A 113,042-nucleotide genomic window follows, 5' to 3' on the forward strand; every position below is an offset into this window, starting at 1 on the left:
GGCCGGCCCGGTCGGGCCGGCCGCGACGGGGGACGTCAGTCCGAGACGGTGATGCCCATCGACCGGGCGGTGCCGGCGATGATGCGGGCCGCCATGTCGACGTCCTTGGCGTTGAGGTCCTGGAGCTTCTGCTCGGCGATCTCGCGCACCTGGGCCTGCGTGAGGTTCGCGACCTTCTTGACGTGCGGCTCGCCCGAGCCCTTGTCGACGCCCGCGGCCTTCTTGATGAGCTCCGCGGCCGGCGGGGTCTTGGTGATGAAGGTGAAGGAGCGGTCCTCGTAGACCGTGATCTCCACCGGGATCACGTTGCCGCGCTGGGCCTCGGTCTGCGCGTTGTAGGCCTTGCAGAACTCCATGATGTTCACGCCGTGCTGACCGAGCGCGGGGCCGATCGGCGGGGCCGGCGTGGCCTGACCGGCCTTGATCTGGAGCTTGATGAGGCCGGCGACCTTCTTCTTGGGGGGCATGCGCGATCCCTTCTCGAACCTGGGGTGGCCGTATCGGTGCCCGCGGATCGGGCGACGACGGGTTGAGGCCGCCGTCCAGTCTACGCGGCGCGGCGAGCGGGGCGTGCACGCAGCGAGCCCCCGGCCGGGAGGGGCCGGGGGCTCGCTGCGTGGCGGCGCGCCGTCAGATCTTGGCGACCTGGTTGAAGTTCAGCTCCACGGGCGTCTCGCGCCCGAAGATCGAGACGAGCACCGTGAGCTTCTGGCGGTCCGCGGAGATCTCCGAGATGGTCGCCGGCAGGGTCTCGAAGGGACCCTCCATGACGGTGACGGACTCGCCGACCTCGAAGTCCACGACCCGCGGCGCGGCGGCGGGAGCACCACCGGCGGCGTCGGCGGAGCCGCCCGCGGCACCCGCCTTGGGCTTCTGCTGCAGCGCGGGGGCGAGCATCGAGAAGACCTCGTCGGTGGACAGGGGGACCGGCTGGTGGGTGTTGCCCACGAAGCCCGTCACGCCGGGGGTGTGCCGCACGGCGCCCCACGACTCGTCGGTCAGCTCCATGCGCACCAGCACGTAGCCGGGGATGCGCACGCGGCGCACGTTCTTGCGCTGGCCGTTCTTGACCTCGACGACCTCCTCCATGGGAACCTCCACCTGGAAGATGTAGTCCTCCATGTTGAGGCTGGTCATGCGGGTCTCGAGGTTGGTCTTCACCCGGTTCTCGTAGCCGGCGTAGCTGTGGATGACGAACCACTCACCGGGCATGCGCCGCAGCTTCTTGCGGAACTCCTGGGCCTCGTCGACGTCGGCGTCGACGTCGTCCGACGCACCGACCGGGTCACCGTCGATCGGGCCGGCGGTGCCGAGGTCGTTCGCCTCCTCGCCCTCGGGGGCGCCCACGGCCTCGGGCAGCGAGAGGTCCGGGGTGTCCGCGGCCTGCTCGGCCTCGGCCTCCCGGTCCGCCTCGGCGGACGACTCCACGTCCTCGGCGTCGTAGCCCGTCAGCGAGGCGTCGGCCTCCGCCTGCTCGGCCTCGTACTCCGCCGGCGGAACGGGCGACGGCTCGGCCGCGGAGCTGAAGACCTCGTCGCTCTCCGAGCCGAACGGCTCGACGCCCTCCGGGCTGTCGCCGGTGCGCCGCTCGCCGAGCGAGGCACCCCACTGCTCCGACACGGTGCTGACCTGCTTCCTTCGGGGTAGGGACTCCGCGCACCGCAGCGGTGCGCCGCCGCCCGTCAGGACCCGAACACCAGCAGGACGAGCTTGCCGATGCCGTAGTCCAGGACGGACACCAAGAGCATCATCACCGCGACGAACACCAGGACGACACCCGTGTAGCTCAGCAGGTCGTGGCGGGTAGGCCAGACGACCTTGCGCAGCTCCTCGACGACCTGGCGCAGGAAGAGCAGGACGCCGCCGCGGCGCTTGGCCGCCGGCCGGTCCGCGGCCTTCGTCTCGCTCACGTCGACCTGCTCCCCACCGTCTCCGGTGCTCCGGTGCTGACTCGCCTGGTGCTGACCCGCTGCGCGCTGATGCGGCGGGCGCGTCCCCGGGGGAACGCGGGTGGTGCTCGCAGGGCAGGAGGGACTCGAACCCACAACCGCCGGTTTTGGAGACCGGTGCGCTACCAATTGCGCCACTGCCCTGAGCGGTTCGACGCACCCCGAGGGGCACGCTCCACCACGGCGGGACGGGCCCGCCGATCAGCACTCTAGGCGAGAACACGGCGCGGAGTCGAACCCGCTCCCCCGGGACGGGCCCGGCGCGGGGCCCGGACGGGCGCCGGGGCGGGGTGCCAGGATGGTCCCGTGTCCGCTCCGAGCGCCCCCGCCCGCGTGTCCGCCCGCGTCTCCGGCATCGCCGAGTCCGCGACCCTCGCCGTGGACGCGAAGGCCAAGGCGCTGAAGGCCGCCGGCCGCCCCGTCATCGGCTTCGGCGCCGGGGAGCCGGACTTCCCCACCCCGCCGTCGGTCGTCGAGGCCGCCGTCGCGGCCTGCACGGACCCGGCCAACCACCGCTACACCCCCGCGGGCGGGCTGCCCGCCCTGCGCGAGGCCATCGCGGCCAAGACGCTGCGGGACTCCGGGTACGAGGTCTCCCCCGCCCGGGTGCTGGTCACCAACGGCGGCAAGCAGGCCGTGTACGAGACCTTCGCCGCGCTGCTGGACCCGGGCGACGAGCTGCTGCTGCCCGCCCCCTACTGGACGACCTACCCCGAGGCCGCCCGCCTGGCCGGCGGCGTGCCGGTGGAGGTCTTCGCCGGCATCGAGCAGGGCTACAAGGTCACCGTCGAGCAGCTGGAGGCGGCGCGCACCCCGCGCACCAAGGTCCTGCTGTTCAACTCCCCCTCCAACCCCACCGGTGCCGTGTACTCCCCCGAGGAGGTCCGCGCCGTCGGGCGCTGGGCGCTGGAGCACGGCGTGTGGGTCGTCACCGACGAGATCTACGAGCACCTCGTCTACGACGGCCGGCGCGCGGCCTCGATGCCCGTGGAGGTCCCCGAGCTCGCCGACACCTGCGTCGTGCTGAACGGCGTGGCCAAGACGTACGCCATGACCGGCTGGCGGGTGGGGTGGCTCGCCGGGCCGGCCGACGTCGTCAAGGCGGTGGCGAACCTGCAGTCGCACCTGACGTCCAACGTCGCCAACGTCTCGCAGCGGGCGGCCGTCGCGGCCCTGACCGGGGACCTGGGGGCCGTGGCCGCCATGCGGGAGGCCTTCGACCGCCGGCGCCGGCGCATCACCGAGATGCTCTCGGCGATCGAGGGCGTGGAGTGCCCGCTGCCGGAGGGCGCCTTCTACGCGTACCCCTCCGTCGAAGGGCTCATCGGCAAGTCGCTGCGCGGCAACGAGATCACGTCGTCGGCGCGGCTCGCGGAGCTCATCCTCACCGAGGCCGAGGTGGCCGTCGTGCCGGGCGAGGCCTTCGGCCCCAGCGGCTACCTGCGCCTGTCCTACGCGCTCGCCGACGCGGACCTGGAGGAGGGGGTCGGGCGCATCCAGCGCCTGCTGGCCGAGGTCGGGTGAAGGCCGCGGCCGGGGGGTGGCGAGCGGGGTCCCACCGCCGCCGGCACCCCCGGCCGACGTGCTCGCCCGGCGCGTCCACCGACCGGTGGACGAGCGGACCGGACGCGCGGTGGTGCCGGGGCGGGCGCCCGGCCGGACACGCTGGCGGGCATGACGAGCACAACGGCCATCACCGTGCGGGGCCTGCGCAAGCGCTACGGCGACGAGACCACCGGGCACCTCGCCGTCGACGGCCTCGACCTGGACGTCGAGCGCGGGGAGTGCTTCGCCCTGCTGGGACCCAACGGGGCCGGCAAGACGACCACCGTGGAGGTCCTGGAGGGGCACCGCACCCGCACCGCCGGGCACGTGCGGGTCCTGGGCGAGGACCCGGCCACCGCCGGCCTGGACTGGCGCGCACGCATCGGCGTGGTCCTGCAGGAGGCCACCGACGCCGCGGACCTCACCGTCCACGAGGTCGTGCGCCACTTCGCCGTGTACCACGCGGACCCGCGGGACCCCGACGAGGTGGTCGCGGCGGTGGGGCTGACCGCGCGCGCCGGCACCCGCGTGCGTGCCCTGTCCGGCGGGCAGCGCCGGCGCCTCGACGTGGCGCTGGGGATCCTGGGCCGCCCCGAACTGCTGTTCCTCGACGAGCCCACCACCGGCTTCGACCCCGAGGCGCGCCGGCGCTTCTGGGACCTGGTGCGCGCGGTGCGCGCGGACGGCACCACCGTGCTGCTGACCACGCACTACCTGGACGAGGCGGCGCGGCTGGCCGACCGCGTCGCCGTCGTCGCCGGCGGCCGCCTGCTGGAGGTGTCCACCCCCGAACGGCTGGGCGGGCGCCAGTCGATGGGCGCCGTCGTCAGCTGGAGCGAGGGCGGCAGCCCGCGCGAGGAGGTCACCGCCCACCCCACCGCGCTCGTGCAGCGGCTGCTGGCCCGCCCCGGCCTGGCCACGAGCGGGGAGGTGCCGGGCCTGCAGGTGCGCAGGCCCACCCTGGAGGACGCCTACCTGGCGCTGCTGGACGCCGCCACCGGCTCCACGACCACCCGCACCGCGACCCCCGCAGCCGCCGGAGGCCCCCGGTGAGCGCCACGACCCCCGCGCCCGCCGCGGCGCGCACCGCCGGCAGCGCGCGCCGGCGCCCCTCCACCGCGCGGCTGGCGCGGGCGCGCACGCACCTGGAGCTGCTGCAGTTCTGCCGCCAGCGCGACGCCGTCGTGTTCGTCTTCGCCTACCCCGTGGTCATGATGGTGATCTTCGGCGCGGTCTTCGACGGGCAGCGGCTGCCCGACGGCACCCCCTTCGCCCGCTACTTCCTGGCCGGGATCGTGGCCACCGGGGTGGTGCTGACGAGCTTCCAGAACCTCGCCGTGGCCATCGCCGGCGAGCGCGAGGACGGCACCCTCAAGCGGTTGCGGGGCATGCCGGTGCCCGCGGCGGCGTACGTGCTGGGCAAGGTCGGCAGCGTCCTGGTGGTCGCGGCGGCCCAGGTGGTGCTGCTGCTGGCCGTGGCCCGCCTGGCCCACGGCGTGCCGCTGCCGGCGGACGCCGAGCACTGGCTGCGCTTCACGGGGGTCTTCGTCCTGGGCACGCTCGCCGGTACGGTCCTGGGCGTCGCCGCGTCGGCCGTGCCGCGCAGCGGCCGGTCGGCGACCGCGGTGGTCGCCCCGCTGGTGCTGGTGCTGCAGTTCGTCTCCGGGGTGTTCTTCGTGTACTCGGAGCTGCCGGGGTGGATGCGGGCCGTGGCGGAGGTGTTCCCCTTGAAGTGGATGGCGCAGGGCATGCGTGCGGCGTTCCTGCCGGAGTCGGCGGCGGCCGCCGAGCCGAGCGGCTCCTGGCAGCTGGGCACGGGGGCGCTCGTGCTGCTGGCGTGGGCGCTCGCCGGCACGCTGCTGTGCCTGCGCACCTTCCGCTGGTCGCGGCGCGAGGCGTGAGCGCACCGGCCGACGCCGGCTCCTGGTGGGTGCGCGCGATCGCGGGCTGGCACGTGGCCTTCGCGGTCGTGCTGGTCCCGGCGGCGCTCCTGCTGGTGGTGGCGCCCGGGCCGCGGTGGCCGCCGGCGGCGGCCGCGCTCGTGGTGCTGGGTGGGGCGTACGCCCTCAGCGGGGCGCCGGGCGCGCACCGGCGCGACGGGCACGCCCGCCCCTACCTGCTGGTGCTGGTCCTCGGGCTGGGGACGTGCCTGGCCGCCGACCCGCGGCTGAGCTTCCTGCTGTTCGTGGCCTTCCCGCAGGTGTGGCTGCTCACGGACGGCCGGCGGGAGGCCGTGGCGTGGACGCTGGCGCTGGGAGGCTCGGCCACGGTCGGGTTGGTCGTCGGCAGCGGCGCGGGTGCGGCGCCGCAGATCGCCGCCTCGCTGGCGGTGAGCGTGGCGTTCAGCTGCGCGATGGGCCTGTGGATCTCCGCGGTGATCGAGCAGAGCCGTGAGCGCGCCGAGCTCATCGCGCAGCTGGAGTCGGCGCGCGCGCAGCTGGCCGCCGCCCACCACGCCGCGGGGGTGGCGCAGGAGCGCGAGCGGCTGGCCCGCGACATCCACGACACCCTCGCGCAGGGCTTCACGAGCGTGGTCCTGCTGGCGCAGGGCGCGGCGGCGGGCACGGGTGAGGACGTCACCCGCGACCGCCTGCGGTGCATCGAGGAGGCCGCCCGCGAAGGGCTGGCCCAATCGCGCACGCTCGTGGCGGCGATGACGCCGGTGGAGCTGTCCGGCGGAGGCCTGGAGGCGGCCCTGCACCGGCTGGCGGAGCGGGTCTCGCGCGAGAGCGGCGTGCAGGTGGTGGTGGAGTCCGCGGAGGTGCCGACGGGCCTGCCGCGGACGCAGGAGGTGGTGCTGCTGCGCGCGGCGCAGGAGGCGCTGAGCAACGTCCGCCGGCACGCGGCGGCCCGCACGGCACGGGTGCGGTTGAGCGCGGCCGCCGGCGGGGTGGCGCTGGAGGTCGCCGACGACGGCGTGGGCGTGGCGGCGGACGCGGAGGGGTCCGGGCGGGGCTTCGGGCTCGCCGGGATGCGGCGGCGGGTGGAGGAGGCGGGCGGCCGGCTGCAGCTGAGCGCGCCACCGGGGGGCGGCACGCTGCTGCGGGTGGCGGTCCCCGGCCCGCACGCGCCCGGCGCTCAGGTGCCCCCGGAGGGGGCGTCGTGACGGCACCGGTGCGGGTGCTCGTCGTCGACGACCACCCGGTCGTGCGCGGCGGCCTGGAAGCCCTGCTGTCCACCGCGCAGGGCCTGCTGGTCGTGGGCACGGCCGCCGACGGCCTGGAGGCGCTGGAGCGGGTGGCCGAGCTGGCGCCCGACGTGGTGCTCATGGACCTGCGGATGCCGCGGCTGGACGGTGCCGGCGCCACCGAGCGGCTGCGGCGCGAGCACCCGGGGGTCCACGTGCTGGTGCTGACCACCTACGAGACCGACGCCGACATCGTGCGGGCGGTGGAGGCGGGCGCGACGGGCTACCTGCTCAAGGACACCCCGCTGCCGCAGCTGCTAGAGGCGGTGCGCGCGGCGGCGCGCGGGGAGACGGTGCTGGCACCGCCGGTGGCGGCCCGGCTGGTGGCGCGGGTGCGCGCTCCGGTGCAGGAGTCGCTGACGCCGCGGGAGCTGCAGGTCCTGGCTGCGGTGGCGCAGGGCGCGACGAACGCCGAGGTGGGCCGGCGGCTGCACATCGGTGAGGCGACGGTGAAGACGCACCTGCTGCGGGTGTTCGCGAAGCTGGGCGTGGACGACCGCACGCACGCGGTGACCCTGGCCATGCAGCGCGGCCTGCTGCCGCCCCCGGGTGCCCGCTGACCGGTGCACCACCGGAGCCGCTGGCAGACTCACGCAGCGTGATGCGTGCGCTGGAGACGTTGCCCAAGGCTCACCTGCACCTGCACTTCACGGGGTCGATGCGCACGTCCACGCTGCTGGAGCTGGCCGAGGCGCACGGGGTCCGGCTGCCTGCGGCGCTGTCGGGGCAGCACATGCTGAACCTCTCGCCCGACGCGCGCGGCTGGTTCCGCTTCCAGCGCCTGTACGACGCCGCGCGTTCCTGCGTCCGCACGGTGGAGGACATGCGCCGCATCGTGCTGGAGGCCGCCGCCGACGACGCAGCGGAGGGCTCGCGGTGGCTGGAGCTGCAGGTGGACCCGACCTCCTACGCCGTGCACGTCGGCGGGATCACCCCGGCGCTGGAGATCGTCCTGGACGCGGCCCGGGAGGCCACCGCGCTGACGGGCACCGCGGTGGCGGTGGTGGTGGCCGCCAGCAGGATCAGGCACCCCCTGGACGCGCGCACCCTGGCGCGGCTCGCCGCCCGCCACGCCGGGGACGGGCCGGGCGCGGTGGTCGGCTTCGGCCTGTCCAACGACGAGCGCCGGGGCAGCACCGCGGACTTCGCCGCCGCGTTCGACATCGCCCGTCGCGCCGGCCTGGCCTCCGTGCCGCACTCCGGCGAGCTGCTGGGGCCGGCGCACGTGCGCGAGGCGCTGTCGACGCTGCGCCCGGACCGGCTCGGCCACGGCGTGCGCTGCGCGGAGGACCCCGACCTGCTGCGGCGGGTCGTGGACTCCGGGGTGGCCCTGGAGGTGTGCCCGGCCAGCAACGTCTCCCTGGGCGTGTACGGCGACCTGGGTTCGGTGCCGCTGCGGCGGCTGCTGGAGGCGGGGGCGACCGTGGCGCTGGGCGCCGACGACCCGCTGCTGTTCGGGCCGCGGCTGGTGGCGCAGTACCGCAGCGCCCGCGAGGACCACGGGCTGGACGACGCGGCGCTGGCCGGGCTCGCGAAGGCGTCGATCACCGCTTCACGGGCGCCCGCGGCGGTGAAGCGGGCGCTGCACGCGGAGGTGGACGACTGGCTGTCGGCCGCGCCGGACGGGGCGGGAGGGCTGACGGGAGCCGCTGCGACGTGATTGACTCAATGAACGGAGTCAACGGGTCAAGGAGGTCCTCGTGCTCGCAGGAGCCACCGCCCTGCTTCCCCCGCTGCCGGGCGGATCGTCGGGCGGGGGCCTCGGCGGGACGCACCGGGTCGCGGAGGACGCCTGGCGCCCCTCCTCCCCGGCGTGGGGGTGGCACGCGCTGGCCCGTGCGTCGCCGTGGAGCGCCCCGGCGGTCGCTCTGACCGGGCTGGTCGCGCCGTTCTGGCCCGCCGCCGGGTTGCGCCGCACCACGACGACGGGCCCGACGGGTGGGACCCCGTGAGCGGGCTGCGCGTCGTCGTCGACACCACCTCCCCCGTGCCGGCCTACGAGCAGCTGCGCCGGCAGGTCGCCACCCTCGTCAGCACGGGGGTGCTGCTCGCCGGGGACCGGCTGCCGGCGGCGCGGGCCCTGGCTGCGGACCTCGGCCTGGCGCTGGGCACCGTGCAGCGGGCCTACCGGGAGCTGGAGGCCGCCGGGGTGGTGGAGTCCCGCCGGCGCACCGGCACCGTCATCACCGCGAACCCCGTCGTCGTGGACGAAGAGGTGCGCTGGGCGGCGGAGGGCTACGTGGAGCGGGCGCTGCAGGCGGGCCTGGCCCACGAGGAGGTGCTGGACCTCGTGCGCGACGCCCTGCTCAGAGCGAGCAGCCGACGAGCACCGGTTCGTTGACGATCCGCACCCCGAAGCGGTCCTGCACCCCGGCGGCGACCTCGCGGGCCAGGGCCAGCAGGTCGGCCGCGCACGCCGAGCCCCGGTTGGTCAGGGCGAGGGCGTGCTTGGTGGACAGCGCCGCGGGGCCGGGCAGCCCGTGGCCCTTGCCGAAGCCGGCGCGCTCGATGAGCCAGGCGGCGCTCGTCTTCACCAGCGCCTCACCGTCCGCGCCGGTGCCGGCCGGGTAGCGGGGGGCGTCCTCGGGCAGCGCGGCCGCCTCCTGCGTCGTCAGCACCGGGTTGGTGAAGAACGACCCGGCGCTCCAGGTGTCGTGATCGCCCAGGTGCGCCTCGTCCCACACCATGCCCTTGCCCTCCCGCAGCTCCAGGACGGCGGCGCGCACGTCGGCCATCGGCACGCGCTCGCCCACCTCGACACCCAGGCGGCGAGCCAGCTCGGCGTAGGCGACGGGCGCCGAGCGGTCGTCCAGCGGGAGCTGGAAGGTGACCTCCAGCACGACGTAGCGGCTCTCGGGGTGCCCGCCGTGCAGCGCCACGCGCTCGGTCTTCAACCGGGAGGTGCGGTACCCGAAGCGCAGGTCGGCACCGGCGAAGGTGCGCTGGCGGTCCGCCACGCGGTCCCAGGTGCGCACCGTGGCGATGGTCTGCGAGACGTCCTGCCCGTAGGCGCCGACGTTCTGCACGGGGGTGGCGCCCACCGTGCCGGGGATCCCGGACAGCGCCTCCACGCCCGACCAGCCGTTCGCGACCGCGCGGGCCACCAGCGCGTCCCAGCGCTCCCCCGCCGCGGCGGTGACGACGGCCCCGCCGCAGGCGTCCTCGGAGCCCGGCCGCACACCGGTGGTGGCCACGTGCACGACGGTGCCGTCGAAGCCGGCGTCGGAGACCAGCAGGTTGGAGCCGCCCCCGACGAGCAGCAGCGGTTGGCCCCCGGCGTCGGCATCGCGCACCGCCTCGACCAGCTCGCCCTCGGTGCGGGCCACGACGACGCGGCGGGCGGGACCACCCACGCGCAGGGAGGTCAGGGGGGCGATGAGCGGGCCGGTGGTGGTGGACGTGGTCACGAACTGCTCCCGGGGCGGACGACGGCGGGCGGGCGGGCGACGCCGGAGAGCACCAGGGCGATCGCCGAGGCGACGGCGGCGACGAGCAGGGCGTCCAGGATGCCGATCCGCTCGGAGAGCAGGCCGAGCAGGGGCGGGCCGGCGAGGAAGGCGGCGTACCCGACGGAGGACACCACGCTCACGCGGGCGGCGGCGGCGACCTCGTCGTCGGCGGCGGCGCTCATGCCCAGCGGGAAGCCGAGGGCGGTGCCGACGCCCCACAGCGCCGCGCCGGCCACGGCCAGCGGCACCGAGGGGGCGAGGGCGAACAGCAGCACGCCGGCGACGGCCAGGGCGGCGCAGCCGCGCAGCGCCGCCACCCGGCCGGTGCGCTCCAGCACGACCGGGCCGAGCAGGCGGCCGAGGGTCATGAGGGCGACGAAGGCGGCGAAGCCCGTGACGCCCACCTCGTGGCCGGTGCCGTGGCCGTCGACCATCCCCACGGCGAGCCAGTCGTTGGCGGTGCCCTCCACGAACGCCATGCAGAGCACCATCAGGCCCAGCAGGAGGGTGCGGGGCTCGCGCCAGGCGTCGCGCAGCGCGAGGCCGCGGGGGGCCCGGGCACCGTGCTCGGGGGCGGCGGGGGCCGCGAGGAAGGCCCGCACGGCCAGCAGGGCCCCGGCCAGCGCCAGCACCGCCGCGCCGCCCAGGTGCGCCCAGGTCGGCACGCCCGCGGACAGCAGCAGCACGGCGAGCCCGGCGGCCAGCACGGTGCCCAGGCTGTACCCGGCGTGGAAGCGGGACATGATTGAGCGGTCGAGGCGGCGCTCGACGGCGGCGCCCTCGACGTTCATCGCCACGTCCCAGGCGGCGGTGCCGGCCCCCTGGGCGACCAGGCCCACCGCGACGACCGCGGCGCTGCCGAGGGCGTCGACCCCGACGGCGACGGTGGCCATGCCCACCGCGACGGCCAGCGCTCCGGCGGCCACGGTGCGCACCCGCCCGATGCGCATGACGACCGCCCCGGCCAGCGGCATCGCCCCGACCGAGCCGATCGACAGGGCCAGCAGCAGGAAGCCCAGCTGCTGGTCGCTCAGCGCCAGGTCCTCGCGCACCGAGGGGATGCGCGCGATCCAGCTGGCGAAGGCGAAGCCGTTGAGGATGAAGGCCGTGTAGACGGCGGTGCGGGCGCGCAGCGCGGCCCGGTCGCCAGCCGCCGGGGCGGCGAGGCTCACGGCAGGCGGACGACGGCGCGCGCGCGGCCGAGGACCTTGGTGCCCGCGCTGGTGACGGTGAGGTCGACGGTGACGGTGCGGGCGCTCTCGTCGCGGGTGGCGACGGTGCCCGCGACCTCGACGACGGCGCAGCCCCGGGCGGGGACGACGACGGGCGCGGTGAACTTCGTGGCGTACTGCACGACGGCGGTGGGGTCGCCGGCCCAGTCGGCGGCGGTCTGGCCGGCCAGGCCCATCGTCAGCATGCCGTGGGCGATGACGTCGGGCAGGCCCACCGAGCGGGCGACGCCCTCGTCGAGGTGGATGGCGTTGCGGTCGCCGGAGGCCTCGGCGTAGGCGCGCAGGTCCTCGCGGGTCACCTCGTGCCGGGCCGCCGGCAGGACGTCACCGACCTGGACGTCCTCGAAGCGGACGGTGCTCACTGCTCCTCCGGGGCGCGCACGACGAGGGTGGAGACGGCCGTGCAGACGGGGGTGCCGTCCGTCAGCCGGAGCTCGGTGCGGGTGGTGACCATGGCGTTGCCGCGCACCACGCGCACGCGGTCCACGTGCAGCTCGGCGGTCAGCTCGTCACCGGCCACGACGGGACGGTGGTGCGTGAAGGACTGCTCCCCGTGTACGACGCGGGAGTAGTCGATGCCGGCCGCCGGGTCGGTCACGAACTGGGCGTCGGCCCGCTGGGCGAGCGTGACGGCGAACGTGGGCGGCGCCACGACGCCGGCGTGGCCCAGGGACCGCGCGGCGGCGTCGTCGTGGTGCGCGGGGTGGACCGCCCGCACGGCCCGGGCGAAGGCCCGGACCGCGTCGGCGGTCACGACGGTGGCCCCGGAGGCGGGGTAGACCCGCCCCTGGAAGGACTCGTCGACGGTGACGGACGTCACTTCGGCGATCGGGTCCGGATCAGCGGGTCTCGCGGTGCGTGGTCTTCTTGCCGCAGCGCGGGCAGAACTTCGCCAGGTCGAGCCGGTCGGGGTCGTTGCGCCGGTTCTTCTTGGTGATGTAGTTCCGCTCCTTGCACTCCGTGCAAGCCATGGTGATCTTGGGGCGGACGTCGGTGGTCTTGGCCACGGCGGATTGCCTCTTCCTGCGTCTGGGGTCGTGCGGGCGACGGAGCGCCGCGATCGCGTCCCAGGGTACGTGACCGAGCGCACGGGCCACCACGCAGCACGAGCGGCCACCCCGTCCAGGGGCGGCCGCTCGAACTGGAGTGCGGTGTCCGTAGCGGAGGCCGGACTTGAACCGACGACACAGCGATTATGAGCCGCTTGCTCTACCAACTGAGCTACTCCGCCGCGCACCGGCGGGGGCGACCCGCGGTGCTGAGAGCCCCGATCGAGGATTGAACTCGAGACCTCTTCCTTACCAAGGAAGTGCTCTACCACTGAGCTATCGGGGCCTGCTCGCCGCTCGCACGACGTGAGGACGAGCCTACACGCCGCGACCCGAGCCCGTTGCCGGGCCCGGGTCGCGCTCGCGACGTGGCGGGTGATGGATTCGAACCAACGAAGGCAATGCCGGCGGATTTACAATCCGCTCCCTTTGGCCGCTCGGGCAACCCGCCAGTGCGCCTGGAGGACCAGGTGCGAGTGAGAGGATAGCAAGGTCTGGCGGCCGGGACGAACCGGCCGCGCGCACCCGCACCCCGGAGGGAACAGCACACGTGGCCAGCGAGTCCTCGTTCGACGTCGTCAGCAAGGTCGACCGCCAGGAGGTGGACAACGCCCTGAACCAGGCGGCCAAGGAGATCTCCCAGCGCTACGACTTCAAGGGCACCGACGCCTCGGTGCGCTGGAGCGGCGAGTCGATCCTCATGGTCGCCAACTCGGAGGACCGCGTGAAGGCCGTGCTCGACGTGCTGGAGACCAAGCTCGTCAAGCGGGGCGTCTCCCTCAAGGCGCTGGACACCTCCGAGCCGGCCGCCTCCGGCAAGGAGTACCGGATCACCGCCACCCTCAAGGAGGGCCTCGAGCAGGACGTCGCCAAGAAGATCGGCAAGATCGTGCGCGACAGCGGGCTGAAGGGCGTCAAGACGCAGGTCACCGGCGACGAGCTGCGCGTCAGCTCCAAGAGCCGCGACGACCTGCAGGAGGTCATCGCGCTGCTCAAGGGCGCCGACCTCGACGTCGCCCTGCAGTTCGTCAACTACCGGTGAGCCGGGGCCCCGCGCGCCGCGCCGTGCTGGCCGGCGCCGCGGGCGTGACGCTCACGGCCTGCTCCGGCGGTGGGACCGCGCCCGCGCCGACGAGCAGCAGCGCCGCACCGCCCGCGGCGGACGACGCGCGGGCGCCCGTCCCCGAGGGGCTGGAGGAGGCCCAGCGCACCGAGCAGCGCTACGGCTCCCACCCCCGCCAGGTCGCCGACCTGTGGCTGCCGCGCGGTGAGCGGCGCGACGCGCTCGTGGTGCTGGTCCACGGCGGCGCCTGGCGCGCGGAGGTGGACCGCCGCGGCGTCAACCCGCTCGTGGCGGACCTGGTCCGGCGCGGCTGGCCGGTGCTGAACGCCGACTACCGCGGCGTGGGTGACGGCGGGGGCTGGACGAGCACCTTCACCGACCTGGCGACCGCTGTGGACCAGGGTGCGCGCGTGCTGCGGGAGCAGCGGCTGCCCGCGCAGCGCGCGCTGGTGCTGGGGCACTCCGCGGGCGGGCACCTGGCCGTGTGGGCCGCCGCACGGCACCGCCTGCCCGCCGGCGCGCCGGGCGCCGGTCCGCTCCTGTCCCCCGCGTTCGCGGCGTCCGTGTCGGGGGTGCTCAACCCCACCGCCCTCGGGGGCGAGGACGGCGACCCGAACGTCCGCAACGTCTTCGGCGGCTCGCGCGACCGGGTGGACGAGCACTACGCGGTGGGCGACCCCGCGCGCCTGGTCCCCCTGGGGGTCCCGCTGCTCGTCGCGCACGGCACGGCGGACGAGACGGTGCCGCACCAGCAGGCGCAGGCCTTCGCCGACGCGGCGGCCGCCGCCGGGGACGACGTGCGCCTGGAGCTCTTCGACGGGGTGGGGCACGAGGACGCCGTCGACCCGGACGGCGGGTCCTGGCAGCTGGTGCGCGGCTGGGTGGAGGACGTCCTGGGCTGAGCCCGGTGGGCCGCCGGGTTCAGCGGCGGTAGCCGGCCAGCGCCTCCAGGCGCGCGATGCGCTCGGCCATCGGCGGGTGGGTGGAGAACAGGCGGCTGAAGCCCTGACCCCGGAACGGGTTGGCGATCATCATGTGGCTGGTGTTGACGAGTTCACGCTCGGGCGGCAGCGGCAGCTCCCGCGTGCCCAGCTCCAGCTTGCGCAGCGCCGACGCCAGCGCCAGGGGGTCACCGGTGAGCTTGGCGCCGTCCTCGTCGGCGTCGTACTCGCGGGTGCGCGAGATGGCCAGCTGGATGACGCTCGCGGCCAGCGGCGCCACCAGCGACAGCAGCAGCACCGCCAGCGGGTTGCCCCGACCCTCGCCGTCGCGCCCGCCCGCGGCACCGAAGAAGGCACCGAACTGGGCGAACTGGGCAATGGAGGTGATGACGCCGGCCAGCGCGCCGGCGACCGAGGAGGTCAGGATGTCCCGGTTGTGCACGTGCATCAGCTCGTGCCCCAGCACCCCCCGCAGCTCCCGCTCGTCCAGCAGCTGCAGGATCCCCTCGGTGCAGCAGACCGCGGCGTGCGCGGGGCTCCGGCCGGTGGCGAAGGCGTTCGGCGCCATCGTCGGCGAGACGTACAACCGCGGCATCGGCTGGTGGGCCCGCGTGGACAGCTCCCGCACGATCCGGTACATGCCCGGCTGCTCGGCCTCCGACACGGGGCGGGCACGCATCGCGCGGATCGCGATCCGGTCGGAGTTCCAGTAGCCGTAGGCGGTGGTGCCCACCCCGACCAGGGCGAAGACCAGCACGAGGCCGGGTGAGCGGAACGCGGACGCCAGCAGCCCCCCGATGAGGAGCAGGACCGCCCAGATCGCCCCGAAGAGGACCGCGGTCTTCAGGCCGTTGTAGTGACGGTGCATGCGGCGCTCTCGTCCTCCCCAGTCCACGTCCGGCAGGGGGTGAACGCACCGGGCGGGGCGGACGTTCCGCCCCGCCCGGCACCGCTGCTGCGTCCGGGTGCCGTGCGGGAGGGGTCAGGCGGAGCGCCGGTGCGCGGCGCCGGGGTGCGCGGCGGCCAGGCGCGGGCCGTCCCCCGAGCCCAGCCGCTCGCGCAGCGTGGTCCCCGGCGCGGACGGCGGGGCGGCGCGCCCGCGGCGGCGCAGCTCGGGCACCAGGTGGTCCACGACGTCGGCGAACGTGCCTGGCATCGTGGCGTACATGAGGTTGAAGCCGTCGACGCCGGACTCGTCGGCGAACTCCTCCAGGGCATCGGCCACCGTGACCGGGGAACCGGCCAGGACGGGCCCGCGGCCGCCGACCGCCACGAACTCCGCCAGGTCCTGCACCGTCCAGGTGCGGTCGGGGTCGCTGGTGAACGCGGACAGCGCGGAGCGGTTCGCGTCGGTGGTGACGTGCTGCAGCGGCTCCCCCGGCGCCGCGCCGGCGAGGTCCACACCGGTCCAGCCGCCGAACAGCGCCAGCGCCGCCTCACGGCTGGCGTGCTCGCGGTAGTCGGCCAGCAGCGCTGCGGCCTCCGCGTCGGAGGGGCGCACCACGGCGGTCAGGCCCGCGTACACGCTCACCGAGCGCGGGTCGCGACCGGCGCGCTCGATGCGCTCGCGCAGCGAGTCCACGCTGCGGCGAACGTGCGCGGCCGTGGGGCCGATGACGAACACGCACTCGGCGTGCCGGGCGGCGAACTCCTGCCCCCGCGGGGACGACCCCGCCTGGAAGACCACCGGGGTGCGCTGCGGGGACGGCTCGCACAGGAACGCCCCGGGGACGTCGAACCAGCGGCCGTGGTGGCCGATGTCGTGGACCTTCGCCGGGTCGGCGTACACGCCGCGCTCGGCGTCGCGCACGACCGCGCCGTCCTCCCAGGAGCCCTCCCAGAGCTTGTAGCAGACCTCCAGGTACTCCTCGGCGACGTCGTAGCGCTCGTCGTGCGGGACCTGCCGGTCGAAGCCGAGGTTCCGGGCGGCGGAGTCCAGGTAGCCGGTCACGACGTTCCACGCGACCCGGCCACCCGTGAGGTGGTCAAGGGTCGTCAGCCGGCGGGCCAGGGCGTAGGGCTGCTCGTACGTCGTGGTGACGGTGAGCCCGAAACCCAGCTGCCCGGTGACCGCCGCCATCGCCGAGACCGCCATGAGGGGGTCGTTGACGGGGACCTGCGCGGCGGCGCGCACCGCCGCGTCGCGCGAGCCGCCGTGCACGTCGTACACGCCCAGGACGTCGGCCAGGAACAGCGCGTCGAAACCCCCGCGCTCCAGCAGCTGCGCCAGGTCGGTCCAGTACCGGAGGGTGCGGTACTCGGCGCTGCGGTCCTCCGGACGCGCCCACAACCCGGCGGCCTGGTGGCCGACGCAGGCCATGGCGAAGGCGTTCAAGCGCAGCGGTGCGGTGCTCACGGGGTGGAGTTCTCCGGGGTCGGGACGGTGGCGTCCAGGGGGCGGTGGGCGGTCTCCGGGGACGCGGCGGCCGAGAGGGCGGTCAGCACCGCCAGCAGGCTGAGGTACCCGGCGACCAGCCAGGGCGAGCCGCCGCCCAGGGCCAGCAGCGACGCGGCGATCAGCGGGGTCAGCCCACCACCGAGGACCGCGCCGATGGAGTAACCCAGCGAGGCGCCGCTGTAGCGGGTGCGGGCGGGGAACTGCTCGGCGAAGAACGCGCCCTGCGAGCCGTACATGCTGTCGTGGCCGAGGTTGACGGCGACGACGACGGCGCCGACGATCAGCAACGTCGAGCCGGTGTCCAGCAGCCAGAACGCCGGCACCGTGAAGACCGCGGTGAGCACCGCGCCGAACAGGTACACCGGGCGGCGGCCGAACCGGTCGGAGGCCAGTCCCCACAGCGGAGTGGCGGCCAGGCTCAGCACCGAGGCGACGAGCACGGCGAGCAGGCCGACGTCCCCGCCGTCGTCGCGGACCTGCTCGGTGAGGTAGTTCAGGGCGAACACCGTGTACAGGACGTACCCGCCGTTCTGGCCCAGCCGCATCCCGGTGGTCAGCAGCACGCCCCGGGCGTCCTCGCGCAGCACGTCGACGACCGGGCGGCGGGCGACGGCGCCCTCGCGCCGCAACTCGGCGAACACCGGCGAGTCGGCCACCTTCAGGCGGATGACCAGGCCGACGACGACGAGCACGGCGCTGGCCAGGAACGGCACCCGCCAGCCCCAGGACAGGAACTGCTCGGGCGTGGTGAGGGTCCGGGTCAGCCAGAAACCCCCGCTCGCCAGCACCATCCCGGCCGCCGACCCCATCTGCGGCACGGCCCCGAACAGGCCGCGGCGTCCCGGCGGGGCGTGCTCGACCGCCAGCAGCACCGCGCCGCCCCACTCGCCGCCGGCGGAGAACCCCTGCAGCAGGCGGGCGGTCACGAGGAGCACGGGTGCCGCGACGCCGATCGAGGCGTACGTGGGCAGCAGGCCGATGAGGGCCGTCGAGGCGCCCATCAGCAGCAGGGAGGCGACCAGGACCTTCTTGCGCCCCAGACGGTCCCCGAGGTGCCCGGCGACCGCACCGCCCAGCGGCCGCGCCACGAAACCCACCGCGTAGGTGGCGAAGGCGGCGATGACGCCCACGGCGCCGTCGACCTGCGGGAAGAACAGCGGGGCGAACACCAGGGCGGCCGCCGTGCCGTAGAGGTAGTAGTCGTACCACTCGATCGTGGTGCCGACGAAGCTGCCGAGCGCAGCGCGACGGCGCAGGACGCGCTCGTCGACGTTCGAGGGCACGAGGACACGGGCAGAGCTCACCGGGACTCCCATCGGTCCTGGCGGAAGCACCTTCCCCGAGGGGTGGTTGCTGCGGCGTCGTCGAGCCAGGTCTCTCGGCCGCTCTGGATGGTCGTCCGGAAACCTAGGGCACGACGACGCCCGCGCGCAAACCAGCGCGGTTCAGGAGCGGCGGCGGCGGATCTCGTCGCTCAGCGCGGGCAGGACCTCGGTGAGGTCGCCGACGATCCCGTAGTCGGCGAACTCGAAGATCGGCGCGTCGGGGTCGCTGTTGACGGCCACGACGGTCACCGAGGCGGCCATCCCGCCGCGGTGGTGCACCGCGCCGGAGACGCCCGCGCCGACGTACAGGCGCGGGCTGATGGTGACGCCGGTCTGCCCGACCTGGGCCTCGTGCCCGATCCAGCCCTCGTCGGTGGCCACGCGGGTGGCGCCCACGGCGCCGCCGAGGACGTCGGCGAGCTCCTCCACGAGCGAGAAGTCGCCCTCCACGCCGCGACCGCCGACGACGACGACCTCCGCCTCGGCCAGCGCCGGGCGGTCGGAGGTGGGCCGGGGCTCGCGGGAGTGGACGGTGACCGCGCGGGCCGCGGCGGAGGCGGCCACGCGGTGCTCCACGACGTCCAGGGCACCGGCGCCGTCCACCGGGGCGGCCTGCACGGCGTTCGGGGCCAGCGCCACGACCCCGAAGGGGGCGGTGACGGCGCAGCGGGTGGTCCAGGTGCCGGCCAGGACGGTCTTGCCGGCGACGAAGCGGCCGTCGGCGCCGAGCTCGAGGGCACCGGCGCCGGTGACGACGCCCGCGCCGGTGCGCCCGGCCAGGCGGGCGGCGACCTCCTTGCCCTCGAAGGTGGACGCGACCAGCAGCAGCGGGGCGTCCACCTCGGCGCGCACGGCCTCGAGGGCGTCCACGACGGAGGCGGTGAGGCGGTCGTCGGCACCCTCGACGAGGACGTGGTGCAGCACGGCGGCACCGTGCGCGGCGACGGCGGCGCGCGCCTCCTCGCCCGGGGCCGCGCCGACCCACACGGCGTGCACCCGCGCGCCCGGCACGTCGCGGGCCAGGGTCAGCAGCTCCAGGGCGGTGGGGCGCAGCCGCCCGTCGCCGTGGTCGAGCAGGACGAGGAGGTTCACGCGAAACCCTTCCGCACCAGGTAGTCCACGAGGGCCGGCACCGTCTCGGCGCCGCCGGTCACCAGCACGCGGTCGCCGCGCTCGGGGCGCGGTGCGGCCTCCAGGACGCGCGTGGCGGAGCCGTCGAGCCCGACGGTGGCGGGGTCGACGCCGAGGTCGGCCAGCGAGAGCACCGCGACCGGCTTCTTGCGCGCGGCGAGGATGCCCCTGAAGTCGGGGAAGCGGGCGCGGAACGCCTGGTCGGTCACCGACAGCACCGCCGGCGCGGGGGCGCTGAGCACCTCGACGTCGGTGGAGGTCTCCCGGCGCACCCGCACGGTGCCGCCCTCGACGGTGATCTCGTCGGCGAGGGTGAGCTGCGGCCAGTCCAGCAGCGCGGCCAGGGCCGCGGGCACCAGCGAGGTGAGCCCGTCCAGGCCCGCCATGCCGGCCACGACCACGTCGACGGGCCGCTCGGCGTGCAGGTGCCGCACGGCCGCCGCCAGGACCCGGGCGGTGGCGATCGCGTCCGAGCCGGCGATCGCGTCGTCGCGCACGTGCACCGCACCGGTGGCGCCCATCGCCAGCCCGCGGCGCAGCGCCTCCACGGCCGCCGCGGGACCGGCGGTCAGGACGGTCACCTCGTGGGGCTGCTCCCCCTCGGCGACCGGCTGCGCCTCGACGAGGCGCAGCGCGGCCTCCAGGGCGTCCTCGTCGAGCTCGTTGAGGGTGTCGTCCTCGCCGCCTCGGGCCAGCAGCCCGTCCTCGCGGAAGGAGCGGGCCGACTGGACGTCGGGGACGTGCTTGACGCAGACGACGACGCGCACTCAGGCCTCCCGGGCGGCGGCCTCGGCGAGCACCTCGCGCGAGTACCGGATCATGTCCTCGCGGGAGACGACCTTGACGCGCTCGCGCCCGTGCGGCGCACCCAGCGCCCGCTCGTAGGCGTCCAGGAGCTCCCAGTCGTTCCACGTCAGCACGTCCACGCCCTTGCCGGTCAGCAGGTCCAGCACGGCCTGCGGGTCCGCCTCGGGAGCGGGCGTGAAGGACGCCGCGTCGGAGACGAGGTGGCGGACCGTCTCGGAGGCGTCGGACTTGGTGTGCCCGATGAGGCCGACGGGGCCGCGCTTGATCCAGCCGGTGCAGTAGACGCCGGGCAGGTGCTCGCCCTCGGGACTCAGCACGCGGCCCTCGTGGTTGGAGATGACGCCCTTGAGCTCGTCGAACGGCACGCCCGGCAGCGGGGAACCGAAGTAGCCCACCGCGCGGTAGACGGCCTGCACGTCCCAGGTGCGCACGTCGCCGGTGCCCTCGACCGTGCCGTCGCCCGTCAGCCGGGTGCGCTCGGTGCGCAGCGCGCTGACGTGGCCGTCGGTGCCGACGATCTCCACGGGGGCGTGCAGGAAGTGCAGGTGGATGCGCCGGGAGGCGGTGCCGTCGCCCTCCTTCAGCGTCCAGTCCGTGAGGGTCTTCACGACCTGCTTGGTCTGGTTCGACTTGTCGATGGCGGCCATCGAGCCCTCGTCGAACTCGAAGTCCTCCGGGTCGACCAGGACGTCGACGTCGGGCACGTGGCCCAGCTCGCGCAGCTCCAGCGGGGAGAACTTCGCCTGCGCCGGGCCGCGGCGGGCGAAGACGTGCACGTCGGTGACCTTCGAGGCCTTCAGGCCCTGGTAGACGTTGTCCGGGATCTCGGTGGGCAGCAGGTCGTCCGCGTGCTTGGCGAGCATGCGCGCCACGTCGAGCGCGACGTTGCCGGCACCCAGGACGGCGACGCTGGGGGCCTCCAGGGGCCACTCGCGCGGGTAGTCCGGGTGCCCGTCGTACCAGGAGACGAAGTCGGCGGCGCCGTAGCTCTCCGGCAGGTCCACGCCCGGGACCCTCAGCGGGGCGTCCTCGATGGCACCGGTGGAGAACACCACCGCGTCGTAGTGGCGCTGCATCTCCTCCAGCGTGACGTCCGTGCCGAAGGTCACGTTCGTGAGCAGGCGGATGTCGCCGCGGCCCAGGACCTTCTCCAGCGCGACGACGATCTGCTTGATGCGCGGGTGGTCGGGGGCCACGCCGTAGCGCACGAGGCCGAAGGGCGCGGGGAGGCGCTCGATCAGGTCGATGCTCACGCCGTCGAAGCCCGTCGCCGACAGGTCTGCCTTGGAGAGGATGTCCGAGGCGTAGATGCCCGCCGGTCCGGCTCCGACGACGGCCACGCGCAGCGGACGCTGGGTGCTCACGGGATCTGGTGTCCTTCGTCTCGACGTCGTCTGTCGAACTGCGTAGGCAAGCCTAACGGCACGCGGGTGGCGCGCCGGACGGCAGCATGCCCGTGTGGCACCGCCCTCCGCACCCCCGCCCACCGCTCCCGCCACCACCGCCGCCGACGCGCGCAGCGCCCGCAGCGGCGTCCTCGCGGGCGCCGGCGCCTACGTGCTGTGGGGGCTGTTCCCGTTCTACTTCCACGCCCTGCTGCCCACCGGGGCGCTGGAGCTGCTCGCCCAGCGGGTGGTGTGGTCGCTGGCCCTGTCGGTGCTGCTGCTGACGGCGCTGCGCCGCTGGCCGGCGGTGCTGCGGGTGCTGCGCACCCCGGCCCAGCTGCGGCTGCTGGCCGTGGCCGCCGTGGCCATCGCCGTGAACTGGGGCGTGTACGGGCTGGCCGTGACCACCGGGCACGTGCTGGAGGCGTCCCTGGGCTACTTCGTCAACCCGCTGGTGACGGTGCTGCTGGGCGTGCTGGTGCTGCGCGAGCGGCTGCGGCGCACGCAGTGGGTCGCGGTCGGCGTGGGCACCGCCGCGGTCGTGGTCATCACCGCCGACCTGGGGCGGCTGCCGTGGATGGCGCTGGCGCTGGCGGTCTCCTTCGGCACCTACGGGCTGCTGAAGAACCGCCTGGCCCGCTCCGGCGCGGGGGTGGACCCCCTGACGGGGCTGACCGTGGAGACGGGCGTGCTGGTGCTGCCCGCCCTCGCCGCCCTGACCTGGATCGGGACGACGGGCCGCTCGACGTTCACCGCCGGCGGCACCGACCACGCGGTGCTCACCGTGCTGTCCGGGCCCGCCACGCTGGCCCCGCTGCTGCTGTTCGCGCTGGCCGCCGGGCGGGTGCCGCTGACCACGATCGGGCTCCTGCAGTACTCCACCCCCGTGCTGCAGTTCCTCGCCGCGCTGGTGCTCGGCGAGACCATGCCCGCCTCGCGGTGGGCGGGGTTCGCCCTGGTGTGGACGGCGCTGGCGCTGCTCACCGCCGACGCCGTGCGCGCCCAGCGCCGCCGGCCGGTGCCCGCGGCGCGCCGGTGGGGGCGTCCCCGTCGCTGACGACGGGCAGCGCCCGCGGGCGCCCGCTCAGCCGACGCGGTCGGCGACCGTGCCCGCGTACGTCTGCAGCGCCCGGCGCGCGGCACCGTCCGGCACGTCGGCCAGGTGGGCCGCGGCCCGCGCCGCCCACTCGCGGGCCGTGGCCCGCGCGGCCCCCGTCACCGGGTGGGCGCGCAGCACCTCCACCGCCTCGGCGAGCACGTCGTCGTCGCCGAGGCGCCCGGAGTCCAGCAGCGCCACCAGGCGCACCGCGTCCGCGTCGCCCTCGGCGGCGGCCCGGCGCGCCAGCAGCACCGGCAGCGTGGGCACGCCCTCGCGCAGGTCGGTGCCCGGGCGCTTGCCGGAGTCGCCCACGTCGCTGGTCAGGTCCAGGACGTCGTCGGCCAGCTGGAAGGCGACGCCCACGTCCTCGCCGTAGCGGACCATCGCACGCACCACCCCCGGCGGCGCACCGCCGAACTGCGCCCCGAAGCGGCCCGCGGTGGCGATCAGCGAGGCCGTCTTGTCGCTGAGCACGTCCAGGTGGTGCGCCACCGGGTCCTCGCCCGGGCGCGGGCCCACCGTCTCGTGCAGCTGCCCCAGGCACAGCCGCTCGAACGTCTGCGCCTGCACCCGCACCGCCTCCGGCCCGAGGCCGGCGACGAGGTTGGAGGCGCGCGCGAACAGCAGGTCGCCGGTGAGGATCGCCACGTTGTTGCCCCACACGTGCTGCGCGGCCGGCGCCCCGCGCCGCGTGGGCGCGGAGTCCATGACGTCGTCGTGGTACAGCGAGGCCAGGTGGGTCAGCTCCACCACCACCGCGGCGTCCACGACCTCCGGGCGGGAGGGGTCGCCGAGGTGGGCGCCCAGCAGCGTCAGCATCGGCCGCACCCGCTTGCCGCCGGCCTCCACCAGGTGGCGGGAGGCGGCGTCGGCCAGCGGGTCGGTGTTGCCCACGGCGTCGCGCAGGCGCTCCTCGACGACCTCCAGCCGCTCGCGCAGGGCGGACTCGAGGCCGGTGTCGCTGGTGGGCAGGCCCGTGCTCGTCCTGGTACTGGTCACGTCGCTCCTCACGCCTCGCTCCTCACGGCCGGCCCCTCACGCGGCGGGGGCCAGCCGCTGCAGCGCCACGACGACGCGGTCGGCGACGTCCTCGGAGGTGGGGTCGGCGAGGTTCGCCAGCAGCTTGACCACCAGCTTCATGAGCCCGGGCCGCGGCAGGCCGTGACGCGTGGCGACGCGCATGACCTCCGGGTGGCCGATGAGGGAGACGAACACGCGCCCCAGCGTGTAGTACCCACCCAGCTGGGCGCGAACCGCGGCGGGATAGCCGTGCAGCGCGCGCTCGCGGCCGCGCGCGTGCGGTGCGGCCAGCGCCCCGTCGACGACCTCGGCCGCCAGCCGGGCGGACTGCATCGCGTAGGCGATGCCCTCGCCGTTGAACGGGTTCACCATGCCGCCGGCGTCACCGACGAGCAGCAGGCCCCGCGTGTAGTGGGGCGTGCGGTTGAACGCCATGGGCAGCGCCGCACCGCGCACCTCACCGACCTGGTGGTCGGGGTCGAAGGACCACTCCGGCGGCAGCGACGACAGCCAGCGGCGCAGCAGGTTGCGGTAGTCCACGTCCCCGGAGCCGGCGTCGGCCTTCAGCACGCCCAGGCCCACGTTGCTCGTGCCGTCGCCCACGCCGAACACCCAGCCGTAGCCGGGCAGCAGCTCCTTCGCGCGGGCGCCGTCCTCGCGCAGCTCCAGCCAGCTCTCCAGCCAGTCGTCGTCGTGGCGGGGGCTGCGGAAGTAGGTGCGCACCGCCACGCCGAGGGGCCGGTCGTCGCGCCGGTGCAGGCCCATGGACAGCGCCAGCCGGCTGCCCACGCCGTCGGCGGCCACCACCACGGGGGCGCGGAACACGCGCTCCTCACCGGCGCGGCGGCCCTTCCCGTCCACCGGGCGGGCGCGCACGCCCACGACGTGGCCGGTGCGCTCGTCCACGACCGGCGCGGTGACGGAGGTGCGCTCCAGCACGGTCGCGCCGCCGGCGCGGGCGTGCTCGGCCAGCGCCTGGTCGAAGCGGGAGCGGGTGTGCACCAGCCCGTAGGGGGGGAAGTCGCTGATCTCGGGCCACGGCACCTGCAGCCGCACGCCACCGCCGATCAGCCGCAGGCCCTTGTTGCGGACCCAGCCGTCCTCGCGGGGGGTGGGCAGGCCCAGCAGCTCCACCTCGCGGCTCGCGCGCGGGGTCAGCCCGTCGCCGCAGACCTTCTCGCGGGGGAACGCGCCCTTCTCCAGCACCAGCACGCGACGGCCCGCGACGGCCAGGTACCGGGCCAGCGTGGAACCGGCCGGGCCGGCGCCGACGACGAGGACGTCGGCGTCGTCGCCCGCGCGCTGGGCGGCGCTGGTCGCGCCACCGGTCTCGACCGCCACCTGGTCCTCCGTCGTCCTCGCTCGTGAAATCCTTCACGAACTGCCCTGCGAGTGTAGTTCGCGCTGCTCAGGCCCCCGTGCGCACGGCCCGGTGCAGCGCCACGACCCCCGCGGACAGATCCCGCCACTGCACGCGCCCCCACCCGGCGCCGCCGATGCGCGCGGCCAGCGCCCGCTGGTCCGGCCACGCCTCGATGGACTCCATCAGGTAGCCGTACGCGTCGCCGTGCGAGCTGACCAGCCTGGCCACCCGCGGCAGGCCGTGGCGCAGGTACGTGCCGTACGCGCGGCGCACCAGCGGGTTCGGCGGGGTGGAGAACTCGCACACGACCAGCCGCCCGCCCGGGCGCACCACGCGCGCCATCTCCCGCAGCGCGCGGTCCACGTCCACGACGTTGCGCAGGCCGAAGGAGATCGTCACCGCGTCGAAGACGCCGTCGGCGAACGGCAGCCGCGTGGCGTCCCCCGCCGTGAAGGGCAGGTCGGGGCGCCGGCGCTTGCCGGTGCGCACCATCCCCAGGGAGAAGTCGCACGGCACCACCCGCACACCGCGGTCGGCGAACGGTTCGCTGGAGGTGCCCGTGCCCGCCGCCAGGTCCAGCACCCGCTCCCCCGGGCGGGCGTCCACCGCGCGCACCACCGCGCGCCGCCACAGCCGGTCCTGCCCGGCGGAGAGCACGTCGTTGGTGACGTCGTAGCGGTGGGCGACGTCGTCGAACATCGCCGACACCTGCCGGGGGCGCTTCGTCAGGTCGGCCAGCTCGCGCCCGTCGGGAGTCACCCGGCCATCCTCTCAGGCGGGTGCCGCACCCCCGTCGCTGCCGTGGCGCCGGGCGCCTCAGCGGGCGGCGAGCGACGCCGGCAGGCCCAGCAGCCCCGGCACCCGCGCCAGCGGGCGCCGCGCGGCGACCCCGGCGAGGACGACGACCAGGGTGACCACGGCCGGCAGCGCCAGCCGCACCGGCACCGGCAGCGCCGGCGGCGCCAGCACCTCCAGCACCGTGGTGAGCACCGCGATGAGCAGCACGTGCGTCAGGTACACGGGCAGGGTGGCGCGGCCCAGCGCGCGCAGCGGCGTGCGCGGCCACCGGCGCACCAGCAGCGCGCAGGCGGCCACCGCCGCTAGCACGCCCAGCGCGCCGCGCAGCAGCGGCAGGCCCGGCACCAGGTGCAGGTCGAGCAGCCCGACGGCACCGCCCACCACCGCGAACGCGGCCAGCAGCCCGGCGGTGCGCACGGCGCCGGCGCCCTCGGCGACGGACGCGAGCACCCGGCGGCCGTGCAGGCCGGCGAGGAAGAACGCGAGATGGGCGGCCACGTCGTCCCAGGCCCAGCTGCCGGTGGCGGTCAGGCCGGCGCTGGTGGTCACCGACAGCGCGGCCGCGGCGGCCAGCTGCACCGCGGGGGGCACCGGCCGCAGCGCGCGGGCGACGACGGCGTAGACGGCGAGGGCGTACAGGTACCAGAGCTCGGTGTGCGGGCGCAGCAGCGCCGCGGCGAGCTCGCCCGCGCCGGCGGGCTGGCCGGCCTCCACCCAGGCGCCCGTGGCGAAGAAGGCGGTGGTCACCGCGAGCCAGAGCGCGAACAGCCACGCGTTGGGCAGCACGCGCCGGTGCAGCACCCGGCGCCACGACCCGTTCAGCGCCGAGGCGGCGAAGAGGCCCGAGACCGCGAAGAACAGGGGCATGCGCGCCCCGGCGAGCAGGTTGTTCAGCGCCTGCCAGTGGGGGGTGGCGTACCCGGCCTCCTGCAGGAACATCGTGGCGTGGGTCAGCACGACGAGCGCGATGGCCGCGCCCTTGGCGGCGTCGGCCCAGCCGAGCCGCTGGGCGGCCCCCGCCGCGCTCCCCGTGCCGTCCTGAGCGGTGGTGCCCGGCGCGGTCCCCGACGTGGTCATGGCGCTCCCCCGGTGCGTCGCAGGGTCGCTACGGAGCGCGACCTCTGACGTGACGGGAGGGTACGAGGGGGTGGGGTCCTGGACAACCCCGGCGGCGGGCGCTCAGCCCGCGGCGACGACCGCGCGCACCGCGTCCGCGAACCGCCGCGCCCGGTCGGCGACCTGCGCGCGCGGCACCCGCAGCTCCACCACGCGCAGCCCCTCCGGGGGTGCGGCGATCGCCGCGGCGGCCGCCGCGGGCGTCGCGGGACGCTCGTGCGGCACGTGCGTGGCCGCGCACAGCGCCGCCACGTCCACCCCGTGCGGGGTCGCCACCACCCGCTCGAAGGTGCTGCGCGAGACCGAGGAGGCGTGCTCCAGGGTCTCGAAGATGCCGCCGCCGTCGTCGTTGACGAGCACCACGGTCAGGTCCGGCCGGGCCTCCCCCGGCACCGGCAGCAGCGCGTTCGCGTCGTGCAAGAACGCCAGGTCCCCCACCAGCAGGCGGGCGCCGCCGCCGCCGCGGGCCAGCGCCACCCCGGAGGCGGTCGCCAGGGTGCCGTCGATGCCGGCCAGGCCGCGGTTGGACACCGTCGGCACGCCCGCCGGGCGGGTGGCGAGGTCCGCGTCGCGCACCGGGTTGCTGGCGGCCACCACGAACGCCGCCCCGTCCGCCGCGCACGCCCGCACCGCCGCGCGCGCCGCCCACGGCCCGCTGAGGACCCCGGCCGCCGCCTCGGCGTCCAGCAGCGCGTCGACGGCGTCCTGCGCCAGCTTCGCCGCCCGGGCCCACCGGGCCGAGAACTCCAGCTCCGCCCCGCCGGCGGGGGCGGCGACGGTCGCGGCGGGCAGCACCGCCGAGGCGCGGAACCCCGCGTCCGGCCACGTCCCGGACGCGCTGACGACGACGAGCTCGACGTCGTCGCGGGCCAGCAACCGCGTCACCGGCCGCGACAGCGTGGGGTGGCCGAACACGACGACGCGCTCGGCCGCGTCCAGCGGGCCCTCGGCGTCGCACGCGCCCAGCAGCAGCCGGTACGGCCCGACGGCCTGCGGCCCGCCGCGGGCGCCCGAGCTGGGCTCGGCCAGCAGCGGCCAGCCCGCCCCCTCGGCGAGCTCGCGAGCCGCGGCGCCCACCGACGCGTGCGGGGCGTCGCCGGCGAGCACGACGGTGCGCGGGCCGCGCGGCAGCATCGCGGGCGGCGGCAGTGGCACGGTCGCCACGCGCGCCAGGCCGGCCGACCCGCCCGGTGCCGCACCCGGCGAGGGCGTCAGCGGGTCGGCGAAGGCGACGTTCACGTGCGCCGGGCCGGCGCCCCCACCGCGGGCGCCGCGGGCGGCGGCGGCGGCGCGCGCCACCACGGAGCGCCACGCCGGCGCCTGCCGGTCCGGGTCGGCGGGGGCGGGCACGTCGGCGGAGAAGCGCACCGAGGGCAGGAAGAGGCGGGCCTGGGCGTCGGCGGTCTGGCTGGCGCCGGAACCGCGCAGCTCGTGGGGGCGGTCCGCGGACAGCACCAGCAGGGGCACGCCCGCGTGGGAGGCCTCCAGCACGGCCGGGTGCAGGTTGGCCACGGCGGTGCCGCTGGTGGTGACGACGGCCACCAGGGGGTCCTCGCCGCGGGTGAGCGCACCGCGGGCCAGGCCCAGGGCGAGGAAGCCGGCGCTGCGCTCGTCGACCCGCACGTGCAGCTCCAGGCGCCCGGCATCGGCGGCCCCGGCGGCCGCGTAGGCCAGCGGCGCGCTGCGCGAGCCGGGCGAGAGGACCAGGTGGCGCAGGCCCAGCGAGACCAGCGCGTCGACGAGGACCGTCGCGAGCGCGGTCGAGGGGTTCACCCCTCCATTTGACCCCCTGCCGGCCGGTGCCACGCGCCGCGGGGCGTGTGGCAGCCTCCGGGTGTGAGCGAGAGCACCCGGTCCCTGCCGTCCCTGGAGGAGCTGCTGGCGGTCTTCCCGTCCGGCGGCCTGGTGGAGCGGATGGGCATCGAGTTCGTCGAGGCCGCTCCCGAGCGGCTGGTGGCGACGATGCCGGTGGAGGGCAACACGCAGGTCGCGGGCCTGCTGCACGGCGGGGCGAGCTGCGTGCTGGCCGAGACGCTGGGGTCGATCGGGGCGTTCCTGCACGTGTGGCCGGGCGGTCAGGCGCTGGGCACCGACATCAACGCCACCCACCACCGCCCGGTCTCCTCGGGGCGGGTGACGGGCACCGCGACGGCCATCTCGCTCGGGCGCACGCTGTGCAGCCACGAGGTCGTCGTCACCGACGAGGCCGGCCGGCGGCTGTGCACGGCGCGGATCACGAACCTGGTGCGCCCGGCGCCCCGCTGAGGACGTCGCGCAGGACGTCGTGGCAGGCTCGCAGCCGCTCGCGCCACCACGCCTCGCGGTCGGCGGGCGCGCGGTACCGCTCCAGGAGGTCCTCGTCGGCGCGCGCCGGGCCCACGGGCAGGGCGCCGTCGACCGGCAGCAGCGGTTCCGCGGTGACGTCGGCGGTGAGCAGCGCGCCGGTGCCCAGCCCGCACGCGAACGGCAGCTCCGGCAGCGCGGCGGCCAGCGCGGTCCCGGCGGCCAGGCCCACCGAGGTGTCCAGGGCGCTGGAGACGACCACGGGCAGCCCGCACGCCGCGGCCACGCGCAGCGCCGGGCGCACGCCCGACAGCGGGGCCACCTTCAGCACGACGACGTCGGCGGCCTCCAGCCCCGCCACCCTCAGCGGGTCCTCGGCCTTGCGCACGCTCTCGTCGGCGGCCAGGGGCACGGGCGTGCCGGCGCGGGCCAGGCGGCGGCGCAGCAGCGCCATCTCCTCCAGGGTGGCGCAGGGCTGCTCGGCGTACTCCAGCCCGCTCTCCCCCAGCACCGCCAGTGCGCGCTCGGCCTCGTCCAGGCCCCAGCCGGCGTTGGCGTCGACCCGCACCCTCCCGCCGGGGCCGAGGGCGTCGCGCACGGCGCGCACGCGGGCGACGTCGTCCGCCAGCCGCTGGCCGCGCTCGGCGACCTTGACCTTCGCGGTGCGGCAGCCGGGGAAGCGCGCCAGGACGGCGGGCACGTCGGCGGCGGGCACGGCGGGGACGGTGGCGTTGACCTCGACGCGCCCGCGGCGCGGCGCGGGGAACCCGCTCCAGGCGGCCTCGACCCCGGCGGCCAGCCAGCGCGCGGACTCCTCGGGCCCGTACTCGACGAAGGGGGCGAACTCGCCCCACCCGGCGGGCCCGCGCAGCAGCAGCGCCTCGCGCTCGGTGAGGCCCCGGAAGCGGGTGCGCAGCGGCAGGCGCACGACGCGGGCGGCGTCGAGGAGGTCGGCGAGCGGGGGCAGGGGGGGCACGTCCCCATCCTGGCCCGCGGCGCTCACCCGGTGGTGCTCGCGCGCCGCGACGCCGCGTCCCGCGGCAGGGTGACGACGGCGGGCCCGGCCGGCCCGGTGTGCAGCACCGTGGTGACCACGCCGAGGAAGAGGACCAGTCCGGCCATCTCCAGGGCCTCCTCCACGCCGGCGGCCAGGACGTAGAGGGCGCTGTCCTCGCCGAGGGAGCTGTAGGCGCCGGCGCTGAGGACCTCCACGCCGACGGCCCCGCCGAGGTAGACGGCCGCGGACAGCAGCACGCCCCACCGCACGGCCGGCGACTGCGCGAGGAGGAACCGCACGAACAGCAGGCCGAACGCCACCACCAGCGGCACCGCCACCACCACCCAGGCGAAGCTGAGGAACCCGGTGAGGCCGAAGCCCTCGCGCAGCGGCCCGATGACGATCTCGTGCACCGCGCTCATCTCGTCGAACGAGAGGTAGCCGAACGCGACGGCGAGCAGCAGCCAGTGCCGCCGCCAGCGGCGCTGCGGGTGGCCCTCGGCGCGCGCGGCGCGCGAGACGTGCCACAGCCGCTCGGCGCACACGAACAGCAGCACCGCGTTGAACCAGGCCGGCACACCGCCCTCGCGGTCGACGTAGAACCACCGCTCGAGGTTGTCCAGGCCGGGCACGCCGTCGAGGGCGGGCGCGCCGGTGACGGCCCGGCTGAGCAGGCTGACGGCGCTGAGCGCGGCGACGACCAGCAGCAGCACCGCGGTCCCCCGGCCGGGCAGCAGCAGGACCTCGCGCGAGCGGCGCGGCGTTCCGGGCGACCCGGCGCCGCACGGCGCTTCACCCCTGGTTTCCCCCGTGTTCACCCCGGGAGGGTGGCACCTCCGGGTCGCCGGCGAAAGTTGTCCGGCGGAACCGATCCCCCCCGTCCATCGTTCCGACGCTCTTCCTCACCGCAGCGTGATGGGGCGGCCACGGTGCGCCGAACGTCGCCGGCCCCGTCTACCCTCGGCCGACGTGAGCGCCCTCGACGGAGTCAGCGAGACCTTCGACCCCTCCGCGTGGACGGAGGTGCCCGGCTTCGAGGACCTCACCGACGTCACCTACCACCGCTGCACGCGACCCGGCCGCGAGCGCGGCACCGTCCGCATCGCCTTCGACCGGCCCGAGGTGCGCAACGCGTTCCGCCCCCGGACCGTCGACGAGCTCGCCCGCGTCCTCGACCACGCCCGCCGCACCCCCGACGTCGGGTGCGTGCTGCTCACCGGGAACGGCCCCAGCCCCAAGGACGGCGGCTGGGCGTTCTGCTCCGGCGGCGACCAGCGCATCCGCGGCCGCTCCGGCTACCAGTACGCCGAGGGCGAGACCGCGGACACCGTCGACGCCGCGCGCGCGAAGGCCGAGGGCGGGCGGCTGCACGTGCTGGAGGTGCAGCGCCTCATCCGCTTCATGCCGAAGGTCGTCGTCGCCGTCGTGCCCGGCTGGGCCGCCGGCGGCGGGCACTCCCTGCACGTCGTCGCCGACCTCACCCTCGCCAGCGCCGAGCACGCCCGCTTCAAGCAGACCGACGCCGACGTCGGCTCCTTCGACGCCGGCTACGGCTCCGCGTACCTCGCCCGCCAGGTCGGGCAGAAGTTCGCCCGCGAGATCTTCTTCCTCGGCCGCCCCTACACCGCCCAGCAGGCGCACGAGATGGGCATGGTCAACGCCGTCGTCCCGCACGCCGAGCTGGAGGAGACGGCCCTGCAGTGGGCCGCCGAGGTCAACGGCAAGTCCCCCACCGCCCAGCGGATGCTGAAGTTCGCCTTCAACGCCGTCGACGACGGGATGGTCGGCCAGCAGGTCTTCGCCGGGGAGGCCACGCGCCTGGCCTACATGACCGACGAGGCCGTGGAGGGGCGCGACGCGTTCCTCGGCAAGCGCGAACCGGACTGGTCGCCCTTCCCCTGGTACTTCTGACCCGCGCCCCGGCCGGCGGCCCGCCCGGCGGCCACGGCCCTGGTGCGCGCCGCCCTCGAGGCGCACCCGGAGTTCACCGGCGCCTCCACGGCCCGGGAGCCGCAGGCCTTCGACGGTGAGGACGCGCGGTTCGCGGGGACCGCGGGGACCGACGCCAGCGGGCGGTCCACCCCCTCATGGTCCCGCTCCGGCGACGAGGTGGAGCTGAGCGCGCTCGCCGACCACGCCGACGAGTCCGTGGCCGACTGCTGCTTCACACCGAAGGAGACCCGGCATCCGCTGCTCACCGAGCCCCACGTCCACCCCACCTCCGGCGGCGACGTCCTCATGACGACCGCCACCGCCCCGGTCCTCTCGAGCGGCCGGTTCCCGGGCGTGGTGACGGTCGACCTGGGCCTCACGGCCCTGACCGGTTCCCCGGCCGGCATCCGCCCGCACGGCACCGGGTACGCCTCGCTCGTGACCGACCGGGGGACCGTCGTGACCCACCCGCGCGCCGACCTGCTCGACACGACGCTCGGCGGAGCGCTCGGCACCGCCGCCCTCGACGCGAGCCGCACCGGCGAGCAGGTCAACGACCGCCTGGAGGCCGACGACGTGATCGACGGTCCCGCGCTGCGCGACTCCACCGTCCTGCTCGGGCTCGGGGCGTTCGGGGCCGCGGGCGCCGCCACCCGGGTGATCGGCACCCGCCTGATGCGGCCGATCGTGCGGCTGCGGAGCAGCCTGGCGGACATCGCCGGGACCATGGGCGGGGTCGCCCGGATCGCGGACGGCACGAACACCGGCGCCGAGCAGACGGACGCCTCGGTGCGCCAGGTCGCGGACGCGGCGCAGCGGGTGCGGCACCCGGTGGGGCGCTTCCGGGTCTGAGCCGGCCCGGCGCGGGGTTCAGGCGATGAGCGGGTGCGCGGCGGTGGGCCGGCCGAGGACCTCCCCGAGCTCCTCCAGCGGCAGGGGCCGGCAGTACAGGTGCCCCTGGGCGAGCGGGCACCCCATCTCGCGCAGGATCCGCGCCTGCTCGGCGTGCTCGACGCCCTCGGCGACGATCGACAACCCCAGCGCCTGGCCCATCTTGACCATGCCGTCGACGAGGGCGCGCGCGGTGGGCTCGGTGGCGATGTCGCGCACGAAGCTGCGGTCGATCTTGAAGGACGAGAACGGCCGGTGGCGCAGGTAGCCGAGGGAGGAGAACCCGGTGCCGAAGTCGTCGATCGTCAGCAGCGCGCCGGTGTCGGCGAGGTCGCGCAGCACCTCGACGGTGTCGTCGTCGATCATGACGTTCTCGGTCATCTCGAGGTGCAGTCGGCTGCCGGCGGCGGCGGCCTGCCGGACCGCGGCGGCGACGCGGGTGGTGAAGTCCGGGTGGCGCAGCTGCACCGGGGAGACGTTGACCATGAGGTCGATGCGGCGCCCGGCGCGCAGCTGGACGGCGGCGGCGTCGCCGGCGACGGTGCGCAGGACGGCGTCGCCGATGCCGACGACGGTCCCGGAGCGCTCGGCGAGGCCGATGAACTCCTCGGGCCCCACGAGGGGCTCGTCGCCGCGGTCGCGGCGCCACCGCACGAGGGCCTCCATGGCGACGACCTCGGACGTCGCGAGGTCCACGATGGGCTGGTAGTGCACGACGAACGCCTCGGCGGGGGCCTGCTGGAGGTCCTCGATGACCTGCAGGCGGGCGATCTCCTCCTCCAGCAGCTCGGGGCGGAACTCGACCCAGCGGTTCTTGCCGGTGGCCTTGGCCCGGTACATCGCGGTGTCCGCGTTGCGCAGGAGGGTCCCCACGTCGTCGCCGGGGCGGGCGCGGGCGCAGCCGATGCTGCCCTGGGCGCGCACGACGTGCCCGCGCATGCGCACCTCGACGCGCAGCGCGGCGAGCACCCGCCGGCACAGGCCCTCGACGTCGGGGCACTGCGGGGCCAGGACGGCGAACTCGTCGCCGCCGAGGCGGGCGACGGTGCTGCCGCCGCGCAGGGTGTCGCGCAGGCGGGCACCGACGAGCCGGAGGAGCTCGTCGCCGGCCTCGTGGCCGAAGCGGTCGTTGACGCCCTTGAAGCCGTCGAGGTCGAGGTAGAGCACGACGAGCTGGTCGAGGCGCTCGCTCTCGCGGGCGCGGTCCAGCTCGAGGGCGAGGCGCTCGGAGAACTGCAGGCGGTTGGGCAGGCCCGTGACGACGTCGCGGCGGGCCAGGCCGTGCATCTCCTCGTTGGCGCCGACGCGGAAGAACGCGGCCTCGCCGACGGAGGCGAGGGCTTCGAGGGCCTTCTCGTCGGCGGCGCGCTGGGCGGCGTCACGCCGCTGGGGGGCGGTGACGTAGAGGACGTGGCCGTCGCCGGCGACGACGGGCACGCCGATCTCCCCCTCGCCGGGGCCGACGGAGCGGACGGTGGCGGCGGGCGTGCCGGCGACCATGCGGGCGTGCTTGGCCAGCGCCCGGGCCAGGTCGGCGCGCCGGCCCTGGGTGTGCAGGGCGGTGGCGGCCTCGAAGAGGGCCTCGGTGCGGCGGGCGACGTCGCGGGTGGTGCGCATGGCGCGGGTGGCGATGAGGGTGACGACCATGGGCACGACGAGCAGCCCGGCGGCCCACGGCGTCATGCGCTCCTCGACGAGGCCGCCGAGGTAGCCGACGGCGCCGACGGCCAGGGCGGCGCCCGCGGCGAGCCACGTGCCGGCGTGGGCGAGCTCGGCCCGCACGCTCGTGCGTTCCTGCACGGCGACGGAGACTGCGGAGACGAGCAGGTCGACGGCGAAGACGGCGAAAACGGCGGCGGCGACGCTGAGCAGCTCGGACGGGCCGCCGCTCAGGGCGACGGCCCGCCCCCCGCCGTCGGCGCCCAGCAGGTGCAGCACGGCCACGGCGACGGGGGCGAACAGGACGCCGATGGAGGCGTTGTAGACGCGGCTGACCCAGCTCTTGCGCTGCAGGAGGTTGGTGGGGATCACGCACAGCGCCCAGGCGAGCGTGGCCGTCCAGGTCGGCGCGAAGCAGAGCAGGAACACCAGGACGCCCACGTCGAACTGGACCTCGACACCGGCGTGCTTGGTGTTCACCTGGAAGGGGAAGCGGGTCATCAGCTGCACGAGGGGGAAGCCGATGAGCAGGCTCCAGCCGAGGTGGCGCAGCGCGTCGCCGTCGGCGCCGCGGGCGAAGGCGATCGCGGCGGCGACGGTGGTGCAGACGGCGGCGAGCGCGACCGCACCGTCGTAGACGACGCTGGCGACGGGTCGCCGGTCCGGAACGGTGCTGCTCACCGTCATCCCCCCTCCCCGGCACGAGCGGGGCCATCCTGACACTCCGGTCACGAATGGTCACCCACGATGAGGCGATCCGTCGCACGGTTCGCGCGTGTGGAGCAACGCGGCGGCTGCGCGTTCCCACGACCCGGACGCATCGTGATTCTCCCACCACTGGTGGTCGCCTCCGTTCCGGCACCGCTGCCGGTGCCTCCGGGGGCGGAGGAGCGGCCTACGCTCCCCCGGTGCCCTCCCCCGCCCCGGCCCGGCCGCTGCACGCGCTGCCGGTGCCCGCCGGCCGGCGCGTGCTGGAGCTGCTGCCCGTCCTCGCCGAAGCCCTGGCCGGCCGCTCCGGCACCGCCTGGCACCCGCACGCCGAGGGCGGCGCCCCGCACCCCGCGCTGCGCACCGGCGAGCCGCTCGGTCCCGGTGAGGACGACCCGGGCGACCCCACGGCGTTCGTCGTGGCCACCTCCGGGTCCACCGGCACCCCCAAGGGCGCCCTGCTGAGCGCCGGCGCGCTGCGCGCCTCCGCCGACGCCACCGCCCGCCGGCTCAGCGAGCCCGGCCGCGGCACCAGCAGCGGCAGCGGTCGCGAGCAGTGGGTGCTGGCGCTGCCCGCCCACCACGTCGCCGGCCTGCAGGTGCTGCTGCGCTCGGTGCGCGCCGGCACCGAGCCCGTCGTCGTCGACACCACCGGCGGGTTCGACCCGGCCGCCTTCACCGCCGCCACCGCCGCCGCCACCGCGCCGCGGTTGCTGACCTCCCTGGTGCCCACCCAGCTCGTGCGGCTCCTCGACGCCGGGGCGGAGGCCACCGCGGCGCTCGCCGCCCACACCGCCGTCCTCGTCGGCGCCGCCGCCACCCCCGCCCCCCTGCTGGCGCGCGCCCGCGCCGCCGGCGTGCCGGTCGTCACCACCTACGGGATGTCCGAGACCTGCGGCGGGTGCGTGTACGACGGCCGCCCCCTGGACGGGACCTGTGCGGCCCTGGAGGACGACGGCCGCCTCACCCTGACCGGCCCCGTCGTCGCCCGCGGCTACCGCGGCCTGCCGCGGCACCCCGCGTTCCGCACCGCCCCCGGCGGCCCCCGCACCTTCCGCACCGACGACGCGGCCGTGCTGACCCGCGACGCCGCGGGGCCCCTGGTGCGGGTGACCGGCCGGCTGGACGACCTCATCACCACCGGCGGGCTGAAGGTCGCCCCCGGCCTCGTGGAGGACGCCCTCGCCGCGGTGCCGGGGGTCGCCGAGGCCGTCGTCGTCGGCGTGGCCGACCCCGAGTGGGGCGAACGGGTCGTGGCCGCGGTCGTGCCCGCCGCCGGGGCGGCACCGACCCTGGAGCAGCTGCGGGCAGCGGTGCGCGAGCGCGTCGCCCCGCACGCCGCGCCCCGCCAGCTGCTCCTGCTGGACGCCCTTCCGCTGCGCGGGCCGGGCAAGCCGGACCGGGCGGCGCTGCGGACCCTGGCGGGCCGCCCCGGCCCGCGCTGAGCGGGGCGGGGAACCGCGCCCGGACGCCGTTCGTCGTGAAGTGGGGACCGGCGGCGGAGCCGGACCGGATCGAGGAGGTGTGCGACGGTGCGCAGCGTCCTGCCGGTGCTCCTCGCCCTGGGCCTGACCGTCTACTGCGTCGTGAGCATCGCCCAGGCCGACGCCGGCGAGGTCCGGGCCCTGCCGCGCTGGGGCTGGCTGCTGGCGGTGCTGTTCCTCCCCCTGCTCGGGGCCGCGGCCTACCTGCTCGCCGGCCGGCCGGTCGCGGGCGTCCCCGGGCGCCGCACGCCCCCGGGCCGGCGCCCCGGGCCCAAGGGGCCCGACGACGACGAGGACTTCCTGCGCGGTATCTGACCCCCCCCCCCCCCCCCGGACCCGGCACCCGAGCCGACCCCGGGACCCGCGGCGGTGGGCGCCGCAGGCGGTTGGCACCATGGACGGTCGTGCCCGACCCCGCCGAACCCCTGCCGTCCTCCGCCTCGCCGGCGCCGCACCACCCGACCGCCGCGCAGTGGGTGTCGGCGGCCCGCCCGCGCACGCTGCCGGCGGCGCTGACCCCCGTGCTGGTCGGCACGGGCGCCGCGGCCGCCGCGGGCGGGGTGTCGTGGGTGCCGGCCGCGCTGGCGCTCGTGGTGGCCCTGGCGCTGCAGGTGGGCGTCAACTACGCCAACGACTACTCCGACGGCGTGCGCGGCACCGACACCGACCGGGTGGGCCCGTTCCGGCTGGTGGGTTCCGGCGCCGCCGAGCCGCGCACGGTGCGCGACGCGGCGTTCGCCTGCTTCGCCGTGGCGGCGCTGGCCGGGCTGGCGGTGGTGGCCCTGTCGGAGCACTGGTGGCTGCTGCTGGTGGGCGCGGCGTCGGTGGCGGCGGCCTGGTACTACACGGGCGGCGAGCGCCCCTACGGGTACGCGGGGCTGGGCGAGGTCTTCGTCTTCGTCTTCTTCGGCCTGGTCGCGGTGCTGGGCACCACGTACGTGCAGGCCGACCGGGTGGGCGGCGAGGCGGTGGCCGGGGCGTTCTGCGTGGGTTTCCTGGCGTGCGCGATCCTCGTGGCGAACAACCTGCGCGACGTGCCCACCGACGCGGTGGCGGGCAAGCGCACCCTGGCCGTGCGCATCGGGGAGCACCGCAGCCGCCCGCTGTTCGCCGCGCTGGTCGCCGGGGGGTTCGCCGCGGCGCTGGTGACCGCCCCGTGGCACCCGTGGTCGCTGCTGGTGCTGCTGGCCGCGCCGCTGGCGCTGCGGCCGCTGCGCACGGTCCTGGGCGGTGCGGCGGGCCGCGACCTGATCCCGGTGCTGAAGGACACGGGCCTGCTGGAACTGGCCGTCGGGGCGCTGCTGGCCGTGGGCCTGGCGCTCTGACGAGCGGCCCGCCGCGCCGTCTGCCATGGTGCGCCGCATGGGTGCGGTGGACGTTCAGGCAGACGGGGAGCACCGCTACGCGGCGACGCTGACGACGGCCCGGGGCGCGAGCTCGGAGCACGTGGTGACGTGCGACGAGGAGGTCCTGGCGAAGGCGGGCGCCACGACGGCGGAGGAGCCGGTGCTGGTGCGCCGGGTGCTGGAGGTGCTGGTGCGGGCGGCCGACGAGGCCGAGGCGGCCGGGGAGACGCCGGCGGTGCCGCGGGTGGTGGACCTGCGCGAGCTGGACCGCCAGCACCCGGAGCTGCTGCCGAACCTGCCGCTGCACTGACCCCGCCCCGTGCCGCGGTGCTCCCGCGGGAAGGGCGGGGCGGCCTCAGCGGGGGTCGTCCTCCGCGGCGTTGTCGGCCTCCACGCCCCGGGCGAAGCGGGACTTCGCCCGGGCGGACGTCGCCCCGGGGCGGCGCTGCTGCTCGCCCTGCAGGCGTCCCTCGACGCGCTGCTGCAGCCGCGCGGCCATCTCCTCGCGCTGGCGCCGCAGCAGCAGCAGCGACAGCAGGACCGACAGCACGGCGGCCACGGCCAGGGCCAGCCAGCCGCGCGCGCCCAGGGCGCTCAGGACGACCAGGCAGAGCACGAAGATGCCCAGCCGCATCACGGTGTACTTCAGCGCAGGACCCACGTCACACCCCCGCGTACGAGTGCAGGCCGGGGAAGAAGATGTTCACCACGAGGTAGTTGAACAGCATGCACGCGAAGCCGAGGACCGACAGCCACGCGGCACGGCGCCCGTCCCAGCCGCGCGTGGCGCGGGCGTGCAGGTAGCAGGCGTAGACGACCCAGATGATGAACGTCCACACCTCCTTGGAGTCCCAGTTCCAGTAGCGGTTCCAGGCCACCTGCGCCCACACCGCGCCGGCGATGAGGGTGAACGTCCACATCACGAAGGCCACCGCGTTGAGCCGGAACGCGGTGCGCTCCAGCTCCACCGCGCCGGGCAGGGCGTCCATGAAGGCACCGCCGGGGTGCTTGCCGGCGGCCCGGACGCGGTCGCGCTTCTCCTGGGTCAGCTGCAGCACGGTCGCGGAGAAACCCAGCGTGGACAGCGCGGTGGCGAGGATGGCCACGAAGACGTGGATGATCAGCCAGACGCTGTCGAGGGCCGGCACGAGCTGGGACGCCTCGACGTAGAAGCTGCGCAGCGCGATGCCGAGCGTGGCCAGGACGGGCCCGGCGACGAACGTGCCCAGGTAGCGGGCGTCGCGGCCACCGCCCAGGCCCGCGCGGGAGGCCCGCACGACGGCCACGAGGTAGCCGACCGCGACCACCAGGGAACCGGTGAGCGCGAACTCGAACATGTTGCCCCACGGCACCCGGTGCACCGAGACGGCGCGGGCCACCACCGAGCCCAGGTGCAGCAGCGCCGCCGCCGCGAACAGCGACGTGCCCACGGCCGCGGCGCGACGACGGCGGTGCGGCGGCGCGGACGGCTTCGTCAGGACGGCCCCGGCCCCACCCCCGGCGGCGGTGGCGGCGGCACGGCGGCCCTCCCGGGCCTTGATCTCCTTGCCGCCCTCGGCCAGGTCGGCCGCGTAGGCGATGAACGACCCCAGGTAGGCCGTCATCGCCGAGTACAGCAGCAGGTTGCCGACCTGCGCGACGCTCTGGTCGACGGTCATCGTCCCTCCTCCGCGCGGGCCCCTGCCCGCGCCTCGCGCTCGTCGCGATCGTCGTCGCGCTGGTGCTCGTGCCCATCGTCGCCCACCGCGGCGGGCGGCGGCGACGGCTCGGGCGCCCCGACCGCCGTGCGCAGCCGCTCCAGCGCGCCGTCCACCTCGAAGGCCAGGCCGGCGTCGTCGCCGCGCGCCAGGCCGGCGACCTGCACGCGGCTGCCCCCACCGCCGGCGGCCGGGGCCACCCGCACCCACAGGCGCCGGCGCGGCAGGAACAGCGACAGGACCAGCCCGGTGGTGCCCAGCAGGGAGAACACCAGCGCGGCGCTCTGCCCGGGCGTGGAGCGCACGTCGAAGGAGGCGTAGCGCTGCACGCCCTCCAGCGACACCGTCCCCAGCCCGTCGGGCAGCTCCACGGTCTCCCCGGGGCGCAGCCGGATCGCGAAGGGGCGCCCCTCCTCGTCGAGGACCTGGGTCAGGCCCTCGTCGGCGAGTTCGTAGACGTTCTGCGGCACGCCGTCGTCCAGGCCCAGGTCGCCGGTGTAGGCCTGCATGACCAGGACCGGGTTGGCCAGGTCGGGGAAGCCGGAGACCGGCGAGCCGGTGGCGTCGACGGTCGCCGAGGGCAGGAAGACCCCCGACAGGCCGATCTGCACGGGGTCGCCGTCGGCGTCCACGGCGTCGGGCACCTTCACCACGCCGGTGGAGTCGTAGTTGCCGGTCTGCGGCAGGAACGGCGTCGCGCCGTCCTGCACGACGTTCCCCTGCCCGTCGCGCACGACGATGACGGGGGCGTAGCCGTTCCCCGACAGCGAGATCTGGGTGCCGTCGACCTTGGCGGGGTGGTTGACCCGGATGGTCTCCTCGCGCGGCTCCTCGCCGGGGGCGTCGGTGATCGTGACGTCGGCGGCGAACCGGCGCGGCTCGCCGATCTTGGAGGTCTGCTGCGCCTCGAAGGCGACGTCCATGGAGTTCAGCCGCAGCGAGAACGGCGGCACGTCGCCCACGTCGGAGCCGACGCCGCTGGAGAAGCTGTCGAAGGTGGTGCCGACCGCCGTCCCGCCCTCCACGACCAGGCGCTGGCCGGAGTAGGAGAACAGCGAGCTGGACGCCACCGCGATCAGCAGCCCCAGCAGGGACAGGTGGAACAGCAGGTTGCCGGTCTCGCGGTGGTGGCCGCGCTCGGCGGCCACCGAGCCACCGTGCGCGGGGTCCGGGCCGTCCGGGCGCACCTCGACGCGGAACCGGCGGCCGCGCAGGACGGTGCGGGCGGCGTCGAGCACCTGCTGCGGGCCCGCGTCGAGGTGGGCCTCGCGGTGCTCGGGCAGCCGCTCGAGCCGGGCGGGGGTGCGCGGCGGCTTCGAGCGCAGCGCCCGGGCGTGCACGGCCACCCGCGGCACGACGCAGCCGATGAGGGAGATGAACAGCAGCAGGTAGATCGCCGAGAACCAGACCGAGGAGTACACGCTGAAGCCCTGCAGGCGCTCCACCCAGGGCCCGGCGGTGGGGTGGTCGGCCACCCACTGCGCCACGCCGGCGGGGTCGTTGTTCTCCTGCGGGAACGTGGAGCCCGGCACGGCGGCGACGGCCAGCAGCATCAGCAGGAACAGCGCGGTGCGCATGCTGGTCAGCTGCCGCCAGCAGTAGCGGGCGAACTCCAGCGGGGTCAGCGGCGCCGCCTGCGGGGCCGCCGGCCGGTCCCGGCGCGCGCGGGCGGCGGGCGCGGCGGGCGGCTGCGCGTCGCGGTACTCGTCGCGCAGGTCGTCCAGGTGCGTCTCGTCCGTGCCGGCCATGAGCCTCAGATCACCGTCTCGAAGTTCCCGATGGGCCCGCGCAGCCAGCCCAGGACCACGTTGAAGCCGTCCGTGACGAGCAGCAGGCCCACCACGACGAGCAGCACCCCGCCGAAGACGTTCACGGCGCGGGTGTGCCGGCGCAGCACGCCGAGCGCGCGCACCCCCCGCTCGTACCCCAGGGCGACGAGGACGAACGGCAGCCCCAGGCCCAGGCAGTAGGCGACGGCCAGGCCGGTGGCGCGCCCGGCACCGCCGCTCTGCCAGCTCAGGGCGGTGATGGCGGCGAAGATGGGCCCGATGCAGGGCGTCCACCCGAGGCTGAAGACGACGCCCAGCAGCGGTGCGCCGAGCAGCCCGGCGCGCGGGCGCCAGCGCGGCTTCAGCTCGCGCTGCGCCCACAGCGGTGCGGCGATCACCAGCGCGCCGAGCCCGACGACGAGCACGCCGAGGACGCGCTGCAGCGGGACCCGGTGCTCCACGAGGGCGTCCCCGAGGCTGCCGACGGTGAAGTTCACCAGGACGAACACCACGGAGAACCCCAGGACGAACAGCACCGCCCCGGCCACCATCCGCCCGCGCCGCTGGCGGGCCAGGTCCTCGCCGGACAGGCCGGTGACGTAGCCGAGGAACCCCGGCACGAGCGGCAGCACGCACGGCGAGAGGAAGGAGACCAGCCCGGCGAGCGCCGCCAGCGGCACCGCCAGCAGCAGCGGGCCGACCGCGACGGCCTGCTGCAGGTCGCCGGTCACGCCGCCGCCGCCGTGCCGGCCGGGTCCGGCGCCGCCCCCTCGGCCGGGGCGGGCGCGGCACCGGCGTCGTCGAGCAGGCCGGCGAAGGTGGTGGCGTCCGCCGGCCCGGACACGCGGGCCGCGACCCGGCCCTCGGTGTCCAGCACGATCGTGGTGGGCGTCGCCTGCGGGGCGACGCCGCGCAGCGCGAGCACGGCCTCGCCGGAGGCGGCGTCCAGGACGCTGGGGTAGGTGATGCCGTGGCTGCGGTTGAAGGACTCGGCGACGGCGGCGGTGTCGTAGGTGTTGATCCCCACGAACTGCACGCCGCGCTGGGAGTACTCCTCCCACACCTGCTGCAGGTCGTCGGCCTCCTCGCGGCAGGGGCCGCAGGCCGCGAACCAGGTGTTGAGCAGGACGATCTGCCCGCGCAGCTCCGCCAGGTCGATCGTGCCGCCGTCGATCGTCTCGCCGGTGAAGGTGATCGGCTCGCCGCGCTCGCCGGGCGGGGTCTGCGCGACGGTGCCGTCGCCCGCGATCCAGTTCTGGCCCTGCGCATCGGGCAGGCCGTCGCCGTCGCCGCCGCAGGCGGACACGGTGGCCGCGGCGAGCAGCACCGCCGCGAGCGCACGCCGGCGGCGGAGGGCGTGCGGGAGGCGCACGGGGTGCGCGGGGGCGGCGCCCATCAGGCGCCCGGCACCGGGTCGGCGCCCACGAGCAGGTCGGCGCACGGCTCGCTGTACGTCACCGACACCAGGCGGCGCCCGGCGAACTCGAGCGACGTCACCGAGCCCAGCGCGCACTGCCGCTTGCGGGGGTCGTGCCACAGGGGGCGGTGCTCGGCGCGCAGCCGCGTCACCCACACCGGCAGCTGGTGGCTGACCAGGACGGACTCGCGGCCGGGGAAGGCGTCGCGCGCGTCGCGCACGGTGGCGACCATCCGGGCGGCCTGCTCCTCGTACGGCTCGCCCCAGCTGGGCCGCAGCGGGTTCCACAGCCGCGGCCACACCCGCGGGTCGCGGATCGAGCCGGTCCCGGTGGTGACGCGGCGGCCCTCGAAGCTGTTGCCGGCCTCGATGATCCGCGGCTCGGTGCCCAGCGGCAGCCCGAACGCCTCGGCGACGGGGGTGGCCGTCTCCTGCGCGCGCTGCAGCGGCGAGGCCGTGACGGAGGCGACGTCGCGGGTGGAGAAGTGCAGGGCCAGGCGCGCGGCCATCGCCTGCCCGCGCTCGGACAGCCGGTACCCGGGCAGCCGGCCGTACAGCAGGCGCTCGGGGTTGTGGACCTCCCCGTGCCGCACGAGGTGCACCACGGTGCGGACGCCGCCGGGGGCACCCGCACCGTGGGCGCGGGGCTCGTCGCCGGGCTCGGTGCGCGGCCCGGGCTCGACGCCGGAGCCGGTGACGGGGGGAACGCTCACAGCGACCCGGCCCCCTCGGCGGCGGCGCGCGCCGCGTGCGGCAGGGCGTCCAGGACGCGCCCGAGCGCCTCCTCGTCGTGGGCGGCGGACAGGAACCAGGCCTCGAACGCGCTGGGCGGCAGGTGCACGCCGCGCGAGAGCATCGCGTGGAAGAAGGCGCGGAACGCGCCGAGGTCCTGCTGCCGGGCGTCGTCGTAGTCGCGCACCGCGTCCAGCTGCGTGAAGAAGACGCTGAACATGCTGCCGGCGGTGTTCACCAGGTGCGGCACGCCGGCGGCCGACAGCGCCGCGCTCGCGGCCTCGCGCACGGTGCGGGCGTTGCGCTCGACCGCCGCGTACACCTCGGCGGTGCAGGCGCGCAGCGTGGCCAGGCCGGCGGCGGTCGCGACCGGGTTCCCGGACAGGGTGCCCGCCTGGTAGACGGGGCCGGCGGGGGCGAGGTGGGCCATGACGTCGGCGCGCCCGCCGAACGCGGCCGCGGGGAAGCCGCCGCCCATGACCTTGCCGAAGGTCAGCAGGTCCGGGGCGTGCTCCGGCCCCAGGCCCTCGTACCCGTACCAGCCGGCGCTGCTGACGCGGAAGCCGGTCATGACCTCGTCGGAGACCAGCAGGGCGCCGTGCTCGCGGGTCAGCCGGCGCAGCTCGGCGGTGAAGCCGGGCGCGGGCGGCACCACGCCCATGTTGCCGGCGGCGGCCTCGGTGATGACGCACGCGATGCGCTCGCCGTGCCGGGCGAACACCTCCGCGAGCGCCTGCGGGTCGTTGTAGGGCAGGACGAGGGTGTCGGCGGCGGAGGCGCCGGTGACGCCGGGGGTGTCGGGCAGCGCGAACGTGGCCAGGCCGGAGCCGGCGGAGGCCAGCAGCGCGTCGACGTGCCCGTGGTAGTGCCCGGCGAACTTCACCACGACGGGGCGGCCGGTGAAGCCGCGCGCCAGGCGGATCGCGCTCATCGTCGCCTCGGTGCCGGAGCTGACCAGGCGCACCTGCTCGACGGGCTCGACCCGGGCGGCGATCTCCTCGGCCAGCTCGACCTCCCGCTCGGTGGGGGTGCCGTAGCTGAAGCCGTGCTCGGCGGCGGCGTGCACGGCGGCCAGGACGTCGGGGTGGGCGTGCCCGAGGATCATGGGGCCCCACGAGCACAGCAGGTCCACCAGCTCGGTGCCGTCGGCGTCGCGCAGGTACGGCCCGCGCGCGGAGGCCACGAAGCGGGGGGTGCCGCCCACGGCGCGGAAGGCCCGCACGGGCGAGTTCACCCCGCCGGGGACCACGGCGCTCGCCCGCTCGAACAGGGCGGCGGAGGCCGGGGCGTCGGAGGTGCGGTCGGGGGTCGCCGGGGTGGGCGTCGACGCGGTCACGGGCTCCAGTGTCGCAAGCTCCGCGGGGTGCGAGCGCCGCAGGGGTGTCTACGACGCTGCGTCGTGATGAAGTTCACGGACGGGGCCGCGCGGGTGGCGCGCCGCCGCGGCGCAGGCGCTGCGGGCGGTGCCCACGTGCACCGGCCAGGTGGCGGTCAGGTCGCACTCGCCGGCGGCGCGGGGCGGGGCCAGCAGGTAGCCCTGGGCGTAGCGGGCGCCCAGGGCTGCGACGTGCGCCAGCTGCCCGGCGTGCTCCACGCCCTCCACGACGACCTCGCAGCCCAGCTCGTGGGCGAGGTCGACGGAGGCGGCGGTGATGGTGCCGCTGCGGGCCGAGGTGCCCAGGCCCGCGGTGAAGCAGCGGTCGACCTTCACCTCGTCCACGGGGAAGTCGCGCAGATACGCCAGCGAGGAGTAGCCGGTGCCGAAGTCGTCCAGGGCCAGGCGCACCCCGGTCCCGCGCAGCCGCCGCAGCGCGGGCTGCACGTCGGCGCCGTGCACGAGGGCCGTCTCGGTCAGCTCCAGGGTCAGGGCGTCCGCGGGCAGCCCGGCGGCGGACAGGGCGTGCTGCACGGCGCCCACCACGCCGGGCTCGGCGAGCTGGCGGCCGGACGCGTTCACGGCCAGGCGCAGGCCCGCGGTGGCCGGTCCCGCCGCGCGCCAGGCGGCCACCTGCCGGCACGCCTCGGTGAGGACGTGGCGACCCAGCGCGACGACGAGGTCGCTGGCCTCGGCCACCGGCACGAACCGGCCCGGGGGCAGCAGCCCCTCGGCGGGGTGCTGCCAGCGCACCAGCGCCTCCACCGCGGCCACCCGCCCGGTGCGCAGGTCCACGACCGGCTGGTAGTGCACGCGCAGCTCGCCGTCCTCGACGGCGCGGCGCAGCCGCAGGCTCTCGGCGAGGACGTCGCGGCCGGCCAGCCCCGCGCCCGCGTCGTGGCGGTGCAGCTCCAGCAGGCCCGCCGCGGCGCGCGCCAGCTGCTCCAGGAGGGCGACGTCGGCGGCGCCGAAGTCGCGGGTGCGCACGTCCACCACGCACAGCGAGCCCACGGGCAGCCCGTCGCGCCCGAAGACCGGCACGCCCGCGTAGGCGCGCACCCGCTGCTCCCCCGCGACGAGCGGGTGGTCGGCGAAGCGGGTGTCGGCGCGGGTGTCGCCCACCACGACGGGCCGGGCGCCGGAGACGGTGTGCGTGCACAGCGACAGGTGCCGGGGCAGCGCCTGCGCCGGCACGCCCACCCGGGCGAGGAGCTGCTGCTCGGTCTCGCCCATGAGGGTCAGGCCCGCCACCGGCGTGCCCAGGGAGCGGGCGGCCGCCTCGACCAGCGCCTGCAGGGCGGGGTCGCCCACGGACTCCGCGCAGCGGTAGCTGGACACGGAGGCGAGCCGGTCGCTCTCGTGGGGGTGGGGCGGGGCGGTGGTCACGAGGTGGTGATCGGAGCGGGGGATCACCTCCTCCAGCGCGGCGGGCACCTCTTCACCCGGCTGGGCCCCGACGGTCGCGCACGGTGACCGCGGACGGGACTCCCGACCCGTGCGGGACGGGCCGGGAGGGACGAGGGTGGGGTGGGTGCCGGGACGGTCCCGGCCCCGGGAGGAGGCAGGACGTGCGAGCACTGCAGTACCGCGAGATCGGCCGGGCACCGGAGGTCGTGGAGGTGCCCACGCCCGAACCGGGGCCGGGGCAGGTCCTGCTGGAGGTGACCGCCGCGGGCGTGTGCCACTCCGACGCCTTCGTGATGGGCCTGCCCGCCGAGCAGTACACCTACGGCCTGCCGCTGACGCTGGGGCACGAGGGCGCCGGCCGGGTCGCCGCGGTCGGCGCGGGCGTGCAGGGTCTGGAGATCGGCACGAACGTCGTCGTGTACGGGCCGTGGGGGTGCGGCACCTGCCGCACCTGCGCCCGGGGCAGGGAGAACTACTGCCCGCGCGCGGCGGAGCTGGGCATCGTCCCGCCGGGCCTGGGCGCGCCCGGGGCGATCGCCGAGCACCTGCTGGTGGACTCGCCCCGGCACCTGGTCCCCATCGGCGACCTGGACCCGGTCTCCACGGTCCCGCTGACCGACGCGGGCCTGACCCCGTACCACGCGATCAAGCGCTCGCTGGCGAAGCTGGTGCCGGGATCCACCGCCGTCGTCATCGGCGCCGGCGGTCTCGGCCACGTCGGCATCCAGCTCCTGAAGCACCTGTCGCCCGCCCGCGTGGTGGCGCTGGACGTCAGCGAGCGAAAGCTGCAACTGGCCCGCTCGGTGGGCGCCGACGACGTCGTGACCTCCGACGCCTCCGCCGCGCAGGCGGTGCGGGAGATGACCGGCGGGCGGGGCGCGGAACTCGTCCTGGACTTCGTGGGCGCCCAGCCCACCGTGGACACGGCGCTGGCGGTGGCCGCCGTGGACGGGGACGTCACGATCGTCGGCATCGGCGGGGGCGTCGCCGGCGTGGGGTTCTTCCGCACCCCGTTCGCCACGTCCGTCAGCGCGCCCTACTGGGGCACCCGCGGGGAGCTGCACGAGCTGATCGAGCTGGCGCACCGCGGTGTGCTGGACGTGCACACGCAGACGTTCTCGCTCAGCGACGCGCCGCAGGCGTACGAGGCGCTGCACGCCGGGACGCTCGACGGCCGCGCGGTGATCGTGCCGCCCCTGGGCTGAACCCCGCCCTCCCCCGCCCCTGCGGCACCCGCGGTGGTCGGGGAGGTCGCCGCTCCCCCGACCACGGCGGGGGTCGCAGGGGTGGGGTGGGGGTGGGGCGGGGCCCGGGTCAGGCGGCGGCGAGCAGGCGGACGGAGACGCCGTCGCGGGTCCGGACCAGCTCGGCGCGGCCGCCGCCGACGACCTCCACCCCGGCGGAGCTCCCCCGCACGCGGCGCGCGCCCAGCACCGGGCGCTCCTCGCCGACGGACCAGCCGCCGGCGGCCGCGGGGTCGATCCGCAGGAGGGCGCCGTCGTCGAGGGTCGCGGTGCCCCGCACCTGCAGCGGGACGCCGCCGCCCGCGGCGGGCGCCACGTCCAGGACCGCGCCGGCGGCCTGGGAGTAGGCGCCGCACACCCGCGCACCGCCGGGGGCGCTCACCCGCAGGGCACCGGCGGCGACGGTGACGTCCCCGCGGCCCAGGGCGCCGCCCGAGGCCGCGACGAGCGCGCCGCCGGCCACGCGGGTGCCGCCGGTGAAGGAGTTCTCCCCCGCGAGGGTCAGCTCCCCGGAGCCGCGCTTGACGAGGTCGCCGCGCCCCGCGATGTCGTTGCGCCACGCGTCGGCCGCGGAGAAACCGCCCGCGGCGGCGTCCATGTCGACGGCCACGCTGGTGTCGAAGCGGCCGTAGCCGTCGGCGGCGGTGAACAGGTCCAGGCGGCCCCACAGCTCCGGGCTGTCCAGCACCGGGTACCCGGCGGGCAGGGCGGTGGTGCGCAGGACCTCCCGGCGCTGCGCGGCGCTGAGGTAGGGCAGCCGGGTCTCCAGGAGCACCTCGGCGCCCTGCGGCACGACCATCGGCGTGCGCGGGCCGGTGCGGTGGAACCCGTACGTGAGGTACCGCTGCACGGCCTCGCGGTTCGCCGCGCGGTCGCTCCACGGGTCCTGCCCGTCGCCGGAGCGCGCGAACTCGATCAGGCCGGACGCGTCGGTGCCGGTGCGCGCCTGCAGGTACGCCGCCGCCTGCTCGCGGGCGGCCTCCTTCAGCACCGCGTTGGCGGGGTCGTGCAGCGCCGCCGCGGCCAGGGCGGTGGCGAGGACGCGGCCCCCGATGACGTCCAGGGGCGAGTGCATTCCCGTGACGATGCGGCTGTCGGACAGCTCGAGCGCGCAGACGACGAGTTCCTGGAACCGCTCGGGCACCGCGTGGGCCAGGGCGAGGGCGGCCAGGTGGAACGCGTTGGTGTGGCCGCTGGGGAACCCGCCGTCCTCGGCGGGGTCCTCACCGCGCTGGCGCAGCAGCTGGGGGGCCACCACGACGTCGGAGACGTACACGGGGTAGCCGAACTCGTCCGTCCCCCCCGTCGGGACGACCTCGCTGTCGGCGTTCAGGCGCCACGGGCGCGGGTACTGGAACGCCTCCTTGCTGGGGTTGCTGGAGGCGTTCGGGCCGCGCACCGCGTTCACCAGCTGGGCCACGAAGCCCAGCTCGGAGGTCACCGAGCCGGCACCCAGCGCCGACCCCTCGGGGGCGTCGGCGGGCAGCTCGTCGCTGACCTTCTCGGGCGGGGTGCCGTCGGGGCCCTCGGTGATGCCGGTGACGGCCCGGGCCCCTTCGCGGTACAGCTCCGCCAGCGGGCCGAGGCCGGCGGTGACGGCGTAGCTCTGGTGCTGGCGGTCGCGGACGAACGCGACCTTCGCCTCCTCGTCGGTGCGCGCGTGCGTGACGTCCACGACGTGCCGGACGTTGGCGCGCAGCACCGCGTGGTCCAGGACGCGCCCGGTGTCCCAGGTGGGGCCGGTCTCCCACAGCTCCCCGAAACCCGACAGGATCCGCACCGCGGCGTTCGTCCAGGGCGTGGTGTTCCCGGCGACGTTGGTCGTGTAGTGCTCGACGAACGGCAGCACGGCACCGGTGGGTGCGGTCCCGGCGAACGCCGGCTGCAGCCGGCCGGCGGGCGCCAGGAACGCGGCGGAACCGGCCAGGGCCAGGGTCAGGACGTTCCGCCGGCTGACGGGGCGGGGCACTGCGGGCACTGCGGGCACGGGCTGCCTCCGGGGCGGCTGGGAGCGCCGGCAGTCATCCGCCGGCGGGAGCGCAGCCTGCTGGGGCCGGGTTCCCGCGGGGCGAACCCCGGGTGACCGGCGGGCGAACAGTCCACCCGCCGGCGGGTGGGCTCAGGCGGCCGGTGCGAGCTCCACGGCCTCGGCGAGCAGCGCCGCCGAGCGCAGCCGCTCCTCGGTGTCGCGGGCCTGGTGGGCGACGATGAGCTCGTCGGCGTCGGCGCGGCGGCGGAACTCCTCGATCTGCTCGCGCACCTGCGCGGGGGTCCCCACCGCCGAGCAGGACAGCATCTGCTGCACGTGCATCCCGGCGGCGGAGGACATCAGCGCGTCCACCTCGGCCTCGGTGAACGTGCGCCCGCGCCCGAACAGGGACTGCGCGAACGTGCGGCGCACGTGCTCGAACGTCCGCTGCGCCTGCTCGGTGGTGTCGGCGGCGACGACGTTGACCCCGGCGATGACGTGCGGGGCGTCCAGGTCCTCCGAGGGGCGGAACTCGCGCCGGTAGGTGGCCACCGCGGCCTCGAGCGCCTGCGGCGCGAAGTGGGAGGCGAACGCGTAGGGCAGGCCCAGGGCCGCGGCGAGCTTCGCGCCGAACAGCGAGGAACCCAGGATGAACAGGGGGACGCGGGAACCGGCGCCGGGGACGGCCTGCACGCCCGGGACGCGGGACTCGCCGGCGAGGTACGCGCGCAGCTCCTGCACGTCCTGCGGGAAGCTCTCGGCGGAGGACGGGTCGCGGCGCAGCGCGTACGTGGTGCGCTCGTCCGAACCGGGCGCGCGGCCCAGGCCGAGGTCGATGCGGCCGGGGTGCACCGCGTCCAGCGTGCCGAACTGCTCGGCGATGGTCAGCGGGGAGTGGTTCGGGAGCATGACGCCACCGGCACCGAGGCGGATGGTGCTGGTGTGCGCGGCGACGTGGGCGATGAGCACCGCCGGCGCGGACGAGGCGATCGTCGGCATGCTGTGGTGCTCGGCGTACCAGACGCGCCGGTACCCGTACCGCTCGGCCTGCTGCGCCAGCGCGACGCTGCCCGCGATGCTCTCGCCCGCGCTCTGCCCGGGGCCGATGTGGGCCAGGTCGAGGACGGACAGCGGAACGGGCATGGGGACGACCTCTCGCACGGCGGCACGGTGCGCCACCCCGCTCGGGGTGACGCTCGCCCGGAGCAACCGCCGGCGCGGGCGGGGCATTCCCGCCGCCCGCGCCGGGGTGGGCGCGAGGCTCCTCAGGAGCAGTTGGTGCTGCGGTACTCGCTGATCGCCAGGCTGACGGTGGGCGCCGGGCACAGGAACTGCGTGTAGCGGGTGTCGTCGTCCACGTAGCGCTTGAGCCAGCTGATGCTGTACTTCGCGATCGTGGTGTCGGAGGTGTTCGGGGCGAGGTGGCTGGCGCCGCGCAGCTCCAGGTACGCCTTGTCCGTGCTGGACGGGATGGTGTCGTAGAACGGCTCGGAGTGCGAGCGGACGGGCGCGACGGTGTCGTCCTCGGCCCCGATGATCAGGGTGGGGGTGCTCACCTCGTACCAGGTCTTGTCGGTGTTCCACGGCGTCAGCGGGATCGCGGCCTGGATGGCGGGGTTGTCCTTGACCGCCTCCAGGCTGCCGCCGCCGCCCATGGAGTGGCCCATGACGGCCAGGCGGTCGGCGTCGACGCGGGAGCGGACGCTGCTGCTGTCCGTCAGGTAGTCCAGCGCGGCCTGGATCTGCTCACCGCGCGAGGAGGGCTGGTCGTAGCGGGAGTTCGTGTCGATGGTGAACACCACGAAACCCTGCGAGGCCAGGCGGGGGCCGTACCAGGCCATGCTGGACCGGGTCGCCGTGTAGCCGGGCGCGACGACCACGCCACCGAACGTGCCGGCGCTCGTCGTGGTCGGGTAGTAGATGGTCCCGCCGCCGAAGCCGCGGACGCTGAAGCTGGAGACGCGGGTCTGCGAGACGGCGAAGGAGCCGCGCGAGGCCTCGACGCTGGCGTTCGTCGGCGCGGGCCCGCGCTCGTACGGGTTGTCCGCCGCCTGCGCGGGTGCCGCGCCGGCCAGGAACGGCAGGGCGACGGCGGCAGCGGCCAGGGAGGCGCGGAACCCGCGGGCGGACCGGCGCCGGGACGGGGAGGTGGGGGTGCTCGACATCGCAGTGCTCTCCTGAGGGCGTGCGTCGGGGAGGTGGCGCCGGCGGGCGGGACGACCGCGCGGTGGCCGGCGCGTCCTCGTGCCGCGCACCGCACCGGGGGTCCGACCCCCTGGCGAGGCACAAGCTAGTCATAGTTTGACCACTCGGTCAAGCAATCCCCGGGGAGGCGTCGCGCACCCCGCGCACGCGGCTACCCTCGCGACGTGGCAGGAGCGCGGGACGACGGACCGGAGCGCGTCGACGGGCGGCGCCTGCGCTACCAGCACCGCCGCGAGGAGCTCCTGCAGGCCGCCACCGAGCACGTCCTGCAGCACGGCCTGGACCGGCTGTCGCTGCGCCGCGTCGCCGAGAGCGCCGGCGTGGGACACGCCGCGCTGCTGCACCACTTCGGCACCCGCGAGCGCCTCGTCGCCGAGATCGTCGAACGGGTCCTGGACCGCGCCTTCACCGCCCCGGAACTCCTGGACGGCGCACCGGCGGGCGAGCCCGAGGGCGGCCCGCTGCGGGCTCTGTGGCGGCACGCGACCACCGGGCGCGGCGAGCAGTACGTGCGGCTGTTCCTCGCGGTCACCGGGGACGCGCTGCACGACGAGGCGCTCGCCGGCGCGGTGCGCCGCTCGGTGCGGCAGCGCACCGGGATGCTCGAGGCCGGGCTGGTGCGCGAGGGCTGCCCGCCGCAGGAGGCCGGCGCGCTGGCCACGCTGGTCCTGGGGACCATGCGCGGGCTCGTCCTGGACCGGTTCGTCACCGGTGACGCCGCACGGGTGGAGGCGGCCTTCGAGGAGTTCGTGCGCGGCGTGGAGCTGCGGCTGGCGCGCAGCTCCCCCTGAGGCCCTGATGAGCGCGCGGGGGCGGCCCGCCGCGCGACCGCACCGTCGCCGAGGGGCCCTCGAGGGCCTCCGCGGCGGCCGGGGGGCGGCCGCCGCGGAGGGGTGGGGTCAGCGCGAGAGCGCGAACACCGTCGTGCTGCGGTACTCCTCACCGGGGCGCAGCACCGTGGAGGGGAACGTCGGCTGGTTCGGCGAGTCGGGGAAGTGCTGGGTCTCCAGCGCCAGCCCGTCGCCCTGCCGGTACACCGAACCCGACGTGCCCACCAGGGTGCCGTCGAGGAAGTTGCCGGAGTAGAACTGCAGGCCCGGCTCGGTCGTGGAGATCGTCAGGGTGCGGCCGCTCGCCGGGTCGTGCAGGGTCGCCGCCTCCTCCAGCTCGTCGGCGGTGGCGCGGTCCAGCACCCAGTTGTGGTCGTAGCCCTGCCCGAACAGGATCTGCTGGAACGGCTGGCGGATGCGCGCACCCACGGCGGTGGGGTCGCGGAAGTCCATCGGGGTCCCCGCCACGGGGGCGATCTCACCGGTGGGGATCAGGGTGGCGTCCACGGGCGTGTAGGCGTCGGCGTGGATCGTCAGCTCGTGCTCGTAGATCGTCCCGGTGCCCTCGCCCCGGAGGTTCCAGTACGTGTGGTTCGTCAGGTTCACGACGGTGGCGGCGTCGGTGGTGGCGAAGTAGTCCACCGTGAGCTGCGCGAAGCGGTCCAGGGTGTAGGTGACCTCGGCGGTGAGCGTGCCGGGGTAGCCCTGGTCGCCGTCGGGGCTGACGAGGGTCAGGCGCAGGCCCACGACCTGGTCGCCGGGCAGCGCCTCCGCGTCCCACACCCGCTTGTCGAACGAGTCGTCGCCGCCGTGCAGGGAGTTCGGGCCGTTGTTCAGCGGGAGCTGGTGCTCGACGCCGTCGAGGGTGAACCTCCCGCCGGCGATGCGGTTGCCGTAGCGGCCGATGAGCGCACCGAAGTACGGGCCGGGGTTGTTCCCCGCCAGGTAGCCCTCGAGGTCGTCGAACCCGAGGACGACGTTCTCGACGTTCCCCTGCTCGTCGGGGAACTCCAGGCTCTGGACGATCCCGCCGTACGTGAGGACCCGCACGGTCACCTCGCCGTTGACGAGGGTGTACCGCTCGACGGCGGTGCCGTCGGGCAGGTTCCCCCACGCCTCAGTGGAGATGCCGGGGCGCCGGAGGGGGGCGGCAGCCGCGCCGGTGGCACCGGCCGCGGTGCCCGCCAGCGCCCCCGCCGCGGTGGCGGCGAGCACGACGCTGCGTCGGGTGAAGGTCGGAGAAGGCATGTGGTCCCCTGTCTGAGCATCCTCGCTCGGGCAGCGGCGGCGCCGCTGCGGTGGCGCTCGGGAAACTAGGGGGCCTTCTGCAACGTTGTCAACGCACACCGTGACCGGCCCGTGCCGAGGCGCCGGCCGGCGCGCCGGTGCGGTCCGGGCCGGACCGCACCGGCGCACGGGTTCACCCGGCGCTGGCCGCCGGTTCCCGCACGGGGCGCAGCCCGTCGCCGTCCACGTCGATGCGCTCCTCCCCCGCCGCCAGGCCCGACACCCGAACTCCGCCCCACGACGCCGGCAGCACCGGATCGCTCTCGACCCGGCCGTGCGGGGCGCACACCCGCAAGCGCAGCAGCGCCGTCAGCAGGCCGATCGGCGTCGCCGCCGCCCACGCCTGCGGCGAGCAGGACGTCGGGTACGGCACCGGGACCGGCGACTCGGCGCGGTCGAAACCGCAGAACAGCTCCGGAAGGCGACCCCCCGTGGAGGCGCTCGCCGCGAGCAGCCCGGTCGCGACCCGCTGCGCCGCCTCCACGTGCCCGTAGCGGACCAGACCCGCCACGGCCAGGGCGTTGTCGTGCGGCCACACCGAGCCGTTGTGGTAGCTGACCGGGTTGTAGCGCGCCTCCGTCGACGCCAGGGTCCGGATCCCCCAGCCGCTGAACATCGCCGGGGACAGCAGGTGCTGCGCGACCTGCGCGGCCTTGTCGGGGTCCGGCAGGCCCGCCCACAGGCAGTGGCCCTGGTTCGAGGCCAGTGCGTCCACCTGCTCCTTGCGGCCGTCCAGGGCCAGGGCGTAGCACCCCCGCCCGGGCATCCAGAACGCCTCGTCGACGGCGCGGCGGAACCGTTCCGCCTTCTCCTCCCAGCCGCGCGCGCCGGCCTCGTCGCCCACCAGGGACGCCAGGTGCGCGCGGGCGGTGAGCGCCGCGTACACGTACGCCTGGACCTCCACGAGGGCGATCGGCCCCTCGGCGAGCCGCCCGTCGGAGAAGGAGATCGAGTCGGAGGAGTCCTTCCAGCCCTGGTTCAGCAGACCCCGGTCCGTCTTGCGCCGGTACTCCACGAAACCGTCGCCGTCCAGGTCGCCGTACCGCTCGACCCACTCCAGCGCCCGGTCCGCCGCCGGCAGCAGCGCCCGCACCTCCTCCAGCGGCGCCCCCCAGCGGGCCACCTCGTCGAGGACGACGACGAACAGCGGGGTGGCGTCGACGCTGCCGTAGTACACGCTGCTGCCGCCCAGCGCGCGGTCGGCGTCCACCCCGAGCCGCACCTCGTGCAGGATCCGCCCGGGTTCCTCCTCGCTCATCGGGTCGACGCGACGGCCCTGGTGGTCGGCGAGGGTCTGCAGGGTCCCCAGCGCCAGACCGGGGTCGAACGGCAGCGCCAGCCAGCTCGTCAGCAGCGAGTCGCGGCCGAACAGCGCCATGAACCACGGCGCCCCGGCGGCCACCACGTCGGCGCCCGGCCGGCGCGGGTCGGCGATCCGCAGCGCCCCCAGGTCCAGCACGCTGCGCTGCAGCGCCTGCGCCAGCACCGGGTCCTCACACTCCACGTCCGGGCTGGCGCGGCGCCGGTCCCGCATGCGCCGCGCGGGGGCGGCGGCCTCCACCGGCCGGTCCAGCGGGAACGACGTGCCGACCTCCCCGTCCTCGGTGGAGGGCAGCACCTCCACCGTGGTGGACCACTCCCCGTGCGCGGGGACCACCACGCGCCACACGAGGGCGCCGGGCAGCGCGGTGGCGCCCTGCCCGTGCACGCGCACGCCGCGCCTGCGGCCGCCGCGCGCCACCCCCAGCACCAGGTCCTCGCCCTGACCGCTGCGCTGCACGGGCGCGCGGCGGGCCACCCGCCCCTCCTTGACGTCGAAGAGGTCGGCGAAGTCGGCCTCCACCGACAGGTGCAGGGTGATGCCGGCCGGTTCGGTGCCGTGGTTGCGCACCACGACGTCCTCGCGCAGCCCGTCGGCGGCCATGCGCCGCCGCTGCACGACGAGCGTGGCGTCGGCCTGGCCCGGCCGCGGCGCGGCGCGCGTGGTGAACACCGCGGAGAACGGCTCGGGGACGGCCACGCTCAGCGGCTGCAGCGGCTCGTCGTCCAGCAGCAGCTGCCAGCCGGACACCACGCGGGTGTCCTGGAAGAACACCCCGTGCGGGCGGTCCGGGCGCATGTCCCCGGTGCTGTCGCTCACGCAGAACGAAGCGCCCTCGACGAGGGTGACGTCACCGCCGGGCGAGGCCGGGGTGAGGTCCTGCGGGGTTCCCGTCGCGCCGATCACGCCGACACCCCCCGCTCCCGCAGCCGGCGCAGCGACGGGCGCGGTCCGGTCAGGGCCCGCACGCTGCGCTGCCCCTCGACGATCGCGCGGAACAGCTGCTCGTACCCGGCGGCCATCACCGGCAGGTCGAAGTTCCGCTCAGCGTGCCGGCGGCAGGCGGCCGGGTCCAGGTCGGCGGCCAGCGACAGGGCGGCGGGGAAGTCGGCGAGGTCGCGCACCACCAGCCCGCTGCGGCCGTGGTCGACGACCTCCGGGACGCTGCCGCGCGGCAGCGCCACGACCGGTGTGCCGCAGGCCATCGCCTCGATCATCACCATGCCGAAGGGTTCCTCCCACTGGATCGGGAACGCCAGCGCACGGGCGCTCGCGAGCAGTTCCCGCTTCAGGGCCGCGTCGGCCTCGCCGACGTACTCCGCGTCGCGGCCCAGCCGCGGGCGGACCTCCCGCTCGAAGAACTCCCGCTCGGCCGGCTCGCTGCGCTTGCCCGCCAGCACGATGCGCAGGCCTGCGGCGCGCGCGGCGTCGATCGCCAGGTGGGGACCCTTGTCGGGGCTGAACCTGCCCAGCCACAGGACGTGGTCGTCCTTGTCGGCCCGGAACGGGAAGCTCGACACGTCGATCGCGTTGTGCACGCGCCCCACCCAGTTGATGCCGGGGTTCAGGCGACGCTGCGCGTCGGAGATGGCGACGACGTCGACGCTGTCGCCCAGGGCGGCGAAGTACTCGCCCTGCTCGCCGTCGACGGGACCGTGCATCGTCACGACGGTGGGCACGCGGCGCCCGCGCGCCAGCAACGGCCCGGCGAGGCTGTGGTCGTGCACGACGTCCACGTCCAGGTCGGCCAGGGCGGCACCGGCGGCGGCGGCGTGGATCACCTCCGGCGCCGGGGTCCCCAGGCGCTCGGACGGGGGTTCGTCGAACACCCGCACGAAGCGGGCGGCGCGGGTGCGGTGGTGACCGGAACCCACGAGCGTCACCTCGTGCCCGCGCTCCGCGAGGGAGTCGACGAGATCGGCGACGACGGACTCGATGCCGCCGTACCCGCGCGGCGGCAGCTCGAACCAGGGCGGGGCGACCACCGCGATGCGCAGGGTGTCGCGCGGTGCACGGGCGGGACGCGGGATCGGCGGAGCGTCGGAGACGGTCACGTTGTCCTCCAGCGACGGGCTCGGGGCAGCACGCGGCTGCCCGGGTGGGTCGCTGACGGCACCGCGGGGTGCGGCGCCGCAGCTCGGGGCTGCCGCGCCACGCCGCGCGGCGGGGAGGGTCGCGCACCGGTGCGGCGCCCTGGCGGGCGGCGCACCGCGCTGCCCCATCTATTAGCACTCCGGGGCGCCGAGTGCCAAGAGGTGCGCCGCGGGAACGACGACGCCGCGCGTCCCCGGTGGGGACGCGCGGCGTCGTTCTCGCCCGGAGGGGCCTCAGCCCAGCCAGCGCTGCGCGGCCTCCAGCGCCCAGTACGTCAGGACCACCTGCGCGCCGCCGCGGCGCAGCGCCAGCAGCGACTCCAGCGCCACCCGCTCGCGGTCGATCGCGCCGGCCTGCGCGGCGAACTCGACCATCGCGTACTCGCCGGAGACCTGGTAGCTCGCCACCGGGACGTCGGCGACGTCCGCGACCGCGCGCAGCACGTCCAGGTACGGCAGGCCCGGCTTCACCATCACCAGGTCCGCGCCCTCGTCCAGGTCCAGGCGCAGCTCGCGCAGCGCCTCGGCGACGTTCGCGGCCGGGTCCTGCTGGTAGGTGCGCCGGTCCCCCGTGAGCTGCGAGTCCACGGCCTCGCGGAACGGGCCGTAGAACGCGCTGGCGTACTTCACCGCGTACGCGAGCATCGCCACGTCCTCGCGGCCGGCGTCGTCCAGCACCGCGCGCAGGTGCCCGACCTGGCCGTCCATCATGCCGCTGGGCCCCAGCAGGTGCGCGCCCGCCGCGGCCTGCGCCAGCGCCATGGACGCGTAGCGGTCCAGGGTCGCGTCGTTGTCCACGCGGCCGCGCTCGTCGAGCACGCCGCAGTGGCCGTGGTCGGTGAACTCGTCCAGGCACAGGTCGGCCATGACGACGAGCTCGTCGCCGACCGCCTCGCGCACGTCCGCCAGGGCGACGTTGAGGATCCCGTCGGGGTCGTCGGCGCCCGAGCCCACCGCGTCGCGCGACGCGGGCACGCCGAACAGCATGATGCCGCCCAGGCCGGAGGCCACGGCCTCCCTCGCCGTGGCCACCAGGGAGGCGCGGGTGTGCTGCACGACGCCCGGCAGGGTGCGGATCGGCTGCGGCTCGGCGGCGCCCTCGCGCACGAACACCGGCAGCACCAGGTCGGAGGGGTGCAGGTGCACGTCCGTCACCAGCCGACGCACCCCCGGGGTGGCGCGCAGCCGGCGCGGGCGCACCGGCAGCGCCGGCACCCGCCGCCGGCTCGGCTCCAGGCCGCTCACCGGCTCCGCCGGCGCGCGGAGGACTTCTTCTGGCTGGGGCGCAGCACCGGCTCGCCGGCCTCCTCGGCCGCCGCCCGCAGGCCCTCCCCGTAGGCGGCCAGCGCCTCGACGAGCGAGGCAGCGCTGGGCTCGGCGGCCAGCACGTCCACCCGCAGGCCGTGCTCCTCGGCGGTCTTCGCGGTCGCCGGCCCGATGCACGCCACCACCGTGGAGGGGTGCGGCTTGCCGGCGATGCCCACGAGGTTGCGCACCGTGGAGCTGGAGGTGAACACGACCGCGTCGAACGCGCCCGACTTGATGGCCTCGCGCACCGGCGCGGCCGGCGGGGCGGCGCGCACCGTGCGGTACGCGGTGACGTCGTCGACCTCCCAGCCGTTCTCCTGCAGGCCCGCCACGAGGGTGTCGGTGGCGATGTCCGCGCGCGGCAGGAACACCCGGTCGATCGGGTCCAGGACCTCGTCGTACGGCGGCCACGACGCCAGCAGGCCCGTCGCGGACTGCTCGCCCTCCGGCAGCAGGTCCGGCTCGATGCCCCACTCGCGCAGCGCGTCCGCCGTGACCCCGCCGACCGCGGCGACCTTCAGGCCGCTGAACGCGCGCGCGTCCAGACCGTACTCGGCGAACTTCTCCCGCACCGCCCGCACCGCGTTGACGGAGGTGAACCCGATCCACTCGTAGCGGCCGGTCACCAGGCCCTTGACGGCCTTCTCCATCTGCTGCGGGGTGCGGGGCGGTTCCACCGAGATCGTCGGGACGACGTCGGCGGTGGCGCCGTGCTCGGCCAGCAGCGCCGTGACGCCGCCCGCCTGCTCCTTGGTGCGCGGCACCAGCACCCGCCAGCCGAACAGCGGCTTCGTCTCGTACCAGGACGCCTGCTCGCGCAGGCTCACCACGTCGCCCACCACGGCCGTCGTGGGCGAGCCGTCGATGGCGGTGGCGATCGGCTCCAGCTCACCCAGCGTCGTCGTGGTCGTCGACTGGGTGGTCGTCGTGCCGTGGGAGGTCAGCGCCACCGGCGTGGACGGCGCGCGGCCGGCCGCCAGCAGGCCCACGGCCGCCGCGGCGATGTCGTCGCCGGTGCCCAGCACCACGACGGTGGAGTCGGCACCGGCGTGCCGGGACCAGTCCACGCTGCGCCCCGCCGGGTGCACCACGTTGACGCTCGTGGTGCCCGGGGCGGTCATCGGCACCCCCGCGTAGGCGGGGACGGCGCTCACCGCGGACACGCCCGGCACCACGTCGAAGGCGACACCGGCCTTGCGGCAGGCGGCGATCTCCTCGACGAGGCCGCTGAACGTGGACGGGTCGCCGTCCATGAGGCGCACCACGCGCCCGCCGGAACGGGCGGCCTTCACCACGAGCTTGGCGCGCGCGGCGCGGGTGGTCGGCTCGCCGTCGCCGGCGAAGGCGGCGTCGACGACCTGCACGCCGTCGCGGGCGTGCCGGGCGACGACGTCCTCGCGCGCGCCGGCGTCCAGCACCACGACGTCGGCGGCGGCCAGCAGCTCCACCGCGCGCAGCGTCAGCAGGCCCGGGTCGCCGGGGCCGGCACCCACGAACGAGACGTGGCCCAGCCGGCGGGACGCGCCCGCCGGCGCGGAGCCCTCGGTGGAACCGGCGGCCGGCGCCTGCGCCCGCCGGGGGCGGGCGGGGGCCCGTCCGGTCAGGACGGTGACCTCGGAACCGCTGGCCTCGGGACCGGCGACCTCCGGACCGGCGCCGGCGGCCGGCGCGGTCTCGGTGGTCTCCAGGACCGGGCTGTTCGTCGTCGTGCTCACGAGCCACTCTCCGGGTCGGGACGTGGACCGGCCGTGGCTCGGTCCGGGGTGTGCTCCCGCGCGTCGCCACCGGCGGCGGCGGGAGGTCGGGGGATCGCGGCGGGCACCGCGAGGGGGTCCAGGGCGCCGGCCGCACCGGCCAGCGGGCCCGCCAGCAGGTCGGCGGCCGTGCGGGCGCCGAGCGCGCGGGCCGCGTCGGCGCCGGCGGCGGCACCGGTGACCACGCGGCGCACGAGCCCGTCCGGGCCCTGCACCGCGACCGACAGGTGCAGCGCGCCGGCCTCGAAGCGGGCGTGGGCGCCCACCGGCGCGGAGCAGCCGGCCTCCAGGCTGCTCAGCAGCTGCCGCTCGGCCAGCACCGCCAGGCGGTCGGCCGGGGAGTCGAGCGCACCGGCGGCGGCCAGCACCTCCGCGTCGTCGGCGCGGCACTCCACCGCCAGCGCACCCTGGCCGGGCGCGGGCACGAACGCGCCCGCCCCCAGCAGCTCGGTGGCCTCGGCCAGCCGGCCCAGCCGGGCCAGGCCCGCGGCGGCCAGCACCACGGCGTCCAGCTCGCCGGAGGACACCATCCGCAGGCGGGTGTCGACGTTGCCGCGCACCGCGACCACGTCCAGGTCCGGGCGGGCGTCCAGCAGCAGCGCCCGCCGGCGCGGCGAGCCCGTGCCGACCCGCGCGCCCGCCGGCAGCTGCGCCAGGCCGCGCCCGCCGGCGGCGACCAGGACGTCGCGCGGGTCCTCCCGCTGCGGCACCGCGACCAGGGCCAGGCCGTCGGCGGCGGCGGTCGGCAGGTCCTTGAGCGAGTGCACCGCCAGGTCCACCTCGTCCGCCAGCAGCGCCTCGCGCAGCGCCGAGACGAACACGCCGGTGCCGCCGATGACGGCCAGCGGCGCGCGGTCGACGTCGCCGTGCGTGGTGATCTCCACGAGCTCCACGTCCGCGCCGCGCTCGCGCAGCGCGTCGGCGACCCAGCCGCTCTGGGTGGTGGCCAGCGCGCTGCGCCGCGTGCCCAGCCGGAGCGGGCGCGTCACGACAGCCTCCCGACGGCCTCGGCGACGGTCCCGGACAGCGGCCCGTCCACCACCCGCGGGCCACCGCGGGCGGCACCGCCGACCTCGAGGTCGAACAGGGCGCGCAGCGCCGCGGCGTAACCCACCCCGCCCGGCGCCTCCGCCAGCTCCTTCACGCGCACCGTCGGGGTGTGCAGCAGCTTCTCCACGATGCGGTGCACCGCGCGGTCCACCTCGGCGCGGGTGGTGTCGTCCAGCTCGACGCGGCCGGTCAGGCGGCGCATCTCCGTGTCCACCACGTGCCGCGCCTGGGCGCGCAGCGCCACCACGGTGGGTGCCACGTCCGCCGCGCGCAGCGACGCCGCGTACGCCGCCACCTCCTCGGCGACGATGGTGCGCACCGCCCGCAGGTCGTCGGCGACCGCGCTGCCGGCCAGGTCGGCGCCCAGACCCTCCAGGTCCACCAGGTGCGCGCCCGGCAGCGTCGCGACGTCGGGGTCGATGTCGCGCGGCAGCGCCAGGTCGGCCAGCAGCAGGGGCCGGTGCGGGCGGTCCAGCAGGGCGCTGGCCACGACCGCCACGTCCAGCACGTGCCCCACCGCGCCGGTGCAGCTGACCACCACGTCGGCGGCGGCGACCTCCGCGCGCAGCGCGTCCAGCCCGGTGGCGCGCCCGCCGACCGCGGCGGCCAGGCGCTGGGCGCGCTCGGCGGTGCGGTTGGCGACCACGACGTCCAGACCGGCGCGGCCCACGGTGGTCGCCACCAGCGCGCTCATGGCGCCGGCGCCCACGACCAGCGCCCGCCGGCCCGCCAGCGGCCCCACGACGTCCCGGGCGCGGGCCAGCGCCGCGTCGACCAGGGAGGCGCCCGCGGCGTCCAGCGACGTCTCGGAGTGGGCGCGCTTGCCCACCCGCAGCGCCGTCTGCAGCAGGCGGTCCAGGACGCCGCCGCCGCGGTCGGTCTCGTGCAGGTCGCGCAGGGCGGCGCGCAGCTGGCCGAGGATCTGCGCCTCGCCGACCGCCATGGAGTCCAGGCCGCACGCCACCCGGAACAGGTGCTCCACGCCGGCGTCCTCGTAGTGGACGTAGAGCTGGTCGCCCAGCTCGTCCAGCGGGACGCCGATGCGCCGGGCCAGGGTCTCGCCCACGGCGGCCACGCCGCCGTGGAAGCGGGTGACGTCGGTGTAGACCTCCACCCGGTTGCAGGTGGACAGCACGAACGCCTCCTCCACGTGCGGGGAGGCCGTCAGCGCCGACACGGCCTCGGCGGCGGCGGTGTCGTCGAAGGAAGCCCGCTCGAGCACCTCCAGGGCGGCGGTGCGGTGGGACAGGCCCACGACCATGAGGGTCACTGGACGACCTCCTCGACGCGGCGCAGCGCGTGCGGCAGCAACGGTCCGGCGCTCGCGCCGGCGGCGCCGCGCGGGCTCGCGGCGCTGGGACGGGGGGCGGCGGGCTCGGCAGCGGCCCGCCGCTGGGCGTGGAAGGCGAGGATCTGCAGCTCCGAGGCCAGGTCGACCTTGCGCACGTCCACGCCCTCGGGGACGCGCAGCACGGTCGGGGCGAAGTTCAGGATGCTGCGGGCACCGGCCGCGACGAGGCGGTCGCACACCGCCTGCGCGTGCCGGGCGGGGACGGCCAGCACGGCGATCGCGGAGGCCGGCTCGCCGAGCACCTGCTCGAGGTCGCCGAGCGGGCGCACGCGCAGGCCGCCGACGACCTGGCCGACCACCGCGGGGTCGTCGTCGAACAGGCCGACGACGGTGAACCCGCGCGAGGCGAAGCCGCTGTAACCGGCGAGGGCGTGGCCGAGGTTGCCCACGCCCACGATGACGACGCGCCAGCTGGCCGCCTGGCCGAGCCGGTCGGCGATGTGGCGGTGCAGCTCGGCGACGTCGTAGCCGACGCCGCGGGTGCCGTAGCTGCCCAGGTGGGACAGGTCCTTGCGCAGCTTGGCCGAGCCGACCCCGGCGGCCTCCGCGAGCGCCTCGGAGGACACCGTGCGCGAGCCCGCCTCGGCGAGCGCGGCCAGGGCGCGCAGGTACTGCGGGAGGCGGGCCACCGTCGCCTCGGGGACCGCCGCCGGGCCACCGGGGTGGCGGGGGGAAGCCTCGGCGACGTGCGTGCCGTCGCGGTGCGCGCTGCTCACGTCGTCCTCGTCCACTGCGGTCAGACCCGGCACCCTCGTACGTGCTCGCCGGCGTGCCGCCGGCCCGTTCACCGGCCCGTCGGGCCGGGGACGCCGCCTCAGCGGCGCCCCCAGCAGAGTAGGCGTTTGTGAACGCGCGCACAAAGTCGCGCCGTGTCTGTCGCGCCACACCGACCGCCACACCGACCGCGACACCGAGCGCCGCACCGACCGCCCGTCGCCGGCGCGGGGCTCAGCGCCGCCGCCACCACCGGCGCCCCTGCAGCGCCCCCGCGATCCGGCCGGCGTCCAGCCGCCCGAAGTCGCGCTCGGTGCCGTCGACCAGCACCACCGGCACCCGGTCGGACCAGCGGCGCAGCATCTCGGGGTCGGCGTCCACGTCGACCTCCGACCACGTCGCGCCCGTCTCCTGCGCGACCCGCCGCACGACCTCGCGCCCCTCGTCGCACAGGTGGCACCCCGCGCGCGAGACCAGCACGATCCGGGCCCCGTCCCCTCGCTGCACCCGGCCATCCTGCCCCGGGCGCGGCGGTGGTGCGCCCGGCCGGCGCGCCCCGGGCGCGGACCCGCCCGGGGAGCACGCCCCGCGACGGTCGGCGGCCTACGATGGCGACGTGGCAGCTGCCAGGGCGACGGCGCCCGCCCCGTGCGTCGCCGCCTTCTTCGACCTGGACAACACCCTGGTCCGCGGCGCGTCCCTGTTCTACTTCGCGCGCGGCCTGCACGCGCGGGGCTTCTTCTCGCGCCGGGAGCTGCGGGGCTTCGCGCGCCGCGCGCTGCACTTCGCGGTGCGCGGGGAGGTGCACGGGCACCTGCTGGAGGTGCGGGAGCTGGCGCTGGCGTTCGTCGCCGGGCACACCACCGCCGAGATCCGCGGGATCGGCGAGGAGGTGTACGAGGAGCACATGGGCGCCAAGGTGCGGCCGGGGGTGCGGGTGCTGGCGGACCGGCACCTGCGCGAGGGTGCGCCGGTGTGGCTGGTGACGGCGGCCCCGGTGGAGCTGGCGGACGTGGTGGCGCGCCGGCTGGGGCTGACGGGTGCGCTGGGCACGGTCGCGGAGAGCGTGGACGGCACGTACACCGGCCGGCTGGTGGGCGAGCCCCTGCACGGGGCGGCCAAGGCGGCCGCGGTGCGCTCGATGGCGGCGGCGGCGGGCTGGGACCTGACGCGCTGCGCGGCGTACTCGGACTCGGCGAACGACCTGCCGCTGCTGTCCATGGTGGGGTCGCCGGTGGCGGTGAACCCGGACGGCGCGCTGCGCCGGCACGCGCTGCGGCACGGCTGGGAGGTGCGGGAGTTCCGCCGGTGGCGGCACGCGGCGCGCTGGACGGTGCGCGCGGGCACGGCCGGGGCGGCGCTGGCGGGCCTGGCGGCTCTGGCGGGCCTGGTGCGGCGCGGCGCGTAGGGGCCGGGGCAGCGCGAACGGGCGGGCCCCCGGAGGGACCCGCCCGTTCGCGGAGCTGGAGTCAGCTCACTTCTTGTTGCGACGCTGGTGGCGCGTGCGGCGGAGCAGCTTCCGGTGCTTCTTCTTCGCCATGCGCTTGCGGCGCTTCTTGATGACAGAGCCCAAGGGGTCCTCGCTCACTCGACGGGTGCTTCTCGCGTCCAGCCGCTGACGCGGCAAACCGTTCCCATCGTACCGGCCCGGGGCGTCCTCGCGGCCCGCCGTCCCCCGCGGGCCCCGGGAGCACCCGGGCGGTGCCGTCAGGCGGTGTCGATGTAGGCCTGGCGCAGGTACTCGTGCACGGCGTCCTCGGGCACCCGGAAGGAGCGCCCGACCCGCACGGCCGGCAGGTCGCCGTTGTGCACGAGCCGGTAGACGGTCATCTTCGACACGCGCATCATCGACGCCACCTCCGCCACGGTCAGGAACCGGACCTCGGACAGCGGACGGTCCTCAGGCATCCCCACAGCACCTTCCACCTCGCGCCAGCGGCCCGCCGCCCTCCCGGACGAGGAGTGCGGGAGGCGCGTCCCGCTCCCCACTGTAGGGGTAGGAGTGACGCCCGTGGAAGAGTTCCGTGTCCAATGTGTCACCGAGAGTGACCTGAGCACTCTGTGACAACTGGCTACGCTCAGTCGAAATCCGGGTCCAGGCCGTGCAGGGGGAAGGCCGCGCGGCGCGTCGCCAGGATCGCCCGGTCCACCGGGTCCCCCGGGTCGTACCCCGACGACCAGCCCTGGAAGGCCCCGCTCCCACCGTCGGTCATCCTCCGCGGCGCCTCGCGCCCGACGGACTCCTCCACGTGCGCGCGCCACCCCTCCGGCAGCGGCGTCGAGGGGTCCAGCGGCCGGTGCGCGGCCTCGGCCACCAGGTGCGCCCACGTCCGCGGCACCACGTCCACCACCTCGTAGCCGCCACCGCCCAGCGCCAGCCAGCGCCCGCCCGCCGCCGAGTGCGCCAGCGCGTGCATCGACTCCGCGGCCACCCGCTGCGCGTCCAGCGACACCACCAGGTGCCCCAGCGGGTCCAGGGCGTGCGTGTCGCAGCCGTGCTGGGTCACCAGCACGTCCGGCCGGAAGGACTCCACCAGCTGCGGCACCACCGAGTGCACCGCCCGCAGCCACCCCGCGTCGCGGGTGCCCGCCGGCAGCGCCAGGTTCACCGCACCGCCCAGCGCACCCGGCCCGCCCAGCTCGTCGGCGAAGCCCGTGCCCGGGAACAGGGTCGTGCCCGACTCGTGGACGCTGATCGTCAGCACCCGCGGCTCGTCCCAGAACACCGCCTCGGTGCCGTCGCCGTGGTGGCAGTCGAGGTCCACGTACACGACCCGCTCGGCGCCCTCGTCGAGCATCGCGCGGATCGCCGCCGCCGCGTCGTTGTAGACGCAGAACCCGCTCGCGCAGCCCGGTTTGGCGTGGTGCATCCCGCCGCAGAAGTTCACCCCGTGCAGGGCCCGGCCCGCCAGCAGCGCCCGCCCCAGCTCCACCGAGCCGCCCACGATGCGCGCCGCCGCCTCGTGCATCCCCGGGAACGCCGGGTCGTCCTCGGTGCCCAGCCCGAAGACCGCCTGGGCGCTGCCCGGGTCCGCCGAGGCGGCCTGCACCGCGCGCACGTACTCGGGCTCGTGCACCGTGCGCAGCAGCGCCTCGTCGGCCGGCTGCGCCGAGACCACCCGCACGCCCGGGGCCGAGAACAGCCCCAGCGCCTCGCACAGCCGCGCCGTCAGGTCCAGCCTGATCGGGGCCATCGGGTGCCAGCGGCCGAAGTCGTAGCGGTTGAAGACGGGGTCCCAGACGACCTGGACGCCGTCGGGGGTCGCGGTCACCTCCGGCACCGCCGGCGCGGGCCGCGGCGCTGAGCTGACGGGGAGCACGCGGGCACCCTAGCCACCGCCTCAGCCCCCCGACAGCTGCCGCGAGCGCGCCCAGGCCGCCTCGACCGCCGAGACGAGCGCGGCGCGCACGCCCTCCTCGTCCAGCCGGCGCAGCGCCGCGGCCGTGGTGCCCGCCGGGGACGTGACCTGCTCGCGCAGCACCGTGGGGTGCTGGCCGGTCTCGCGCAGCATCGCCCCGGCGCCCACCACCGTCTGCACGACCAGCTCGGTCGCCGCCGCGCGCGGCAGGCCCAGCAGCACCCCCGCCTCGACCATCGCCTCCACGACGTAGAAGACGTACGCCGGCCCGGACCCCGACAGGGCCGTCACCGCGTCGATGTGCTTCTCCGGCAGCACGACCGTGCGCCCGCACGAGCGCAGCAGGTCCTCCGCCTCGGCCAGGTCCGCGTCGGTGCAGGCGGTGCCGCCGGCCAGCGCCGCCATGCCCTCGTCGACCAGGGAGGGGGTGTTCGGCATGACCCGCACCACCGCGGTGCCCGCGGGCAGCCGCGCCTCGACGGCGGCGGTCGTCACGCCCGCGGCCAGGGACACCACCAGCGCGCCGGGCGCCACGTGCGGGGCCAGGGAGTCCAGCAGCGCCTCGAGGTCCTGGGGCTTGACGGCCAGCAGGACGGTGGCGGCGTCGCGCACCGCGGACGGCTCGCCCACGACCCCGACCCCGAAGCGCTCGTGCAGCTCCGCCCCGCGCCCGGCGCGGCGGTCCACGACGAGCACGTCGCCGGGGCTGCGGCCGGCACGCAGCAGCCCGCCCAGCAGCGCCTGGCCCATCACGCCCGCACCCACCAGGGCGAGGCGACCGTGCGAGCGGGGTGCCGCCGCGGCGTCCGGGGCGCTCACGCCGTCCCCTCCCCCACCGGCGCCGGCGCCAGGTGGCGCCGGGCGAACTCCAGGGTGCGGGCGAGCTCGCGCTCGCGCGCCGCCCGGCCGCGCGCCCGGCGGGTGTTCACCTCGGCCACGACCCCGCCGGTGAACCCGCCCGCGGCCAGGTGCTGCAGGACCTCCGCGCACGGCTGCGAGCCGTCGCCGGGCACGAGGTGCTCGTCCTTCAGGGACCCCGAGCCGTCGCACAGGTGGACGTGGGCGAGGCGGTCGCCGAACGCCCGCGCCAGTTCCAGGGAGTCCAGGCCGGAGGTCGCCGCGTGGGACAGGTCCAGCGTGAGGTGGCGGTAGTCCACGTCCGTCGGGTCCCAGCCGGGGGCGTAGGCGACGACCTCCCGGCCCCGCGCGCGCCAGGGGAACATGTTCTCCACCGCCAGCGTGACGCCGGAGCTCTCCTCCAGCGCCCGGATCCCGTCGACGAAACCGGTGGCGTACTCGCGCTGCCAGCGGAACGGCGGGTGCACCACGACGGTGGGCGCGCCGAGCGTCGCGGCCAGCTCGCACGACTTCTCGACCTTGCCCCACGGGTCGCGGCGCCCCCAGATGCGCTGCGTGAGCAGCAGCGTGGGTGCGTGGACGGAGACCACCGGCACGCCGTAGTGGTCCACGAGGCGCTGCAGCGCGGCGGCGTCCTGGCTGACCGGGTCCGTCCACACCATGACCTCGATGCCGTCGTAGCCGAGGCGGGCGGCGATCTCGAAGGCCGCGGTCGTCGACTCCGGGTAGGAGCAGGAGGTCGACAGCCCGACAGCGATCGGTCCGCCGTGCTGGGGATCCATGCGGTCCAACCTAGAGCGCGACCACGTCGGCGCGCGCTCCCGGTGCCGCCGCACCGCGCTCGGCGCCGATGGCGTCCAGGCGCCGCAGGATGATCCCCTCGCGCAGCGCCCACGGCCCCACCAGGGCCTCCTCCACGCCGAACAGCTCGAACGCGGCCTCGGCGACGAGCGCCCCGGCCAGCACCTGGTGGGCGCGCTCGACCGCCACGCCGGGCAGCTGGGCGCGCTGCGCGCACGTCATCCGGCTGAGCTCGGGCACCCGGGCGCTGAGGTCCGCGCGCCGCAGCACCCGCCGCACCCGCGGCCCCTCGGCGCTGGGCGCCGCGCCGCACAGGCGCGCCAGGCTGCGGAAGGTCTTGCTGGTGACGACGACGGCGTCGGGGGCGCCGGCGCGGGTGACGTCGCGCACCCGCGCGGCGATCTGCTGGCGCACGTACCGGCGCACCTCGCGCACCGCCTCCTTGGAGGGCGGGTCCCCGGGGAGCCGGTCGCGGGTGAGCCGGCCGGCCCCCAGGGGCAGCGAGAACGACACGTCCGGCGCCTCGTCCAGGCCCGCGGCGACCTCCAGCGAACCGCCGCCGATGTCCAGGACGAGCAGCCGACCGGCCGACCAGCCGTACCAGCGGCGCACCGCCAGGAACGTCAGGTCCGCCTCGGCGGTGCCGGGCAGCACCTCCAGCCGCACGCCGGTGCGCTCGGCGACGTGGGCGAGCACCTCCTCGCCGTTGGTGGCGTCGCGCACGGCGGAGGTGGCGAACGCCAGCAGTTCCTCCACGCCGGCGTCCTCGGCGGCGCGCGCGGCCTCGTCCACGGCGGCGGTCAGGCCGGCGATCCCCTTCGCGTTCACCGCACCCGAGCCGTCCAGGTGCTCGGCGAGGCGCAGCAGCCGGCGGGTGGAGTCCGCCGCCAGCGGGTGCGCGCCCGGGTGGGCGTCCACCACGAGGAGGTGGACGGTGTTGGAACCCACGTCGAGGACGCCCAAGCGCATGCGCCAGACCCTAGGGGACCGCGGGACCGCTCCCGCACGCGCGCCGCGGAGCGGGCGCCGCAGCGCGCTTACCCTCGTGCGGTGCCCGCAGCCCCCCTCCCCGACCCGGTGGACGAGACCCCGCTGGACGGCCCGCGGCTGTGGGTCGAGTTCCCCGAGCCGGCCGACGTCGCCGACGACCCGGACGCCGCACCGGGCACCGTCTACCGCTGCGACCTGACGTGGCTGACGTCGGACTACACGTGCATCTTCGGCGCCGGCTGCCCGGGCATCCACGCCGACGCCCCCGACGTGGGCTGCTGCGCCCTGGGCGCGCACTTCACCGAGCCGGCCGACTCCGACCGCGTCGCGGCCGCCGTGCAGCGCCTCACCCCCGCCACCTGGCAGTACCACGCCACCGGCCGCGCGGAAGGCTGGACGGAGGTGGAGGACGGCGACCTCAAGACGCGGGTGGTCGACGGCGGCTGCGTGTTCGCGAACCGGTCGGGGTTCGCGGCCGGCGCCGGCTGCGCGCTGCACCTGCTGGCCCTCACCGAGGGCGTGGAGCCGCTGACGCTGAAGCCGGACGTGTGCTGGCAGCTGCCGCTGAAGCGCTCCTACCGCACGGTGACCCGCGGCGACGGCACCGAGTACCTCGAGGTGACGATCACCGAGTACGACCGCCGCGGCTGGGGCGAGGGCGGGCACGACCTGGACTGGTACTGCACCTCGAACCCGGCCGCGCACGTGGGCACCCGCCCGCTGTTCCGCAGCGCCGAGGCCGAGCTGCGCGAGCTGGTCGGCGACGGCGCGTACGAGGAGCTGGCCCGGCACTGCGAGGCGCTGGTGGGACGCGCCGGCGGGGCGCACCGGCGGCTGCTGCCGCTGACGGTGCACCCCGCGGACCCCGCGCGCGCACGCGCGCGCCGGACGCGGTGAGCCCGGCGGACCTGCCCGGGGTGGTCCCCAGCCCGAACGTGTGGGACTCCCCCGACGTCTACGAGCTGGAGAACCTCGCCGTCGACCGCGGCGGCCGGATCGAGGCGGCGATGCGCTCCGTGCGGGACTGGGCCGGCGGCGACGTCCTCGACGTGGGGTGCGGCACGGGGTTCCACCTGCCGCGGTTCGCGGCCGCCGCGCGCACCGTCACCGGCGTGGAACCGCACCCGCCGCTGCTGCGGCGCGCGCTGGAGCGGGTGCGCGGGCTGGAGGGGGTCCGGGTGCTGCACGGGGCGGCGGGGGCGCTGCCGCTGCCCCGTGCGAGCGTCGACGTCGCCCACGCGCGGTGGGCGTACTTCTTCGGCCCCGGCTGCGAGCCGGGGCTGGCCGAGCTGGAGCGGGTGGTGCGCCCGGGCGGGGCGGCGTTCGTCGTGGACAACGACGCGACGCGCTCGACGTTCGGGGACTGGTTCGCCGCGTCCCTGCCGGGCTACGACCAGGCCGCGGTGGACCGCTTCTTCGCCCGCCGCGGCTGGTCGTGCGAGCGCCTCGAGGTCGCCTGGGAGTTCGAGCGCCGCGAGGACCTGGAGGCGGTGGTGCGCATCGAGTTCGCGCCCGCGCTGGCCGAGCGGTTCCTCGCCGGGCACGCCGGCACGAGCGTGGACTACGCCGTGGTGCTGCGGCACCGCCGCTACTGAGGCCCCGGTCACACGGCCGGCGCGCAGCGCACCCGGTTGCGCCCCGCGGCCTTCGCCGCGTACAGGGCCTCGTCGGCGCGGCCCAGCAGGGTCGCCACCGGGCCGCCGGCGGCCACGCCGGCGCTGACGGTCACCACGCCCGGGCCGCCGGGGCCGGCGGGGTGGACCAGCCCGAGCCCCTGCACGGCCGCGCGCAGCCGCTCGGCGAGCTCCCCGGCGGCCTCCCCGGTGCCGGCGCCCTGCAGCAGCACGGTGAACTCCTCCCCGCCGTAGCGGGCCAGGACGTCCCCGGGGCGCAGCTGCGCCTGCAGGGCGGCCGCCACCCTCCGCAGGCACTCGTCGCCGCGCTCGTGCCCGAGCGCGTCGTTGTAGGCCTTGAAGCGGTCCACGTCCAGCATCACGGCGTGGGCCCGGCCGTCGGCCAGGGACGCCAGGTGCTCGTCGAGCCCGCGGCGGTTGAGCACGCCCGTGAGCCCGTCGCGGCGGGCGGCCTCGGCCAGGCCGGCGTTGGCGGTGGCGAGGGCCTCGATGAGCCGCGCCTGCTCGGCGACGAGCCCGGCCTCGCGGGCGCGGGCGAGGAAGGCGGCACGCTCACCGGCCTCCAGCCCGGCGGCCATGGACACCCCGAACCCGCCGCTGACGGCGACCGTCAGCAGGGTGGCGACGGCCAGCGCGGGGTCGTCGCCCGGCTGCACCGCGCCCGCCGCGGCGAAGGCGGCCAGCATGGTGACCGCCAGGAGGCCGGCGTGGCGCACGTCGCTGCGCAGCAGGACGACGCCGAACAGGACGAGGACCTGGGCGCCGAGGAAGTAGGCGTCGCCGACCTCCTCGGGCGCGCCGCGGGCCACGGCCGCCAGGGCGCCGACCTGCAGGAGGGCGCTGGCCGCGACCAGGGGGCCGTCGACCCGCGAGGCCGGGCGGCGGGCCAGGCGGCGGTGGCGCAGCAGCAGGGCCAGCAGCGTCAGGGGCGTCACCACGGCCCAGCGGGCGATCGCGGAGACGAGCGCGACCTGGGGGAAGACGAGGACGTCGACGAGCACGTACAGGTCGAACATCAGCAGGCCGGCCAGGGCGGTGACGACGAACGACCGGGAGCGGGCGGCGTTGCGCTCGGCCTGGAAGGCGCGCTCCCGGTCGGCGGGGAACCGGCGCAGCCCGCTCAGCGGCCCGTGCGGGGTCGCGCGGTGGCCGCCTGCCGCCCGCGCGCCGCTCTCCCCCACCGCTCCTGCATCGGCGCGCGGGGCGCCGCGGCCCAGGACCGGTCACCCGACCGGAGCACCCGCTGGGGCGTCCCGCCCCCGCGTGGTGACCCGGGCGCGCCGGCGCGCGACGCGCCGCCCCACCTGGGTCGCCACGCGGGGGCGGGACGGTGGATGATGGGAGCATGAGCGCGCACTCCGCCCCGCCGGTGCACAACGAGGAGCAGCGGGCCCTCGCCCCCATCCGCTGGTCGAAGCCGAGCAGCGGCACCGTCGTGGCGCTGGGCGTCTGGGTGGTCGGGCTCGCGGTCGGGGCGCTGGTGCCGATGGTCCTGCTGGGCTTCGACCCCTACCAGGCCGCCTCGGGCGGGCGGGTCGCCTTCGGCATGGCGTGCACCGTCCTCGGCGCCCTGATCATGGTCTTCTCCGCGTACCTGCTGTACCGCAAGAGCGGCAGCATCGGCGCGGCCATCCTCGCCTTCGTGCCCAGCTTCGTGCTGGTCGTGCTGGGCGTGCTCATGGCGACGACGAAGCTGCTCTACGCCGCCTGACGCGCCGCGGGCGCCGACGGGGCCCGCCGTCCCCTCCCGGGGCGGCGGGCCCCGTCGCGTCCGGGGCGGGCCGGGCCGCGTGTCGGGGGCGGCGCCTACGGTGCTGACCGTGCCGACCAGGAGCCCCGCCCGTCCCGCCAAGCCGTCCTACCGCTGCTCGGAGTGCGGGTGGACCACCGCCAAGTGGGTGGGCCGCTGCGGGGAGTGCCAGGCGTGGGGGTCGGTGGAGGAGACCGGTGCGCCCGTGGTGCGCACCACGGTGCCCGCCCAGGTGCGCGAGCCGGCCCGGCCCATCGGCGAGGTCGACGTGGAGGCCGCCCGGGCCGCGCCCACGGGCGTCGACGAGCTGGACCGCGTCCTCGGCGGGGGCCTGGTGCCGGGTGCCGTGGTGCTCATGGCCGGCGAACCCGGCGTGGGCAAGTCGACCCTGCTGCTGGACGCGGCGGCCCGCGTGGCCTCGGGCGGGCGCACCGTGCTGTACGTGACGGCCGAGGAGTCCGCGGCGCAGGTGCGCCTGCGCGCCGAGCGCATCGGGGCGCTGCACCCCCGGCTCCTGCTGGCCTCCGAGACCGACCTGGCGACCGTGCTGGGCCACGTGGAGCAGGCCGAGCCGGACCTGCTGGTCGTCGACTCCGTGCAGACGGTCGCCTCCGGGCAGGTGGAGGGCGCCGCGGGCGGCGTCTCGCAGGTGCGCGAGGTCGCCGGGGCGCTCATCGCCGTGGCCAAGCGGCGCGGCACCGCGACCCTGCTGGTGGGCCACGTCACCAAGGACGGCTCGATCGCCGGCCCGCGCACGCTGGAGCACCTGGTGGACGTGGTGTGCCAGTTCGAGGGCGAGCGGCACTCGCGGTTGCGGCTGCTGCGCGCGGTGAAGAACCGCTACGGCCCCACCGACGAGGTCGGCTGCTTCGACCTGGGCGAGGACGGCATCGTGGGCCTGCCCGATCCCAGCGGCCTGTTCGTCTCCAGCACCCCGAACCCGGTGGCCGGCACGTGCATCACGGTCACCCTGGAGGGCCGCCGGCCGCTGCTGGCGGAGCTGCAGGCCCTGGTGGCCACCGACACCTCCGCCGGCAACGCCCGCCGCGTCACCGGCGGGCTGGAGTCCAGCCGGATCGCCATGGTGCTGGCGGTGCTGCAGCGGCGCCTCGGCGTGGCGCTGGGCAACCGCGACACCTACGTCGCCACGGTGGGCGGGGTGAAGCTCACCGAGCCGTCGGTGGACCTGGCGGCGGCGCTGGCGGTGACCAGCGCGGCCGTGGACCGGCCGCTGCCCACGGGCCTGGTCGCGTTCGGGGAGGTCGGGCTGGCCGGGGAGGTCCGCCGCGTCACCGGCGTGCCGCGCCGCCTGGCGGAGGCCGCCCGGCTGGGGTTCACGACGGCGATCGTCCCCACCGGCTCGGTGCCCGAGGGCAAGGCCCCGGCGGGCGTGGCGGTGCTCGAGGCGGCGACCCTCGCCGACGCCGTCGCGCACGCCCGCCTGGGTGAGCCGGAGGAACGCCGGGACCGGGCCGGGCGCGAGCGCTGAGGCGCCCGCCGGCCGGTACGCGCGGGGCGGGGCGACGGCGGTGACGACGGCGGTGACGACGGGTGACGCCGTCGCGGCGGGCCGCCGCCGCTAGACTCCGGCACCGAGACGTTCGAAGGAGGGCCGGTGGCGACCGCGGAACGCACTCCCGAGGACATCCTGCGCGCGACCCTGGCAGCCGTCGCCCCGGGCACGGAGCTGCGCGACGGCCTGGAGCGCATCCTGCGCGGGCGCACCGGCGCCCTCATCGTGCTGGGCTTCGACCGGGTGGTCGACGCGCTCAGCACGGGCGGCTTCGCCCTGGACGTGGAGTTCTCCGCCACCCGGCTGCGCGAGCTGGCCAAGATGGACGGCGCCATCGTCTGCGACCGCGACGTGACGCGCATCCTGCGCGCGGCGGTGCAGCTGGTGCCCGACTCCTCCATCGAGACCAGCGAGTCCGGCACCCGGCACCGCACCGCCGAGCGCGTGGCGAAGCAGACGGGCTACCCGGTCATCTCGGTGTCGCAGTCCATGCGGATCGTCGCCGTGTACGTGGGGTCGCGCCGGTACGTCCTGGAGGGCTCGGACGCCATCCTGGGCCGCGCCAACCAGGCCCTGCAGACGCTGGAGCGCTACCGCGCCCGCCTCGACGAGGTGACGGGCACGCTCTCGGCGCTGGAGATCGAGGACCTGGTGACGGTCCGCGACGTGTGCTCGGTGGTGCAGCGCATCGAGATGGTGCGCCGCATCGCCGACGAGATCGCCGGGTACGTCGTCGAGCTGGGCGTGGACGGGCGGTTGCTGTCGCTGCAGCTGGACGAGCTCATCGGGGGTGTCGGTCCCGACCGCGAGCTCGTGGTCCGCGACTACCTGGAGTCGGGTCGCCACGAGGGTCCGCTGGAGGTCGTGCTGGACTCCCTGGCCCAGCTGCACTCCACCGAGCTGGTGGACCTCAGCCAGGTGGCACGCGTCCTCGGCTTCTCCGTGGGCGGCGACTCCCTCGACTCGGCGGTCAGCCCGCGCGGCTTCCGCCTGCTCAACCGGGTGCCGCGGCTGCCCGGCGCCATCGTGGAGCGCCTGGTGGACCAGTTCGGGGACCTGCAGAAGCTGCTCGCGGCCGGCATCGACGACCTCATGACGGTCGACGGCGTGGGCGAGCAGCGGGCCCGCGCGGTGCGCGAGGGCCTGTCCCGCCTGGCGGAGTCCAGCATCCTGGAGCGCTACGTCTGAGCCCCGCGGCGGCGAGGGAGTGCGGTCTCAGCCGGTCAGGGTGATGGTCAGCGGCTCGGCGGACACGTCGTTCCAGCTGCCCCGCACGGTGTAGGTGCCGACCTCGGCGACGGGCTGGTCGTCCGGGCAGCCTGCGGCGGAGCGCTGGCGCGACCAGGTGGTGCGCATGGAGCGCGAGTCGCCCGGCTCCAGCTCGTAGTCCTGGGTGGACGTGGAGCTCTGGCAGTCGGCGGTGGACCACACCTGCTCACCGGAGGCGTCCTGGACGGTGAAGGTGCGCATCCCGCTGCCGATCTCGGCGGTGCACGTCGTCTCGGAGGAGTTGCGCACCGTCAGCACGAAGCGGGGGGTGACGCCGGGGCCGTAGGCGGTGGCCTCGGAGGTGAGCAGCACGTCCAGCGCCTCGCGGGTGCACGGTTCCACCCGCGCCGGGGTGCTGGACGTGGCGGAGGGTTCGTCCGTCGCGGCGGTCTGCGTGCTCGCCGAGGGCGTGGGGGCGCCGACGGTGGGCGAGACCTGCTCGGGGTCGAGCCGGGCGACGGCCTGCTGCGAGGACGTCTCCGGCAGCAGCGCCCGCACGCCGAGGACCGCGCCCACCAGGAGGAGGACGAGGACGAGGGCGGCCAGGAGGCGGCGTCGCCAGTAGGTGGACCGGCGCTCGGGCCCGACGGGGTGCAGCACGCTGCTCACCGCAGCGAAGGTAGGCGCCGTGCGAGGGCGTCGCGCGCAGGCGCGCCGCCCGATGGCACGGCCCGGGTCACCGCTGCCCGATGGCGGCGACCCTGCGCCTCCACCTCACCACTCTGCGCACTCACGACTCCGCGCGGAACCCGCGGTGGTCGTGGGTGTTGCAACTCCCACGACCACCGCGGAGGATCCGGCGGTGCCCCGCACGTCCTCCACCACCCCCGCCCCCCTCATCGCCACCGCCGTCCCCTCCACCACTGCGACGGGCGCCGGGGCCGGTGAGCCGGTGGACCTGCACCGCACCGTCCTCGACTGGTACGCCGCCCACGCCCGCGACCTGCCGTGGCGGCACGAGGACTGCTCGCCGTGGGGGGTGCTGGTCAGCGAGGTGATGCTGCAGCAGACGCCGGTGGCGCGGGTGCTGCCGCGCTGGCGCGAGTGGCTGGACCGATGGCCCACCCCGGCGGCGCTGGCCGCGGAGGCCCCCGGGGAGGCGGTGCGCGCCTGGGACCGGCTGGGCTACCCGCGACGGGCGCTGCGGCTGCACGCCGCCGCGGTCGCCATCACGGCCGAGCACGGCGGCCGGGTGCCCGACGACCACGCCGCCCTGCTGGCCCTGCCGGGCATCGGCGCCTACACCGCGGCCGCGGTGGCCGCCTTCGCCTTCCGGCGCCGGCACGCCGTGGTCGACACCAACGTCCGGCGCGTGCACGCGCGCGCCGTGAGCGGTGCGGCGGAACCGGCGCCGGCCCTCACCGCCGCCGAGACGCGCCTGGCCGCGCAGCTGCTGCCGGAGGACCCGGAGACGGCGGCGCGCTGGTCGGTGGGCGTCATGGAGCTGGGAGCGCTGGTCTGCACGGCACGCGCGCCGCGCTGCCCGGCCTGCCCGCTGCTGGACCGCTGCGCCTGGGTGGTGGCGGGCCGCCCCGAGCACACCGGCCCCGTCCGTCGGGTGCAGCGCTGGGCGGGCACGGACCGGCAGGTGCGCGGGCGGCTGCTGGCGGTGCTGCGGGAGGCGGAGAGTCCGGTGACCACCGCCGAGCTGGCCGCCGCCTGGACCACCGACCCCGTCCAGCGCGAGCGCTGCCTGGACGGCCTGGTCGCCGACGGTCTCGTCGAACCCCTGCCCGACGGCCGCTTCGGCCTCCCCCGCTCCTGACGAACCCCGTGGTGATCGGAGGTTGCCGGGCGGAGGGGACGGAGCGGCTCAGAGGTGGCGCAGCGCCTCGGCGACGACGACGTCGGGGCCGCCCTCCACGCACACCTGGAAACCCGGCTCGTCGGGCTGCAGGTCCTCCAGGGTGTCGAGCTGGCTGCGCAGCAGCGAGGCGGGCATGTAGTGCCCCTCGCGGTTCGCGAGGCGCTCGGTGAGGACCTCCTCGGGGACCACGAGCTGGCAGAAGCGCACCGTGGGGTGGCCCCGGCCCAGCAGCTCGCGGTAGGACCGCTTGAGCGCCGAGCAGGTGACGACGACGGACTCCCCGTCGGCCTCGCGCTCGCCGACCCAGGCGGCGATGGCGCGCAGCCACGGCCACCGGTCGTCGTCGTCCAGGGGGGTCCCCTCGCGCATCTTCTCGACGTTGGCGCGCGGGTGGAAGTCGTCACCCTCGGCGTACTCCCAGCCGCGGTCCTCCGCGACGCCCAGGGCGACGGTGGTCTTCCCGCTGCCCGAGACACCCATGACGATCAGGGAGGTGGAGCCGCTGGTGTGGTTGTCGTCGCTCACGGGGGTTCCTCCTCGGTGCGGCCGCGGGGCTCGACCCGCAGCATCCTGGTGTTGCCGAGCGTGTTGGGCTTCACGCGCGCGAGGTCGAGGAACTCCGCGACGCCCTCGTCGTGCGAGCGCAGCATCTCCGCGTAGACGTCGGGGTCCACGGGGGTGCCGTCGATCTCCCGGAAGCCGTGGGCGGCGAAGAAGGACGTCTCGAAGGTGAGGCAGAACAGCCGGCTGACGCCCAGCCGGGCGGCACGCTCCAGCAGCGCCTCGAGGAGGCGGTGCCCCACCCCCCGCCCGCGCACGGACCGGTCCACGGCCAGGGTGCGCACCTCGGCCAGGTCCTCCCACAGCACGTGCAGCGCTCCGCACCCCACGACGCGCGTGCCGCCGGGGGCCGCGGGGTCGTCGACCTCGGCGACGACGAACTCCTGCACGGCCTCGTAGAGGGTGATGAGCTCCTTGGCGAGCAGGATGCGTTCGCGCGCGTACTCCTCGACCAGGGCGCGGACCACGGGGACGTCGCCGGTGCGGGCCGGTCGGACCCGCACCGCTCGTGTCGTCGCTGCCGCCGTCACGCCCGTCACGGCGACGATCTTCGCAGAGACCGGCCCCGACGGCTCCCGGACGCACGACGGCCCGGCACCCCCGCGGGGTGCCGGGCCGTCGTGGCGGATCACCGGGTGGAGCGCCGCGCGCCCCACCCGGCCGGGCTCACTGCCCGTCGGCGCCCTTGCCCAGGGAGAGCGTGACCGGCACGTCCTCCTTGGTGGTGCCCTCGAAGGTGAACTTCTGCTCGCTGCCCTCGCCCTCGGTGTCGACCGAGACGATCTGACCGGCGCGCAGGTCCCCGAAGAGGATCTTCTCGGACAGGACGTCCTCGATGTCGCGCTGGATCGTGCGGCGCAGCGGCCGCGCACCCAGGACGGGGTCGTAGCCCTTGGTCGCCAGCAGCACCTTGGCGGACGGGGTGAGCTCGATGCCCATGTCCTTGTCCTTGAGGCGCTCGTCCAGCCGCGCCAGGAACAGGTCGACGATCTGGATGATCTCGTCCTGCGTCAGCTGCGGGAAGACGACGATGTCGTCGACGCGGTTGAGGAACTCGGGCCGGAAGTGCTGCTTGAGCTCTTCGTTGACCTTGGACTTCATCCGGTCGTAGTTGGTCTGCGTCGTCTGGCTGCCGGCGGCGAAGCCGGTCCCCACACCCTTGGAGATGTCCCGGGTGCCCAGGTTCGTCGTCATGATGATCACGGTGTTCTTGAAGTCCACCACGCGGCCCTGGGAGTCGGTCAGGCGACCGTCCTCCAGGATCTGCAGCAGCGAGTTGAAGATGTCCGGGTGGGCCTTCTCCACCTCGTCGAACAGCACGACGGAGAACGGCTTGCGGCGCACCTTCTCGGTCAGCTGGCCGCCCTCCTCGTACCCGACGTAGCCGGGCGGGGAGCCGAAGAGGCGCGAGACGGTGTGCTTCTCGGAGAACTCGCTCATGTCCAGCTGGATGAGCGCGTCCTCCTCGCCGAAGAGGAACTCCGCCAGCGCCTTGGCCAGCTCCGTCTTACCGACACCGGTCGGGCCGGCGAAGATGAACGAGCCGCCGGGGCGCTTGGGGTCCTTCAGGCCGGCGCGGGTGCGCCGGATGGCCTGGGACAGGGCCTTGATGGCGTCGTTCTGGCCGATGACGCGCTTGTGGAGCTCGGTCTCCATGTTGAGCAGGCGAGCGGACTCCTCCTCGGTGAGCCGGACGACCGGGATGCCCGTGGCCGTGGCCAGGACCTCCGCGATCAGCTCCTCGTCGACCTCGGCGATGACGTCCATGTCGCCGGACTTCCACTGCTTCTCGCGCTCGCCCTTCTGCGCCAGGAGCTTCTTCTCCTTGTCGCGCAGCGAGGCCGCCTTCTCGAAGTCCTGCGCGTCGATCGCGGACTCCTTCTCGCGGCGGACGTCGGCGATGCGCTCGTCGAACTCGCGCAGGTCCGGCGGAGCGGTCATCCGGCGGATGCGCAGCCGCGCGCCCGCCTCGTCGATGAGGTCGATCGCCTTGTCGGGCAGGTAGCGGTCGTTGACGTAGCGGTCGGCCAGCGTCGCGGCGGCCACCAGGGCGGCGTCGGTGATGGAGACGCGGTGGTGCGCCTCGTAGCGGTCGCGCAGGCCCTTGAGGATCTCGATGGCGTGCGGCAGCGTCGGCTCGGGCACCTGGATGGGCTGGAAGCGGCGCTCCAGGGCCGGGTCCTTCTCGATGTGCTTGCGGAACTCGTCGAGGGTGGTGGCCCCGATGGTCTGCAGCTCGCCGCGGGCCAGCATCGGCTTGAGGATGCTGGCGGCGTCGATGGCGCCTTCGGCAGCGCCGGCACCGACGAGGGTGTGGATCTCGTCGATGAACAGGATGATGTCGCCGCGGGTGCGGATCTCCTTGAGGACCTTGCGCAGGCGCTCCTCGAAGTCGCCGCGGTAGCGGGAGCCCGCCACGAGCGCGCCGAGGTCGAGGGTGTAGATCTGCTTGTCCTTGAGGGTCTCGGGCACCTCGCCGCGCACGACGGACTGCGCCAGGCCCTCGACGACGGCGGTCTTGCCGACGCCGGGCTCGCCGATGAGGATCGGGTTGTTCTTGGTGCGGCGCGAGAGCACCTGCATGACGCGCTCGATCTGCGGGTCGCGGCCGATCACCGGGTCCAGCTTGCCCTCGCGGGCGGCCTGGGTGAGGTTGCGGCCGAACTGGTCGAGGACCAGCGAGCCGGACGGGGTGCCCTCCTGGGGGCCGCCGGCCGTCGCGGGCTCCTTGCCCTGGTACCCGGACAGCAGCTGGATGACCTGCTGGCGGACGCGGTTGAGGTCCGCGCCGAGCTTGACGAGGACCTGGGCGGCGACGCCCTCGCCCTCGCGGATGAGGCCGAGCAGGATGTGCTCGGTCCCGATGTAGTTGTGGCCCAGCTGCAGCGCCTCGCGCAGCGACAGCTCCAGGACCTTCTTGGCGCGGGGGGTGAAGGGGATGTGACCGGACGGGGCCTGCTGGCCCTGGCCGATGATCTCCTGGACCTGCTCGCGGACCGCGTCCAGGGAGATGCCCAGCGACTCGAGGGCCTTGGCGGCGACGCCCTCACCCTCGTGGATCAGGCCGAGCAGGATGTGCTCGGTCCCGATGTAGTTGTGGTTGAGCATCCGGGCCTCTTCCTGGGCCAGGACGACGACCCGTCGGGCGCGGTCGGTGAACCTCTCGAACATGCGGCGCTCCTCGCGGGTGGTCGGGTCCTGGGAGCTCCTCCCCCACGGACCACTCCGATGCTAGTCCCGGGCCCCGACACCTTCACGCCGTCCGCGTCGCCGCGACGGCCGGAGGGGGTCGGAGCCCCGTCTCCCTGACCAACCTGCGCCCCTCCGGCGGTGTTCCGCCACGCCGTTCGCTGGCGGCGGACGCGGCCGGGCGGCGCCCGGCGGTGCTCCCCCCTCGGCGCGACGTCCTCCCGTACCGTCGGGGGGCGACCGCCGCACCCGCCCGGACGGGCCCGGCGGTCGCGAGGACGGGCCCGGGACGGGCCCGGGGACGAGCACGACAGGGGGACGGGGACGTGGGGACGGACGGGGACGTGCGGACGGACGGGGCCACCGGCACGGTGGCGGCGGGACCCGGGGGCGGGCCGGCGACCGCGGGGGCGGCCGCGGGGACCGGTGACGGGGCACCGGAGCGGATCGGGCTCCTGGAGCAGCTCAAGGAGGACGTGGCGGTCAACGGCGGGCTGCTCAGGCCCGGCACCCAGGCCGTGGTCGTGCACCGGCTGGGGGCCTGGACGCGCAGCGACGCCGTCCCGCCGTGGGCCCGCGTCGTGGCGCGCAGGCTGGGCACGCTCGGGCACGTGGTGATCCGCAACGTCTACGGCATCGAGCTGCCGCCCACCACGGTCGTGGGCCGCCGGGTGCGCATCGCCCACCAGAACGGCATCGTCGTGCACCCCCACAGCCGCATCGGCGACGACTGCATCATCCGGCAGGGGGTGTCCATCGGCGCCGGCATGGGCGACGGGGAGCGCTTCGCGCGCCAGGCGCCCGTCCTGGGCCGGGGGGTGTCGGTGGGTGCCGGGGCCGTGGTCGTCGGGGGCGTCACGGTGGGCGACGAGGCCGTCATCGGGCCCAACGCGACGGTCATGACCAACGTCAAGCCGAGGGTGCGCGTGCTGGCGCCGCCGCCGCGGATGATGGCGCTGCCCGAGGCCGTGGCCCAGCGCGAGCAGGAGGCCCGCGGCCGCTGAGCCCGGTGGTCCCCCGGCCCCGCGGGGGCCCGGGGACCACCGGGTCGGGTGAGCCGGGTCGGGTGAGCCGGTCAGGCGAGGTGGAAGTACTCCTCCAGGCGCTCCATCGCGCGGTCCGGGTGCTCACCGGTGGCGAAGAAGCGCGCCATGGTCGACTGCCAGCGCCCGTTGACCTCCTCGCGGTCCATGGCGGCCACCGCCGCGTCGAAGTCGTCGGCCACGCAGTAGCCGACGACGAGGCCGTCCTCGCGCCGCAGGAACAGCGAGTAGTCGCGCCAGCCGGCTCGGCTGAGGGCCTCGAGCATCTCGGGCCAGACGTGCTCGTGGGCCTGGAGGTACTCGTCCACCAGCTCGGGACGCAGGTGCATGAGGAAGCAGGCGCGTTCGGCCACCGCAGGTCCACCTCTCCGTGGGGTCGTGGGTGCCGATCCAACCAGGCCGCGCCGCCGGCCGGGCGCCCGCCCCCGGACGCGCCGAGGGGGCCGCGCCCGCGGCGCAGCCCCCTCGACGGTGCCCGGCGTCCCCCCGGCCGCCGGGCCGCTCAGACGTCCCGCTTCTTCAGGGACAGGGCTCCCAGGCCCAGCAGGACCGCGACCCAGGCGGCGAAGGCCACCAGGCCGGGCACGACGTCGAGGTAGGTGGGCTGCTCGAGGACCGCCGTGGAGTTCAGGACGGTGTTGCTGAACCAGTACCGGCGGAACGTGTCACCGCCCCAGGACTCCGGCACCGCCATCAGCAGCAGCGGCACCACGAAGATCGCGGCCAGCACGGTGCAGATGGCGGCGGCGGAGTTGCGCAGCACCGCCCCCACGGCCAGACCCGCCAGGGCGACGCCGACCAGCATGACGACGTTGCCGGCCAGGGCCCGCAGCACGCCCTCGTCGCCGAGCGAGGCGCCGACGCCCTCTCCGTCCAGGATCGCCTGACCGGCGAGGAAGGCCACGAGCACCGCCGCGGCCGACAGCACCGCCACGGAGACGGCCAGGACGACGACCTTGGCCGCGTACACGCCCAGGCGGCCGGGCGCGGTGACGAAGGTGGTGCGGATCATCCCCGTGGAGAACTCCCCGGCGATGACGATGACGCCGACCGCGGCCACGATGAGCGTCGCCATCTGGGCGCCCTGCAGGCTGGCGGCCGTGGAGTCGATGCCCTGCGCGGCCATCTGCGGGCCGAGCTCGGGGTCCGAGAGCGTCGAGGCCGTGGCCCACGACAGCAGGACGCCCAGGCCCACGATCGCGACCGCGGAGACCACCATGGTCACGACGATCGAGCGCACGCTCCAGAACTTGATCCACTCCGACTTCAGCAGCCCGCCGAAGCTCACCCGGTACCGGGTGCCGGCGTACTGCGGGAAGCCGGTGACCTGCGTGGTCGCGCTCACCGCGACACCTCCTGACGGACGGGACGGGCATCGGCTGCGGGGGCGGGGGCGGGCGGGACGGCCGCGGGCCCGGACGGGCCGCCGACGTGCGCCTGGTACTCGACGGCACCGGCGGTCAGCTCCATGAACGCCTCCTCCAGCGAGGCCTTGACGGTGGTCAGCTCGTGCAGCGCCACCCCGCGGGCGGCCGCCAGGTCGCCGATGCGCTCGGCGGGCACCTGCCGCACGTCGAAGGAGCCGTCCCCGATCGGGGTGATGCTGCCGCCGGCCCCGCGGACCAGCTCGGTCAGCTCGGCCACCTGCGGCGAGCGCACGACCACGCCGCGCGGCTGCACGCGGTCCACGAACGCCTGCACGCTCTCGTCGGCGATGAGCCGCCCCTTGCCGATGACGACGAGGTGCTGGGCGGTCAGGGCCATCTCGCTCATGAGGTGCGAGGAGACGAAGACCGCCCTGCCCTGGCCGGCGAGGTCCTTCATGAGGTTGCGGATCCACAGGATGCCGTCGGGGTCCAGGCCGTTGACCGGCTCGTCGAACATGACGGTGGCCGGGTCGCCCAGCAGCGCCGAGGCGATGCCCAGGCGCTGGCCCATGCCGAGGGAGAAGCCGCCGGCGCGCTTGCCGGCGACCTCGCGCAGGCCCACCAGGTCGATGACCTCGTCGACGCGCCGGCGCGGGATCCCGGCCGTGGCGGCCATGGCCTGCAGGTGCTTGAGCGCCGAGCGGCCGGTGTGGACGGCCTTGGCGTCCAGCAGCGCGCCGACCGCGGAGAGCGGGGCGTGGTGCCGGGTGAAGGGCTGACCGTCCACGAGGACGTGCCCGGCGGTGGGCCGGTCGAGGCCGACGACCATCCGCATGGTGGTGGACTTGCCGGAACCGTTCGGGCCGAGGAAGCCCGTGACGATGCCGGGCCGGACGGTGAAGCTCAGGTCGTGCACGGCCACCTTCTGGCCGTACACCTTGCGCAGGCCGACCGCTTCGATCATGAGCTGGCCCTTCCTCCTCGCATCGGGGGTGACGGGGAGGAGCCTGTCGCGACGGGCACCGGCCGGGCATCCCCCGACCGGTTGCGCCCGCATCCGGCGCAGGGTGCACCCGGACGACGACGGCCGCGCCCCCCGGTGCGGGTGGGCGCGGCCGTGATCGTCCGCGTGGCGCGGCGGGTGCCGACGGACGGCACCCGGCGGCGGGCGGCCTCAGCCGGCGGCGTGGGCGTCGTCGTACGCCTGGACCACCTCGGCGGAGATGCGGCCGCGGTCGGAGACCGTGTAGCCGTTCTCCTTGGCCCACGTGCGCACGGCGCCGGTGTCGCGCGCCGGGCCCGAGCCGGAGCCGGAGGAACGGCCGCCGCTGCGCTCGCGCGGGGCGGAGCGGCGCGAGCCGCCGGAGCGGCCGCTGACCTTGCGGGCGTGTCCCACCCAGGTCGCCAGCGCCTCGCGCAGGGCGCCGGCGTGCTCCTCGGACAGGTCGATCTCGTAGTCGACGCCGTCGAGCGAGAAGGACACCGTCTCCGCGGCGTCCCCACCGTCGATGTCGTCGACGAGCAGCACCTGAACCCTCTGAGCCATCAGGGAGCACCCTTTCGGGATCGAATCCGTGGCGCCTCGCGGGAATGCGGTCGCCACGTCCAGTGTGGTGCCTTTCCAGGATTCTTGTCAAAAAGGCGCCGAAGACCCCCGGGGAGGAACCCCGAAGGGCACGGGTAAGCGCGACCGAGAAGCGCCGTCAGGAAGCGCCGCGCTCACGCGCGGCCCTTTCCCGTGAACGCTCGGCCCGCGCCCGCGCTTCGGCGGCGCGCTCGCGCCGGTCGGCGTGCAGGATCGAGCGCATCAGCAGGACGAAGAGCACGAGCAGGCCGGCGGAGGGCAGCAGCGCGGAGAGGGCGTCCACGCCCCCAGGGTACGGCCGCCGCCCCGCCGCACCGCGCGCCCGGCGCAGCCCCTCAGCGCTGCTTGACCAGCGGGAAGGTGATGGTCTCCCGGATGCCGAGACCCGTCAGGGCCATGAGCAGGCGGTCGATGCCCATCCCCATGCCACCGGTGGGTGGCATCCCGTGCTCCTGGGCGCGCAGGAAGTCCTCGTCGATGCGCATGGCCTCGTCGTCGCCGAGGGCGGCCAGGCGCGCCTGCTCGGTGAAGCGCTGGCGCTGCACGACGGGGTCGACCAGCTCCGAGTACCCGGTGGCCAGCTCGAAACCGCGCACGTACAGGTCCCACTTCTCCACCACGCCCGGGACGGTCCGGTGCGCGCGCACCAGCGGGGACGTTTCCACGGGGAAGTCCCGGACGAACGTGGGAGATTCCAGGGAATCGGCCACGCGGTGCTCCCAGAGTTCTTCCACGAGCTTTCCGTGGGTCCACCGGGCGGTGTCGACGGAAATGCCCAGGCGCTCGGCCAGGGCGATGAGGTGCTCGCGGGTCGTCTCCGGGGTGATCTCCTCGCCCAGCGAGGCCGACAGCGAGGGGTACATCGAGATCGAGGTCCACTCCCCGCCCAGGTCGTACTCGCCGCCGTCGGCGAGCTCCACCACCTGCGTGCCGAAGGCCTCCTGCGCGGCGGTCTGCACGAGCGTCCGCGTCAGCTCGCCGATGGAGTCGTAGTCGCCCCACGCCTGGTACGCCTCGAGCATCGCGAACTCCGGCGAGTGGGTGGAGTCGGCGCCCTCGTTGCGGAAGTTCCGGTTGATCTCGAACACCCGCTCGATGCCGCCGACGACGCAGCGCTTGAGGAACAGCTCGGGGGCGATGCGCAGGTAGAGGTCGGTGTCGAACGCGTTCGACCGCGTCGCGAAGGGACGGGCGCTGGCGCCGCCGTGCAGGGTCTGCAGCATCGGCGTCTCGACCTCGAGGAACCCGCGGTCCTCCAGGGTGCGGCGCAGCGAGCGAACCACCGCCGAGCGGGCGCGCACGTTCGCGCGGGCCTGCTCGCGCACGATGAGGTCGACGTAGCGCTGGCGCACCCGCGTCTCCTCCGACAGCTCCTTGTGCAGCACCGGCAGCGGCCGCAGCGCCTTGGCGGCCATGGCCCAGGAGTCGGCCATCACGGACAGCTCGCCGCGCTTGGAGGAGATCACCCGGCCGCGCACGAACACCACGTCGCCCAGGTCCACGTCGGACTTCCACGCGCCCAGCGCGTCCTCGCCGACGCCGTCGCGGGAGAGCATCGCCTGCAGCCGGGTGCCGTCACCCTCCTGCAGGGTCGCGAACACCAGCTTCCCGGTGCCGCGCAGGAACACCACCCGCCCGGTCACGCCGACGACGTCGTCGGTCTCCTCGCCGGGTTCCAGGTGCGCCCAGCCCTCGCGCACCTGCGCGAGGGAGTGCGTGCGGGGCACGCCGACCGGGTAAGCCTCCCCGCCGGAGGCGAGGATGCGGTCGCGCTTCTCGCGGCGGACCCGCACCTGCTCGGGGAGGTCCTCGAACTCCTCGCCCTCGACCTCGTCCGCCCGCTGGTCCCGTCCCGCCTGCTCGCTCACCGCACCAGGCTATCCGCGCGCGGCGCACCCCCCGGACGTGCGGCCCCGGCGCGGCTCAGCCCTCGCCGCGGCCGACGACGAGGGGGACGTTGTCGATGAGCCGGGTGGAACCCACCCGGGCCGCCACCGCGAGCAGCGCCTCGCCGCGGTGGTGCTCCGGGACGTCGGCCAGGTCGCGCGGGTCCACCAGCGCCAGGTAGTCCACGCGGGCGGCGGGTTCGGCGGCCAGCACGTCGCGGGCGGCGCGGCGCACCGCGCTGGGTCCCTCGGCGGCGGCCGCGGCACCGGCCGCCAGCGCGCGGTGCAGGACGAGCGCGACCTCCCGGTCGAACGGCGTGAGGTAGCGGTTGCGGCTGGACATCGCCAGGCCGTCCGGTTCACGCACGGTGGGCACGGCGACGACCTCCACGCCGAGGTCCAGGTCGCGGACCGTGCGGCGCACCAGCAGCAGCTGCTGGGCGTCCTTCTGCCCGAAGAACGCCAGGTCGGGCCGGGTCAGGCCGAACAGCTTGGTGACGACGGTCAGGACGCCGTCGAAGTGCCCGGGGCGGCTGGCACCCTCCAGCACGGAACCCAGCGGCCCGGCACTGACCCGCACGCCGGGGTCCCCGTCGGGGTAGACGACGTCGGGCGCGGGGGCGAACACGAGGTCCGCGCCGTGCTCGGCGGCCAGCCGCAGGTCGTCGTCGAGGGTGCGCGGGTAGCGCGCCAGGTCCTCCCCCGGCCCGAACTGCAGCGGGTTCAGGAAGACCGTCACCACGACGGAGGCGGCGCGCGAGCGGGCCTCGGCGATGAGCCGCGCGTGCCCGGCGTGCAGCGCGCCCATCGTCATGACGACCGCGACGGGCCCCTCCAGCCGCGCCCGGGCGGCGCTCAGCTCCGCCCGGGTGCGGGCGACGACCAGTTCAGCCACGGTCCTGCTGCTCCTCACCTTGCCGGGCGCGTGCCGCCCGGGAGTCCTGCTCGAACCCCGACACCGCGTCGCGCACGGCGTCGGCGGCCGCCGGGTCCAGCCGCCCGGCCGAGCGCGCGCGGTCGGCGGCGACACCGGCCAGCTGCGCGTACGTCGCCGCGGTCCCGGCTCCCGCCCGTTCGCGCAGGACGCGCAGGTGCGCGGCGACCGTGCCGGCGTCCCCCCGGGCGACCGGACCCGTCAGGGCCGCGCTCCCGGAGGCCAGGGCGCCTTCCAGGGCGGCGGCCAGCAGCGGGCGCAGCACGTCCGGGGCGGCGTCGGCGACCGCCTCGCGCGCGGCGTCCAGGGCCTGCGCCACGAGGGTCACGAGGTGGTTCGCACCGTGCGCGAGGGCGGCGTGGTAGACGGGCCGGTCCTCCTCGGCCACGGGCACGGGCGTGGCGCCCCACTCGCGCACGAGGGCGTCGGCGATGGGCAGCAGCAGGGGCGGCACCGTGACGGCGACGGCGGCGCCGCGCAGCCTCCCCAGGTCCAGGGAGGTGCCGGTGAACGTCATCGCCGGGTGCAGGGCGGCGGGCATCGCCCCGGCCGCGGTCAGCGGTTCCAGCACCGCGGTGCCGTGCAGGCCGCAGGTGTGCGCGACGAGCTGGCCGGGACGGGCGTGGGCGGCCAGCTGCGCGGCCAGGGGGGCGAGGACGTCGTCGGGGACCGCCAGCAGCACGAGGTCGGCGGCGAGCGCCTCGGCGGGTTCCACCCACGGCACGCCCGGCAGCAGCGCCTCCACGCGCTCGGCGGCGTCGCGGGTGCGGGCGGCGATCCCGGTGACGCGGTGCCCGGCGGCGCGCAGCGCGGCCCCCAGGACGGGACCGACGCGGCCGGCGCCGACGACGGCGACGTCCAGGCGTCCGGCGGAGTTCACCGCGGAACCCTAACGCGACGCGGCGAGGGTCCCGGAACGCCGGCAGCCCGCGGTGGTCGTGCAGCGGGCTGCGACTGCACGACCACCGCGGGCTGCGGCTGCGCCCGGCCCCTCAGTCGGCGAGGATCGCCGCCTGCTCGGCGCGCAGGGCGTCGATGAGGCGCCCCTCGGGCAGGACGACGTCGTCGTAGGTGAGGACCTCGTCCTTCCCGACGTCGCGCTTGAGGACGCACCCCTCGGCGACGCCCATCGGCAGCAGGTTCTGCGCCTTCGTGACGTCGTAGCGCTCGGCCACGCCGTAGGTGTCGTACCCGCCGAGGCGGTCGACGGTCTTCCCGGCCCTCAGGTCGGTCTTGGCCGTGGTGACGACCTCGACGGTGACGGTGTCGCCCGGCACGATGGCGGCGTCGCGGAACAGCACCGCGCGCGCCACCGTGAGGGGCACCTCGAAGTGGCACAGGTGGTACGGCGTGTAGAACGAGTACAGCGGCCCCTCGCCCAGCTTGTACAGGTTGAGGTAGTGCTGCTGCTTGGGGTCGTCGTGGGTGCCCAGGACGTACACGCCCGGGCCGGGCTTGGAGCCGACGACGTAGTCGACGACGCCGCCGAGCTCCTTGAGCTGGTCCACGTCGTACTTCGCGGTGAGCTCGTCGACGTGGCCGTGGTGGTCGGCGCCGCGCATGCCGCGCTCCTCCACCGTGAACCCGGCCGCGTTGGCGACGAGGGCCTGCTCGAACGACACCTTGGTGCCGTCGGCGAAGCTCGTCACCATGTACGGGTCCTGACCCCACTTCTTCGCGAACCCCTCCTGGGTGGTGGGGTTGCGGTACTCGTCCTGCAGGCCCTTGATGTTGCCCGCGACGAGCGGGGTGACGCCGATGGAGCGCACGAACCGCAGCAGGTTCATCTGCACACCGGGCTGGTCGCCGTCGGCACCGGTGTAGACGACGCCGGCCTTCTCGGCGCGCTTGCGCAGCGCCAGGCCGGCGGTGCCGTCCACCTCGGCGTTGAGCAGCACGACGTGCTTGCCGGCCTCGATGGCCCGCACGACGACGTGGGCGCCGTACTCGGTGTTGCCGGTGGCCTCGACGACGGCCTCGACCTGGCCCGCGTCGACGACGGCCTCGTAGGAGGCGGACACGACGGGCGTGCCGGCGGAGATCGCCTTGTCGACCGCGGCGGCGTCGTCGGCCTCGACCACACCGGTCAGCCCGGCCTGCTCGTAGGCGTCGCGCGCCTTGGACACGGTGCGGTTGGCGATGGCGACGAGCTCCATGCCGGGCACGGAGTTCACGACCTGGTTGACCACGCCGCGGCCCATGAACCCGGCACCGACGAGGGCGACGCGGATCGGGCGGCCCTCGGCCTGCCGCTGCTTCAGGGCGTTGTCGACGATGATCACGACAGCACCGCCCCGTCGGCCAGCAGCGTCCAGGACTCGTCCTTCTCGCTGATGACGGCGACGTCGCGGGCCCACGGCAGGGCCAGGTCGGGGTCGTCGTAGCGCAGGCCGCGCTCGGTGCCCGGGGTGTACTTCTGGCTGACCTGGTACACGACCTCGGCGCCGTCGGTGAGCGTGAGGTAGCCGTGCGCGAAGTACGGCGGGACGTACAGCGCGCGGCGGTTCTCGGCGGTCAGCTCCACGGCCACGTGCTTGAGGTACGTGGGCGAGCCCCGCCGCAGGTCGACGATGATGTCCTGGATGGCGCCGGCGGTGCAGCGCACCAGCTTCGCCTCCGGGGCGGGGTCGACCTGGGTGTGCATGCCGCGCAGCGTGCCCGCGGCGTGGTTGTACGACAGGTTGCACTGCTCGACGGCCGGGACCAGCCCGGCGGCCTCGAACTCGTCGCGGCAGAACGTGCGGGCGAAGAACCCGCGCTCGTCGGCGCGCTCCTCGAGGTCGACGATCGCGACGCCCTCGATGTCGGTCGTGGTGATCTTCACTGGGTGATCCCGCTGGTCGGCTGGTAGTTCCAGAACAGCTCCTTGTCGAGCTGCCCCGTCCTGATGAGGTGCTCGAGCTGCTTGAGCCGGGTGTGGCCGCGGCCCTTGAAGGTCTCCTCGTCCAGGTCGATGGCCTTGAAGACCTCGACGAGCTGGGCGGCGCCCTTGTCGGCGTCCCAGTCGCAGGAGAAGCCGGGCAGCGTCGAGTGGATCTTGTCGAAGTTCACCTTGTAGCTGCGGTTGTCGCCGTTGCTCTCGCCGAAGGTGATCCGGGCGTCGGGCAGCGCGCGGCCGACGGCCTCGGCGATCTCGCGGACGCGGTAGACCTGCTGGGAGTCGCCCACGTTGAAGACCTGGTTGTGGATCGCCTCGCGGGGGGCGTCGAGGACGGCGCGGATCGACTTGGCGATGTCCAGGCCGTGCACGAGCGGGCGCCAGGGCGAGCCGTCGGAGGTCATGGCGATCTCGCCCGTGGTGAACGCCAGGCCGGCGAGGTTGTTCAGCACGATGTCGAAGCGCTGGCGCGGCGAGGCGCCGTAGGCGGTCGCGTTGCGCATGTACGTCGGGGAGAAGTCGTCGTCCGCCAGCGGGGCCAGGTCGCGCTCGACCATGACCTTGCACTCCGCGTAGGCGGTCTGCGGGTTGACGGGCGAGGTCTCGTCGACGGTGTCGTCGGCCACGCCGTACACCGAGCAGGAGCTCATGTAGACGAAGCGGGAGACGCCCGCGGCCTTGGCCATCTCCGCCAGGCGCACCGAGCCCTTGTGGTTGACGACGTAGGTGACGTCGGGGATGAGCTCGCCGAGCGGGTCGTTGGACAGCTCGGCCATGTGCACGACCGCGTCGGCGCCGCGCAGGTCGTCGGCCGTGATGTGCCGGATGTCCTTGGCGAGCGTCTCGACCGAGGCGGTGACGCCGTTGTAGAGCCAGCCCTGCTTGTAGTAGCCGGTGTCGATGCCGAGCACCGAGTGGCCGGACTCGAGCAGGGTGGGGGCGAGCAGGCAGCCGAGGTAGCCCTCGGTGCCGGTGACGACGATCTTCACTAGCGGTTCTCCGGTTCCCTCGGGTGTCAGTCTTCCCAGATCTTCCAGGGCGCCTCGCCGGAGTCCCAGAGCTTGTTCAGCTCGGTCCAGTCGCGGAAGGTGTCCATGCCCAGCCAGTAGCCCTCGTGCGCGGACAGCGTCAGCTGGCCGTCGCGCGCCACGCGCTGCAGCGGGGCGTGCTCGAGCATGACGTCCGGGTCGTCCTCGAGGTACTTGTCGGCGAAGGCGCGCTCGAAGACGAAGAACCCGCCGTTGACCCAGCCGTCGGCCAGGGTCGGCTTCTCGTTGAACTCCACGACGGCGCCGTCGGCGACGTGCATCTCGCCGTAGCGGCTGGAGGGGTGCACCGCGGTGACGGTGGCCAGGCGGCCGCCGGCCTCGTGGTCGCGCAGCGTCTTGGTGATGTCGACGTCGCCGATGCCGTCGCCGTAGGTCAGGACGAACTTGTCCGCGGTCAGGTGCTGCTCGACGCGCTTGATGCGGGCGGCCGTGGCGGTGGTCAGGCCGGTCTCCACGAAGGTGATGTCCCAGTCCTCCTGGACACCGCTCGTGTGGAACGTCGGCGCCTCCTGCGAGGACAGGTTCAGGGTGAAGTCACCGGCGTTGATGCGGTAGTCCAGGAAGTACCGCTTGATCATGTCGCTCTTGTAGCCCAGGCAGAGCACGAACTTGCGGAAGCCGTGGGCGCTGTACAGCTTCATGATGTGCCACAGGATGGGGCGGCCGCCGATGTCGACCAGGGGCTTGGGCAGCTTCTCGCTGGCCTCGCGCAGGCGGGTGCCCATGCCTCCGCAGAGGATGACCACCGGAATCTCGGACACGGGCGTCGCAGCGCTCATCGTCAGTTGTTCCCTCACTCGATCCGACATCGACCGACACCGCGAGGCGGAGCCGTGGACAGGTGGGGGCAGCACTCGGAGACGCTCACCGGCCGCGGTTCGAACCCCCCACGAATTCGCGCCGCCGGCTCCCCGACAAGTGCAGGCCGAGGCTACTACAGGCCCCTCAGCACGGAGCGTGATGAAGGGATCTGCTGCCCAAGACTCCCCATCCGGGGGTAGGTCGCGGAGAAGATGCGACGGAGCGCAACCTGCCCGTCACTCAAAGACACTGGACGGTGCGGCCAGGAGGTGGGCGGCGGCACCGCAGGCCCTACCCTTCGCTCGTGGGACGGTTCGAGAACGTCGCGACGCTGGCCCGGCCGCACGCCGGGACGGTGGCGCTCGACCTCGCGTGCGGTTCCGGGCGCACCACCCGCGCCCTGCTGCACGCCGGCACGCGCCTCGTGCACGCGGTGGACGTCGGATCCACCCTCGACGACGACCTCCTGCTCGACGAGCGGGTGCGCGCGCACATCGCCGACCTGGCGCACCTGCCCCTGGACGACGGCGCCGCCGACGTGGCCGTCTCCCTCAACGCGGTGGAGCACCTGCGCGACGTCGACGCCCACCTGGCCGAGGTCCACCGCGTGCTGCGCCCCGGCGGCACCGCCGTGCTGGCCCACTCCGACTGGGACACCGCGCTGTTCACCAGCGACGACGACACCCTGACCCGCACCCTGCTCGACCGGTTCGTCGCCCACGCCCCCGCCGGCGGCTCCCCCGCCGACGGCTTCGCCGGGCGCAAGCTGCTGCAGCACGCCGCGCGCAGCGCCTTCACCGTCGAGTCCGTGCACTCCTGGGCCGACCCGCACCGCCGCTTCGACGAGGGCTCGGTGGCCTGGAAGGTCGCCACCGGCGTGCTCGCCTCCGTCGCGGACGACCCGCGGCTGGCCGCCCGCGCCGCCGGCTGGATCGAGGGCCTGCGCCGCAGCGCCGCCGCAGGGGAGTTCCTGTTCACCGTCACCGACGTCGCCCTGGTCCTGCGCAAGGACTGACCCGTCCGGTGGCAGGCGACCGCGACCCGCGAGAACGTCTCACCAGGACAGCACCGCACGCACGGGACGAGGAGGCGGGTGCAGTGGCCGGAGGGCTGCTCGGCAAGGTGACGAAGTTCCTCTCGACGCCCCGGGGGCGCCGGATCGCGCAGGAGGCGACCCGGCGCGCGCAGGCCGCTGCGAAGGACCCGGCGACGCGGCGGAAGATCGACGCCGCGGTGTCGCAGCTGCGCCGCCGCGGGTCCGGCAGCGGCCACCGCTGAACGGGCGGGCGCGGCGGCGGGTCAGTCGTCCGCGCGGCCCGCCATCCACCGCTCCGGCCCCGCGGCGGCGCGCGCGGCGCGCGCCCGCTGCGACTGCTCGGCCAGCAGCCTCGCCGCCACCGGCGCCGCCAGGTGGTCCACGCGCGGCTTCACCGGCCCGGAGGTGGAGTGCAGCGCGACGCCGGCCAGACCCAGGCGGCGCTGCAGGGGCCCCTGCGCGAGCCCGAGGCTCTGGGTGCGGGCGTGCGGCACCACGTCCAGCCGGCGCACCACCCGGCCGCCGCGGGCGAGGAAGGCGTGCTCGGTGACGAGGTAGCCGCCACGGCGCCAGGAGACCGGGTCCAGCCAGCGCGCCGCCCGCGGCACCGGCGTGTAGCCGCCGTCGTCGTCGCGGCCCGTCAGCCCGTCCCGCACCAGGTCCAGGGCGCCGCCGGGGCCGCTCGCCCCCAGGGCGGGCAGCACGATCGCGAGCACCCGCGCCAGTTCCTCCTCGGTGCCCACCGGCAGCACGGTGCTGGCCTCCTGGGCCGCCTCGCCGGGGCCGGCGGCGTACCCGGCGACGTTGACCTGCACGCGCCACCAGCCCGGTCGGCGCCACAGCAGCGGCTGCGTGATCCGCAGCGCCTGCACGCGGCCCGGCGGCAGGGTCTGCGAGCGCAGCTCCAGCAGGCCGTGGGTCAGGCGCATGCCGTCCGGGGACTCGGCGACGGTGAAGTTGAAGCCGCGGGTGAAGCGCTGCCACACCGCCGAGACCACGCCGACGGCACCGGGCAGCGCCGCCACCAGCGGCGTCGTGCTGCGGGCCGCGACGCTGCCGACGACGAGGGCGACGGCGGCCAGCAGCACCAGCACGGTCGACGCCGAGCGCAGGGTGGCGGCGACCAGCCGCGCGGGCGGCACGTGCACGACCGGCCGCTGCGGCGCCTCCGGCGCGCTGAGGGCGCCACCGCCGGCGTCGTCCAGGCGCAGCCCCGCGGCCGCGGCGAGCAGCGCGTTGCGCACCCGCTGCGCCTCGTCCTCGCGCAGGTACGCCAGCGAGACCTTGCTGCCGGAACCGCCGGCCACCTCCAGGCGCAGCTCGGCGAGCCCGAAGAGCCGGCCGAGCAGCGGGCGCACCACGTCCACCGCCTGCAGCCGGTCCAGCTGGGCGCTGCGCTGCTGGCGCCACAGCACGCCGCGCTCGACGCGCACGGCCTCGGCGTCGACGCGGTAGCGGGTGCGCCGCCACGCGATCGCGCTGTAGACGGCGCCGACGACGGCCAGCACCAGCAGACCGCCGAGCACGACCAGCGCCAGCAGCCACGCCTCGACGTCGATGCGCAGCAGCTCGTCGCCGTTCTGCACGACGGCGAACGCCAGGACGGCCGCGACGATCTTCCAGGCGCGCAGCACCGGCGTGACGGGGTGCAGCCGGCGCCAGCCGGCGTCCTCGAGCACCGCCCGGGTGGGGGCGTCCAGCCGCCCGGCGACGGCGGCGTCGACGACCTCCAGCGCCGCCTCGTCCCCGCGCCCGGGCCCGTCGGGACGCTCGGGCCCGTCGGGACGCTCGGGCCCGACGGGACGCTCGGGCCCGACGGGACGCTCGGGCCCGACGGGACGCTCGGGCCCGACGGGGCCGGTGCCGCTCACAGCCCCGCCAGCCGGGCGCGCCCGCGCTCGGCGAGGCGGTCGCGCAGCCGGGCGGCCTCCTCCGGCGGCAGGCCGGGGATCGCGGCGTCGGAGTCCGGGGAGGCGGTGTGCAGCTGCACCTTCGCCAGCCCGAAGCGGCGGTCCACCGGACCGGCCTCCACGTCCACGTACTGCAGCCGCCCGTACGGCACGACGACCAGGGAGCGGAACAGCAGCCCGTGGCGCACCAGCAGGTCGTCGTCGCGCTCGGCGTACCCCCAGGCGGGCACCTGCCGGCCGGTCAGCCACCACCCCCACGCCCACAGGGCCGCCACCACCGCGGCGCCGACCGCGATCCACCACGTCAGCAGCACCGCGAGCACCACCAGCACCAGCACCACGGGCGCCGCCCAGAGCGTGCCCGTGACGCGCTGGGACGTCACCAGCCGCGGCGACACCCGCCGCCACGTCACGCCCGGCGGGTCGAACGGGTCCACCGCTCCCCCGGCCGGGTCCCCCGCCGGTCCCACCACGCCGTCCGTCCCCTCCGCGCCGCCCCCGTGATCCACGCGGCAAGGGTGCCAGACGCGTTGCGCTGCGCGGCCGCGTCGGCGAGGCTCCCGGTGTGATCGTCGAGGGCGTCAGCGGACCGGGGGTGGCGGAGGACGACCCCGTCATCCGCTTCGAAGGGGTCGGCAAGCGCTACCGCGACGGCACCGAGGCGGTGCGGGAGCTCTCGATGGACGTCCGCCGCGGCGAGCTCGTCGCCCTCGTCGGCCCCAGCGGCTGCGGCAAGTCCACCATCCTGCGGATGGTGAACCGGCTGGTGGAGCCCACCAGCGGCCGGGTCCTCGTCGACGGCCGCGACACCGCCCACGTCGACGCCGTGGAGCTGCGCCGCGGCATCGGCTACGTCATCCAGGCCGGCGGGCTGCTGCCGCACCGCTCCGTGCGCGACAACGTCGCCACCGTCCCCAAGCTGCTCGGCTGGGACGCGTCGGCCCGCCGCGCCCGCGCCGACGAGCTGCTGGAACTGGTGGGCCTGGACCCGCGCGTCCACGGGCCCCGCTACCCGGCGGAGCTGTCCGGCGGGCAGCAGCAGCGCGTCGGCGTCGCGCGCGCACTGGCCGCCGACCCGCCCGTGCTGCTGCTGGACGAGCCGTTCGGCGCCGTGGACCCGGTGGTGCGGGACCGTCTGCAGGCGGAGTTCCGCCGCCTGCAGACGGAGCTGGGCAAGACCGCCCTGTTCGTCACCCACGACCTCGACGAGGCCGTGCGGCTGGCCGACCGCATCGCGGTGCTGTCCACCGGCGGGCACCTGGAGCAGTACGCCGACCCCGTGACGCTGCTGTCGGCCCCGGCCACGGACTTCGTGGTGGAGTTCGTCGGCTCCGACCGGGGCCTGCGGCGCCTGGCCGTCACCCCCATCCGCCCGGAGGACCTGGAGGTCCCCACCGCCCTGGCCCCCGGCGACGGCGTCGCGTACGCCTCCACCGCGCTGGAGGTCGACGGCCGCTCCTGGGGCGTCGTGCTGGCACCCGACAGCCGCGAGCTCGTCGGCTGGGTGCCGCGGGCACCGCTGACCGAGGCGGCGCGCCGCGGCGACCGCGCCGGCCGGGTCGCGGACTGGACGCAGCCGTTCGACGTCACGGTGCAGCGCGCCGAGACGATGCGCACCGCCTTCTCCACCCTGCTCGCGCAGGAGCTGCGGTTCCTGCCCGTCCTGGACGGCACCGAGTTCCTCGGCGTGCTCACCCCCGACGTCGTGCACACCGCGCTGCGAGCCGGCGCGCACCCCGCCGCGGACGGGCGGAGCGGCGCGGCGTGATGCGCCGGTGAGCGGTGCCGGGAAGCTCGCCCGGGCCCTGGCGGCGCTGTACGGCGCCGTCGCCACCGCGGCGCTGGCCGCCGTCGCCGTGCTGGGCGACTCCACCGCCGCCACCTACGCGGCGGGCCTGACGGCGTTCTGGTGGCTGCCCCCGGCGCTGGCGGTGGTGCCGGTCGCGGTGGCGACCCGCGCGTGGGGGGTGCTCGCGACGGTCCTCGCCCCCGCCGTGGCGGCCGGGGCGCTGCTGGGGCCGCTGGTGCTGCCGGGGCGCGGTGGCGGCCCGTCGGACCTGCGGGTGGCGACGTTCAACGTGTCGGGCACCCGCGGCCTGGAGGGGTTGCGCCTGCTCGTGGAGCGCTGGCGGCCCGACGTGCTGCTGCTGCAGGAGGTCAGCCCGGCCGCGCGCGCCCAGCTCGACGAGCGCTACCCGCGGTACCCGCACCGCTGGTACGGCGCCACGAGCCCCGCGGCCGACGGTTCCGGGGACGACGGCGACGCCGTGTGGTCCACCCTGCCCATCACCTCCTCCCGGCCGGTGACGGGCCTGCCGGCGGGTGCACGACCGGCCCACGTGGTGGTCCTGGACGCCCGCAGCGCGGGTGGGCCGGCCGAGCTGCCCGTGCTCTCGCTGCACCTGGCCTCCCCGTGCATCGGCTGCACGTCCTGGGGGCGGGCGAACAACCCGGCGGGCGGCACCGAACGGGCCGCCCGGGTGCGCGTGGCCGAGGCGCGCCGCTACGCGCAGCTGGCCCGCGAGCTGGCGGCCGCGGGGCCCGTCGTGCTCGGCGGCGACGTGAACTCCTCGGACTTCAACGAGCCGCTGCGCGTGCTCACCGGCGACGGCCCGGACGGCGGTGGCCTCACCGACGTGCACCGCGCCGTCGGCACCCGGCCGCAGCTGACGCGGGGGTCGAACCCCGGCTTCGCCCGGGTGGACGTCGTGCTGACCTCCGGGCTGGAGCCCGTCGCCGACGCCGAGGGGACCGCCGGGGGCAGCACCCACGCCCCCGTCGTGGCCGACCTGCGCTGGGAGAGGTGAAACGCTCAAGGAGCTGTGGCGGGGCGCCGACGCAAGAGGGGAGGACGAGCAGGTGGAGGAGCCGCCGGGCCGTCCAGCTCGCCGAGGAGACCCCGCATGGACGCACCAGAGACCCCCCGCCGCCTGCTCGCCGACCGGTCCGTGACCGCGAAGATCGGTGCAGCGCTCCTGGCGGCGTCCGCCGTGGCCGTCGGCGTCGGCGCGGTCGGCGTGTCCGGGATGTCGTCCCTCGACGCCGAGCTGAAGACCGTCAAGGCGCAGCACGTGGACGGGATGCGGCACATCTCCGACGTGCGGGCCGGCCTCACCGCCATGTACCGGGCCGACATGCTGCACAGCCTCGGGGTCCCGGAGATCGAGGGCGTCACGCCCCTCGAGGCGGCCCGGGCCGCCGACGCCCAGGTCGCGGAGTCGCTGGACCGCTACGCCGCCGGGGCGTCCGGCAGCGCCACGACGCAGGCCGTGGAGGACCTGCGCTCCTCGTACGAGGACTACGCGACGCTGCGCGACGTCGTCCTCTTCCAGCAGACCCCGCCGGCCGGGTTCACGATGCCGGTGGGCGAGCAGATCGCGGTCAGCTTCGGCGACGCCGAGGACGGCTTCAACACGGCGATCACCGCGCTGCAGGACGCGGAGACCCAGCAGGCGCAGGCCCGCAGCGACGAGGCCGCCGCCACGTACCGCACGGCTCGCGCCACCGTGGTCGCGGCCCTCGTCGCGGGCCTCGCGCTGGCCGGTGCGCTGGCCGCGTTCGTCGTGCGCACCATCAGCCGCCAGCTGCGCTCGGTGGGCACCGCCCTGGACGCGGTGGCCGCCGGTGACCTGACCGTCGCCGCCGACGTGCACTCCCGCGACGAGCTGGGCGCCATGGCCGGGGCGGTGAACCGGGCCCGCACCGGCATCGGCTCCCTCGTGCGGCAGCTCACGGAGTCCACCGGCACCCTCGACCACAGCTCCCGGCAGCTCACCGGCGTCACCCAGCGCATCGCCGGCAGCGCCCAAGAGGCCGCCGCGCAGGCCGACGTGGTCGCCGCCTCCGCCGCGGACATCTCCGCCAGCGTGCGGACCGTCGCGGACGGCGCCTCGGAGATGGGCCTGTCGATCCGGGAGATCTCGCAGAACGCCAACGACGCCGCCCGCGTCGCGCAGGAAGCCGTCGAGGTCGCCTCGGCCACCAACGTGACGGTCTCCAAGCTGGGCGAGTCCTCCGCGCAGATCGGCAACGTGGTGAAGGTCATCACCGCGATCGCGGAGCAGACGAACCTGCTGGCGCTGAACGCCACCATCGAGGCCGCCCGCGCCGGGGAGATGGGCAAGGGCTTCGCGGTGGTCGCCGGGGAGGTCAAGGAGCTGGCGCAGCAGACCGCGGCCGCCACCGAGGACATCTCCCGCCGCGTGGCGACCATCCAGGCCGACACCGAGGGCGCCGTGCGGGCCATCGCCGACATCACCCGGATCGTCGGCACCATCAGCGACTACCAGGGCACCATCGCGTCGGCGGTGGAGGAGCAGACCGCGACGACCGCCGCGATGAGCAGCAGCGTCGGGGAGGCCGCCGCCGGCGCCGCCGGCATCGCCGGGAGCATCGGCGGCGTGGCCGGCGCCACCCGGACCACCACCACCTCCCTCGCCGAGGGCGAGGTGGCCGTGCTGGAGCTGGCCGCCACCTCCAGCCGGCTGCAGGAGCTGGTGGGCAGGTTCCGCGTCTGAACCCGCCCCCGGCGGCCCGGGCCCGACCGCTCAAGGTCGGGCGCCGGGCTGCCGATGCCCCCCGGAGGGGGCCGGCGATCGGCCCACGACGACGGGGGCAGCTGGACATGAGCAGCGACGGGTACGGCGGGGAACCGCACCGGCAGGGGGCGCTGCGGCGCTGGCTGGCCGACCGGAAGGTCGGCACGCGACTGCTGATGGCCACCGCCCTCGTCGCGGCCGCCGCCGTCGCGGTCGGGCTGGTCGCCCTGTCGGTCATGGCCGACCTGCGCTCCCAGCGCCAGGAGGAGCTGGGCCGTGCGGTGCCCTACATCACCGGGCTGCAGCAGGCCGCGCTGACGGCCAAGGCCGCCGCCACCGACGAGCGCGGGTTCTTCATCACCGGGGAGGAGGAGTTCGCCGACGAGAGCCTGGGACGGCGGGCCGACTTCGACGCCGCGGTGGCGCAGTCGCGCGCCGCGGCCTCCAGCGACGGGGAGCGCGAGGCCCTCACCACGATCGAGACGCAGGTGCACGCCTGGTTCGACGCCCTGGCCGCCGAGTACGCGCTGGCCGCCACCGACCGGGAGGCGGCCGTCGCCGCGTCGTTCGGGCCGAACCGCGACGCCCGCAAGGCCTACGAGGGGCTGCTGGACGCCGAGACCGAGCGGGCGAGCGCCGCGCTGGCAGGCGGGCACGGGTTCGCCGCGACCGTGCACCGCGGGCAGCAGCTCGTGCTGGCGCTGCTCGTGGCGAGCCTGGCCGTGGCCGTGGCCGCGGCCCTGGTGATCCGCCGCAGCATCGTCGCCCCGCTGCACCGCGTCACCGGTGTCCTCGCACGCGTCGCCGAGGGTGACCTGACGGCGACCGTGGGGGTGGGCAGCAGCGACGAGATCGGGGCGATGGCGCGTGCCCTGGACCACACCACCGGGCGCTTCCGCGCCGCGGTGCAGCAGATCACCGGGGACGCGCAGCGGCTGAGCGCCTCGGCGCAGGAGCTCGGCGGGGTGTCCGCGGAGCTGTCCGCCGGGGCCGACAGCTCCGCCTCCCGGGCGCAGGTGGTCTCGGCGGCGACGGAGGAGATCTCCGTCTCGATCGGCACCGTGGCCGCCGCCGGTGACGAGATGTCCGCCGCGATCCGCGAGATCGCCTCCTCCACCGCCGAGGCCTCGCAGGTCGCCAGCGCCGCGGTGACCTCCGCCGCCGACGCCTCGGCCACCCTGGAGCGCCTGTCCGCCTCGTCCCGCGAGATCGGTGAGGTCGTCAAGCTGATCACCTCCATCGCCGAGCAGACCAACCTGCTGGCGCTGAACGCCACCATCGAGGCCGCCCGCGCCGGGGAGATGGGCAAGGGCTTCGCCGTCGTGGCCGGCGAGGTCAAGGAGCTGGCGCAGCAGACCGCGCGCGCCACCGAGGAGATCACCGGCCGGGTCAGCGCCACCCAGACCGACGCGGGAGCGGCGGCCAGCGCGATCGGTGACATCACCGAGGTCATCGCGCGCATCGACGCCCTGCAGTCGACCATCGCCGCGGCCGTGGAGGAGCAGTCCGCCACCACCTCGGAGATGGTGCGCAACGTCACCGAGGTCTCCGGCGGCAGCCAGGAGATCGCCGCGAACGTGTCCGGCCTCGCCGACGCCGCCGCCCGGACCACCGGCAGCGCCACCCGCACGGCCGAGGCCGCGCAGGAGGTCAACGCCGCCGCCGACGCCCTGCGGGAACTCGTGGGCACCTTCCGCTGCTGACCGCTCCCCGCTCAACCGGCGGCCGCACCGCACCGATGCACCGGGGGTGAACCACCACCCGCTGCGCGGTGCGGCCGTCCCCGCCGGCTTCACGCTGCTGCACGTGGTGGCCGTCCTGCTGGGCCGGGCCTCCGCGCTGGACGGCGCGGCCCTGGCGCTGGTGTGGCCGGCGGCGGGCGTGGGCTTCGTCTGGCTGGCGCGGTCGTGGCGCTCGCCGCGGGCCCTCCGGCGCGACGCCGGCCTCCTGCTCGCCTCCGGGGTCCTGGCGCAGGTGGCCACGGGGCAGCCGCCGCTGCTCGCCGCTCTGCTCGGCACCTCCGGGCTGGTGCAGGCGCTGACGGCCTGCTGGGTGCACCGCCGCCTGCAGCGGCGCGGCTCCCGGCTGCGGCAGCCGCAGGACCTGTGGGCGCTGCTGGCCGGGGCGGCCGCCGGGGCCGGGGCCGGGGCCGTCGTGGGCTGCACGACCGCGGTGCTGCTGCTGCACGTCCCCCTCGGCCCCGGCGCCTTCACGGGGTGGGTGGTGCGGCACACCGCCAGCACCGTCGTGCTGGCGGTGGTGTGGCTGCGCGCGGGGGACCGCCGCGCGGCGCCCGCCCCCGCGGTGGCGGGGCCGGTCGAGGCCCTCACCATCGGGCTGGGCGCCTGCGCGGGACTCACCTGGCTCTACGAGCAGCCGGGCCGGCTGGCGCTGTCGTTCCTCGTCGTGCCGTTCTCCGTGTGGGCGGGGCTGCGCCTGTCCGCGCGCACCGCGCTCGCCACGACCGTCACCGGGTCCCTGGGCCTGGTGGTGGCCACCCACGGGGGCCACGGCCCGTTCCAGGACCTGCCGGGCCCCGAGCGGGTCCTCGACGCCCAGCTGCTGGTGCTGGTGCTCACCGTCGTCGCCACCCTGCTCGTGCTGCACCGGGAGGAGCGCGGCCGCCTCGACGCGGGCCTGCAGCGCGCCTACCGCGGCGCCCGCGCGCAGTCCGCGCTGCTGGCCACGTCCGAACGGCGGTTCCGGCTCGCGTTCGACACCGCCCCCGTGGCGATGCTCATGGTGGGGCTGAACGGGGGCGTTCCCGGGCGGGTGCTGCAGGCCAACCCCACCGCGGCCGCGTTCACCGGCCTGGACCCCGCCGACCTGACCGGCCGCCCCTTCGCCGACCTGCTGCACCCCGACGACCGCGAGGGGCACCTGGCCGCCCTGGCCGGCCTGGCCGCGCTGGCCGCCCTGGCCGCGGACCCCCGTGGCGAGAGCGGGCACGCGCGGATCGAGGGGCGCTACCGGCACGCCGACGGCGGCACCCGCTGGGGGCTGCTGGCCGCGACGGCCGTGCCCGCCGGGGAGGCGGGCACCGCCCCCTACCTGCTGTGCCTCGTGGAGGACGTCACCGCCCGCAGGGCCGCCGAGGCCGCCCTGGTGCACCAGGCCCGGCACGACGCGCTGACCGGCCTGCCCAACCGGGTCCTGCTGCGCGAGCGCCTGTGCGAGGCCCTGGCCTCCGGGTCAGCGGGCGTCCTGTACTGCGACCTCGACGGCTTCAAGGACGTCAACGACACCGCCGGCCACGGCGCCGGCGACGACGTGCTGCGCGAGGTCGCCGCCCGGTTCGGCGCGTGCCTGCGCGACGGCGACACCCTGGCCCGCCTCGGCGGTGACGAGTTCGCCCTGGTCCTGCCCGGCGCCGCAGGCCCGGGCGAACCGCGCGCCGTCGGCGAGCGTCTGGTCGCGGCGCTGCTCGAGCCGGTCGTGGTCGCCGCCGGGAGCTTCCGGGTGGGCGTCAGCATCGGGGTGGGCGTGGGCACGGCGGCCGGTCCGGGGGGCACCGGCGCCGGGGACCGGGCCGAGCAGCTGATGGCCGCCGCCGACGCCGCCATGTACGCCGCCAAGCGGGCCGGGAAGGGGCGCGTGCACGTGCACGCCGGGTCGGTGGCGCTGCCGCGTCAGGTGGCGGCGCTGACGCCGCCGTCCTGGGAGTCGTCCTCCGGGGGGACACGGCAGTAGCGCTCCACCACCAGCCCGGCGGCCAGCAGCAGCGCCGAGACGACGAGGTCGGCCAGCGCCACGAGGAACTGCTCGCGGCGCGCGGCGATCTCCAGGGTGGGCAGGTAGTGCACGGCGAACCCGGCCGACACCCCCACCAGCAGCGCCCCGGCGACCGAGGCCGCCTTGGCCAGCACAGCGGTGCGGGCCGCGCGCAGCGCGTCGATGCGGCGGGCGCGGTCGCCGCGCACCCACTGCCGCACCGGCCAGCCCAGCCCGAACACGGCCACCGCCAGCAGCGCGATCGTCAGGGCGCTGCGCCACAGCAGCTGCGGCTCGGTGCCCCCGGTGGAGGTCCACGCCCGCAGCCCGGACCAGGAGAGCACCGCGGCGAGGAACCCCACTGCCAGCAGCAGCCCCGGGCGGGTGGGTCTCACGACGCCTCCCCCACCAGGCGCGCCAGCAGCTCGCGCACCGGGCCGCCGCGCGGGCCCGGCAGCACCGCGCCCGGGTCCAGCTGCGCCCACGGCGCCAGCACGAAGACGCGCTCGTGCGCGCGCGGGTGCGGCAGCACAAGGTCCGGCTCCTCGAGCAGGGTGGCGCCGTGCGCGACGACGTCCACGTCGAGGGGGCGCGGCCCACCGGGCACCTTCACCGCGCGGTCCAGCCCGCCGCGGCGCTCCACCTCGTGGCACAGCGCCAGCAGCGCCCGCGGCGGCAGGCTCGTGCGGGCCAGCACCACGAGGTTGAGGAACTCCGGCTGGTCCCGGACCGGGCCGACCGGCGCGGTGGCCAGCGGCTCGGAGACCGCGTCGACGACCAGCCCGTCAGCGGCGCGCAGCTCGGCCACCGCCGCGGCAAGCGCCGCCGCCCGGTCCCCCAGGTTGGCGCCCAGCGACAGCACCACCGGGACCAGCGGGGCCGCCGCCGCTCCCGGCACCCGCACGGGCGCGGTCGGCCCACCGGTCACGGGCGCACCCCGCGCACCCGGCGCACCACGAGCTCGACGTCCTCGAACGGCACGGTCAGCGGCGCCTGCGGCTTGTGCACCACCACGTCGACGGCGGCGATGCGCCCGGAGCGGTCCAGGCAGCGCTGCGCCACCCGCGCCGCGAGGGTCTCCAGCAGCGCGACCGGCTCACCGGTCAGCACGGTCACCAGCTCCTCGGCCAGCCCCCCGTAGTCGACGGTGGCGGACAGGTCGTCGCCCGCGGCGGCCTCGGCGGTGTCGAGGTGCAGGGCCACGTCGAGGGCGAAGGGCTGCCCGTCGCGGCGCTCGGCCTCGAGCACGCCGTGCCGGCCCACGGCCCGCAGACCGCGCAGCACGATGCGGTCCAGGACCCGGCCGTCGGCGCCCAGCACGGGCCCGGCGGCGTCCAGCGAGCTCACGGCACCCCCGCCCCGGCGCGCTCACCGGCGGCGGACGCCGCCGCCCACGCCCGCGCGACCCGCACCGCCGCGGCGGAGGCCGCCGCCTCGTGCACCCGCACGCCCCACGCGCCCGCGGCCGCGGCCAGCGCGGACACCGCGGCGGTGGCGTCGTCGCGCGCGGCGGGCGGCAGGGCCCGGCCGCCGCCGTCGGCGAGCAGGGTCCCGAGGAAGCGCTTGCGGGAGGCGCCCACGAGCAGCGGCCGGCCCAGCGCGGCCAGCCGCGGCAGCGCCGCCAGCAGCGCCCAGTCGTGCTCGGCGACCTTGGCGAAACCGAGGCCGGGGTCCAGGACGACGCGCCCGGGGTCCACCCCGGCGGCGGCGACCGCGTCCAGGCGCTGCGACAGCTCGCGCTCCACGTCGGCCACGACGTCGCCGTAGTCGGCCAGGGAGGTCATGACGTCGGAGTGCCCGCGCCAGTGCGAGAGCACGTAACCGGCGTCCAGGCCCGCCACGGCCGGCGCCATCGCCGGGTCCGCCAGGCCGCCGGAGACGTCGTTGACGAGCACCGCACCCGCCCGCACGGCGGCCACGGCCACCTCGGCGCGCATCGTGTCCACGCTGACCGCCACGCCGTGGGCGGCCAGCTCGCGCACCACCGGCACGACGCGGCGCAGCTCCTCGGCCGCGTCCACCCGCCCGGCGCCCGGGCGCGTGGACTCCCCGCCCACGTCCACCACGTCGGCGCCGGCGGCGGTCAGCGCCAGGCCCCGTGCGACGGCGTCGTCCGGGGCGAGGAAGCGGCCGCCGTCGGAGAAGGAGTCGGCGGTGACGTTGACGACGCCGACGACGCGGCAGCGGCCCGGTGCCAGCAGCCGCTGCGGGGTCGGGGGCGCGCTCACCGGTGCCCCGCCACGATGAGGCTCATGGCCTCCGCACGGGTGGCGGGGTGGCGCAGCCCGCCGCGCACCGCGGAGGTGACGGTCTTCGCCCCCGGCTTGCGCACGCCCCGGTAGGTCATGCACGAGTGCTCGCACTCCACGACGACGATGACACCGCGCGGTTTCAGCCCGTCCACGAGGGCGTCGGCGACCTGCGTGGTCAGCCGCTCCTGCAGCTGGGGGCGGCGGGCGTAGACGTCCACCAGCCGGGCCAGCTTCGACAGGCCCGTCACCCTGCCGTGCTCGCCGGGGATGTACCCGACGTGCGCGACGCCGTGGAACGGCAGCAGGTGGTGCTCGCAGGTCGACTGCACCTCGATGTCCTTCACGAGGACCAGCTCGTCGTGCTCGAGGCCGAAGTCGGTGACCAGCACGTCGGCCGGTTCCTGCGCCAGCCCCGCGAACAGCTCCCCCGCCGCGCGGGCCACGCGCGCGGGCGTGTCGCGCAGGCCCTCGCGGTCCGGGTCCTCGCCGATGGCGAGGAGGAACTCCCGGACCGCGGCCTCCGCCCGGGCCGTGTCGATCCCGGTGCGCGCCGCGCCGCCCGCGGGGGTGGTGGCGCCGCCGGTCACGGCTCCTCGTGGGTCCGGTTCAGCGGGACCTGCGCACCGTGGCCGTTGAGCGCGGCGCGCTCACCGGGCCCGGCGACCGGCGGGACGTCGGAGACGTGGCGGCGCTCGCTGGACAGCCACACCGGGCGCTGGGGGCGCTTGACGACGGGCGCGAAGATCTGCGCCAGCTCGGCCTGGTTGAGGGTCTCCTTCTCCAGCAGGGCGACGACGAGGTCGTCCAGGACCTGCCGGTGCTCCACGAGGATCTCCCACGCCTCGTCGTGGGCGGCCTCGATGAGGCGGCGGACCTCCTCGTCGACGATCCCGGCGACGCCCTCGGAGTAGTCGCGCTCGTGACCCATGTCGCGGCCGAGGAACACCTCGCCGCCGCTGCTGCCGAGCTTGATCGCGCCGATGCGCTCGCTCATGCCGAACTGGGTGACCATCTTGCGGGCCATCCCGGTGGCCTTCTCGATGTCGTTCGCCGCACCGGTGGTGGGGTCGTGGAACACCAGCTCCTCGGCGACGCGACCGCCGAGGGCGTACGCGAGCTGGTCGAGGATCTCGTTGCGGGAGGTGGAGTACTTGTCCTCGGTGGGCAGCACCATCGTGTAGCCCAGGGCCCGCCCGCGCGGGAGGATCGTCACCTTGGTCACCGGGTCGGTGTTCGGCAGGGCCGCCGCCACCAGCGCGTGACCACCCTCGTGGTACGCGGTGACCCGCAGCTCCTTCTCGTTCATCCGGCGGGTGCGCTTCTGCGGGCCGGCCATGACCCGGTCGATCGCCTCGTCGAGCGCGGCGTTGTCGATGACCTTCGCGTTGGCGCGGGCCGTCAGCAGCGCGGCCTCGTTCAGCACGTTGGCCAGGTCCGCGCCGGAGAAGCCCGGGGTGCGGCGCGCCACGGCCAGCAGGTCGATGTCGCTGGAGAGCGGCTTGCCCTTGCCGTGCACCTTCAGGATCTGGTGCCGGCCCTCCATGTCAGGGGCCTCCACCGCGATCTGGCGGTCGAAGCGGCCCGGGCGCAGCAGCGCCGGGTCGAGGATGTCGGGGCGGTTCGTGGCGGCGATGAGGATGACGTTCGTCTTGACGTCGAAACCGTCCATCTCGACGAGCAGCTGGTTCAGGGTCTGCTCGCGCTCGTCGTGCCCGCCGCCCATGCCGGCGCCGCGGTGCCGGCCCACGGCGTCGATCTCGTCGACGAAGATGATCGCGGGGGCGTTCTGCTTGGCCTGCTCGAAGAGGTCGCGCACGCGGCTGGCGCCGACGCCGACGAACATCTCCACGAAGTCCGAGCCGGAGATCGAGTAGAACGGCACGCCCGCCTCGCCGGCGACGGCGCGCGCGAGGAGGGTCTTGCCGGTGCCGGGCGGGCCGTAGAGCAGCACGCCCTTGGGGATCTTCGCGCCGACGGCCTGGAACTTGCCGGGCTCGGAGAGGAACTCCTTGATCTCGTAGAGCTCCTCGACGGCCTCGTCGGCACCCGCGACGTCCGCGAAGGTCGTCTTGGGGGTGTCCTTGGTCATCATCTTGGCCTTGGACTTGCCGAAGTTCATGACCCGGCTGCCGCCGCCCTGCATCTGGCTCATCAGCCACCAGAACAGCAGCAGGAGCAGGAGGATCGGCCCGACCGTGAACAGCAGGGACGACAGGATGCTCGTGGTGGGCACCTCGTCGGTGACGCTCTCGACGTCGGAGGCCTCCAGCGCGTCAAGGACCTCCTGGCCGCGCTGGGAGATGTAGTACGACCGCACGGTGGTGGCGCCGTCGACGTCCACGCCCTCCTTCAGGCGCAGCTCGATGCGCTGGTTGCCGTCGGTGAGGGTGGCGCTCTCGACCTGGTTGTCGTCGATGAGCTCCAGGGCGCGGGTGGTGGACACCTCGGTGGTGCCGCTGGAGGCGAAGAAGGACGCGCCGATGGCGACGACCGCGACGGCCACCACGATCCAGAGCCACGGGCCGCGGACTACACGCTTGAGGTTCGACATCTGTGGAGGGGTCGCCCCCTGTCCCTCCTGCTCGATCGTGAGGACTCTCGACGGTACACCGCGCACCTGGACGCGCCGCCGACGCCGATCGTCATCGTCGTCGACTCTCGAACGGGCGGGGGGCGCGCGCTGTTCCGCGGGCGGGCCGCCCGTCCGCTGTCAGCGGAAAGGCCCGGCCCCGGCCCCGGCCCGCGCCCCCGGCGGCGCGGGACCCTCAGCTGTAGACGTGCGGGGCGAGCGTGGCGACGCAGTCGAGGTTGCGGTACTCGTCCGCGTAGTCCAGCCCGTAGCCGACGACGAACTCGTTGGGGATGTCGAAGCCCACGTAGGCGACGTCCACCTGCACCTTCGCCGCCTCCGGCTTGCGCAGCAGCGCGCACACCCGCACCGACGCCGGCCCCCGCGAGCTCAGGTTGGCCAGCAGCCACGACAGGGTCAGGCCCGAGTCGATGATGTCCTCCACCACGAGCACGTGGCGGCCGGAGATGTCGGCGTCCAGGTCCTTGAGGATGCGCACCACGCCGGAGGACTTGGTGCCCGAGCCGTAGGAGCTGACGGCCATGAAGTCCATCGACAGCGGGATGCTCATGGCGCGCGAGAGGTCGGCCATCACCATGACGGCGCCCTTCAGGACGCCGACGAGCAGGACGTCCTTGTCGCGGTAGTCCTCGTCGAGCTGCGCGGCGAGCTCGGCCACTCGCGCGGCCACCTGCTCCCGGCTGAGCAGGACGTGGTCGAGGTCGGTGCCGGCGGCGGCGGCGTCCACGGGGTCCTCCGTGCGGTCGGGTCGTCCAGGGGCCTCAGCCGGTGGGATCCCCACCCGCGGGCGTGAGCAGGAGCCTGCCACACGCGCGGTGCGCCGTCGCACCGCCCGGCAGGTGCACGGGGCCCTGCCCGCGCCAGCGCAGCAGCAGCGCGTCCACCGCGTCGACGTGGGCGGCGGCCAGCGCACCGGCGGGGCAGCCGACGGCCAGCGCCGCCCGCCGCAGCCAGCGCCGGCGCAGCGCCGCCGGGGCGGCCAGCAGCTCGGCCACCGGCGCGGCACCGTCGCGGAACGGGTCGCGACGCTCGGCCAGCTCGTCCAGCGCGTCGGCGTCCTCGCGCAGCGCCCTCGCCGTGCGGGCCAGCGCCGCCGCCACCCCCGGCCCCAGCGCAGCCTCCAGCGCCGGCAGCGCGTCGTGGCGCACCCGGGCGCGGGCCAGGCGCCGGTCGGCGTTCCACGGGTCCTCCCACGCCACGAGGCCCTCCAGCGCGCACGCCCGGCGCACCGCGGCGCGCCCCAGCCCCAGCAGCGGGCGGCGGAACACCCCCCGCACGGGCGGCATCCCGGCCAGGCTGCGGGTGCCCGACCCGCGCGCCAGGCCCAGCAGGACCGTCTCGGCCTGGTCGTCCAGGGTGTGCCCGAGCAGCACCGCGGCAGCCCCCGACGAGTCCGCCAGGGCCTGCAGGGCGGCGTAGCGGGCCTCGCGGGCGGCGGCCTCGGGACCACCCGACCGGCCGACTGCCACCCGGGTGGTCAGCACCGGGTCCAGGCCCACCCCGGCGCACGCGACCTCGACGTCGCGGGCCACGGACGCCGAGCCCGGGTGCAGCCCGTGGTCGACGGTCACCGCCCCGGCGCGCAGACCGGCGCGCGGCGCCTCGAACGCCGTCGCGGCCGCCAGCGCCAGGGAGTCCGCGCCACCGCTGCACGCCACCAGCACCAGCGCGCCCGGCCGGGCGGCGGCCACGGCGCGCAGGTCGGCGCGCACCGCCGCCCGGACCGCGGCGACCTCGCGCGGCGGCCCGCCCACCCGCCCGCCTCAGCCGTGCACCCGGCGCACCCACGCACCGGGGTCGGCGACCTCCTCCGGCGCCGGCAGGCTCGCCGGCCCCTGCCACACCGCGTTCAGCCCGTCCCAGCCCACCCGGTCCAGCACGCCGCGCACGAAGCGGGCGCCGTCGGCGTACTGGCGGGTCTTGGCGTCCAGGCCCAGCAGCCGGCGGGTCAGCTGGTCCAGGGTCCCGCGACCGCGGCGGCGCTCGGTGAAGCGCGCGCGGATGGTCGCCACGGTCGGCACCACCCGCGGGCCGACGTCGTCCATGACGACGTCGGCGTGGCCCTCCAGCAGCGACATGACCGCCACCAGCCGGCGCACCCGCTCGCGCTGCTGCGGCGTCTGCAGCAGGTCCGCCAGGCCGGCGCCCGCACCGGCGTCCGCGGCGTCGCCGCGCAGCAGGTCGGGCAGCCCCCGCAGCACACCCGCGAGGCGCTCGCCGAGGTCGCGCGGGTTGGCCAGCAGGTCGGCGGACAGCCCGCGCGCCTCGTCGGTGACCCAGCGGCGCAGCCAGGGGTTCGCGCCGAACTGCAGCCGGTGCGCCTCCTCGTGCAGGCACACCCAGCGGCGGAAGTCGGCCGGCACCACCCCCAGGTCGCGCTCGACCTGCACGACGTTGGGCGCCACGAGCAGCAGGCGCCCCGGCCCGCCGGCGTCCACGCCGGAGAAGACGTCGAACTGCCCCAGCACCCGCGAGGACAGGAACGCCAGCAGCGCGCCCATCTCCCCGCCGGTGGTGCGCCGGCCGACCGCGGTGGCGGCGCGCTCGGCGCGCGAGCCCGGGCGCGGGGCGCGGCCGTCCGGCGGGGCGGGGACGGCGACGGGCTCCAGCAGGCCGCGGAAGGCCTCCACGTTGGCGCGCGCCCAGGAGGCGCGGTCCACGACCAGGGCGGGCGGTTCGGGGGCGGCGGCGGGGTCGCGGCGCAGGTGGGCGGTGGCGGCGACCGGCTCGGCGGCCCCGGCGGCGGCCGCGCGCAGCTCGCCGACGGCGTGGGCGATCTCGTCGCGACCGGCTCGCGGCCCGGCGGGCACCAGGCGCGCGGCGACCCGCGCGGCGAGCTCGAAGTCGACGTACGCGGCGACGGTGCGGCTGCTGGTCCCCGGTGCGTCCATGGCCGCACGCTACGCGCCGCGGCCGCTCACGCACCCGGCGCGGTGGGCTCCCGGATCAGGAGCAGCCGCAGGCGGCGAGGGCCGCGGCGAAGGCGTCCTCGGCGCGGCGCGCGCCCCAGGAGGCGCCGGCGGGCACCGCGTCGGACAGGACCGCGAAGGCGAGCACCCGGCCGTCGGCGTCGCGCACGTAGCCGGCCAGCGAGCTGACGCCGGTGAGGGTGCCCGTCTTGGCGCGCACGACGCCCGCGGCGGCGGCGGACTCGCCGCCGTAGCGGTCGGCGAGGGTGCCGGTGACCCCGGCCACGGGCAGGCCGCTCAGCAGCGCCGACAGCTGCGGGTGCTCGTCGGAGGCGGCCAGCACGAGCAGGCCGGTCAGCGCCCGCGCCGGCAGGAGCGTGCCGCGCCCCAGGCCGCTGACGCCCTGCAGCTGCACGCCGGTGACGTCGACGCCCAGCGCCGCGACGGCCTCGGTCACGGCGGCGGAGGCGTCCTCGAAGGTGCCGGTGCGGCCACCGGCCAGCGCCACCCGCCGGCCCAGCACCTCGGCGAGGGTGTTGTCGCTGGCGGTGAGCATCAGCTCCACCTGCTCGGCGGTGGTGGCCGACTCCGCGCGGGCCAGCACGGGGGCGCCCGGGTCGGCGGCGGCCCGGGCCACGCCGCCCTCGACGGCGGCGGGGGCCAGCTCGACGCCCTGCGCCTCGAGCGCGGCGGCGAAGGCGCGCGCGGCCCACAGGGCGGGGTCGGCGGCGCGGGGCGCCTCCCGCCCGGGCACGAGGCGGCCCTCGTCGACGGCGATCGGGGCGATCGGGGCGACGTACCCGGCGGTGACGTCGCCGGCGGCCCAGGCGGGCGAGACGGCCGGGCCGCTGAACAGCCCGTCGTCCAGCCGCACGGCGACGGTGGTGCGCCCGGCGGCGCGCAGCGCCTCGGCGGTGGTGGCCGCCAGGTCGGCCAGGCCCGCGCGCCCGGCCACGGCGGCGGGGTCCCCCGCCCCCGCGGACAGCAGCACGTCGCCGCCGGCCACGAGGACGACCTCGTCGTCGGAGGTGCCCCGCACCACGGTCGTCACCGCGCGCGAGCCGGGTCCCAGGACGTCCAGGGCCGCGGCGGCCGTCAGCAGCTTGGTGACGGAGGCGGGGGTGCGGGGCACGTCCGCGGCG

Annotated in this window: 112 protein-coding genes, 4 tRNA genes and 1 riboswitch (1 of these 117 running past the window's edge); of the genes, 35 read left to right on the forward strand and 81 right to left on the reverse strand. The window is 76.0% G+C overall.

The window, feature by feature from the left end:
* Positions 1 to 35 precede the first annotated feature (35 nt).
* From rplK to ACRYR8_RS01770, 4 genes are all read right to left on the reverse strand, one after another.
* Positions 36 to 467, reverse strand: coding sequence for a 50S ribosomal protein L11 (gene rplK / locus ACRYR8_RS01755; protein WP_367636821.1), 432 nt, complete (start codon positions 465 to 467; stop codon positions 36 to 38).
* A gap of 163 nt (positions 468 to 630) precedes the next feature.
* A complete protein-coding gene (gene nusG, locus ACRYR8_RS01760) occupies positions 631 to 1,452 on the reverse strand; it encodes a transcription termination/antitermination protein NusG (protein WP_432482477.1) in 822 nt (273 codons plus the stop codon).
* A gap of 230 nt (positions 1,453 to 1,682) precedes the next feature.
* Positions 1,683 to 1,910: a preprotein translocase subunit SecE gene (secE, locus tag ACRYR8_RS01765; protein ID WP_432482360.1), complete on the reverse strand. Its 228-nt coding sequence runs from the start codon at positions 1,908 to 1,910 to the stop codon at positions 1,683 to 1,685.
* A gap of 110 nt (positions 1,911 to 2,020) precedes the next feature.
* Positions 2,021 to 2,093: transfer RNA gene (locus ACRYR8_RS01770), tRNA-Trp, on the reverse strand.
* Between the two features lie 162 nt (positions 2,094 to 2,255).
* Between ACRYR8_RS01770 and ACRYR8_RS01775 the strand changes: the two genes are divergently transcribed.
* The 8 genes from ACRYR8_RS01775 (at position 2,256) to ACRYR8_RS01810 (ending at position 9,022) form a co-directional block, all read left to right on the forward strand.
* Positions 2,256 to 3,473 (forward strand): pyridoxal phosphate-dependent aminotransferase, encoded by a 1,218-nt coding sequence (locus tag ACRYR8_RS01775; RefSeq protein WP_432482361.1) that lies wholly within the window; start codon positions 2,256 to 2,258, stop codon positions 3,471 to 3,473.
* A gap of 150 nt (positions 3,474 to 3,623) precedes the next feature.
* Complete coding sequence (locus ACRYR8_RS01780; protein ID WP_432482362.1) at positions 3,624 to 4,547, forward strand: ABC transporter ATP-binding protein; 924 nt, start codon at positions 3,624 to 3,626, stop codon at positions 4,545 to 4,547.
* Positions 4,544 to 5,395, forward strand: a complete 852-nt coding sequence (locus ACRYR8_RS01785) for an ABC transporter permease (protein WP_432482363.1) — start codon at positions 4,544 to 4,546, stop codon at positions 5,393 to 5,395. Before ACRYR8_RS01780 ends, ACRYR8_RS01785 begins: the two co-directional genes overlap by 4 nt.
* Complete coding sequence (locus tag ACRYR8_RS01790) at positions 5,392 to 6,600, forward strand: sensor histidine kinase (RefSeq protein ID WP_432482364.1); 1,209 nt, start codon at positions 5,392 to 5,394, stop codon at positions 6,598 to 6,600. Before ACRYR8_RS01785 ends, ACRYR8_RS01790 begins: the two co-directional genes overlap by 4 nt.
* Complete coding sequence (locus tag ACRYR8_RS01795) at positions 6,597 to 7,241, forward strand: response regulator (protein ID WP_432482365.1); 645 nt, start codon at positions 6,597 to 6,599, stop codon at positions 7,239 to 7,241. Before ACRYR8_RS01790 ends, ACRYR8_RS01795 begins: the two co-directional genes overlap by 4 nt.
* 41 nt (positions 7,242 to 7,282) lie before the next feature.
* The gene (locus ACRYR8_RS01800; RefSeq protein WP_432482478.1) at positions 7,283 to 8,341 is read left to right on the forward strand and encodes an adenosine deaminase; all 1,059 of its coding nucleotides are present in this window, start codon (positions 7,283 to 7,285) and stop codon (positions 8,339 to 8,341) included.
* 40 nt (positions 8,342 to 8,381) lie between these two features.
* Positions 8,382 to 8,633 carry a hypothetical protein gene (locus ACRYR8_RS01805; RefSeq protein WP_432482366.1) on the forward strand — a complete coding sequence of 84 codons (252 nt, stop codon included), beginning with the start codon at positions 8,382 to 8,384 and terminating at the stop codon, positions 8,631 to 8,633.
* Positions 8,630 to 9,022 carry a GntR family transcriptional regulator gene (locus tag ACRYR8_RS01810; RefSeq protein ID WP_432482367.1) on the forward strand — a complete coding sequence of 131 codons (393 nt, stop codon included), beginning with the start codon at positions 8,630 to 8,632 and terminating at the stop codon, positions 9,020 to 9,022. The genes ACRYR8_RS01805 and ACRYR8_RS01810 overlap by 4 nt, the downstream gene beginning before the upstream one ends.
* On the opposite strand, the gene ACRYR8_RS01815 is transcribed toward ACRYR8_RS01810, so the two are convergent.
* From ACRYR8_RS01815 to ACRYR8_RS01850, 8 genes are all read right to left on the reverse strand, one after another.
* Positions 8,988 to 10,088, reverse strand: a complete 1,101-nt coding sequence (locus tag ACRYR8_RS01815; RefSeq protein WP_432482368.1) for a UDP-N-acetylmuramate dehydrogenase — start codon at positions 10,086 to 10,088, stop codon at positions 8,988 to 8,990. The genes ACRYR8_RS01810 and ACRYR8_RS01815 overlap by 35 nt on opposite strands.
* Positions 10,085 to 11,302, reverse strand: a complete 1,218-nt coding sequence (locus ACRYR8_RS01820; RefSeq protein ID WP_432482369.1) for an MFS transporter — start codon at positions 11,300 to 11,302, stop codon at positions 10,085 to 10,087. The genes ACRYR8_RS01815 and ACRYR8_RS01820 overlap by 4 nt, the downstream gene beginning before the upstream one ends.
* Positions 11,299 to 11,724: a MaoC/PaaZ C-terminal domain-containing protein gene (locus tag ACRYR8_RS01825; RefSeq protein ID WP_432482370.1), complete on the reverse strand. Its 426-nt coding sequence runs from the start codon at positions 11,722 to 11,724 to the stop codon at positions 11,299 to 11,301. Before ACRYR8_RS01825 ends, ACRYR8_RS01820 begins: the two co-directional genes overlap by 4 nt.
* Complete coding sequence (locus ACRYR8_RS01830; protein WP_432482371.1) at positions 11,721 to 12,182, reverse strand: FAS1-like dehydratase domain-containing protein; 462 nt, start codon at positions 12,180 to 12,182, stop codon at positions 11,721 to 11,723. Before ACRYR8_RS01830 ends, ACRYR8_RS01825 begins: the two co-directional genes overlap by 4 nt.
* Positions 12,183 to 12,201: 19 nt before the next feature.
* Positions 12,202 to 12,369, reverse strand: a complete 168-nt coding sequence (gene rpmG / locus ACRYR8_RS01835; protein ID WP_012085006.1) for a 50S ribosomal protein L33 — start codon at positions 12,367 to 12,369, stop codon at positions 12,202 to 12,204.
* 151 nt (positions 12,370 to 12,520) lie between these two features.
* Positions 12,521 to 12,593: transfer RNA gene (locus ACRYR8_RS01840), tRNA-Met, on the reverse strand.
* A 32-nt stretch (positions 12,594 to 12,625) separates the two neighbouring features.
* Positions 12,626 to 12,697: transfer RNA gene (locus ACRYR8_RS01845), tRNA-Thr, on the reverse strand.
* A gap of 83 nt (positions 12,698 to 12,780) precedes the next feature.
* Positions 12,781 to 12,862: transfer RNA gene (locus ACRYR8_RS01850), tRNA-Tyr, on the reverse strand.
* 99 nt (positions 12,863 to 12,961) lie between these two features.
* Here ACRYR8_RS01850 and ACRYR8_RS01855 point away from each other — a divergent pair.
* Complete coding sequence (locus ACRYR8_RS01855) at positions 12,962 to 13,453, forward strand: YajQ family cyclic di-GMP-binding protein (protein WP_432482372.1); 492 nt, start codon at positions 12,962 to 12,964, stop codon at positions 13,451 to 13,453.
* A complete protein-coding gene (locus ACRYR8_RS01860; protein WP_432482373.1) occupies positions 13,450 to 14,376 on the forward strand; it encodes an alpha/beta hydrolase family protein in 927 nt (308 codons plus the stop codon). The genes ACRYR8_RS01855 and ACRYR8_RS01860 overlap by 4 nt, the downstream gene beginning before the upstream one ends.
* A 19-nt stretch (positions 14,377 to 14,395) precedes the next feature.
* On the opposite strand, the gene htpX is transcribed toward ACRYR8_RS01860, so the two are convergent.
* From htpX to ACRYR8_RS01890, 6 genes are all read right to left on the reverse strand, one after another.
* Entirely contained in the window at positions 14,396 to 15,283 is an 888-nt protein-coding gene (gene htpX, locus ACRYR8_RS01865) for a zinc metalloprotease HtpX (protein ID WP_432482374.1), read from the reverse strand.
* 114 nt (positions 15,284 to 15,397) lie between these two features.
* Positions 15,398 to 16,771 carry an LLM class flavin-dependent oxidoreductase gene (locus tag ACRYR8_RS01870; RefSeq protein ID WP_432482375.1) on the reverse strand — a complete coding sequence of 458 codons (1,374 nt, stop codon included), beginning with the start codon at positions 16,769 to 16,771 and terminating at the stop codon, positions 15,398 to 15,400.
* Positions 16,768 to 18,117 (reverse strand): MFS transporter, encoded by a 1,350-nt coding sequence (locus ACRYR8_RS01875; protein ID WP_432482376.1) that lies wholly within the window; start codon positions 18,115 to 18,117, stop codon positions 16,768 to 16,770. Before ACRYR8_RS01875 ends, ACRYR8_RS01870 begins: the two co-directional genes overlap by 4 nt.
* Positions 18,118 to 18,122: 5 nt before the next feature.
* Positions 18,123 to 18,211: riboswitch (SAM riboswitch) on the reverse strand.
* A 47-nt stretch (positions 18,212 to 18,258) separates the two neighbouring features.
* A complete protein-coding gene (locus ACRYR8_RS01880) occupies positions 18,259 to 19,230 on the reverse strand; it encodes an electron transfer flavoprotein subunit alpha/FixB family protein (RefSeq protein WP_432482377.1) in 972 nt (323 codons plus the stop codon).
* Positions 19,227 to 20,036 carry an electron transfer flavoprotein subunit beta/FixA family protein gene (locus ACRYR8_RS01885; protein WP_432482378.1) on the reverse strand — a complete coding sequence of 270 codons (810 nt, stop codon included), beginning with the start codon at positions 20,034 to 20,036 and terminating at the stop codon, positions 19,227 to 19,229. The genes ACRYR8_RS01880 and ACRYR8_RS01885 overlap by 4 nt, the downstream gene beginning before the upstream one ends.
* A complete protein-coding gene (locus tag ACRYR8_RS01890; protein WP_432482379.1) occupies positions 20,037 to 21,440 on the reverse strand; it encodes an FAD-dependent oxidoreductase in 1,404 nt (467 codons plus the stop codon).
* Between the two features lie 94 nt (positions 21,441 to 21,534).
* Between ACRYR8_RS01890 and rarD the strand changes: the two genes are divergently transcribed.
* A complete protein-coding gene (gene rarD, locus ACRYR8_RS01895; RefSeq protein ID WP_432482380.1) occupies positions 21,535 to 22,518 on the forward strand; it encodes an EamA family transporter RarD in 984 nt (327 codons plus the stop codon).
* A 27-nt stretch (positions 22,519 to 22,545) separates the two neighbouring features.
* On the opposite strand, the gene ACRYR8_RS01900 is transcribed toward rarD, so the two are convergent.
* From ACRYR8_RS01900 to menD, 5 genes are all read right to left on the reverse strand, one after another.
* Positions 22,546 to 23,571 (reverse strand): polyprenyl synthetase family protein, encoded by a 1,026-nt coding sequence (locus tag ACRYR8_RS01900; RefSeq protein WP_432482381.1) that lies wholly within the window; start codon positions 23,569 to 23,571, stop codon positions 22,546 to 22,548.
* A 24-nt stretch (positions 23,572 to 23,595) separates the two neighbouring features.
* Positions 23,596 to 24,921 carry a geranylgeranyl reductase family protein gene (locus ACRYR8_RS01905; protein ID WP_432482382.1) on the reverse strand — a complete coding sequence of 442 codons (1,326 nt, stop codon included), beginning with the start codon at positions 24,919 to 24,921 and terminating at the stop codon, positions 23,596 to 23,598.
* Between the two features lie 67 nt (positions 24,922 to 24,988).
* Positions 24,989 to 25,702, reverse strand: a complete 714-nt coding sequence (locus ACRYR8_RS01910; protein WP_432482383.1) for a demethylmenaquinone methyltransferase — start codon at positions 25,700 to 25,702, stop codon at positions 24,989 to 24,991.
* A gap of 57 nt (positions 25,703 to 25,759) precedes the next feature.
* On the reverse strand, positions 25,760 to 26,818 hold the full coding sequence (locus ACRYR8_RS01915; RefSeq protein ID WP_432482384.1) for an acyltransferase family protein: 1,059 nt from the start codon (positions 26,816 to 26,818) through the stop codon (positions 25,760 to 25,762).
* A gap of 102 nt (positions 26,819 to 26,920) precedes the next feature.
* Entirely contained in the window at positions 26,921 to 28,630 is a 1,710-nt protein-coding gene (gene menD, locus ACRYR8_RS01920) for a 2-succinyl-5-enolpyruvyl-6-hydroxy-3-cyclohexene-1-carboxylic-acid synthase (RefSeq protein WP_432482385.1), read from the reverse strand.
* 63 nt (positions 28,631 to 28,693) lie between these two features.
* Between menD and ACRYR8_RS01925 the strand changes: the two genes are divergently transcribed.
* The gene (locus tag ACRYR8_RS01925; protein WP_432482386.1) at positions 28,694 to 29,122 is read left to right on the forward strand and encodes a PaaI family thioesterase; all 429 of its coding nucleotides are present in this window, start codon (positions 28,694 to 28,696) and stop codon (positions 29,120 to 29,122) included.
* Here ACRYR8_RS01925 and ACRYR8_RS01930 read toward each other — a convergent pair.
* Together ACRYR8_RS01930 and ACRYR8_RS01935 are read right to left on the reverse strand one after the other, a co-directional pair.
* Complete coding sequence (locus ACRYR8_RS01930; protein ID WP_432482387.1) at positions 29,091 to 30,116, reverse strand: o-succinylbenzoate synthase; 1,026 nt, start codon at positions 30,114 to 30,116, stop codon at positions 29,091 to 29,093. The genes ACRYR8_RS01925 and ACRYR8_RS01930 overlap by 32 nt on opposite strands.
* A gap of 23 nt (positions 30,117 to 30,139) precedes the next feature.
* Entirely contained in the window at positions 30,140 to 30,955 is an 816-nt protein-coding gene (locus ACRYR8_RS01935) for a DUF8692 domain-containing protein (protein ID WP_432482388.1), read from the reverse strand.
* Positions 30,956 to 31,106: 151 nt separating this feature from the next.
* Here ACRYR8_RS01935 and ACRYR8_RS01940 point away from each other — a divergent pair, with 151 nt between their 5' ends.
* A complete protein-coding gene (locus tag ACRYR8_RS01940; protein ID WP_432482389.1) occupies positions 31,107 to 32,048 on the forward strand; it encodes a 1,4-dihydroxy-2-naphthoyl-CoA synthase in 942 nt (313 codons plus the stop codon).
* A gap of 42 nt (positions 32,049 to 32,090) precedes the next feature.
* On the forward strand, positions 32,091 to 32,921 hold the full coding sequence (locus tag ACRYR8_RS01945; protein ID WP_432482390.1) for a PDC sensor domain-containing protein: 831 nt from the start codon (positions 32,091 to 32,093) through the stop codon (positions 32,919 to 32,921).
* 18 nt (positions 32,922 to 32,939) lie between these two features.
* Here ACRYR8_RS01945 and ACRYR8_RS01950 read toward each other — a convergent pair whose 3' ends face one another.
* The gene (locus tag ACRYR8_RS01950; protein WP_432482391.1) at positions 32,940 to 35,300 is read right to left on the reverse strand and encodes a putative bifunctional diguanylate cyclase/phosphodiesterase; all 2,361 of its coding nucleotides are present in this window, start codon (positions 35,298 to 35,300) and stop codon (positions 32,940 to 32,942) included.
* Between the two features lie 227 nt (positions 35,301 to 35,527).
* On the opposite strand from ACRYR8_RS01950, the gene menE reads away from it, so the two are divergent.
* From menE to ACRYR8_RS01970, 4 genes are all read left to right on the forward strand, one after another.
* On the forward strand, positions 35,528 to 36,772 hold the full coding sequence (gene menE / locus ACRYR8_RS01955) for an o-succinylbenzoate--CoA ligase (RefSeq protein ID WP_432482392.1): 1,245 nt from the start codon (positions 35,528 to 35,530) through the stop codon (positions 36,770 to 36,772).
* An 87-nt stretch (positions 36,773 to 36,859) separates the two neighbouring features.
* Complete coding sequence (locus tag ACRYR8_RS01960; RefSeq protein ID WP_432482393.1) at positions 36,860 to 37,126, forward strand: PLDc N-terminal domain-containing protein; 267 nt, start codon at positions 36,860 to 36,862, stop codon at positions 37,124 to 37,126.
* Between the two features lie 89 nt (positions 37,127 to 37,215).
* Positions 37,216 to 38,136, forward strand: a complete 921-nt coding sequence (locus ACRYR8_RS01965; protein WP_432482394.1) for a 1,4-dihydroxy-2-naphthoate polyprenyltransferase — start codon at positions 37,216 to 37,218, stop codon at positions 38,134 to 38,136.
* A gap of 46 nt (positions 38,137 to 38,182) precedes the next feature.
* Positions 38,183 to 38,467: a hypothetical protein gene (locus ACRYR8_RS01970; RefSeq protein WP_432482395.1), complete on the forward strand. Its 285-nt coding sequence runs from the start codon at positions 38,183 to 38,185 to the stop codon at positions 38,465 to 38,467.
* A gap of 45 nt (positions 38,468 to 38,512) precedes the next feature.
* Here ACRYR8_RS01970 and ACRYR8_RS01975 read toward each other — a convergent pair whose 3' ends face one another.
* The 8 genes from ACRYR8_RS01975 to ACRYR8_RS02010 form a co-directional block, all read right to left on the reverse strand.
* Positions 38,513 to 38,818 carry a DUF4229 domain-containing protein gene (locus ACRYR8_RS01975; RefSeq protein ID WP_432482396.1) on the reverse strand — a complete coding sequence of 102 codons (306 nt, stop codon included), beginning with the start codon at positions 38,816 to 38,818 and terminating at the stop codon, positions 38,513 to 38,515.
* Between the two features lies 1 nt (position 38,819).
* On the reverse strand, positions 38,820 to 39,815 hold the full coding sequence (gene ccsB, locus ACRYR8_RS01980) for a c-type cytochrome biogenesis protein CcsB (protein WP_432482397.1): 996 nt from the start codon (positions 39,813 to 39,815) through the stop codon (positions 38,820 to 38,822).
* On the reverse strand, positions 39,812 to 41,602 hold the full coding sequence (resB, locus tag ACRYR8_RS01985) for a cytochrome c biogenesis protein ResB (protein WP_432482398.1): 1,791 nt from the start codon (positions 41,600 to 41,602) through the stop codon (positions 39,812 to 39,814). The genes ccsB and resB overlap by 4 nt, the downstream gene beginning before the upstream one ends.
* Before the next feature lie 5 nt (positions 41,603 to 41,607).
* Complete coding sequence (locus ACRYR8_RS01990; RefSeq protein ID WP_432482399.1) at positions 41,608 to 42,354, reverse strand: cytochrome c biogenesis CcdA family protein; 747 nt, start codon at positions 42,352 to 42,354, stop codon at positions 41,608 to 41,610.
* Positions 42,351 to 43,019 carry a TlpA family protein disulfide reductase gene (locus ACRYR8_RS01995; RefSeq protein ID WP_432482400.1) on the reverse strand — a complete coding sequence of 223 codons (669 nt, stop codon included), beginning with the start codon at positions 43,017 to 43,019 and terminating at the stop codon, positions 42,351 to 42,353. Before ACRYR8_RS01995 ends, ACRYR8_RS01990 begins: the two co-directional genes overlap by 4 nt.
* Entirely contained in the window at positions 43,019 to 43,645 is a 627-nt protein-coding gene (locus ACRYR8_RS02000; RefSeq protein WP_432482479.1) for a histidine phosphatase family protein, read from the reverse strand. Before ACRYR8_RS02000 ends, ACRYR8_RS01995 begins: the two co-directional genes overlap by 1 nt.
* Before the next feature lie 104 nt (positions 43,646 to 43,749).
* Positions 43,750 to 45,108, reverse strand: a complete 1,359-nt coding sequence (gene hemL, locus ACRYR8_RS02005) for a glutamate-1-semialdehyde 2,1-aminomutase (protein ID WP_432482401.1) — start codon at positions 45,106 to 45,108, stop codon at positions 43,750 to 43,752.
* A gap of 48 nt (positions 45,109 to 45,156) precedes the next feature.
* On the reverse strand, positions 45,157 to 46,581 hold the full coding sequence (locus ACRYR8_RS02010) for a sensor domain-containing phosphodiesterase (RefSeq protein WP_432482402.1): 1,425 nt from the start codon (positions 46,579 to 46,581) through the stop codon (positions 45,157 to 45,159).
* Positions 46,582 to 46,715: 134 nt separating this feature from the next.
* On the opposite strand from ACRYR8_RS02010, the gene ACRYR8_RS02015 reads away from it, so the two are divergent.
* Positions 46,716 to 47,759: an NAD(P)-dependent alcohol dehydrogenase gene (locus ACRYR8_RS02015; RefSeq protein WP_432482403.1), complete on the forward strand. Its 1,044-nt coding sequence runs from the start codon at positions 46,716 to 46,718 to the stop codon at positions 47,757 to 47,759.
* A gap of 109 nt (positions 47,760 to 47,868) precedes the next feature.
* Here the strand turns inward: ACRYR8_RS02015 and ACRYR8_RS02020 are convergent, their stop codons facing one another.
* The 3 genes from ACRYR8_RS02020 to ACRYR8_RS02030 all read right to left on the reverse strand — a co-directional run bounded on the left by ACRYR8_RS02020 (position 47,869) and on the right by ACRYR8_RS02030 (position 51,932).
* Positions 47,869 to 49,776, reverse strand: coding sequence for a phosphatase PAP2 family protein (locus ACRYR8_RS02020; RefSeq protein ID WP_432482404.1), 1,908 nt, complete (start codon positions 49,774 to 49,776; stop codon positions 47,869 to 47,871).
* 141 nt (positions 49,777 to 49,917) lie between these two features.
* Positions 49,918 to 50,910: an LLM class flavin-dependent oxidoreductase gene (locus ACRYR8_RS02025; protein ID WP_432482405.1), complete on the reverse strand. Its 993-nt coding sequence runs from the start codon at positions 50,908 to 50,910 to the stop codon at positions 49,918 to 49,920.
* A gap of 122 nt (positions 50,911 to 51,032) precedes the next feature.
* Entirely contained in the window at positions 51,033 to 51,932 is a 900-nt protein-coding gene (locus tag ACRYR8_RS02030) for a poly(ethylene terephthalate) hydrolase family protein (RefSeq protein ID WP_432482406.1), read from the reverse strand.
* Positions 51,933 to 52,136: 204 nt separating this feature from the next.
* On the opposite strand from ACRYR8_RS02030, the gene ACRYR8_RS02035 reads away from it, so the two are divergent.
* Positions 52,137 to 52,763: a TetR/AcrR family transcriptional regulator gene (locus ACRYR8_RS02035; protein WP_432482407.1), complete on the forward strand. Its 627-nt coding sequence runs from the start codon at positions 52,137 to 52,139 to the stop codon at positions 52,761 to 52,763.
* A 108-nt stretch (positions 52,764 to 52,871) separates the two neighbouring features.
* On the opposite strand, the gene ACRYR8_RS02040 is transcribed toward ACRYR8_RS02035, so the two are convergent.
* The 9 genes from ACRYR8_RS02040 to ACRYR8_RS02080 form a co-directional block, all read right to left on the reverse strand.
* Positions 52,872 to 54,050: an aldose epimerase family protein gene (locus ACRYR8_RS02040; RefSeq protein WP_432482408.1), complete on the reverse strand. Its 1,179-nt coding sequence runs from the start codon at positions 54,048 to 54,050 to the stop codon at positions 52,872 to 52,874.
* A gap of 172 nt (positions 54,051 to 54,222) precedes the next feature.
* Positions 54,223 to 56,316: an amylo-alpha-1,6-glucosidase gene (locus ACRYR8_RS02045; protein ID WP_432482409.1), complete on the reverse strand. Its 2,094-nt coding sequence runs from the start codon at positions 56,314 to 56,316 to the stop codon at positions 54,223 to 54,225.
* A complete protein-coding gene (locus ACRYR8_RS02050; RefSeq protein WP_432482410.1) occupies positions 56,313 to 57,464 on the reverse strand; it encodes a glycosyltransferase family 4 protein in 1,152 nt (383 codons plus the stop codon). Before ACRYR8_RS02050 ends, ACRYR8_RS02045 begins: the two co-directional genes overlap by 4 nt.
* A gap of 273 nt (positions 57,465 to 57,737) precedes the next feature.
* Positions 57,738 to 58,748: a porphobilinogen synthase gene (gene hemB / locus ACRYR8_RS02055; RefSeq protein ID WP_432482411.1), complete on the reverse strand. Its 1,011-nt coding sequence runs from the start codon at positions 58,746 to 58,748 to the stop codon at positions 57,738 to 57,740.
* A complete protein-coding gene (locus tag ACRYR8_RS02060) occupies positions 58,745 to 60,526 on the reverse strand; it encodes a bifunctional uroporphyrinogen-III C-methyltransferase/uroporphyrinogen-III synthase (protein ID WP_432482412.1) in 1,782 nt (593 codons plus the stop codon). Before ACRYR8_RS02060 ends, hemB begins: the two co-directional genes overlap by 4 nt.
* Complete coding sequence (hemC, locus tag ACRYR8_RS02065; protein ID WP_432482413.1) at positions 60,523 to 61,554, reverse strand: hydroxymethylbilane synthase; 1,032 nt, start codon at positions 61,552 to 61,554, stop codon at positions 60,523 to 60,525. The genes ACRYR8_RS02060 and hemC overlap by 4 nt, the downstream gene beginning before the upstream one ends.
* Complete coding sequence (locus tag ACRYR8_RS02070; RefSeq protein WP_432482480.1) at positions 61,551 to 62,876, reverse strand: glutamyl-tRNA reductase; 1,326 nt, start codon at positions 62,874 to 62,876, stop codon at positions 61,551 to 61,553. The genes hemC and ACRYR8_RS02070 overlap by 4 nt, the downstream gene beginning before the upstream one ends.
* Positions 62,877 to 62,881: 5 nt before the next feature.
* Positions 62,882 to 63,595 (reverse strand): redox-sensing transcriptional repressor Rex, encoded by a 714-nt coding sequence (locus ACRYR8_RS02075; RefSeq protein WP_432482481.1) that lies wholly within the window; start codon positions 63,593 to 63,595, stop codon positions 62,882 to 62,884.
* Between the two features lie 319 nt (positions 63,596 to 63,914).
* Positions 63,915 to 64,187 carry a glutaredoxin family protein gene (locus ACRYR8_RS02080; protein ID WP_432482414.1) on the reverse strand — a complete coding sequence of 91 codons (273 nt, stop codon included), beginning with the start codon at positions 64,185 to 64,187 and terminating at the stop codon, positions 63,915 to 63,917.
* Between the two features lie 109 nt (positions 64,188 to 64,296).
* Here ACRYR8_RS02080 and ACRYR8_RS02085 point away from each other — a divergent pair, with 109 nt between their 5' ends.
* On the forward strand, positions 64,297 to 65,088 hold the full coding sequence (locus tag ACRYR8_RS02085; RefSeq protein WP_432482415.1) for an HAD family hydrolase: 792 nt from the start codon (positions 64,297 to 64,299) through the stop codon (positions 65,086 to 65,088).
* Between the two features lie 66 nt (positions 65,089 to 65,154).
* Here ACRYR8_RS02085 and ACRYR8_RS02090 read toward each other — a convergent pair whose 3' ends face one another.
* The 6 genes from ACRYR8_RS02090 to ACRYR8_RS02115 form a co-directional block, all read right to left on the reverse strand.
* The gene (locus ACRYR8_RS02090; protein ID WP_012085056.1) at positions 65,155 to 65,253 is read right to left on the reverse strand and encodes a 30S ribosomal protein bS22; all 99 of its coding nucleotides are present in this window, start codon (positions 65,251 to 65,253) and stop codon (positions 65,155 to 65,157) included.
* A 134-nt stretch (positions 65,254 to 65,387) separates the two neighbouring features.
* Positions 65,388 to 65,588: a helix-turn-helix domain-containing protein gene (locus tag ACRYR8_RS02095; protein WP_432482416.1), complete on the reverse strand. Its 201-nt coding sequence runs from the start codon at positions 65,586 to 65,588 to the stop codon at positions 65,388 to 65,390.
* A 170-nt stretch (positions 65,589 to 65,758) separates the two neighbouring features.
* The gene (locus ACRYR8_RS02100; RefSeq protein ID WP_432482417.1) at positions 65,759 to 66,952 is read right to left on the reverse strand and encodes an acetoin utilization protein AcuC; all 1,194 of its coding nucleotides are present in this window, start codon (positions 66,950 to 66,952) and stop codon (positions 65,759 to 65,761) included.
* Between the two features lie 69 nt (positions 66,953 to 67,021).
* Positions 67,022 to 67,789 carry a pyrroline-5-carboxylate reductase gene (gene proC / locus ACRYR8_RS02105; RefSeq protein ID WP_432482482.1) on the reverse strand — a complete coding sequence of 256 codons (768 nt, stop codon included), beginning with the start codon at positions 67,787 to 67,789 and terminating at the stop codon, positions 67,022 to 67,024.
* Positions 67,790 to 67,854: 65 nt separating this feature from the next.
* The gene (locus ACRYR8_RS02110) at positions 67,855 to 68,679 is read right to left on the reverse strand and encodes a sugar phosphate isomerase/epimerase family protein (RefSeq protein ID WP_432482418.1); all 825 of its coding nucleotides are present in this window, start codon (positions 68,677 to 68,679) and stop codon (positions 67,855 to 67,857) included.
* Positions 68,680 to 68,689: 10 nt separating this feature from the next.
* Positions 68,690 to 69,667 carry a Ppx/GppA family phosphatase gene (locus ACRYR8_RS02115; RefSeq protein ID WP_432482419.1) on the reverse strand — a complete coding sequence of 326 codons (978 nt, stop codon included), beginning with the start codon at positions 69,665 to 69,667 and terminating at the stop codon, positions 68,690 to 68,692.
* 81 nt (positions 69,668 to 69,748) lie between these two features.
* Here ACRYR8_RS02115 and ACRYR8_RS02120 point away from each other — a divergent pair, with 81 nt between their 5' ends.
* Positions 69,749 to 70,585, forward strand: a complete 837-nt coding sequence (locus ACRYR8_RS02120; protein WP_432482420.1) for a DUF3109 family protein — start codon at positions 69,749 to 69,751, stop codon at positions 70,583 to 70,585.
* On the forward strand, positions 70,582 to 71,283 hold the full coding sequence (locus ACRYR8_RS02125) for a class I SAM-dependent methyltransferase (protein WP_432482421.1): 702 nt from the start codon (positions 70,582 to 70,584) through the stop codon (positions 71,281 to 71,283). Before ACRYR8_RS02120 ends, ACRYR8_RS02125 begins: the two co-directional genes overlap by 4 nt.
* An 8-nt stretch (positions 71,284 to 71,291) precedes the next feature.
* Here the strand turns inward: ACRYR8_RS02125 and ACRYR8_RS02130 are convergent, their stop codons facing one another.
* Positions 71,292 to 72,503: a GGDEF domain-containing protein gene (locus tag ACRYR8_RS02130; RefSeq protein WP_432482422.1), complete on the reverse strand. Its 1,212-nt coding sequence runs from the start codon at positions 72,501 to 72,503 to the stop codon at positions 71,292 to 71,294.
* 164 nt (positions 72,504 to 72,667) lie between these two features.
* On the opposite strand from ACRYR8_RS02130, the gene ACRYR8_RS02135 reads away from it, so the two are divergent.
* From ACRYR8_RS02135 to disA, 3 genes are all read left to right on the forward strand, one after another.
* The gene (locus ACRYR8_RS02135) at positions 72,668 to 73,033 is read left to right on the forward strand and encodes a hypothetical protein (RefSeq protein WP_432482423.1); all 366 of its coding nucleotides are present in this window, start codon (positions 72,668 to 72,670) and stop codon (positions 73,031 to 73,033) included.
* A 109-nt stretch (positions 73,034 to 73,142) separates the two neighbouring features.
* Positions 73,143 to 74,561 (forward strand): DNA repair protein RadA, encoded by a 1,419-nt coding sequence (radA, locus tag ACRYR8_RS02140; RefSeq protein ID WP_432482424.1) that lies wholly within the window; start codon positions 73,143 to 73,145, stop codon positions 74,559 to 74,561.
* 126 nt (positions 74,562 to 74,687) lie between these two features.
* On the forward strand, positions 74,688 to 75,773 hold the full coding sequence (disA, locus tag ACRYR8_RS02145) for a DNA integrity scanning diadenylate cyclase DisA (RefSeq protein ID WP_432482425.1): 1,086 nt from the start codon (positions 74,688 to 74,690) through the stop codon (positions 75,771 to 75,773).
* Between the two features lie 27 nt (positions 75,774 to 75,800).
* Here the strand turns inward: disA and ACRYR8_RS02150 are convergent, their stop codons facing one another.
* Positions 75,801 to 76,463, reverse strand: coding sequence for a BsuPI-related putative proteinase inhibitor (locus tag ACRYR8_RS02150; protein WP_432482426.1), 663 nt, complete (start codon positions 76,461 to 76,463; stop codon positions 75,801 to 75,803).
* Positions 76,464 to 76,656: 193 nt separating this feature from the next.
* Between ACRYR8_RS02150 and ACRYR8_RS02155 the strand changes: the two genes are divergently transcribed.
* Positions 76,657 to 77,619, forward strand: a complete 963-nt coding sequence (locus tag ACRYR8_RS02155) for an HhH-GPD family protein (RefSeq protein WP_432482427.1) — start codon at positions 76,657 to 76,659, stop codon at positions 77,617 to 77,619.
* 48 nt (positions 77,620 to 77,667) lie between these two features.
* On the opposite strand, the gene ACRYR8_RS02160 is transcribed toward ACRYR8_RS02155, so the two are convergent.
* The 3 genes from ACRYR8_RS02160 to ACRYR8_RS02170 form a co-directional block, all read right to left on the reverse strand.
* On the reverse strand, positions 77,668 to 78,141 hold the full coding sequence (locus tag ACRYR8_RS02160) for a gluconokinase (protein WP_432482483.1): 474 nt from the start codon (positions 78,139 to 78,141) through the stop codon (positions 77,668 to 77,670).
* A 41-nt stretch (positions 78,142 to 78,182) separates the two neighbouring features.
* On the reverse strand, positions 78,183 to 78,725 hold the full coding sequence (locus tag ACRYR8_RS02165) for an amino-acid N-acetyltransferase (RefSeq protein ID WP_432482428.1): 543 nt from the start codon (positions 78,723 to 78,725) through the stop codon (positions 78,183 to 78,185).
* A 163-nt stretch (positions 78,726 to 78,888) separates the two neighbouring features.
* Entirely contained in the window at positions 78,889 to 81,393 is a 2,505-nt protein-coding gene (locus ACRYR8_RS02170) for an ATP-dependent Clp protease ATP-binding subunit (RefSeq protein WP_432482429.1), read from the reverse strand.
* A 362-nt stretch (positions 81,394 to 81,755) separates the two neighbouring features.
* Here ACRYR8_RS02170 and ACRYR8_RS02175 point away from each other — a divergent pair, with 362 nt between their 5' ends.
* Complete coding sequence (locus ACRYR8_RS02175; protein ID WP_432482430.1) at positions 81,756 to 82,415, forward strand: serine acetyltransferase; 660 nt, start codon at positions 81,756 to 81,758, stop codon at positions 82,413 to 82,415.
* 71 nt (positions 82,416 to 82,486) lie between these two features.
* Here ACRYR8_RS02175 and ACRYR8_RS02180 read toward each other — a convergent pair whose 3' ends face one another.
* The 12 genes from ACRYR8_RS02180 to ACRYR8_RS02235 all read right to left on the reverse strand — a co-directional run bounded on the left by ACRYR8_RS02180 (position 82,487) and on the right by ACRYR8_RS02235 (position 92,962).
* Positions 82,487 to 82,807, reverse strand: coding sequence for an L-rhamnose mutarotase (locus ACRYR8_RS02180; protein ID WP_432482431.1), 321 nt, complete (start codon positions 82,805 to 82,807; stop codon positions 82,487 to 82,489).
* 149 nt (positions 82,808 to 82,956) lie between these two features.
* Positions 82,957 to 83,799, reverse strand: a complete 843-nt coding sequence (locus tag ACRYR8_RS02185; RefSeq protein ID WP_432482432.1) for an ABC transporter permease — start codon at positions 83,797 to 83,799, stop codon at positions 82,957 to 82,959.
* Positions 83,796 to 84,785: an ATP-binding cassette domain-containing protein gene (locus ACRYR8_RS02190; protein ID WP_432482433.1), complete on the reverse strand. Its 990-nt coding sequence runs from the start codon at positions 84,783 to 84,785 to the stop codon at positions 83,796 to 83,798. Before ACRYR8_RS02190 ends, ACRYR8_RS02185 begins: the two co-directional genes overlap by 4 nt.
* Positions 84,786 to 84,995: 210 nt before the next feature.
* Positions 84,996 to 85,367 carry a histone-like nucleoid-structuring protein Lsr2 gene (locus tag ACRYR8_RS02195; protein WP_432482434.1) on the reverse strand — a complete coding sequence of 124 codons (372 nt, stop codon included), beginning with the start codon at positions 85,365 to 85,367 and terminating at the stop codon, positions 84,996 to 84,998.
* A gap of 157 nt (positions 85,368 to 85,524) precedes the next feature.
* Positions 85,525 to 85,689 (reverse strand): hypothetical protein, encoded by a 165-nt coding sequence (locus ACRYR8_RS02200; RefSeq protein WP_432482435.1) that lies wholly within the window; start codon positions 85,687 to 85,689, stop codon positions 85,525 to 85,527.
* Positions 85,690 to 85,741: 52 nt separating this feature from the next.
* Positions 85,742 to 87,274: a lysine--tRNA ligase gene (gene lysS / locus ACRYR8_RS02205; RefSeq protein WP_432482436.1), complete on the reverse strand. Its 1,533-nt coding sequence runs from the start codon at positions 87,272 to 87,274 to the stop codon at positions 85,742 to 85,744.
* Positions 87,275 to 87,329: 55 nt separating this feature from the next.
* Positions 87,330 to 88,187: a pantoate--beta-alanine ligase gene (gene panC / locus ACRYR8_RS02210; protein WP_432482437.1), complete on the reverse strand. Its 858-nt coding sequence runs from the start codon at positions 88,185 to 88,187 to the stop codon at positions 87,330 to 87,332.
* Positions 88,180 to 89,106 (reverse strand): Rossmann-like and DUF2520 domain-containing protein, encoded by a 927-nt coding sequence (locus ACRYR8_RS02215; protein ID WP_432482438.1) that lies wholly within the window; start codon positions 89,104 to 89,106, stop codon positions 88,180 to 88,182. Before ACRYR8_RS02215 ends, panC begins: the two co-directional genes overlap by 8 nt.
* 112 nt (positions 89,107 to 89,218) lie before the next feature.
* Positions 89,219 to 90,508: an NAD(P)H-dependent oxidoreductase gene (locus ACRYR8_RS02220; RefSeq protein ID WP_432482439.1), complete on the reverse strand. Its 1,290-nt coding sequence runs from the start codon at positions 90,506 to 90,508 to the stop codon at positions 89,219 to 89,221.
* Positions 90,505 to 91,050 carry a dTDP-4-dehydrorhamnose 3,5-epimerase gene (rfbC, locus tag ACRYR8_RS02225; RefSeq protein WP_432482440.1) on the reverse strand — a complete coding sequence of 182 codons (546 nt, stop codon included), beginning with the start codon at positions 91,048 to 91,050 and terminating at the stop codon, positions 90,505 to 90,507. The genes ACRYR8_RS02220 and rfbC overlap by 4 nt, the downstream gene beginning before the upstream one ends.
* Positions 91,047 to 92,093 (reverse strand): NAD-dependent epimerase/dehydratase family protein, encoded by a 1,047-nt coding sequence (locus ACRYR8_RS02230; RefSeq protein WP_432482441.1) that lies wholly within the window; start codon positions 92,091 to 92,093, stop codon positions 91,047 to 91,049. Before ACRYR8_RS02230 ends, rfbC begins: the two co-directional genes overlap by 4 nt.
* 26 nt (positions 92,094 to 92,119) lie before the next feature.
* Positions 92,120 to 92,962: a glucose-1-phosphate cytidylyltransferase gene (locus tag ACRYR8_RS02235; RefSeq protein ID WP_432482442.1), complete on the reverse strand. Its 843-nt coding sequence runs from the start codon at positions 92,960 to 92,962 to the stop codon at positions 92,120 to 92,122.
* Positions 92,963 to 93,258: 296 nt separating this feature from the next.
* Between ACRYR8_RS02235 and ACRYR8_RS02240 the strand changes: the two genes are divergently transcribed.
* Both ACRYR8_RS02240 and ACRYR8_RS02245 read left to right on the forward strand, forming a co-directional pair.
* Positions 93,259 to 93,969: a methyltransferase domain-containing protein gene (locus ACRYR8_RS02240; protein ID WP_432482443.1), complete on the forward strand. Its 711-nt coding sequence runs from the start codon at positions 93,259 to 93,261 to the stop codon at positions 93,967 to 93,969.
* 83 nt (positions 93,970 to 94,052) lie between these two features.
* Positions 94,053 to 94,232: a hypothetical protein gene (locus ACRYR8_RS02245; RefSeq protein WP_432482444.1), complete on the forward strand. Its 180-nt coding sequence runs from the start codon at positions 94,053 to 94,055 to the stop codon at positions 94,230 to 94,232.
* 21 nt (positions 94,233 to 94,253) lie between these two features.
* Here ACRYR8_RS02245 and ACRYR8_RS02250 read toward each other — a convergent pair whose 3' ends face one another.
* Together ACRYR8_RS02250 and ACRYR8_RS02255 are read right to left on the reverse strand one after the other, a co-directional pair.
* Entirely contained in the window at positions 94,254 to 95,861 is a 1,608-nt protein-coding gene (locus ACRYR8_RS02250) for a PH domain-containing protein (protein WP_432482445.1), read from the reverse strand.
* Entirely contained in the window at positions 95,858 to 96,409 is a 552-nt protein-coding gene (locus tag ACRYR8_RS02255) for a PH domain-containing protein (RefSeq protein WP_432482446.1), read from the reverse strand. Before ACRYR8_RS02255 ends, ACRYR8_RS02250 begins: the two co-directional genes overlap by 4 nt.
* 56 nt (positions 96,410 to 96,465) lie before the next feature.
* Here ACRYR8_RS02255 and ACRYR8_RS02260 point away from each other — a divergent pair, with 56 nt between their 5' ends.
* The 5 genes from ACRYR8_RS02260 (at position 96,466) to ACRYR8_RS02280 (ending at position 104,128) form a co-directional block, all read left to right on the forward strand.
* Positions 96,466 to 97,668, forward strand: a complete 1,203-nt coding sequence (locus ACRYR8_RS02260; protein ID WP_432482447.1) for an ABC transporter ATP-binding protein — start codon at positions 96,466 to 96,468, stop codon at positions 97,666 to 97,668.
* Positions 97,669 to 97,675: 7 nt separating this feature from the next.
* Positions 97,676 to 98,707, forward strand: coding sequence for an endonuclease/exonuclease/phosphatase family protein (locus ACRYR8_RS02265; protein WP_432482448.1), 1,032 nt, complete (start codon positions 97,676 to 97,678; stop codon positions 98,705 to 98,707).
* Between the two features lie 96 nt (positions 98,708 to 98,803).
* Entirely contained in the window at positions 98,804 to 100,417 is a 1,614-nt protein-coding gene (locus ACRYR8_RS02270; protein WP_432482449.1) for a methyl-accepting chemotaxis protein, read from the forward strand.
* 107 nt (positions 100,418 to 100,524) lie between these two features.
* The gene (locus ACRYR8_RS02275) at positions 100,525 to 102,141 is read left to right on the forward strand and encodes a methyl-accepting chemotaxis protein (RefSeq protein ID WP_432482450.1); all 1,617 of its coding nucleotides are present in this window, start codon (positions 100,525 to 100,527) and stop codon (positions 102,139 to 102,141) included.
* Between the two features lie 46 nt (positions 102,142 to 102,187).
* Complete coding sequence (locus ACRYR8_RS02280; protein WP_432482451.1) at positions 102,188 to 104,128, forward strand: diguanylate cyclase domain-containing protein; 1,941 nt, start codon at positions 102,188 to 102,190, stop codon at positions 104,126 to 104,128.
* Here the strand turns inward: ACRYR8_RS02280 and ACRYR8_RS02285 are convergent.
* The 10 genes from ACRYR8_RS02285 to dacB all read right to left on the reverse strand — a co-directional run.
* Positions 104,068 to 104,544 (reverse strand): DUF3180 domain-containing protein, encoded by a 477-nt coding sequence (locus ACRYR8_RS02285; RefSeq protein ID WP_432482452.1) that lies wholly within the window; start codon positions 104,542 to 104,544, stop codon positions 104,068 to 104,070. The genes ACRYR8_RS02280 and ACRYR8_RS02285 overlap by 61 nt on opposite strands.
* Positions 104,541 to 105,077, reverse strand: a complete 537-nt coding sequence (gene folK, locus ACRYR8_RS02290) for a 2-amino-4-hydroxy-6-hydroxymethyldihydropteridine diphosphokinase (protein WP_432482453.1) — start codon at positions 105,075 to 105,077, stop codon at positions 104,541 to 104,543. Before folK ends, ACRYR8_RS02285 begins: the two co-directional genes overlap by 4 nt.
* The gene (folB, locus tag ACRYR8_RS02295; protein ID WP_432482484.1) at positions 105,074 to 105,445 is read right to left on the reverse strand and encodes a dihydroneopterin aldolase; all 372 of its coding nucleotides are present in this window, start codon (positions 105,443 to 105,445) and stop codon (positions 105,074 to 105,076) included. The genes folK and folB overlap by 4 nt, the downstream gene beginning before the upstream one ends.
* 47 nt (positions 105,446 to 105,492) lie before the next feature.
* Entirely contained in the window at positions 105,493 to 106,377 is an 885-nt protein-coding gene (folP, locus tag ACRYR8_RS02300; RefSeq protein ID WP_432482454.1) for a dihydropteroate synthase, read from the reverse strand.
* Complete coding sequence (gene folE / locus ACRYR8_RS02305; protein ID WP_432482455.1) at positions 106,374 to 106,988, reverse strand: GTP cyclohydrolase I FolE; 615 nt, start codon at positions 106,986 to 106,988, stop codon at positions 106,374 to 106,376. The genes folP and folE overlap by 4 nt, the downstream gene beginning before the upstream one ends.
* Positions 106,985 to 108,952, reverse strand: a complete 1,968-nt coding sequence (gene ftsH, locus ACRYR8_RS02310) for an ATP-dependent zinc metalloprotease FtsH (protein ID WP_432482456.1) — start codon at positions 108,950 to 108,952, stop codon at positions 106,985 to 106,987. The genes folE and ftsH overlap by 4 nt, the downstream gene beginning before the upstream one ends.
* Before the next feature lie 214 nt (positions 108,953 to 109,166).
* Positions 109,167 to 109,718: a hypoxanthine phosphoribosyltransferase gene (hpt, locus tag ACRYR8_RS02315; RefSeq protein ID WP_432482457.1), complete on the reverse strand. Its 552-nt coding sequence runs from the start codon at positions 109,716 to 109,718 to the stop codon at positions 109,167 to 109,169.
* 34 nt (positions 109,719 to 109,752) lie between these two features.
* Complete coding sequence (gene tilS / locus ACRYR8_RS02320; RefSeq protein WP_432482458.1) at positions 109,753 to 110,745, reverse strand: tRNA lysidine(34) synthetase TilS; 993 nt, start codon at positions 110,743 to 110,745, stop codon at positions 109,753 to 109,755.
* Positions 110,746 to 110,754: 9 nt separating this feature from the next.
* Positions 110,755 to 111,882, reverse strand: a complete 1,128-nt coding sequence (locus ACRYR8_RS02325; RefSeq protein WP_432482459.1) for an Rv3626c family coenzyme F420 biosynthesis-associated protein — start codon at positions 111,880 to 111,882, stop codon at positions 110,755 to 110,757.
* Positions 111,883 to 111,937: 55 nt separating this feature from the next.
* A protein-coding gene (gene dacB / locus ACRYR8_RS02330) for a D-alanyl-D-alanine carboxypeptidase/D-alanyl-D-alanine endopeptidase (RefSeq protein ID WP_432482460.1) crosses the window boundary here: on the reverse strand, positions 111,938 to 113,042 show its 3' portion. The gene runs 329 nt beyond the window's last position; 1,105 of the gene's 1,434 nt are visible here — the last part of the coding sequence; its start codon lies beyond the right edge, outside the window — the gene reads right to left on this strand; its stop codon occupies positions 111,938 to 111,940.

Source organism: Kineococcus esterisolvens, assembly GCF_050871405.1.
GTDB lineage: Bacteria > Actinomycetota > Actinomycetes > Actinomycetales > Kineococcaceae > Kineococcus.

What these genes read in the sequence shown, in the direction of transcription:
- rplK (WP_367636821.1), bottom strand. Translation starts at nt 467, where the DNA reads ATGCCCCCCAAGAAGAAGGTCGCCGGCCTCATCAAGCTCCAGATCAAG.
- ACRYR8_RS01780 (WP_432482362.1), top strand. Translation starts at nt 3,624, where the DNA reads ATGACGAGCACAACGGCCATCACCGTGCGGGGCCTGCGCAAGCGCTAC.
- ACRYR8_RS01800 (WP_432482478.1), top strand. Translation starts at nt 7,283, where the DNA reads ATGCGTGCGCTGGAGACGTTGCCCAAGGCTCACCTGCACCTGCACTTC.
- htpX (WP_432482374.1), bottom strand. Translation starts at nt 15,283, where the DNA reads ATGCACCGTCACTACAACGGCCTGAAGACCGCGGTCCTCTTCGGGGCG.
- ACRYR8_RS01915 (WP_432482384.1), bottom strand. Translation starts at nt 26,818, where the DNA reads ATGACCACGTCGGGGACCGCGCCGGGCACCACCGCTCAGGACGGCACG.
- ccsB (WP_432482397.1), bottom strand. Translation starts at nt 39,815, where the DNA reads ATGACCGTCGACCAGAGCGTCGCGCAGGTCGGCAACCTGCTGCTGTAC.
- resB (WP_432482398.1), bottom strand. Translation starts at nt 41,602, where the DNA reads ATGGCCGGCACGGACGAGACGCACCTGGACGACCTGCGCGACGAGTAC.
- ACRYR8_RS01995 (WP_432482400.1), bottom strand. Translation starts at nt 43,019, where the DNA reads ATGGGCGCCGCCCCCGCGCACCCCGTGCGCCTCCCGCACGCCCTCCGC.
- ACRYR8_RS02025 (WP_432482405.1), bottom strand. Translation starts at nt 50,910, where the DNA reads ATGCCCGTTCCGCTGTCCGTCCTCGACCTGGCCCACATCGGCCCCGGG.
- ACRYR8_RS02030 (WP_432482406.1), bottom strand. Translation starts at nt 51,932, where the DNA reads ATGTCGAGCACCCCCACCTCCCCGTCCCGGCGCCGGTCCGCCCGCGGG.
- ACRYR8_RS02040 (WP_432482408.1), bottom strand. Translation starts at nt 54,050, where the DNA reads ATGCCTTCTCCGACCTTCACCCGACGCAGCGTCGTGCTCGCCGCCACC.
- ACRYR8_RS02070 (WP_432482480.1), bottom strand. Translation starts at nt 62,876, where the DNA reads ATGGTCGTGGGCCTGTCCCACCGCACCGCCGCCCTGGAGGTGCTCGAG.
- ACRYR8_RS02095 (WP_432482416.1), bottom strand. Translation starts at nt 65,588, where the DNA reads ATGCCTGAGGACCGTCCGCTGTCCGAGGTCCGGTTCCTGACCGTGGCG.
- proC (WP_432482482.1), bottom strand. Translation starts at nt 67,789, where the DNA reads ATGGGCCAGGCGCTGCTGGGCGGGCTGCTGCGTGCCGGCCGCAGCCCC.
- ACRYR8_RS02110 (WP_432482418.1), bottom strand. Translation starts at nt 68,679, where the DNA reads ATGGATCCCCAGCACGGCGGACCGATCGCTGTCGGGCTGTCGACCTCC.
- ACRYR8_RS02115 (WP_432482419.1), bottom strand. Translation starts at nt 69,667, where the DNA reads ATGCGCTTGGGCGTCCTCGACGTGGGTTCCAACACCGTCCACCTCCTC.
- ACRYR8_RS02135 (WP_432482423.1), top strand. Translation starts at nt 72,668, where the DNA reads ATGAGCGCGCACTCCGCCCCGCCGGTGCACAACGAGGAGCAGCGGGCC.
- ACRYR8_RS02160 (WP_432482483.1), bottom strand. Translation starts at nt 78,141, where the DNA reads ATGGGTGTCTCGGGCAGCGGGAAGACCACCGTCGCCCTGGGCGTCGCG.
- ACRYR8_RS02170 (WP_432482429.1), bottom strand. Translation starts at nt 81,393, where the DNA reads ATGTTCGAGAGGTTCACCGACCGCGCCCGACGGGTCGTCGTCCTGGCC.
- ACRYR8_RS02190 (WP_432482433.1), bottom strand. Translation starts at nt 84,785, where the DNA reads ATGATCGAAGCGGTCGGCCTGCGCAAGGTGTACGGCCAGAAGGTGGCC.
- ACRYR8_RS02195 (WP_432482434.1), bottom strand. Translation starts at nt 85,367, where the DNA reads ATGGCTCAGAGGGTTCAGGTGCTGCTCGTCGACGACATCGACGGTGGG.
- ACRYR8_RS02235 (WP_432482442.1), bottom strand. Translation starts at nt 92,962, where the DNA reads ATGTCGGATCGAGTGAGGGAACAACTGACGATGAGCGCTGCGACGCCC.
- ACRYR8_RS02270 (WP_432482449.1), top strand. Translation starts at nt 98,804, where the DNA reads ATGGACGCACCAGAGACCCCCCGCCGCCTGCTCGCCGACCGGTCCGTG.
- ACRYR8_RS02275 (WP_432482450.1), top strand. Translation starts at nt 100,525, where the DNA reads ATGAGCAGCGACGGGTACGGCGGGGAACCGCACCGGCAGGGGGCGCTG.
- ftsH (WP_432482456.1), bottom strand. Translation starts at nt 108,952, where the DNA reads ATGTCGAACCTCAAGCGTGTAGTCCGCGGCCCGTGGCTCTGGATCGTG.
- ACRYR8_RS02325 (WP_432482459.1), bottom strand. Translation starts at nt 111,882, where the DNA reads ATGGACGCACCGGGGACCAGCAGCCGCACCGTCGCCGCGTACGTCGAC.